Origin of the sequence: Leisingera sp. S132 (assembly GCF_025144465.1) — a bacterium.
In the GTDB taxonomy this organism is placed as follows: domain Bacteria; phylum Pseudomonadota; class Alphaproteobacteria; order Rhodobacterales; family Rhodobacteraceae; genus Leisingera.
Genome location: NZ_CP083553.1, coordinates 2887618 through 2999424, shown reverse-complemented (window position 1 = coordinate 2999424; position 111807 = coordinate 2887618). Strand labels below are relative to the sequence as shown.

Sequence of the window (111807 nt, the reverse complement as noted above, 5' to 3'; positions counted from 1 at the left end):
AAGAACGGTCGGAGTCCCCCCAGACAACCAGCGTCGGCATGGTCAGCTGCGGCAGCGCGTGCCGGCCGTCCCAGCCGGCCATCGCCTCCAGCGCGGCCAAAGCGGCCTGCGGGCTGGCTTCTGCGCCGATTTGCGTCAGCAACGGATAGCCCCGCGCGGTGTCTCCGGCCTTGAACCAGGTTGCCCCGATGCGGGCGATGGTTTTTGCGACGCCGTCGGCAAGCAGTCTTTCACGCGAAACCGTGATGGGTTCGAACCGGTCCGGCATCAGGCCCAGCGGGCCGGTTCCATAGAGGATCAGCTTCTGCACCGCCGCCGGCCGGGCTGCGGCCATCTCCTGGGCGATCATTCCGCCCATGGAATGGCCCATCAGGATGAACTCTGAAATCTGCAGGCTGTCGAGCAGGCCGAGCACGGCCTCTGCCATTGCCGCGATACTGCTGCAGCCGGGCAGGCCGGCGGCAGCTGCAAAGCCCGGAAGGTTGGGGGCGATCACATCGTATTCGCTGCTGAAGGCGTCGATCTCGTTTTGCCACTGGGTAGCGCCGCCCAGATAGCCGTGCACCAGAACCAGAACCGGGCCGGAGCCGGAACGCAGATAGGGGAGGGTCGGCATCAGCGCATTTGCTCCGGCAGCCACAGCGCCACATCAGGCGACAGGATGAGAATGGAGATGAGCAGGATCATGGCGGCGATGAAGGGCAGGCAGCCCATGATCACGTCGCCGATGCTCACCTGTTCGCGGCCGATGGCCTGGATCACATAGAGGTTCAGTCCCACCGGTGGAGTCAGCACCGCGATTTCCATGGTGATGGTGTAGACGACACCGAACCAGATCAGATCGAACCCGGCTGCATCCATCAGCGGGTAGATGGTCGGCAGCGTGATGAAGGTCATCGATACCGGTTCCAGGAACATGCCAAGCACGATGTAGAACACCAGCACGATGGCCAGGACCGTGTAGGGCGACAGCTCAAACGACAGGAACAGGTCGGTGAACTGCTGCGGCACCCGGTAGTAGGTCAGCACGAAGCCGAACAGCACCCCGGCCGACAGCAGCAGGCCCAGATAGCCCATGGTGCGCATGGTGGCGAAGATGGCGCCCTTGAAGCCCTGCCAGTTGAGGTCGCCGACCCAGAAGGCCAGCACCACGGTCAGAAGGGCGGCAACGGCGGCGGCCTCGGTCGGGGTGGCGATGCCTGCGTAGATCGCGACGGTGATCACCAGGCCGATCAGGATGACAGGGCCGATGGTGCTGAGGATCATCTTCAGCGGCATCTTGGCGGCGTCCTCGCTGCCGGGGATGTCCTCGGGCTTCATCATGCCCCAGATCAGCACCACCACCACAAAGCTGGAGACCAGGATCAGCCCGGGGATGACGCCCGCTATGAACAGGTCGCCGATGCTTTGGTCGGTGACAATGCCGTAGAACAGCAGGATCAGGCTGGGCGGGATCAGCACCGACAGGGTGCCGCCCGCGGCCAGCACGCCGCTGGACAGGCGCTTGCCGTAGCCCAGCCGCAGCATTTCCGGCAGCGCGACGCCGCCGATGGTGAGCGCCCCCACCATCGAGGAACCGCAGACCGCGCCGAAACCGGCGCTGGCCCCGATGGAGCCATAGGCGGCAGAGCCCTTGATCCGGACACCCTGATGCAGGAACTGGTAGAGGTTAGGTCCGATGCTGGAGCGTCCGATCAGTTCACCCAGGAAGACAAACAGCGGCACTGCCAGCAGGATGTAGTCGATCCAGACGCCCCAGAGCTTCAGCTCAGACGAGACGATGGAGGTTTCCCAGCCCTGGATCTGCCAGAGGAACGGCAGCGAGGCCGCCGCCAGGGCAAAGGGGATGGGCAGGCCGATGGTGATGAACATCATCAGCAGGCCCAGCAGGCCGAGGCCGACAGTATACCATTCCATTAGAGGTCTCCCGACGGGGCCGGAGTGCGGATCAGGCGGATCAGACGCAGCGCGGCATAAAGTGAAAACAGCACCAGCGCCGTGGCGCCGGGGGCCCAGAACGCATAGCGGGGCCAGTGCAGGATTTCGGAGGCAACGCCAGAGTTGAACGAGCGGATCGTGGCGCTGACCCCGGCATAGGCAAAGAAGCTGCCGACCCCCAGCATCAGGATGTGATTGATGATATCCAGCAGCCGCCGGGCGCCAGGGCGGAGCAGCTCCGTGATCATCGTGACCTTGGGAAAGGCGTCTTCGCGCAGCGCATAGGCGAGGCCGGCAAAGGCGACCGGGAACAGCAGCAGGGCTGTGGCTTCGGTCACCATCCGGTCGGGTTTTCCCAGGCCGTAGCGCACAAAGACACCGTAGGAGATCCACAGCATCTGAACCAGAACCACAGCGGCGCCCGCTCCGGCCAGCCAGACGACTGCACGTTCCACGGCCCGGATCAGGCGGTCTAGACCGTCATCCATGACAGGGCTCCTTGTTGGAGGTGTTCAGTTCCCGGCGGCGGGCATCGGCCGCACCGCCGGGCCGGGGGGGAGCCTTAGGGCGCGTGGCTGGCCAGCAGCGAACGGATGCTGTCGGCCATTTCCGCGCCGCAGGCTTCGTTCACCGTTTCATCCCACTTGGGTTTGACGCTGGCGATCAGGGCTTCGCGCTGGTCATCGGAAATGGACACTGCGGCACCGCCGCCCTGCATCACAGCATTGCCGACCTGCTGGTCGACCCAGGCCTCATAGCGCGGCTGCAGCCATTTTTCGGTCTCGGCCGCCGCGGCCGTCAGCGCCGCCTGCTCCTCTGCGGTCAGGGCGTCGAACTTGTTCTTGTTCATCATGTACTGGATGTTGCCGTAGAACAGGTTGGCGTTGACCATATAGGGCATCACGGTCCACAGCTTCCAGGAGCTGTAGGTGGCAACCCCCATGTTGATGCCGTCCACGACACCGCGTTCGGCCGACTGGAACACTTCCTTGGGCGCCACGAACACCGGCTCGCCGCCCCAGGTCTCGATCATCATGCTGACCAGCGGCCCGATGGAGCGCACCAGCTTGCCGTCCAGGTTGCCGATGTCGCTGATCGGCTCCTCGAACCACCATTCCTGATCGTAGGAATAGTTCGAGTTGAACAGCGGCACCAGACCGGCGTTTGCGGCCTCATCGCGGATCAGCTCAGCATAGGCGGCATCGAGGCCGGTCTGGTCTTCCAGGCTGACCTCGGCCGGATACAGCGACGTGACCGCGTAGCAGGGCAGGCGGTTGTCGGCGTTGATCCAGCTGATGTCGGAGACGCCGCCCTGAACGGAATCGACGCCCTCGGACCAGCCGTGCAGCGTGGCCGAAGGGAACACCTCAACCTTGACGGAGCCGCCGGTTTTTTCCGCGACGAGGTCCGCGAAATGGGTGAAGCCCTGATAGCGGATGTCGGATTCGTTCACATAGGTGCTGAGGCGCAGCGTGGTCTCGGCGGAGGCCGCGCCTGCGGCCAGGGCAGCCGCCAGGGCAACTGCGGATGTTGTCGTTCTGATCATTTGTTCCTCCCTTGAAACTCGGGCTTCATGGCGGCTCTCAAGGACGCCGGACCCGTGGCTCCCCCTTTTGGTGATTTTGGCCTGAGGCCCGGGATGCCTGTAGGGAAGGCTAGGTGCTGCCGTGCGGGGTTGGCCAACTCAAAAAATACATTAAACTATTCGAAAAACGTATAGATGTTTGTTTCCAGTATCTTGCTGCTGGGCTGGAGGGGCAATTGGATATCAACTGGCTGCGGGACTTTACCTGCCTGGCGCGGACGCTGAATTTCACCCGCGCCGCGGAAGAGCGGAATATCACCCAGTCGGCCTTCAGCCGGCGGATCAAATCGCTGGAGATCTGGATGGGGGTGCCGCTGATAAAACGCTCCAGCTACCCGGTGCAGCTGTCTGAGGCGGGCCAGCAGTTTCTGCCGGTGGCGCTGGAGCTGATAGCGAACCTCACCGACATCCGTCAGACCCTGCGGGCGCAGGAGCAGGGCAGCACCGCGTTTCAGCGCGTCGCGGTGCTGCATACGATCTCGGTCAACTACCTGTCGCTGCGCATTGCCGAACTGGAAGACAGCATTCCGAACCTGCGGGTGCGGATCTATTCCGACAACCTGCGCACCTGCTGCCAGCTGCTGTCGGAAGGCACCTGCGATTTCCTGCTGTATTACCGGCACAAGGACGTGCAGCCGGTGTTCGACGAGGCGCAATTCGCGCGCAAGGACATCGGCACCGAGCTGATGCTGCCGGTGGCAGAGGCCGCCGCGGCCAGGGCCGGAGGGTGGGATCTGGACCGGGGCGGGCGCGGGCCGTTTCCCTATCTCGGTTATGATCCAAGCAGTTTCCTGGGGTCGGTGGTTGACCAGACCATCGGCAGCCGCACGCCGCCCTTGTCGCTGCGCTATATGGATGCGCTGACCGAAGCCATCAAACGCCGGATGCTGTCCGGCAGCGGCATCGCCTGGCTGCCCGAAAGCGTGGTGGCGGCGGAACTGGCCGCAGGCCGTGTGGTTCAGGTTGGCGGCCCTGTCTGGCAGGCGCAGCTGACCCTGTCGCTGTTCTGCTCGCTTGAACGGCTGGACAAGACCGGGCTGCAGGTTTGGGACGCGTTATGACAGGCCGGGGCAGTCCGCCGAATCGCCCAGCAGGCGCCAGACCGCTTCCTGCTGACGGCTGCCGCGCCCGGCGAGGCGGATCATCACCACGTTCAGCTCTTCCGCGGGCAGGCCGGGCACCTGCTGCAGGCGGGCGGCGTCAAGATGGGGCCTGACCAGGCTCAGCGGCAGCCAGGCAACGCCGATCCCGTCCAGCGCATATTCGCAAGCGGCCAGCGTCAGCGCGGTTTCTGCCTTGGGGAGCAGCACGGTGCCGTCCGGCAGCCGGGGGTGAATTGCCTGGCTTGCCACCCGGCCAAGAAATACATCGGACGGGTAGGTGATCGCGGGGATTTCGGTTTGCTCCATCGCGGCCAAAAGGGCGGGCGCGGCAACCGGCACCAGATGGTCGGTGCCCAATGCCCGGGTGCCGAAGGCCTCAGGCAGCGCAAGGTTTCCTCCGCCGGTCCAGTCATAGGCGACGGCGAAGTCGGCATCGCCAGACAGCAGCTGCATCAGGCAGGCATCGCGGTTGCCGGAGCGCACCCGCACCGGCTGGTCCTGCGCGGCGGTCAGCAGTTTCACGATCCAGGGGGATATGGTTGCCGTGATCGCGTGCTGGCAGGCAAAGGCAACGCCGCGGCCGCCGCTCTCGGCTGAGACCTTCAGGTCGTGCTTCAGGCGGCGCAGGCGGGCGCTGAGCTCGCGCAGTTCCGGCTCCATCGCCATGACGCCAGGCAGGATTGTCACCGGCTTGCGGGAGCGGTCGAACAGTTGAGCGCCAAGGCGGGTTTCGATGCCGCGCACCCGCCGGGTGAAGGCGGGCTGGGTCAGCAGGCGCTGCTCTGCCGCGCGTGCCAAGGAGCCGGTGTCAATTACCGCAAGTATGTCGTCGATCCAGTCCAGCTGCATGGCGGCAGATTAGGTCGAAAGTGTCACAACATGCAAGATCGGCAATTTTAGCTGCGGATTTTGCATTAGTTTACTGTGCTGAGGCTAGGTAACTTGCAGAAAATCCACATTAGGAGAGTCCCATGCACCTTGCCCGCTTCCCCCGCCGTTTCATCGCGCATCTGCCCACGCCGCTGGAGCGGCTCGACCGCCTGAGCAAGGAGCTGGGCGGGCCCGAGATCTGGATCAAGCGGGACGATTGCACCGGGCTGTCCACCGGCGGCAATAAAACCCGCAAGCTGGAGTTCCTGATGGCAGAGGCGGAGCTGCAGGGAGCCGATATGGTGATGACCCAGGGTGCCACCCAATCGAACCATGCCCGCCAGACTGCGGCCTTTGCGGCCAAGCTGGGCCTCGATTGCCATATCCTGCTGGAGGACCGCACCGGCTCGAACAACGCGAATTACAACAACAACGGCAACGTGCTGCTGGACCACCTGCACGGCGCCACCACCGAAAAGCGCCCCGGCGGCCTGGACATGAATGCGGAAATGGAGGCCGTGGCCGAGAAATTCCGCGCCGATGGCAGAAATGTCTATACGATCCCCGGCGGCGGCTCCAACGCCACGGGCGCACTGGGCTATGTGAACTGCGCCTTTGAGATCCTGCAGCAGGCCAATGCCGGCGGGCTGAAGATCGACCATATCGTTCATGCCACCGGCTCTGCCGGAACCCAGGCGGGGCTGATCACCGGCCTGAAGGCGATGAACGCGCAGATCCCGCTCTTGGGTATCGGTGTCCGGGCGCCCAAGCCCAAGCAGGAAGAGAACGTCTATAACCTGGCCTGCGCCACGGCGGAGAAGCTGGGCTGCGGCGGCATCGTGCAGCGCGAAGATGTGGTGGCCAACACGGATTATGTCGGCGAGGGTTATGGCATCCCGACCGAAGGCGGTCTGGAGGCGATCCGGATGTTTGCCGAGCTGGAAAGCATCCTGCTGGATCCGGTCTATTCCGCCAAGGGGGCGGCCGGCTTTATCGATCTGATCCGCAAAGGCCATTTCAAGAAAGGTGAGCGGGTGGTATTCCTGCATACCGGCGGCGCGGCGGCGCTGTTCGGCTATGACAGCGCGTTCGACTTTGCGGGCCGCTGGAAATCCGCCTGATCTGACTTTTGATGGAGGTTCCGGCAAATAACATGAACACGCCCAGACCGATAGGCATTCTTGGCGGCATGGGGCCGGAGGCGACAGTGCTGATGATGCAGCGCATCATCAGCTTTACCCCTGCGGCTCGTGATCAGGACCATATCCAGCTGCTGGTGGACAGCAATCCGCAGGTGCCGTCGCGGATTGATCACCTGATCCGCCGTACCGGCCCGGATCCGGCCCCGGTGCTGGCCGGGATGGCGCAACAGCTGGAGGCGATGGGGGCCAGAGCGCTGGTGATGCCCTGCAATACCGCGCATTTCTATGCGCCGGCCATCACCGCCGCCTGCGGCATTCCCCTGATCAGCATGATCGAGGCGGTGCCCGATGCCATCAAGGCATCGGGTCTGCCGGTGCGGAGGGTCGGCATTCTGGCCTCACCGGCGGTGCGCATGACAGGGATTTACGACGCCCCGGCCAGGTCGCGCGGGCTGGCACCGCTTTACTGCGCTGACGAGGATGAGGTGCTGGACCTTATCCAGACGATCAAGGCAGAGGGCGTCACGGACGCCTCCCGCCATAGGCTGGTCTTGCTGGCGGCCGGTCTGCAGGCAGAGGGGGCGGAGTGCCTCGTGACAGCCTGCACCGAGTTTTCCCTGCTGTTCGACGGGCTGGAGGCGGATGTTCCGGCGTTTGACGCGCTGAACGAAACCTGCCGGGCCGTTGTTGGCTTTGCCATGCAGGACCTGCGCACCGGGTAGGCGGCGCCGGCACTGCTTCGGGGCTGCTGCCGTGGTTCCTGGCTCTGTGCTCCCGCCGGGCGGATATGGCGTGCCGCCAACCTGTATCGGTGGATGAACCGTCTTGATCCTCTAGCCGCTAGAGGTCCTATGAGCGGAGCAGGTAAACGGAGAATCGCTCATGGAGAATTCTGAATATCTGCTGGAAACCGGATTGCTGGACTTCAGCCACCCGGCCATGGCGGACTTGATCACCCGGCGCGGCTGGCAAGCCCTGCCGGAAGGGGACCGGATTGGGGCGGCCTATGATTTTGTCCGCAACGAAATTGGCTTTGGCTATAATGCGCGCGATACCCTGAAAGCGTCTGAGGTCCTGAAGGACGGTTATGGGCAGTGCAATACCAAGGGCGTGCTGCTGATGGCCTTGCTGCGGGGGATGGGGATTGCCTGCCGGTCGCATGGCTTTACAATTTTCAAGAGCCTGCAGCGCGGACTGGTGCCTGAAGCTGTCTATGGGATCACCCCGGACAGCATTCTGCACTCATGGGTCGAAGTCTGTTTTGATGGGAAATGGGTGAATCTTGAAGGGTTCATTCTGGACGAAGCAGTCCTATCCTCTCTGCAGGCGGCTTTCCCGGAGCGGAACGCATTGTGTGCTTACGGAGCGGGAACGGATTGTTTGCAAGCGCCGAAGGTGGCCTGGTCGGGCACCGATACTTATATCCAGCGCACCGGAATCAACGCGGATCTGGGTGTGTTTGCCTCTCCTGATGAGTTTTTTGCCGCGCATCAGCAAGACCTGACTGGGCTGCGCGGGCTGATGTTCAGGTGGGGGATCCGCCACTGGATGAACCGGAGAGTGCGTGCTATCCGCCGTGGCGCCGTGCCTGAGATACCAGGCGGCGAAACTGCTCTGAATGCCAGATCCTGGCCGGCTGCAGCGCCCGCTTGCGGCGACTAACGGATAACCGGCTCAAGGGCGGTTGGGGACCCCGGACTGCGTGCCATTTGCCCTTACCCCATCGACGTCATCGATTTGCGCTTGCTGGCGCGGGCGGCGTCGGAGCGGGCGCTCCACCAGGCGATGCCGCCCCAGAGCACCACGTAGAAGACGCCGGTGCCCAGCACCAGTTCGCCCGGGAAGGGGCCAATGTCGGCGCGGTCCAGGGCCTGCTGCCAGCTGGTCACGCCAGTGGGGTGCACCGCCAGCTTGCCCGCGTAGGCCAGTGACTGGATCAGCAGGATCCAGAAGTAATTGCGCCGGATCCGCCGCCCGATCGCGGTCATCACACCGACGTGGTACTCGGGCCGCAGGTAATCGGCCGCCAGCACGTCCTGCCAGTGTTCCTCCAGATGCAGATCGCCCTCGACCAGCATCGGAGTGTAGAAATGCGTCTCCAGCCAGCGGGCGCGGGCGCGGAACACGTTGAAATAGCGGTAGCGGCGGGCCTCCAGCATCAGGAAGAAGATGATCAGCACGCCCACCAGGATCAGCGGCAGCGGCGAGGCCTCGGGCGAGGAGTAGGAGATCGACAGGGCAACCCCCAGTGTCACCACCGACCAGTTGGTGGTGGTGTCGAGCCGGGTGCGCCAGACCGTGCTGCGGTAGATCTCGCCGCGGTAGAGATGCGCAAGCGCACCGACTTCATCCGGTGACAGCGGTGCGCGGGCGCCGGCTGCCGTCTGTTCGCGCTGTGACGTGTCCATGCGGCGAGCGTAAGTTTTTTGGCGTAATCGGGCAAATTATTTGCGCCAGTTTGATCCGTGTCAAACATCGCAGCTGCCAGCCGGGGTAAAACCGCAGGTGAAAGAGATTGCTGCTTGGCAAATACCCCTCCTGGGCAGCAAGAAATCCCGCAAGGCCGACGTGCAGGCCAAACGGGCCATGCGCCGGTTTTCCGATCTGTTCGCGCGTTTCCTGGAAAACCGGCGCTTTTTTCTTTTCAAATCTTCTGCGGATTGATGCAGCGGACTTGCAGCGGCCGGCCCCGCAGCCATGCGGTGAGCCTTGCCAGCAGCCCCGGGGCGCGCGGCGGCGCCTGATAGGCGCGCGGCAGCGGTTTGGCGCGCGGCAGATCGCGCAGCCGGACGCAGTCCTGGCGGGCGGCAGTCATCATCGAGCGGGCATAGATATCGTTCAGCATGTCACGGCCTCCTGTTCTGGCGTGTGACCCTGACTCTTGCCTGAATGGGTGATTCCTGCGAGTTAAGAAGAATGTCATTATGTAAGGAGTGATTACATATGGATTGGCTGCGCATGCCGCCGCTTGCGGGGCTCAGGGCTTTTACTGCGTTTGCTGAAACAGGAAACGTGGTGCAGGCAGGGCTGGCTCTGAATGTCAGCCACGCTGCCATAAGCCAGCAGTTGCGGGCGCTGGAGGCCCATCTGGGCGCGGCGCTTCTGGACCGCAGCGGCCGGGCGCTGGCGCTGACCGCGGACGGCGCCCATCTGGCACGGGCGCTGCAGCTGGGGTTCGGCGCGATCGAGGCGGCGGTGCAGGAAATCTCCGCTGCCAGCGCGGCCCGGCCGCTGCATGTTACCTGCACGCCGATGTTTGCCGCCCATTGGCTGATGCCGCGGCTGGCGGAGTTCCAGGCCAGCCATCCGGAGATCGATCTGGTGCTGGATCCGCGGGGCGAGATTGTGGAGCTGAAACCGGGCGGAATCGACCTGGCCATCCGCTATGGCGGCGGCAACTGGGCGGGGATGGATACCCGGATGCTGCTGCAGTCCCCCATGGTGGTGATTGCCGCCGGAAGTCTGCTGAAGGGCCGTCAAGTGGCGGCGCCGGAGGATCTGCTGGACCTGCCCTGGCTGGAAGAGCTGGGCACGACGGAGGCCTCGCGCTGGCTGGAATCGCGGGGCGTCACGGACAGCCTGCGCGGTTCCCGGACCCGGTTGCCAGGAAACCTTCTGATGCAGGCGGTGCGCGCCGGGCAGGGGGTCGCGGTCAGCGTTCAGGCCTTCGTCGAAGAGGATCTGCAATCCGGCCGCTTGTGCGCCTTGTTCACAGAGGGTGAGGACCGCGGGTATCATGTCGTTACCCGCTCTGGCGTGCGCCGCCCGGAAGCCCGCAAGTTCGCTGCCTGGCTCTGCCGCCAGGCTGACGCCTGAAGCTGTCGCGGCTATTGCTCCGGCTCTTTCGAACCCGTCAGCGTTTTATTCTGTTCTGAGAAAGGCCGATGGCTGGGGTGGTAGGATTCGAACCTACGGTACACGGTACCAAAAACCGCTGCCTTACCACTTGGCTACACCCCATCGGTGAGGCGCTGTCTAAAGTTTGTTGCTGGGGGGTGCAAGAGGGTTTTTGAAAAAAAGTGCAGTTCTTTTCTCCACCTTCTCTGAAATGCAGAAATGATGTCCCTGGGGTGCACTGCCAGGCATGGTTAGCCTGGGTCTATATTTAATATTTTCAGTTCCTTAGGCGATGTCTGCGTGCATGAGGGTACGGGGTGGCCTGATCGGGCCGCGCTCTGATTTGGCGGTTTCAGAGCGTGGCGTCCCGCCTGTGCTAAGGCCGGTCCTGAGGGGGACCGGCCTTGGTCTGGCAGAGCCCGGATCTCTTGCCGCGGCCAGGGTCAGGAGCCCCAGATTGCTTGCTGATGCGCCTCTTCGCCGCTTTCGAAGATATGCGGCTGGACGCCGCGGCTGGCGAGCTCGCCCTGCATCTTGAGGCGCATGAAGGCGCTGGTGGTATAGTGGGCGATCGAGGCCGAGTGGGTCTCCAGCGTCCGGCCGACCGAGGCTGCGTAGTCATCCTGCAGATCTTCGGCGATGCGGAAGCCGTTCTGGTTCATCACCATGCTGACATCCCGGCCGCTTTTGGCAAAGGCATCCTGCAGCACACGGTCCAGATCCTCGACATCCTGCTTCTTGCGGACGCTCCAGCCTTCGAGGTTGAGGAACATGGTGTGGCGGGCGGCATCATATGTGACACGTTCTGAAAGGTTGAAGTTCAACAGATCGTTCATCAGCCCCATCGGTTCATCGCGGAAGATACGCGCGTCCATCAGGGCGACGTTTTCAATGATCGGTTTGAACTCCATCTGGTCGAGGATGTCGCGCTGCAGGTCGATGCCGGGGGCGATTTCGATCAGTTCCAGCCCCTTTGGGGTCAGCTGCAGCACGCAGCGCTCGGTCACGTAGAGCACTGGTTGAGAGCGCTTGGAGGCATAGGGTCCGGAGAAGGTGATCTGTTCGATCAGGCGCACGAATTTCTTGTTGCGGCCTTCCTGAACGATGCGCAGCTCGCCGTTTTCCACTGCAACCTTCAGCCCGCCGGCGGTGAAAGTGCCCGCAAAGACCACGGCGCGGGAATTCTGGGAGATGTTGATGAAGCCGCCGCAGCCGTTCAGGCGGCCGCCGAAGCGGGAGGCGTTGACGCTGCCCTCGGCGTCGCATTCGGCCATGCCGAGGCAGGTGAGGTCCAGCCCGCCGCCGTCGTAGAAATCAAACATCTGGTTCTGGTCGATGATGGCGTCGGCATTGGCCGAGGAACCGAAGCTGGAGCCGCCTGCCAGCACGCCGCCGACGGCGCCGGCCTCAGTCGTCAGGGTGATATAGGGGGTGGCTTTTTCCTCGTTGGCCACGGCGGCGACGCCGTCGGGCGCACCGACGCCGAGGTTCACGGCGCCGTTGGGCGGCAGCTCAAACGCGGCGCGGCGGGCGATGATCTTGCGCTGATCCAGCGGCATCTTGGCAATGCCTTCGACCGGCACCCGGATTTCGCCCGAAAGCGCGGGATTGTGCTGCACGCCGTAGTTCATCCGGTGCATCTCGGGGTCGTCGGCGACGCAGACACAGTCCACCAGCAGGCCGGGGATCTTCACATCCTTTGGTTTGATCGAGCCGTCCTCGACGATGCGTTCCACCTGGGCGATCACGATGCCGCCGTTGTTGTGGGCCGCCATCGCCTGGGCCAGGCAGTCCAGCGTCAGTGCCTCGCGCTCCATGCTGATGTTGCCGGAGCGGTCGGCGCTGGTGCCGCGGATGAAGGCGACGTCGATCTTGGTCGCCTTGTAGAACAGCCATTCCTCGCCATCGACCTCGTGGTAGCGGACGATGTCCTCCTCGGTCACCTTGTTGACCTTGCCGCCGCCGTGGCGCGGGTCGACATAGGTGTGCAGGCCGACCTTGGAGAACAGGCCGGGCTGGCCGGCGGCACAGGCACGGTAGAGCTGCGAGATCACGCCCTGGGGCAGGTTGTAGCCGCAGATCTTGTTCTCCTGCGCTGCCTGGGCGACCTTGGGCATGCGGCCGAAGTTGCCGGCGATCACCCGGCGCAAGAGGCCGTCGTGATGCAGCCGCCCGGTGCCCAGACCCTTGCTGTCGCCGGCGCCCGCGCACATGATCAGGGTGAGGTCGCGGGGGGCGCCTTCGGCCAGGAAGCGCTTCTCCAGCGCCGCGTGCAGCATTTCCGGGATGCAGCTTTGGACAAAGCCGGTGGTGGTCACGACATCGCCGTCGCGGATCAGTGCCATTGCCTGGTCTGTGGTGGTTGTCTTGTCTTTCATGGCGGCGCGTCCTCCCCGATCCTTTCACCCTCCGCGGTGGCTTTGCAGCCGCACGGAAATCTGATCAGGCATGTTAGGCGGGCGCCGTGGCGCTGCTGTCCTTTGATTGCGTCAGCGGACAGGGGAGTTACGACATCGCGCCGGGCGCTGCGGCGCCGAAGTTTCCGATTGGCGGCAGTGTTTTCCGGGCGGGGGCTGCATGTATACTGCGGCCGGCTGAAAAGGGTGGAAAAAGGCTTGCACCGGCTGCTGGCCGCAGGGTCCCGAGAACCTGCAGCCGGGGGTAAGACAGCCGGTTGCCGGCCTTGCTTCAGTGCGGAGCGGCAGCGCCGGCGCGGGCTTTTGGAACACAGGCTGAGGCAGCTGAAACGTCAGGCTTGCTTGGCCGGAAGTTCGGCTGTGTTCACTGTCCAGCGGGCGATCTGCTCCAGCAGTTCCTTTTTGCGCACCGGCTTGGACAGGAAACCCGACATTCCGGCGGCGCGGCAGGCCGCCTCGTCCGTGCTCAGCACATTTGCCGTGAGCGCCAGGATGGGGCAGGGCGGGCGGTTGTTTTCCTGCTCCCAGGCGCGCAGGCGCCGGGTGGCTTCCAGCCCGTCCATCACCGGCATTGACATATCCATCAGCACCAGGTCGAAACCTTGCGCGGCAAAGGTGCTGAGCGCCTCCTGGCCATTGCTGCAGATGGTCAGGCTGATGCCGGTCGGAGCCAGCATTTTCTGAAGAACCAGCTGATTGGTACGGTTGTCCTCTGCCGCAAGAATCCGCAGATGGGCGAAACTGTCGCCGGATTTCTCAGCACTTGCGGGCTGATCAGCAACAGGAAGGAGCGGGCTGTTCAGGGCATCCAGCAACGTGCGCAGCAGAAGCTTGCCGCGGGCAGGTTTCAACAGCACATGCACGGTCTTGCAGCTTTTAAGTACCTGGTAGCCGGCCAGCTGCTGGCCGCCGGTGCAATAGACGATGGGCAGCTCCCTGCAGCCCGGCAGCGCATGCAGCTCCTGGCAGAAAGCTCTGGCCTGTTCCGGCGGCAGGCTGGTTTCCACCAGCACCAGATCCGGCCGGCGCTGCTCTGCCGTCATCGCGGTGACCTGAGCCAGCAGGTCTTGCAGGCTGGACGGGGCGAATGTTTCCGCGCCCCAATAATCAAGCTGGCGCATCCGGACATCGCGTGAGAAGGGCAGATCCGCGGCCACTGCCACGCGGGTTCCTGCCAGCGGTTGCGTTCGCGGCACGGCCGGGGCTGCGACGGGCAGTGTCAGGCAGACGGTGAAACAGGATCCTTTGCCAACTTCCGAGACGACATCAATCCGGCCGCCCATTGCCTGTGTCAGCCGCGAGGAAATTGCCAGCCCGAGCCCGGTGCCTTCGAACCGCCGGGCGTTGGTGCTTTCGACCTGTTCGAAGGCATGAAAGATCTGGCCGAGGCTGTCCTCAGGGATGCCGACCCCGGTATCGCGGACGTCAATACACAAGGGGATCCTGTGGCTGGCATCATAGTTGAGGGTGATGCTGATGAAACCGCGCATGGTGAACTTGATGGCGTTGCCGACCAGGTTCATCAGGATCTGCCGCACCCGGCCGCTGTCGCCGCAGAACACAGCCGGGGTGCCTTCGGGGATGTCTATGCAGATCTCAACGCCCTTGGCAGTGGCGCTCGGAGACATCAGCGCGGCCACATCATAGATCACGTCGCGCAGATTAAAGGGCTGCTCGAGCATCTGTGCCTTGCCGGCTTCCAGCTTGGAGAAGTCAAGGATGTCGTTAACAATGCGCAGCAGCGCCTCTGAGGAGGTCAGGATGGTGTTGGCGCAAGACTGCTGCTCAGAGGTCAGGCTGGTCTCGCTGAGCACTTCTGCCATGCCAAGCACGCCGTTGATCGGGGTGCGGATTTCATGGCTCATGGTGGCCAGAAAGCGGGATTTGGTTTCAGTGGCAGCTTCAGCCCGCGCTTTCTCCTGCATCAGCTTGTCGGCGATCCGTTTCTTCTCCTGAAGGCTGACTTCAAGGGTGTCGAGTGCGGTGAACATGGCGGCGATCTCGTTGTCGCCGGCCGCTGCTGCGGGATGTTCGCGGCTGGCAAGCCGCCGCAGCTTCTGGGCCGCCAGCTGGACCGCTGCCGAGAAGCTGCGTGCCTTGCGCATGGAAAACATCAAGGCTGCGGCCATCAGCAGGGCGGTTCCGGTCAGCCCCAGAGCCAGGATGCGGGTCAGCGTCTGGTTGGTTTCTGCAACGGCCTGTTCCGCATGCTGTGCCGCCATCGACGTCACGGTTGCAGCCTGCCGGGTCACGGCCTCGCTGCTCATGACCAGCGAGCTGAGCGTGGGGATGTCCTTTTCTGGTTTGATGCCCAGGAGCACAACAGTCTTGACGCACCATTCCGACAGGGCCGTGTCCAGCGCCCGCACTTCCGCCCGCAGCGGTGCGGACAGCGGCAGTTTTGTCAGCGCGGCGAGTTCCCTGTTGATTGCGACCAGGTAGCTTTGAAACTGCCGGGCCACCTCCTCCTGCGGGATCAGCCGGGTCATCGCCAGCACATCCTGAGCATAGTCTTCGGCGGCGGTGATGCCCGCCGTGACGCTGCTGATGCGCCGGGTGACTTCCAGCGATGCCTCCAGCGCGGCGTCTTTGCGGGCGGATGCAAAGACGGCCATGCCGCCGACCAGAAGCGCAGCGAACAGGGCCGCTCCTGCGATGACCAGTACCGGCAGCACGATGGACCGTTTGATGTTCATGCGTGATGTCCCTCAGCGGTGCGCATCAGTTGGCCGGCAGGATTGGAGTTGGCACATTGGTTCCGGTGTCCGTCAGCGTTGCCAGGAAAGCGATGAGATCCTCGGTGTCGCCTTCTTCCAGGCTAAACCCTTCAATGTCTGACGTTCTGGCAATGGCTGTGCTGCCGCCGGCGGCATAGTGGCGGATCACCTCTTCCAAGGAAACCAGAGTGCCATCATGCATGAACGGCGCTCGCAGCACGATATTGCGCAGGCCCGGGGTTTTGAAGCGGAAGTTCAGTTCAGGATCTGGCGGGAACAGGCCGCCGCCGCCAAGATCACTTGTCGGCAGGCCGATGTCATACATCTGGTTGTTGGTGAACATCCAGCCGGTATGGCAGGACGCACAGTCCGCCTTCCCGGTGAACAGCGCAAAGCCGCGTTTGGCGGCGTCGGATACGGCCGTTTCATCACCTTCCACCCAGCGGTCGAAGCTGGCGACACCGCCGACGATGGTTCTCTGGTACATGGCGAGTGCTGCCAGGATAGTTTCCTTGCGGATGCCCTGGCCGGGGAACAGGTGGTCGAACCAGATTCTGTAGTCCTCCACAGACGACAGCCGTTTGGTGATACCGTCGAAGGTTGCATTCATTTTTGCCGGGTCGGTGATCGGTCCAATGGCCTGCTCCTCCAGGCTGTCCAAGCGCCCGTCCCAAAGCAGCGGTGAGATCCAGGCAGCGTTGAGCAGTGTCGGGGCATGGCGCCGCACGGGCGTGTTGGCGGCGCCAATTGGCTTGGGCACCGGCACTTCCCAGCCGAAGGAGGGGTTGTGGCAGCTGGAGCAGCTGATGTTCTGCCCGCCGGACAGGCGCGGGTCAAAGAACAGCATCTTGCCCAGGGTGGCGATCTCGCGGTTATAGGGCGCGTCTTCGGGAAAGGGCACCGTTTGCGGGCGCTCGAACGCCTCAAGCCCGGCCGCCTGGGCCAGGCTTTGGAAAGTCCACAAAAGCAGCGGTGCCAGGACAGCAGCTTTCCACCGCATGCAGGACCTCCTTCTCGTTTCCCGTAACCTTGTTAACCGGAAAGCCATCATCTGAGAAGGCCGTTAAGATATCGTGAGCTTTGCCTTGTGTGCGGATGGTTATGACGCAGCTGGTGCGGGCTTGCCGGAGATCTTCTTGGGGCCAAGCCGCCGGGTAACAAGCCAGGGGCCTGCCTTCAGCACCATCAGCGCGAAACCGGCGGTCCAAAAAATGGCTGAAAGCGTGATCCCATCCAAGCCCGCAGTCAGTTCCGTGCTGCCGGCAACGCGCGCCGCGGCAGCGCCCAGCAGCAGCATGAAGGCACCGGTCAGCGCGGGGCCCGCCACCAGCGGGCGGCCGCTGTGACCCATGGTGGCACGCATCATCACCGCCAGGGTCATGCCGCCGATAGCACCAATGCCCAGAATATGTGCCGCAACAGCCGGTTCCAGCAGGCCAAAGGGAACGCCGCCTGCGGCGATCAGCCCGGCAGGCACCAGCGCATAGGCCAGGTGCAGCATCAGCAAGAGCGGGTCGGGCAGGGTCGCCAGGCTGCGCCAGCGCACAAGCCGCACTGCGTGCAGCAAACCGGCAGCCAGCAGCAAGGCACCGCTGACAGCGGCCCAGGGCGCCACGGTCCAGGCCAGCAGGGCCGCGGCGCCGAAGACCAGCGAAACTGCGTCGAACTTGCTGAAGGTCGCTGGCATCTTCGTTGCACCGTGCCTGGCCAGCCAGTTGCGGGTGAAGCTGGGGATGATCCGGCCGCCGATCAGCATGATCAGGAAAATAAGCACTGCAATGCCCAGACGGCGCGAGACATCCGCCGGACCTTCGGTCATGGCCTCGATGTGGAAGCACGCATTGGCCACGCCCAGCAGGGTGACCGGCACCAGCACCTTGAGGTTGCGCCAGTTCTCACCGGCGATGATTTCCCGCGCGATCATCGCAACCACTGCTGCCAGGAAGGCACAGTCCACGGCCATCACCCCAAGCGGCGGCAGCCCCAGCCAGCCCGCCGCCGCCAGCCTGCCCAGCAGCCACAGGCCGGACAGCAGCGCCAGCGGCAGTCCGCGTGCAGGCATCCGCCCGGTCCAATTCGGCACCGCGGTGAACAGGAAGCCCGCTACCACGGCAGCGCCGTAGCCAAAGATCATCTCGTGGATGTGCCAGTCGGTTGCAAGAAAGGGGCCGGAATACTCCAGATCACCGCGCCAGATCAGCAGCCAGGCTGGGATTGACAGCAGGGCACACAAGCAGGCCCCCAGAAAGAACGGCCGGAAGCCGAAGGAAAAGAGGACAGGTCCAGTGTAGTCGGTTCGCGCAGCCATCATGGCCTCCATGCATCCGGTCAAAGACAGGCGGGCGGCACTGGTCAGGTGCCGCCCGCCGGTCCGGCGCAAGGGACGCAATCTTTCGCCGAACCCCGTGGATCAGCTCCGGCGGGCAGGGAGGAGGGAGGCTCCCCCGTTTCCGGTTTCCGGATTTTCCCGCACGGTTGTTTCCTCTGGCGTCACTATGCGATAACGGCTGAGGGATCACTTTGTCCTTCAGCAAACTTGCGGTGTATTCTTGTCCAAGCTCGACGAAAGCCTTCTGACCGGTCTGCCGCCCTTCTGCCTCCTGGAGCGCAGCCAGATCCGTGAAATTCTCGATCAGGCGCTGCCCAAGCGGTATGACGAAGGGGCAGAAATCTTTCACGAGGGCCATGACGCCGAGCGCTTCCATTTGCTGCTGGATGGCTACATCCGGGTGGTGAAAACAACCGAGGGCGGCGAGCAGATCATCGCGCTGCATATTTCCCCCGGCCAGCTGTTCGGTATTGCGCCTGCGCTGAACCGCGACACCTATCCGGCCACCGCGGTGGCGGCCTCGGAATCGCTGGCGCTGTCCTGGCCGGTGCGGTTGTGGGGGGAATTCACTGCCAAGTACCAGGGCTTTGCCACCGAAAGCTACAATACCCTGGGCCAGCGGCTGGGTGAGATGCAAACGCGGATCACCGAGCTGGCAACCCAGGCGGTGGAGCAGCGGGTGGCGGCGGCGCTTCTGCGGATGGTGACCCAATCGGGCCGCAAGGTGGACGAGGGGATCGAGATCGCCTTCCCGGTGACCCGCCGCAATATCTCAGAGATGACCGGAACCACGCTGCACACGGTGAGCCGGTTGCTGTCGGCCTGGGAGAAGGACGGTATCGTGCATTCGACCCGCAAGCACATCGTGGTCACGGCCCCGCACAGACTGGTGCTTCTGAGCGGGGCGCAGGGTTAGCATCTTGTGCCGCGGCAGCGGCATATAGTGCGGTCAGAAGTTATCCCACCCCTGAGCCATCGGCAGATCGTCCTCTGCATAGGCCGCATCGGGCTGCGATGCAGAGGGCGCAGGCGTTCGTGCCATGGCCGCCGGTGCGGCGCCTTCGCTGCCATCCTTGAACCTGGAAACCTCCTGGGTGAGGTGGCCAGCATCATTGGACAGCATCTGGCTTGCGGCTGAGGTCTGTTCGACCATGGCTGCGTTCTGCTGGGTAACCTGATCAAGCTGCGACACACCCTGATTGATCTCTGTCAGCGCGGTCGACTGCTCGGACGCGCCGGTTGCGATATCCTGGATGTGCTCTGAGATTGTGGCGACGCTCTTGATAATCTGCTGCAGTTCCTCGCCAGACTTGCCAACCAGATCAACGCCGGCCGCAACCTGCCGGTTGCTTTCGCCGATCAGCTGCTTGATTTCACCGGCCGCGTCCGCAGAGCGCTGGGCCAGCGCGCGGACTTCGGAGGCAACAACCGCGAACCCGCGTCCGGCCTCACCGGCCCGGGCGGCCTCAACACCGGCGTTCAGGGCCAGAAGGTTGGTCTGGAACGCAATGTCGTCGATGACACCGATAATTTTCGAGATCTGCTCAGAAGAGCTTTCTATCTGCGCCATGGCGTCAATCGCGCTGCTCACGACCTCGCCGCTGCGCTCGGCCGAGGTTTTGGCCTCTGTCACGATGCCTTCGACTTTGCGGGCGCCTTCGGCGGAGGCTTTGACCGTTGCAGACAGCTGTTCAATGGCTGCGGCGGTTTCTTCCAGGGTGGCTGCCTGGCTCTCGGTCCGCTGGGACAAATCGCCTGCGGCTTGTGAAATTTCCTGCGCGGTGCGCCCGACCGCAGAGGACACTTGCTTGACCGTCCTCACAGAGGTGCTGAGCTGCTCAAGCGAGTGGTTGAACGTCTGCCCGAGTGCACCGACATCGGGAAGATCGGAAACGGCAACCCGGTGGGTCAGATTACCGCCGCTGAGTTCATGAAGGCCTTCGCCGATTTCATCCAGAGCGCGGCGGCGTGCGGTGATGTCGGAGGCAACTTTCACCACCCTCACCACCTCGCCCTCGTCATTTTCTACAGGGGCATAGGTCGCCTGGATCCAGATTGTTTCGCCGGCCTTTGTGACGCGGGGAAACTGGTCCGTGAACACTTTGCCGCTGGCCAGATCCGACCAGAACGTCTTGTAGTCATTGGATGCAACCAGCTCCGGGGCGACAAACATGGAATGGTGTTTTCCCTGGATCTCCTCCAGAGCATATCCCAATGCGCCCAGAAAGTTCTGGTTCGCAGTGATGATGGTGCCGTCCGGGTGGAACTGAATGGTTGCCTGAGTGCGGTCAACCATTCCGGCGATGATTGCAGTGGTGTCGTCCTGCTTCGCCGTATCCGGCTTTTTTCTCATAAAAAACACTAGCTTTACTCCAAGGGTTGCTGGGTCTCACTCCTCTGGATCGTGATTCATATCGCAAAAACAGAATAAAAACGTTAACGGGCTTCGGCGCTGTTTCAGCAAACAGAGCGGGGTTGGCGCGGGAAACTGCGACCGGCATTGCACCTCTGAACGCAGGTAAGACTATGGCACTGCCAAGCCTTGCGGCCAGCCTCCCGGTCAGGGCCGCGTCAAGCCATAGCGGTTCCCTTCAGGCTTTCCCTAAACGCCATCTCCTCCAGCCCGTATTCTTCGCAGGCATCGATCAGCGTGTGAAACGGCGCGATCGGGCAGCCAGGGCAGAGCATCTGGCGGTTCATGAATTCGCCTGCGCAGGCGGGCCAATGGTGGAACAGTTCCGAAAGCGGCAGGTCGGGATCGTCGAAATCGGGGCGGCGCATGGGCATCCTCCTTTTCCTGCATCTTGCGTGCAGCAATGCGCGCGGTCTTTGCGCTTGGACAATATCCATGGCGGTGCGCGGGGTTAGGCAGTTCCCATCCGCAACTGTACTCAGGACCGCGATATGTCAGAGATACTTACCAAGTCGCGGGCCAGGAACGTGTTCTACGGGGGCTCCTTGTTCTTCGTTGTCGTGTTCGTGGCCATGACCGCGCACAGCCACCGCTATATCACCCAAACATCCACCGCTGGCATGGAGCTGACCGACGAGGTGCGCCAGGGCAAGCATGTGTGGGAGCGCCACTCCTGCATCAATTGCCACACCCTGCACGGCGAAGGTGCTTATTTTGCCCCCGAAGTGGGCAATGTCATGACCCGCTGGGGCGTGCTGGACGACCCGGAGGCCGCCTATGAAATGCTGGACGGCTGGATGAAGTCGCAGCCCTCCGGCGTTGAGGGCCGCCGCCAGATGCCGTTTTTCGAGCTGACCGAGGAAGAAACCCGCGGGTTGGCCGAATTCCTGCGCTGGGCGGATCAGACCGACACCCAGAACTGGCCGCCAAACGACGCGGGCTGAGGGAGAGAAACAATGAAATATCAATCTCAAAAAGTGGCCTATGCCTATTTCATGGTTGCAATGGCCCTGTTTGCCATTCAGGTCCTCGGCGGCCTGCTGGCCGGCTGGATCTATGTCTGGCCCAATACGCTGAGCGAGCTTCTGCCGTTCAATATCGTGCGGATGCTACACACCAACGCTCTGGTGGTCTGGTTGCTCTTGGGCTTCTTCGGCGCTGCCTATTATCTGATCCCCGAGGAAAGCGAGCGGGAGATCTTCTCGGTCAAGCTGGCCTATATTCAGCTGGCCATCCTTGTGGTCGGCACGCTCGGCGCGGTGGTCTCCTACCTGGCCGGCATCCACGGCGGGCGGGAGTTCCTGGAACAGCCCCTGTGGGTCAAGTTCGGCATTCTGGTTGCGGCGGTGATCTTCCTCGTGAACGTCTCCCTGACCGTGCTGGCTGGCCGCAAGACCGCGATCACCAACATCCTGCTGATGGGCCTGTGGCTGCTGTCGCTTTTGTGGATCTTTGCCTTCATCAACCCGGACAACCTGTCGCTCGACAAGATGTACTGGTGGTTCGTTGTCCACCTGTGGGTGGAAGCCACCTGGGAGCTGGTGATGGCCGCGATCCTTGGTTACCTGATGCTGAAGCTGACCGGTGTTGACCGCGAAGTGGTTGAGAAATGGCTCTATGTCATCGTTGCTCTGGCGCTGTTCTCCGGCATCCTCGGCACCGGCCACCACTTCTTCTGGATCGGCACCCCCGGCTACTGGCAGTGGATCGGCTCGATCTTCTCGACCCTGGAAGTGATCCCGTTCTTCGCGATGATGAGCTTTGCCTTCATCATAGTCTGGAAGGGCCGCAAGAACCACCCGAACAAGGCGGCGCTCTTGTGGTCGCTCGGGTCCTCCACCGTGGCCTTCTTCGGGGCCGGCGTCTGGGGTTTCCTGCACACGCTGCACGGGGTGAACTTCTACACCCACGGCACCCAGATCACCGCTGCCCACGGCCACCTCGCGTTCTTCGGCGCCTATGTGGCCCTGAACCTGGCGATGTTCACCTATGCGATGCCGCAACTCAGGAACCGCGACCCCTATAACCAGGTGCTGAACATGGCGTCCTTCTGGCTGATGACCGGCGGCATGGCCTTCATGACCTTCGTGCTGACCTTTGCCGGCACCATCCAGACCCACATGCAGCGCATTGTCGGCGACTACTACATGGATGTGCAGGACCAGCTGGGAATCTTCTACCTGATGCGCCTCGGCTCCGGTGTGGCGGTTGTGATCGGCGCGCTGGTGTTCATCTACTCGATGGTGGTGATCCGCCGCGAGGTTATCAAACCCGGCCCCGCGGCCGTACCGGGAGAATGAGCCATGAACGCGATGAACATGCCTTCCGTGCCCTTCTACCGTCCCGCAGGCGATGAATGCACCGTCTTTGAGATGGCTCAAGCCAACGGTCTGCCCCTTCTTCTGAAGGGGCCCACCGGCTGCGGCAAGACGCGGTTCGTGGAACATATGGCAGCCCGGCTCGGTCTGCCCCTCCACACCGTTGCCTGCCATGACGACCTGTCAGCTGCCGACCTGATCGGGCGCTACCTGCTGAAGGGCGGCGAAACGGTCTGGGTCGATGGTCCGCTGACCCGCGCGGTGCGCGAGGGCGGCATCTGCTACCTCGACGAGGTGGTAGAGGCGAGGAAGGACGTGGCCGTGGTGCTGCACCCCTTGACCGACGACCGCCGCCGCCTGGTCATCGACCGCACCGGCGAGGAGCTGGCAGCCCCCAAGCCCTTCATGCTGGTCGCGAGCTACAACCCCGGCTACCAGAACATCCTGAAGAAGCTGAAACCCTCGACCCGGCAGCGCTTCCTGTCGATCGGCTTTGATTTCCCGGAAGCGTCCGCCGAAACCGCGGTTGTCGCGTCTGAGAGCGGGCTGGATGAGGACCGCTCTGCCGCGCTGGTGCGGCTGGCGGGCCATATCCGCAAGCTTTCGGGCATGGACCTGGAGGAAGGTGTCTCCACCCGCCTTCTGATCTATGCCGCCACCTTGATTGCCAAGGGCATGGGCGTGGAGCGCGCGGTTGAGGCCGCCATCATCGAACCCCTCAGCGACGAGAGTGATGTGCAGCAGGCGCTGCGCGACCTTGCCGCAAGCGTCTACGGGTGATGCCATGATCCACGCTCTCGACCTTCTGGAACCCGAAGAAACGGTTGGCAACCTGTGGCATGGCATGGCCACACGGATCGGCGCCGCAGAGGACGGGGCCGAACACACCGTCCGGTTCGAGGACATGCGCGCCAGCGTGGCGGCCTTGTTCCGGGCGCTGGGCGGGGCCGGGGGCGTGGAGATTCAGGCGGCGCCCGCGGTGCTGTCGGACCATCGCCCGGACCGGCTGCGCCGTATCGGCACCCCTCGGGAAATGGTGTATACCGCCAGTTTCGACGGCGAGCGCCTGCGCCTGCCGCCGGAAATGGCTGTCTTTCCCAGCCCCGGGCTGAACCGCAAGGCCTACCTGTGGCTGGCCGCGATGGCTGCCTCGGTCGAATTGCCGGGTCACAACGAGGACCGCTATCAGGCTGATCAGCTGGAAATCGCCGCCAATGCCCGCGCCGCGGACAGGGTGTTTGCCGCCTGTCCCGGGCTGCGGTCTGCCTATGGCGCCTTCTGTGCCCATACCGCGGTGACCCGCAAACGCAACGGCCTGCCGCGGTTCGAGGCACGGATCGAGCGGATGGTGCTGGATCAGATCGGCACTGACTGCCGGGTTGCCGAGTCGTGCACTTGCACCGCGCCGCGCGGCTACCGGACGTTTCAGCCGGTGCCATTCTGGCTGCGCTTGGCTGCACCGCAGGCGGGTAGGGGTGCAGCCCCCGCAGCGGATGAGGAAATGAAATCCCCTGGCCTGGCCGTCTCCACCCGCAAGACGGCCAACCGGCAGGACCAGGATCAGACCACCCGCAAGGACAGCTTCATCGTCCACCGGTTCGAATCCATCCTGTCCTGGGCCGAAAGCCTGAACATCAACCGGATGGTGGATGACGACGACAACGAGAACGCCCAGAAAGCGGCGGAGGATCAGGACAACCTCACCCTCTCGCAGCACATGAAGCGCGCGGCGTCAAAGCTGCGGATCTCGTTGGATCTGTCGCCGCAGGATGCCGAGCATGAACGGCTGGCGGGGCAGTTCACCTATCCCGAATGGAATCACCGGCTGGGCAGGCACATGCCTGCCCACACCTGCGTGCTGGAAGCCGAAGGCAAGCCCGCGGACAGCTTCCAGCCCGACCCGCGGCTGGTGTCCCGCGTGCGCCGCCAGTTCGCGCCGCTGCACCCGCGCCGGGTGATGCTGCCGCGGCAGCTGGACGGCGATGAGCTGGATCTGGAAGCGGTGGTGAAATCCCATGTCGATCTGGCCTGCGGCCAGCAGGGCAGCGACCGGGTCTGGCAGGCCAGCCGCCCGATGGCCCGCGACCTGAGCGTGGCGGTGCTGATGGACTGCTCCCGCTCGACTGAGGCCACGGTCGGCGACCGCCCGGTGATCGAGACCGCCCGCGAGTCCCTTGCGGCACTGGCAGGCGGCATTGCCACCGCGGGCGACCGGCTGGGCATCTGGGGGTTCTCCTCCCTGCGCCGCGACCGGGTGTTCCTGACCCGCGCCAAAGGCTTCGAGGATCCGATGTCCGAGGCGGTCACCGCCCGCATCGGCGGCTTCAAACCCGGCCACTACACCCGCCTTGGCGCGGCAATCCGCCATGCCTCTGCCCAGCTGGCCGAGGAGGGGTCCGAACGCCGCCTGCTCCTGGTGCTGACCGATGGCAAGCCCAACGATCTGGACCACTATGAAGGCGTCCACGGCATCGAGGACAGCCGCATGGCGGTGCGCGAGGCGCGTGCCCTGGGCCAGTCGGTGCATGGCGTGGTGATCGACGCCGACGGGCAGGACTGGTTTGCCCGCATCTTCGGGCGCGCCGGCTTCACCCTGCTGCCCGACCCGGACCGGCTGCCGCGCGCGCTGCCGGAAATCTATCAATCCCTGACTATGGAGCACTGAGATGAAACGCATCCTCTCTCATACTCTTCCCTTGTGCCTGCCCCTGCTGGCCCCCTCCAGCGCCTTTGCCGCCGCCTTCGAGCGGCCCATCCCGCAGCCGCAGACCGAAACCGCGGAGTTCTGGTTCCTGATCGGCTCCATCGCCCTGATCGTCAGCCTGGGGTTTGTCCAATACCTGGTGAGCCGGCGATGACACCGCGGCCTTCCTGGCGGCTGCTGGCGGCGCTTTACCCGTTCGGGGCGGGGGCCGCTGCGGTCAACATCTTCTTTGCCTCGCTGATTGCCAGCTGGATCGGCTGGCGGGTGCTGACCCCTTATGAATCGGTGGCCTGTGGGCTGTTGCTGGGCTTGCCCCTGACCTTCGTCTTTGCCCGCCATATCGAGCGGCTGAAGCGGCAGGCGGACGGCGGCTGACCGCTTGTCTTCATGCAGCAAGGCCCTGCAGCGCAGGGCCTTGAACCGTTCGGCATCAGGGGGAAACACAAGTGGCAAGGCGGCTGGTTTAAGGGGGGGAGCCGCCTTGCCGCGGCATCAGCCGGCTGTTGGCAGCAGACCGGCTTCCTCCGCTGCCTTCACCTCAGCCAGATCCGCCTCGCCGTCGGCATTGGCGTCGATGGTTGCAAAGGTTTCCTCTGTCAGGTCGGGAAACGCCGCCTGCAGCTCTTCCAGCGAATAGGTGCCATTGCCGTCGGAATCGGCCTCGGTGATGGCGTCCATTGCCGCCAGCGGTGACGCGGTCAAAGCCGCAAAAGCGGCAGCGGTCAGTGCGAAGGTTTTCATGTGAGACACTCCAGTTAAAGGTTCGGGTCTTCCTGCGGCCGCGGTGTTCCGCGTGCCGTGGCCTAGTGCTAGGCCGGGCCGGAGCCGGCTTCCATGCTGTCGATGAAGGCTGGGTGTTTCAGGCACCTGGCTGCCGGAACGGCCCCGTTTGCCCGGCGCATTGCCGCCTTGAAATTCCGCTGGTCCTTTCTCCGCTCATGCCGCTGGGCCCGCCCTGCAGGTTTTCGCCCGTTCCGGCGTCTCCATGCGGGAGCGCCCCGCCATGACAGGTTCCGCTGAAATCAGCGGAGGCCAAATGGTGTGAATACCTGGTGAGTCGAACGCAGGCCAATCAGCTGCAACTGGAGCCCCGGGGCTGGGGTGCCGCGGGCAAGCCGGGCCAACGCTGTGGCAGACTGTAAGTGAGCTGCTGGCTCAGAGCCTATTGCGAAGGGACTGCAAAGCCGCCGTTCAAGGCGCTGACAGCCAGCTCCGGTGCGCTGTTGCGGGTTGCCATACGCTCCAGGTTGACGATGGTCGACAGCATGATGCGGTCGTGGCTCCAGTCGCTGGGGCGCTGCAGCAGCATCGCGGTGGCCAGCACCACCCCGGCCATCGCCAGTGAAACGACGCCCCAGCCGAGCGAGTTCGGCCCCTGCGGCTGAACCGCGGTCACTGCGATGATGCGCCGTTGCAGCGACGCGCCGCGGCGGGTTTCGCGGCGGTCGACCAGCGCCACCGCAGGGCTGCGGCGCATGAACAGGGCCGGGCCGCGGGCTGCGTGGGCGCAGGCGCGGATCAGGCATTCGCAATAGGCGCGCACATCGAAAGAAGACCGCGCCATCAGCGCCTGATCGCAGGCAAATTCACGCAGCAGCCGCACTTCGCGCCGCCACAGGTAAAAGGCGGGGTTCCAGAACAGCAGCGGGCGCAGCATCTCCAGCAGAAACTCGCATTCGATGTCGCGCTGGCGGAAATGCTGCAGCTCGTGTGCGATGGTCAGGCGCAGGTCGCACGTGTCGTTCAGAAGCGATGAGGGCAGCACCACATAGCGGAGCAGCAGCCCGCGGGTGGAATAGGCCACGCGGATGTCGTCAGACACCATCAGCTGCACGCGGCCGATGCGTTTCCAGACAAAGGCGCCCGCCAGATTCTGGCGCAGCCGGAAGATGGAAACCGCCACATGCGCCAGGCAGATCAGCGCCCCGGCGGCAAAACCCGCGGCAATCATCTGCGCCCAGGCCGGCTGCAGGCTGGTGAGGCCGCGCACCGCATCCTCGCGCAGGCCCAGGGTCGCCTCAAAAGTGCCGGCGCTCATGCTGACATTGCCCTGCAGATACTGGGAAACCAGCATGTCGGAGAAATTCGGCGGGTGGGCGATGACAAAGCGCGTAAAGGCCAGGATCAGCAGCGGCGAGGCCGCCAGCAGCACCGTCATCCCGTTCAACAGCCGCAATTGCGGCCGGTAGGCGCGCCCCAGCGGGCTGCGCGCCAGCGCCCTGCGGGCGGCGAACCACAAGAGGGTGCCCGCCAGCAGCAGGATATTCAGATCAATATAGGCATTCAGCAGAACATCAGCGTTCATTATCCCCCAGCCTTTCCTCCAAGAGCGCCCGCATCTCCTCGAGCATCTCGTCGGTCACATCCTCATCATCGACCAGCCGCGCCACCAATGCGGCGGGCGCGCCGTTGAAAAGCTTGCTCGAAAGGTTTTTCAGAGATGTTTTCTGATACTCTGCCTTGGGAACGGCGGGGCGGTACACCAGGGAGCGGTCCTTGCGCTCGCTGGTCAGGAAGCCCTTCTGTTCCATAATCTTGAGAACTGTGGCCACCGAGGTGTAGGCGCGTTCCTGCATCTTGTTCAGCTCGGCCAGGATATCGCGCACGGTGCCGCCGCCCATGTCCCAGACCACGGTCATGAATTCCAGCTCAACCTCGGTCAGCAGGGAGGTGTCGTGTTTCTTGCGCATCGCCTCGGCAGTCCGGCTCATGTGATCGTTCCAGTCATGCTAGGGGAAGCAGGCTTCCGTGAAAACTATTTTTTTAGAAGATGCGCTGCAGCGGGGCTTTTGTTGTCAAAATATGCGCTGCCGCGCGAGTCTTCTCAGCAGGTTGCGGGGTGATGGCCAGTCTTCGCGATGGTGCCTGGCGCATCCGTTCGGGGTCTTGGCTGAGACGGCCTTGAAGGACGCGTTTGCCTTCAAGGCCTGTCCCGATTTGGTTTGAGGTCGCGGGTCAGACCTTCCAGAAGCAGAAGATGCCCCAGGCAATCGACAGCCCCAGCGGCCACCACAGCGGCATCCCCACCAGTCCCAGCCAGGCCAGGAAGATATAGGAGGTTCCCAGCAGGCTGATGAACAGCCGGTCGCCGCGGGTGGTGGTGAGGCCGAGCACGCCCTTGCGGGCCGCGCCGCCGGGGTGGCGGACTTCAGCGATGATCAGCACGCCGATGGCGCTGAAAATACCGATGAACAGCAGGGCAGTGGGCCAGGTCCAGGCCATCCATGAAAGCATTACACCCTCCCCATCGCGAAACCCTTCGCGATGTAGTTGCGGACGAACCAGATCACGATGGCGCCCGGAATGATTGTCAGTGTTCCCGCAGCTGCCAGCAGCCCCAGTTCATAGCCCGCGCTGGAGGCGGTCTTGGTCATGGTGGCGGCAATCGGCTTGGCGGCAACCGCGGTCAGGGTCTTGGCCAGCAGCAGTTCTACCCAGGAGAACATGAAGCAGAAGAAGGCCGCCACACCCACGCCCGCCTTGATCGACGGCACAAAGATCGTCGCAAAGAAGCGCGGGAAGGAATAACCGTCAACGAATGCGGTCTCGTCCAGCTCCTTGGGCACGCCGCCCATGAAGCCCTCGAGGATCCACACCGCCAGCGGAATGTTGAACAGGCAGTGCGCCAGGGCCACGGCCAGGTGGGTGTCGAACAGTTCCACCGCGGAATAAAGCTGGAAGAACGGCAGCGCGAACACCGCGGCAGGCGCCATCCGGTTGGTCAGCAGCCAGAAGAACAGCTGCTTGTCGCCCAGGAACCGGTAGCGGCTGAAGGCATAGGCCGCCGGCAGCGCCACCGCGATGGAGATCACCGTGTTGATCGACACGTAAAGGATCGAGTTGATGTAGCCCCAGTACCAGCTGGGATCGGTGAAGATGGTCTTGTAGTTGTCCAGCGTGAAGGTCTGCGGGAACAGCGAGAAGCCCGACAAGATTTCATTGGTCGTCTTGAAGCTCATCGCCACCAGCCAGTAGATCGGCAGCATCAGGAACAGGATATAGACGATGGGGACGATGGATCGTTTCTGCATCTGGATCCCTCCCTTAGTTCAGATCGTCCTTGGTCATCAGCGTGTAGAACAGCCAGGAGACCAGGAGCGTGATTGCGAAATAGATGAGCGACATGGCAGCAGCGGGGCCGAGGTCGAACTGGCCAAGCGCGATTTTCACCAGGTCGATCGACAGCAGCGTGGTGGAGTTGCCGGGACCGCCGCCGGTCAGCACGAACGGTTCGGTGTAGATGTTGAAACTGTCCATGAAGCGCAGCAGGATGGCGATGGTCAGCACCGTCTTCATCTTCGGCAGCTGGATGAACCGGAACACCGCCCAGTTGGAGGCGCCGTCGATCTTGGCCGCCTGGTAATAGGCGTCGGGGATCGACACCAGGCCGGCATAGGCAAGCAGCACCACCAGCGAGGTCCAGTGCCAGACGTCCATGGTGACGATGGTCACCCAGGCCGCAACCGGATCCTGCGTCATGTCATAGTTGATGCCCAGCACGTGGTTCAGGAAGTATCCCAAGAGGCCGATGTCGGGCAGGGTAAAGATGTTCCACATCGCGCCGACCACGTTCCACGGGATCAGCATCGGCAGCGCCATCAGCACCAGGCACACCGGCACCCAGAACCCCTTGCGCGGCATCGACAGCGCAATCGCGATGCCCAGCGGCACCTCGATGATCAGGATCAGGAAGGTGAACAGGAACTGGCGGCCAAGCGCCGCGTGGAACCGGTCGGAGCGCAGGATCTGCTGGAACCAGTCCAGGCCCTGCCAGAAGAACACGTTGTCGCCAAAGGTCTCCTGCACCGAATAGTTGACCACTGTCATCATCGGAATGAGCGCGTTGAAGGCGACCAGCGCCAGCACCGGCAGGACAAAGAACCAGGCTTTCTGGTTTTCGGTTTTCATCAGGCTGCTCCTTGTTCGCCGGTGGCATGGGCCGGGGCGGTGGCAAGCCAGCCGTCCACGTAAAGCCGGGTCATGTCCTGGCGGAAGGCCAGATGCACGGCGCTGCCTTTTCCCGGCGCGGCGCCTTCGGTCACGGCGTTGATGCGGCAGCCGCCGGCCTCGCATTCCACCACCGTGTGGCGGCCGATGTCAGAGACCTTGGTGACCGTGGCAGGCAGGCCGTGGTCCGCCAGCGAGACGAACTCCGGGCGGATGCCAATTTCGGTCTGGCCTTCCGCCGCGCCTTGAATGGGACCCTCCAGCATGATCTGCTGGCCTGCAAACACAGCAGTGCCGTGCCGCAGCGCGCAAGGCAGGATGTTCATGCCCGGCGAGCCGATGAAATGGCCGACAAAGGTATGCGCGGGGCGCTCGAACAGTTCCACCGGGGTGCCGATCTGCACCACTTCACCCAGTTGCATCACCACCACCTGGTCGGCGAATGTCAGCGCCTCGGTCTGGTCGTGGGTGACATAGATCATGGTCGCTTTCACCCGCTGGTGCAGCTCCTTCAGCTTGGAGCGCAGCTTCCACTTCAGGTGCGGGTCGATCACGGTCAGCGGCTCGTCGAACATCACCACGTTGACGTCCTCGCGCACCAGGCCGCGGCCCATGGAGATCTTCTGCTTGTTGTCGGGGCTGAGGCCCGCTGCCTTCTGCTCCAGCATCTCGGTGACTTCGAGCATCTCGGCAATCGCCATCACCCGCTTGTGCACGGTGGCCTCGTCCCGGCCGCGGTTGCGCAGGGGGAAGGCCAGGTTATCGTAAACCGTCATGGTGTCGTAGATCACCGGGAACTGGAACACCTGGGCGATGTTGCGCTGGTCCGGGGGCAGGGAGGTGACGTCCTGGCCGTCGAACAGGATCTTGCCCTCGGACGGCACCAGCAGGCCCGAGATGATGTTCAACAGGGTGGATTTACCGCAGCCTGAGGGGCCGAGCAGCGCATAGGCGCCGCCGTCGGTCCAGTCGAGGTCGATTTCCTTCAGCGCGTAATCCGAGTCGGACTTCGGCGTTGAAAGATAGCTGTGGCGCAGTTTGGAGAGAGTTATTTTAGCCATTGATGCCTCACGCCGCGCGGCTGCCGTCGGGGGCAAAGAAATATGCCTGCGCGGGGTCCATGTAGAAGTCGTGCTGCTCACCCACCTGGTAAGGGTGGACGCCGTGGGCCAGCGAGACCCAGCTGCCCGTAGCCGATCCTGTGCCCATGTCGAAATGGGCAGAGCTTTCTGAGCCGGAAAGTTCGGTCACCTGCACCTGGCCCGACAGCTGCACATCGGCGCCGTTGCGGGGCTGCGGCAGCACGTGGTGCGGCCGGATTGCGATGGTGTAGGTGCCATCGGCCAGCCCGGCGGCGGCGCCGGCCAGCTCCCAGGTGACGCCGGCGCCAAGGCGCGCCATGGTGCCCTGCTTGGTGATCTCGGCGGTGTTGATCGGCGGATCGGAGAACACCCGCGCCGCATCGACATTGCCTGGATTGCGGTAGATCTCGGCGGTGGGGCCGAACTGGGTCACCCGGCCGTCGCGCATCAGCGCGGTCTTGCCGCCCAGAAGCAGCGCCTCTTCGGGTTCCGAGGTGGCATAGACCACCACCGCGCCGCGGCCGGCAAACAGTTCGGGCAACTGGTCGCGCAATTCCTCGCGCAGCTTGTAGTCGAGGTTGGCCAGCGGCTCGTCCAGGAACACCGCGCGGCTTTCCTTGGCAATTGCCCGGGCCAGGGCGCAGCGCTGCTGCTGGCCGCCGGACAGCTCATGCGGGCGGCGGTGCAGCATCGGCTTCAGCTGCAGGATCGCCGCGGCTTCCTCGACACGGGCCTCGATTTCCGACTTCGCCATTCCGGCCACCTTCAGCGGCGAGGCGATGTTTTCGAACACCGTCATATGCGGGTAGTTGATGAAGAACTGATGCACCAGGCTGATGTTGCGCTTCTGGGTGCTGAGACGGCTGACATCCTCGCCATCCATCAGCACCTGGCCGCTGGCCATCGGGTCAAGGCCCGCCATCAGTTTAATGAGTGAGGTCTTTCCGGAGCCGGTGGCGCCGAGAAGGACGTTGAAGTGACCGGGTCCCAGCAGCAGGGAGGTTTCCTTGATGTGCTGAATGGCGCCGACGCGCTTGGTCACACCCTTGAGTTCGAGTGCCATCTTGCTTTGACTTTCCGGCAGGCGGCCTGTTTGCGCGCAGTTGCCGGGTCAGGCTTGCGCGCGCGGTATCTTAGGGGAAACGGCCCCGGATGACGGGAAAGGGTCTTCCGGGGCCTGATGCAGCCCGGCCAGATGATGGGGATCGCTGGCCGGACCGGGAGGAGGCCTTAGTTGGTTGCCCAGCGGGCCACCAGCTCGTCATAGTTGACGGTCTGGCCCTGCGGCTTCTCGTTCTCCAGCGGGGCTTTGGCGCCGCCATTGGCGTACCACCACTCCGCGTCTTTCTCTTCGTTCAGGCGCGGGCCGCAGCCGCCATAGACATTCGCCTGCTCGTCTGCACGCTGCATACGGCCCATGGTGATGTCCATTTCCTCGGCCAGACGGTCCATCGCTTCCTGCGGCGTGAAGGCGCCGGAGTTCACGTCACCAATCTGCTGCCACCAGATCTGGGCCAGCTTCGGGTAATCCGGAACGTTGATGCCGGTCGGCGACCATGCCACGCGGTCAGGCGAGCGGTAGAACTCGACCAGACCGCCCAGCTTGGGTGCGCGCTCGGTGAAGCTCTCGTGGCTGACGGAAGAGTCGCGGATGAAGGTCAGGCCAACGTGCGATTTCTTCACGTCCACGGTCTTGGACACCACGAACTGGGCGTAAAGCCAGGCAGCCTGGGCGCGGTCCAGCGGGGTGGACTTGAGGAAGGTCCAGGAGCCCACGTCCTGATAACCGACCTTCTGGCCTTCTTCCCAGTAGGGGCCGTGCGGGCTGGGCGCCATCCGCCACAGCGGGTTGCCTTCGGCGTCAACCGTGTTGTTGCCTTCGGACTGCGGCTTCACCATGTCGGCGGTGAAGGCGGTGTACCAGAAGATCTGCTGCGCCACGTTGCCCTGGGCCAGTGCCGGCAGCGACTGGTAGAAGTCATAGGACGCGGCACCCGGAGGCGCGTATTTGCGCAGCCATTCGTCCCACTTGCGGATCGCATAGACCGCCGCCGGGCCGTTTGCCGCGCCGCCGCGGGTCACGCTGGCACCAGCCGGGTTGCAGGAGCCTTCTTCCATGCGGATGCCCCATTCGTCGATCGGCACGCCGTTCGGCTCACCTTTCGAGCCGGCACCGGCCATCGACAGCCAGGCATCGGTCATCCGCCAGCCAAGGTCCGGCGCGCGCTTGCCGTAATCCATGTGGCCATAGATCGCGGTGCCGTCGATTTCCTTGACCTGCTCGCTGAAGAATTCGGCGATGTCCTCATATGCGGACCAGTTGACCGGGACGCCCAGGTCATAGCCGTACTTTTCCTTGAACGCGGCCTGCAGGTCTTCGCGGTCGAACCAGTCCTTGCGGAACCAGTAGAGGTTCGCGAACTGCTGGTCGGGCAGCTGGTACAGGTCGCCGTCCGGGCCGGTGGTGAACTGGGTGCCCATGAAGTCATCCAGGTCGAGGCCGGGGTTGGTCACGTCCTTGAACTCGCCTGCCATCATGTCGGTCAGGTTGTACGCCAGCTGCAGGCGCGAGTGGGTGCCGATCAGGTCGGAGTCATTGACGTAGCCGTCATAGAGGTTCCGCTTGGTCTGCATCTGGGTCTGCACGGCCTGAACGACCTCGCCTTCACCCAGGATCTGGTGGTTCACCTTGATGCCGGTGATTTCCTCAAACGCTTTGGTCAGCACTTCGGATTCATAGCTATGCGTCGGAATGCCTTCCGACAGCACGTTGATCTCCATGCCTTTGTAAGGTTCCGCGGCCTTGATGAACCACTGCATCTCTGACAGCTGTTCATCCTTGGTCAAAGCCGACGGCTGGAATTCTTCATCAATCCATTTTTTGGCCGCCATTTCGTCGGCATAGCCAATTGATCCCGCAACCACCGCACAAACGGCTGCTGCGGAGAGAAGATACTTACGCATCTCTTCCTCCCTGAAAGTCTCTTGAGGCCAGCTGCGCGTTGGCTGCACCTGACTGGCATAGAGCTTTCATAGGTTGGATTATGTTGTCAAACTAATTTTTTAGTAATAAGTAAGAACTTGAATTTAAAGTGTAATTTCTGATGCCGCAGTGCGGGTGGGCGATGCCGCATTGCGGCATCTGCGGTTGTAACGCACCGGCAGTTTCTCCAAAGGCGGGATCAGAAAAAACAGTCGCCGCGGCTGGGCTTTGCGTCTAAGGAGGGCAGCATGACGCAAGACACCACATTCGAGATCTTCCTGACCGCAGCGCCAGGGCTGGAACAGGCGCTGCTGGCCGAGGCCAGGGAGCTGGGCTTTGCCGCGCCCAAGGCGGTACCGGGCGGGGTCACGGTGCAGGGCAACTGGGCGGAGGTCTGGCGCGCCAACCTGTCGGTGCGCGGCGCGGCGCGGGTGCTGGCGCGGATCGGCGAATTCCGTGCCTTCCACCTGGCTCAGCTCGACAAACGGTCGCGCAAGTTCCCGTGGGGCGATGTGCTGCGCCCGGATGTGCCGCTGAAGGTAGAGGTCTCCACCAACAAGAAATCCAAGATCTACCATGCTGGTGCTGCCGCCCAGCGGGTGGAAAAGGCGATTACTGAGACCCTCGGCGCCCCTGTGACCAAAGACGCGGAGCTGACCGTCAAGCTCAGGATCGAGGACAACCTCTGCGTCTTCAGCGTCGACACCTCGGGTGAGGGGCTGCACAAGCGCGGCCACAAATCCGCTGTCGGCAAGGCGCCGATGCGGGAAAACCTCGCCGCTCTGTTCCTGCGCGAATGCGGCTATGACGGGGCTGAGCCTGTGGTCGATCCGATGTGCGGCTCCGGCACCTTCGTGATCGAGGCGGCAGAGATCGCCAAGGGCCTGCTGCCTGGCCGCAGCCGCAGCTTTGCCTTTGAGCAGCTGGCAACCTTTGATGCGGACGCCTGGGCTGCGCTGAAGCAGCAGGGCGAGGCGCGGGAAACGGACCTGCTGTTTCATGGCTCTGACCGCAACGCGGGCGCCGTGGAGATGGCCGCTGCCAACGCGGACCGGGCGGGCGTGGCCGATTGCACCCGTTTTACCCAGGCTGCGGTCAGCGACCTGCAGCGCCCGGACGGCCCGCCGGGCCTGGTCATCGTCAACCCGCCCTATGGCGCCCGGATCGGCAACAAGAAACTGCTTTATGCCCTTTACGGCGCGTTGGGACAGGTGCTGACGGAGCGGTTCTCCGGCTGGCGCGTGGGTATCGTTACCTCGGAAACCAGCTTGGCCAAGGCAACCAATCTGCCATTCCTGCCGTTTGGTGCGCCAGTCGCACACGGCGGTCTGAAGATCCGCCTGTTCAGGACCGGTCCGCTGCCCTGAACCCGTCCCGGCGCCCCAATTCGTGACGCTTCGTCCCTGTTTCAGTCAAGCGGCCGGCCCGGCTATCCTGCGGGGCGGAGCATAAGGGGAGAGCCATGCAGCAGGCCGAAGATTTCCGCGCAGAGAGCCGCGCCCTGGCAGCCATTCTTGAAGATCTGCCAGAGGCCGAGTTCCACCGCGAAACCCAGTTCAAGGGCTGGACCATCGATCATGTGCTGGGGCACCTGCATCTGTTCAACGCAGCGGCGGAGGCGTCTTTGCAGGGCGAGGCCGCCTTTACCGCCTTCATCGCGCCGGTTCTGCGGGACATGCAGGCGGGCCGCTCCATCCTCGAATGCCAGTTTCCCTGGCTGGATGGTCTCAGCGGCCGGGCCCTGTTTGCGGCCTGGCAGGACGGGGCAGAGCGCTGTGCCGGTGCTTTCGCCGCCGCTGATCCCAAGGCGCGGCTGAAATGGATCGGTCCGGACATGAGCGCGCTCAGTTCCGTGACTGCCCGGCAGATGGAGACCTGGGCGCACGGGCAGGAGGTGTTCGACCTCCTGGGGCATGAGCGGCAGGAGCAGGACCGCATCCGCAACATCGCGCATCTGGGGGTGGCGACCTACGGCTGGAGCTTCCGCAACCGCGGGCTGGACGTGCCGGAGCCTGCGCCCTTTGTCCAGCTGACCGGGCCGTCGGGGGCGGTTTGGGACTGGAATGCTCCGCAGGATGAGAATTTTGTCAAAGGCTCTGCGGTGGAGTTTGCCCAGGTTGTCACCCAGGTGCGCAGCTTTGAGGACACTGGTTTGCTGGTCTCCGGCACTGCTGCCGAATGCTGGCTGCAAATCGCCCAGTGTTTTGCAGGCCCGCCAGAGACTCCGCCGCTGAAGGGAACACGGTACAGGGCCGGCCCGGCAAAACCTTAGGCCGGAAGGGGCAGCGGCACCTCTGGCAGGGGGCTCCCGCCCGGCTTTCCCTTCCTGACGGAAGGCTTCAGCCCGTTGGGCGCGGCGCCCAAGGCTGCCAAGGCCGCCCGGCGCAGCCGGTGGGCCCGCAGGCGCGGGAGTGCGCCGCTGGACCTCCCGGTAACGCTGTGCTGCAGCAGCGGGAGGTACGGGCCTGGCTTACGCCGCGGCCCAGGCCCTGGTCAGCCCTTCCAGCGTCATGCGCTGCGGGTCCGCCACGGTTACGGGCAGTCCCTGGGCGTCCAGCGCGGCGGAATAGACCGCCTGAAGCGGCGCATCGGCAAGCAGAGCCACATTCTGGCCCAGCCAATAGGGCCGGGACGCTGCCAGCTCGGCCCCAAGCAGCAGTCCCCAGAGCCTGCCGCATGCGTCCTCTGCCGGCAGATGCCCCAGCCTGGCCTCTGCCTGGAGGGCAGCCAGCCGTGCCGCCAGCAGTTCGGGCCTGGCGATTCCATCCGCCGCCGCTGCAGCAAGCTCTGCGCTGCCGCAACCGGCTTCGGCGTCCAGTGCCAATGGCTGCATCACCGCTGCCGCGAGCTGGCCGGTCAGCGCGCTTTGGAAGCTGACGGCCTCCCTGGCACTGACCTGAACCCAGTGGGTGACAGTGCCGCCGGGCAGGCAGACCACCCCGTCCCAATCCGGGTTCAGCTGCAAAAATCCGCGCAGCCGGGCTGCAGCGCCTTGTATCAGACCGCACGGCGCGGGCTGGCTCAGTCCCGGCAGGGCATGGACGGTCAGCTCTTCCAGTTCTACCGCTGCCAAGTGCAGTGCGGCAGGTTCCGCCGGCACCTTTTGCGGCGGCACCAGGGAGCTGCCGCCGAGAACCAGGGGGTGCGCCCCGCTGGACCGGACCCGCCGGAGTCCGGCGGCCAGCGAGGCAGGGCTGCGGTCCTGCAGCCTCTGAACCTGGGCCGGACCTGCGGTTCCACCGGTTACAGGCCAAGCGGTCAGTGTTGTTCCGTCCAGATTGGCGGCCAGCCAGCTGGCGCTGCTGCCGGAGGGCTGCGTCATACCCATACGTCCTCTTCTCATTCCGTGCCGCGGGTTATGGCCGTGAATCCGGGATCCGGCAAGTCTGCCGCCAGGCAGAAACGGGCTGCAGAGATGCAAAAGCCCGCGGGAGGCGCGTAACATCCAAGGCGCCCGGCTCCGCGAAGACTTTAAGTACGGCTGTGAACGGCTTTTGCAGGTCCCCATTTCCGGCGAGTTGCCGGCCGCAGGGGCAATTGCATATAAAATAGAAAACCCATTCGCGGAGCATTCAGCTGCATAGCTTTGCCAATTGCCCGGGGGTGCGGCGCAGTTTCGCGGTGCAAGCTTGCAAGACCGGCGCCTTAATCCCGGGATGCAGCGCCCGTTCGGGAAACAATGTGCGAATTTTTCCCCTATCGTTTCCGCATTTTCCGGGTGAAACCCGTCTTTCTGGTGCATTTTGCGGTGAAATGTAAATTTTACGCGCAATTGTCTAAATATGTCCTAATTAGGGCAGAGTGCAGGATTGCACCGCCGCCGTTTATTTTGGGCGGCCGCATGAAAATGACGCGGGCGCGTGGGGGCGCGCCCCGTTTCGAACCAGAAAATCAGTAACGGCATTCTGCGGCCTCAGGTTTGCGGACTGTCTGGGTGAGTTGTGAACGCCCGCCGTTTCAGGCGGCGGCCCGGCCGTGGGGACTGGCTGGAGTGAGGGGATATGGAATGAGAGATGCGGCTTCCGGAGGGGCGGGGCTGTCCTTTGCGCGGGTTGAGGTTGAGGGAAGGCTGGCGTCCAAGGCCGTTGCTTTCCTCCGTCCGCTGCAGATGCAACCGGCCAATGTGAACTCTGCTTTGAACAGTTTTGCGGCGGCGGGACAGGCCGGCTGGAACGCAGAGGCGGGCACGGGCGGCCGCCTTAGAAGCGGCTATCCGGCAAGCGGCAAGCGGATCCTCGATCTGCTGCTGGTGCTGCTGAGCCTGCCGGTCGTCCTTCCCTTGATTGCGGTTTGTGCAGCAGCGCTCTGGCTTGAGGGCGGGCAGCCCTTTTACACCCAGGCCCGGCTGGGCCGCGGCGGTAAGCGGTTCCGCATCCTGAAGCTGCGCACCATGGTGCGCGATGCGGACCGGCTGCTGCAGCATTACCTGGCCACCGATCCGGCCTTGCGCCGGGAATGGGACAAGACCCAGAAACTCAAGAATGATCCCCGGATCACCCGCGTCGGCCGGTTCCTGCGTGCCACCTCATTGGATGAACTGCCGCAATTGTGGAACGTTGCGAAGGGGGAGATGAGCCTGGTCGGTCCGCGCCCGATGATGCCGCAGCAGCTGCCGCTCTACGGCGATGCGCGGGCCTATTTTGCCCTGCGGCCGGGACTAACCGGCGTCTGGCAGGTCTCCGTCCGCAACGAGGGCAGTTTTGCAAGCCGCGCCCGGGCGGATGCGGATTACCGGCGCGGGCTGTCGCTGGCCGGGGACCTGGCGCTGATCTGGCGCACAGCCGGCGTGGTGCTGAAGGGGACAGGATATTAACGCGTTTCCAGTATGCTCTGCCTGCGTCCTGCGCGCCGGCATCAGACTGTTCGGCCATTGCAAGGAGCACGGTTGTGAAGCATTTTGCTGTATCAGGGGCCGCCACTGCCAGCCCGGTGCGCGGCACCCGGATGTTGGAGAAGGATGACGAGGTCGGCATGAGCGAGCAAGGGTTCAAGCGGTTCCGCCGCCGCCGTGCTCCGGCGGAGGCTGCACCCGCGGCATCCGGCGCGCCGCGGCAGCGTCCCCTGGACGCGCCCTCTTCGGCTGGTTCCATTCAACTGCCCGCCGCTTTGCCGGAACCCTGGGAGCGGATCCGGCAGGTTCCCTTCCCGGGAACAGCGGAGCATAAGACGCGGCTGCCGCTGGTCAGCCGGTTCCGCGCTGCGCCCGCCGCCAAATCCTTCGATCTGCTCCGCACCCGGCTGTCGCACACTCTCAGGGCGCGCGGCTGGAAACGGGTTGCCGTGACTGCCCCGGCCGCATGCTGCGGCAGCACCTTCTCAGCGGTCAACCTCGCGCTGAGCCTGGCCCGGGTGCCCGGCAGCCGCACCGTGCTGATGGACATGAACTTCCGCCGCCCGGGAATTGCACGGGCGATGGGGATTGAGGAAACTGCTGATATGGCGGCTTTCCTGTCCGGCGCAGTTCAAATGGAAGACCAGCTGCTGCGCCCGCTGCCATCGCTGGCGGTCGGGCTGAACAGCGCGCTGGACCAGGACGCCGCCGAGATCCTTCATAGCCGGAGCTGCAGCGCAGCCGTGGACGACTTGATGCTGCGCAGCGGCGCGGACACCGTGCTGTTCGATCTGCCTCCGGTGCTGGAACATGACGACACCGCCGCCTTCCTGCCGCAGGTGGACGGCGTGCTGCTGATATCTGACGGCACCAGCACCACCGCGGCGCAACTGGCCGCCTGCGAGAAGATGCTTGCAGGCCAAACGGAGCTGCTGGGGGTGGTTCTGAACCGCGCGCGCAGGTCGGACAGCCCGCTGAACTGAGCGCTGATGCGCCATAGTTTCGCCCGGTTGCTATGGTGTAAAACCGGGAACGGCGGCCTTGTGTGCGGCTTGAACGGATTGGAACGGCCGGGGACCCCGGCGGCATGAGAGCAGACAGATGGGGCCGATCTACTCACTGGGCGATTTTCTCGACATGGTGCGGCGCAGGCTGTTCACCATCGCTTGCGTGTTTGTCTTCGGCTGTCTTGTGTCCCTGTGGTTCGCCGCCAGCCAGCAGCATGAATATGAAACGGCAGAGGTGCTTCAGATCACCCAGCCGCAGATTGCAGGCGAACTTGCCAAATCCACGGTCGAAGGCTCCTCGGCGCGGCGCATGCAGCTGATAGAGCAGCGGCTGATGGCCCGTGGGACATTGCTCGAAATTATCGGGAAATTCGGCCTCTATGCGGACCAGGACTCCCTGACCGAATTGCAGAAAGTGGTGCAGCTGCGGACATCGGTGCAGATCACTGGCGTTGCGGCCGCCCGCGAGGGGTTTGCCGATGACGGCACAATTTCGGTGCTGACCATCACCGCCCGGATGCCCACAGCAGAGCAGGCGCAGCAGGTCGCCAGCGAGTTCGGACGCCGCACGATTGAACTCAGCATGGCGACCCGTATTGACCAGGCCCGGGAAACCCTCAGCTTCTTTGTTCAGAAGGAAGCGGCCCTGGCGGATCAGGTTGCAGCGCTGGAGGATGAGATCGCCGCCTACCGCAACGCAAACGACGTGACCCTGCCCGGAACCATCGAATTCCGCAGGGCTGAAATCGCCGCGATGAACGAGGGCCTTCTGGAAATTGCCCGCGAGCGGATCGAAATCCGCCGCGCTGCCGACCGCGCCCAGTCGACAGAACGCGCCGCCACCGCCCGCCGCCTGCAGGAGGAGGCCGAACAGCAGCTGGCGACGCTGGACGCGCAGGAGGCGCTGCTGACCCAGCGCAAGACCGGGCTGGAGGCCTCCTTGCAGACCACTCCGGAAGTTGAGCGCCAGCTCGGCGCATATGACCGCCGGCTGGAGCAGTTGCAGGGCGAGCTGGCACAGATGACCGCCCGCCGCAACGAGGCCGAGGTTGGCTTCCGGCTGGAGACCAGCCATCAGGCAGAGCGGCTGACGGTGATCGAACCCGCGCCGCTGCCCGACTACCCGGTGACCGGCGCCCGCAAAACCAAGGCGCTGATGGGGGCCGCGGCCAGCGTCATCCTGGCCTTGCTGGCCGCCTTCCTGCAGGAACTGCGCCACCCGGTGCTGCGCACCGCCGCACAGATGGAGCGGGAAACCGGCCTGGTGCCGGTGGTTTCCATCCCGGTGCTGGACACCCGCCCGCCGCGCCGCGGGCTGTTCCGGCGCAAGTCCTAGACGGTATTGGGTTTCTGCCCTTGCGGCGGGCAAGCAATGAGCGCCGCTTCCACCCGCGGCTGTCTTTCGTCTTCCGGTTGCAGTTTAACCTGGTTTGCAGGCTGTGTTTAAGGCGTTCCCAGAGCTGATGCCATCTCCGTGATTTCCGCCCAATGCCAGCTGAGGGCAGCGCCGCCTGCCGCGCCGCTCAGCAGCACATAACCGGCATCATGCAGCGGGTCCCAGACGTGATGCCTGCGCGCCAGCCGCACCAGCACCGGATAGGCCGCCAGCATCGCCAGCCCCAGTGCAGCAATTCCGCCTGCCAGCCCGAACCAGGCCACACCGCCCAGAAACAGACCTGTCTGGAGGCAGGCGCGGGCGGCTGAAAACACAAAGAACCCGCGGCTGTCGCCCGCCGCCAGCGCCGCCTGGTCATAGGTCATGGTGATCACCGCAGGCGCCAGCGCCAGGGCGATCAGCACGATCATCGGCCCGGCCTGCACATAGCGGTCATCATAAAGGAACTGGACCAGCCACGGCCCGGCCCAGGCCATCAGCAGCAGCAATCCCAGGATGGCGCCCGTCAGCCCGCAGCGCAGCTGCCGCTGCCGCCGCAGGTTCTCAGGCGCCTCCCGCGCAGGCTTGTCGCGGTAAACCGGGATCATCAGCCGCTGGTTCACCGCATGGCCCAGAAGCATCGGAAAGCTCGCCAGGAAATAGCCGATGTTGTAGATCCCCAGCACTTCCAGCGGCACGAACTTGCCCAGGATCGCCCGGTCCCCCTGCGAGGTCAGGAACCAGAAGGCGGTGGACAGGAAGATCCACTTGCCGAAATGGATGAGCTCCCGCGCTGCCGCTTGCTCCCAGCGGAACCGGTTGGCCGCCCCCGGCAGGCCGAAGTGGCACAGCACCAGCTTGGCCGCGGCCTGAATGACCCCGCCCAGCACAAGTGCGATCACCGATTGCGTGGCCAGTGCCAGCAGCACCATCGCCGCCAGCCCAATGGCCTGGCCCGCCAGATCCAGCGCCGTGACCCGCCCCGCCAGCAGATGCCGGTGCGCGGTTTCGATCCGGGTCGGGTTGAAGCCGGCAATGGCCAGGCCAGCCCCCGCGATGGGGAGGTAGATCAGCAGCTCCGGCGTGCCATAGAATGCGGCCGCAGGCCAGGCCAGGAGCGCCGTCAGCGCCCACAGGGCAAATCCGCGGATCACCTGAATGGTCCAGGCGGTGTCCAGAAACGCCGGATCGTCGCCGCGCGTGTTCTGGGCAATCGACGGCCCGATGCCCACGTCCGAAAACAGCGACAGACCCACCGTCACCACCGTGACCAGTGCCATCAGGCCAAAGGCCTCGGGAAACAGGATGCGCGTCAGGATCAGGTTGGAGGCCAGCCGCAAGGCCTGGCTGCCGCCATACCCGATCATCAGCCAGGAGGCCGAGCGCAGCACCCGCGCCATCATCCCCTGACCGGCAAAAAGCGAAGCAACCCGCTGCATTCCGGCGCAAATCCCCTAAACCTGTATGCTGCAGGCTAGGCGGGCGGGGCAGGGGCGTCAATCTTGCGGCGGCAATGGCGGCTGAGCGATGCGCAAGCGGCTGAAATTCAGCGACAATCCCGGCGCCTGTGCTGCATTCTCCACGCCCGCTGGACAAGCGGCACAGGGTGCTGGGCAAGCCGCCAAACCACCGCTAACCTGCCGCGGATACATGCATTTGCCGGGAAGCCGCCGCGTTGAAAATCGCCTATGTCCTGAACACCTATCCGCAGCCCTCGCACAGCTTTATCCGCCGCGAGCTGCAGGCGCTGGAGCAGCAGGGCGCGGAGGTCCTGCGCCTGGCGATGCGGCCCTCTGACAGCGCGCTGGCCGACCCCGGCGATCAGGCAGAGGCCGCGCGCACGGAATATGTGCTGCAGGCTGGCCCGGTCCGCCTTCTGGCGGCGCTGGTGCGGCAGGCATTGGCGGCGCCGCGCCGTTTTCCGAAGGCGCTGGCGCTGGCGCTTCAACTGGCACGCGCCTCGGACAAGGGGGGGCTGCGCCACCTCATCTATCTGGCTGAAGCGGCCCATGTGAAACAGCGCTGCGCGGCGGAAGGCGTGCAGCACATGCATGCGCATTTCGGCACCAATTCTGCGGCGGTGGCGATGCTGGCGCATGTGCTGGGCGGCCCCGCCTACAGTTTCACCGTGCATGGGCCGGAGGAATTCGATGCCCCCCATGCGCTGTCGCTGGGCGAGAAGATCAGCCGCGCGGCCTTCACAGCGGGTGTCAGCAGTTTCGGCAAGAGCCAGCTCAGCCGCTGGGCGCCGTTTGCCAAATGGGACAGCCTGAAAGTGGTGCATTGCGGCATCGAACCAGAGCGCTTTGCCGGCCCGGTGCCGCTGCCCGGCGGACCGCTGCGGCTTGCCGCCATCGGACGGTTTGTCGAGCAGAAGGGGCAAATGGTGCTGGTCCGGGCCATGGCTCAGCTGGTGGCGCAGGTCCCGGATGCGCAGCTGGCTTTGATCGGCGACGGGGAAATGCGCCCGGACCTGGAGGCGGCCATTGCCGAACTCGGGCTGCAGCGGAATATCACGCTGACCGGCTGGCTGGCAGAAGACGGCGTGCGGCAGGAGCTGGGCCGCGCCCATGCGCTGGTGATGCCTTCCTTTGCCGAGGGGCTGCCGATGGTGGTAATGGAGGCAATGGCCGCCGCCCGGCCGGTCATTGCCACCTATGTTGCAGGCACACCGGAGCTGGTGCAGCCGGGCAAAACGGGCTGGCTGATCCCTGCGGGCGATGAAACGGCGCTGGCAGAGGCTCTTCTGGAGCTGTCGGAAACACCGAAGGAGCGGCGTGCCGAATTGGGCCAGGCCGGCCGCACCAGGGTGCTTGAGCGGCATGACAGCGCCAGGGAAGCCGCCCGCCTGGCCGGGCATTTCCGCCAAACCATAGGGACATAGCCGCGCTGCCCTCCCGCCCGTCGCCGGCGCATCTGCAGATGCACCGCTCCCGTTGGGCGTGGCCCGGCGCCTTGCGCCGGGCCACGCCCAAGGCCGCCAAGGGTGTTCTGGCGCAGCCAGGGCATCCTGCGGGCGCGGGAGGACCTCCCGTCAGCAGCGGGGGCTGTCGGCGGAAGGGCTGTCAGCGGCCGCGGGTCCAGCGGCTGCGGGAGGCGAACAGCGGCGTTTTCACCGCCAGCGCAACCGCGGCATAGGCCAGGAACCCGGCCGGATCGCGCAGCAGCAGGCGCAGAGCCCTGCCGGGACCAACCCGCGGCGTGTCCTCGTTCTGCATCAATTGCGGCCAGCTCTCTGCGACTTCCGCCACACCGGCATTCTGCCGCCGCCGCACTTTCACCAGATTGCGGAACCCTTCCACCATCGGCCAGCTGTAGGAAGCCGTTACCTGCACCCGCTCCTGCGGGGTGAAGTGCAGCCGCGCAAAGATGTCGTCGGCAATGATGTCCGGCCAGACGCCCCAGCGCTGCCGCCCGGTACGGTTCATGGCAAAGACGCCAAACCCCGGCACACCGCCCGAAAAGAACGGCAGCCGCATCCAGAACCGTGCATAGGCGCGGGTCACCAGGCTGCGGGCCGGGGGCACTTGCGGGCAGCCGCTGGCATAGCACGGTGCGCGGCCGTCCAAGGCTGCCGCAATCTGCGCGATCAGCTCCGGGGAGACCTGCACATCGGCATCCAGATAGATCAGGAGATCTCCGCGCGCGGCGGCGTCACCGGCATTCAGCGCGCCCAGCTTGCCGCCTTCCGGCAGCTCCAGAACCTGCAGCTCCCAGCCTTCGGGCGGAACAGCAGCACGGGCCAGTTCTGCAGTGGCGTCGGTGCAGCCATTGGCCAGCACCAGCACCTCTGCCGTCATGCCCGCGGGCAGCGGATCTGACGCAAAGACTGCCTGCAGGCAGCTTCCGATATAGTCCGCCTCATTATGGGCCGGAATCAGAACGGAGACGTGCGGGGTCATTTCACCGCCTCCAGTGCATTCCAGCGCGGGTTGCGGTCGCTTAGGGTGCGCAATGCCCCCCAGCTGCCCCATTTTCCGGGTGCGCCGACGTCCGCATAGGCGGTGAACAGGCTGCCGCCAAGCGCCTGCCAGCCTGCCAGCAGGTCGCGGTACAGCCCGCCCATCTCATCCGTGTAATTGAAATGGGTGAAAAAGCCGGTCAGCTCCGCGTCTTCTGTCATCGGGCCAATACCCACCACATGGCTGCCGCCCTCATACATGATCAGATCCAGCCCGTGCTTTTGCGCGGCATCCGCGTGGTAGGGCAGCACGCGGCCGAGCAGATCCGCCAGCGTGTCGGCTGGATCGCCGGAGATCAGACCGTCGCGCAGCTCAGCCGCGGCCTGGGCACTGGCGGCGGCGTATTGGTGCCGTTTTGCAAACTCCGCGGCTGCCGCGCCTGTCAGCCCGCGCTCTGCCGCGCGCGCGTGGGCCTGCGCACGGCTGTCTTCGATCCAGGCACGCAGCTGCCCGGAACGCTCCTCCAGGCCCAGCACTCCGCCGAAATACCCGGTAACCGCATAGGCATCAAAATAGGCGGCGGGTGCCCGCCGTCCGGAATTCTCCGCCTGCCACAAAGGGGCTGTCAGCACCTGTTCTTCCAGCCCCAGCCAGCCGGTTTGAGACGAAATCACCCGCACCAGCCGTGCGCTGCCGTCGCCGAACACAGCGGTCCAGATCTGTGCCACTTCCGCCGCGCGGCCGCCATAGAACTGCATCCACAATCCCTCGCCGCCCCAGCGCGCCCGGGCCTGGGCATCGGCCCAGGCGGCCTGCTGAAACTGCCAGTTCCAGACCTCGTTGGAGTATTCCACATAGGCACGCAGGGCAGTGTTCAATCTTTGCTCTGCCAGCTGTGCGAAGCGCCGCACATAGGTGTCATCTGCCATATGGGGCATGTTGAACCAGGGATCGGCATCCAGCTCGTTGGCCAGTGCCAGCATCACTTCCGCCGGGACCCCCTTCAGCGCCCATGTATAGTCCGACACCAGCGGCCGCTCTTCCCACCCGGTCTGCCCGGATCCATTGGTGGCCATCCAATCCATGAACCGCAGCGCGGCAAAACCATCCAGCCGCTCCAGCCACAGCGGATTGAACAGCGCGCCGCCATCATAGGCGTCCAGATGCTCTTCCTTTACCACCGTGATATTGCGCACATACCCGCCGCTGCGGCCCATCCGCTGGATGCGGATTTCCACGGGGCCCGGGCCGGGGGTGAAATCGAAACGCACCTCTCCTTTGCCATAGCGGACGTTCTCTGCCCTGCCGAGAACTTCGACAATCCCCTCTCCCTCGAAGCGCAGCACATAGCGGCCCGCCAGCGATACCGCTTGCCCGGGCAGGTCGGTCAGGATCACCGTGCCGATCGAGCTGAGCTCCGGCGGGATTGCGGTGGGCCAGCCCGCCGGATCCAGGTAGCCGGCCGCCATCAGGCTGGCATGATCCACACCGCCCCATTGCCCGGGCAGATGGCCGATCCAGGGGCGGGCGGTCTTGAAATGATCCAGGAACGGTGCCTGGGTGCTCCAGTCGGCAATGCCCGCAAGGTTGATGGCGATGGGCTGGCGGGTTGCGGACTGGGGCGGCGCGGCAGAGGAAACAGCCTCCAGTACAGACGCGTTCAGCACAGGCACAGGCGGATCCTGCGGCAGCGGCGGCGGGTCGGCAGGCAAGGCCGGAACGCGCGCGCCGCGTGCCTGCGCGGCCTCCCAGGCGACGGCTTGCAGACGGGCTGCCAATTCGCGGGGCGGCGCAGGATAGGGTTCCCCCCAGCGGTCCGTCAGCCGGTGCGGCAGCCCGGCGGGGTCCTTGCCCGTCAGCACCGCATATTGCAGCAGCGCCAGAAAGTAGAAGCCGGTTGCATTGGGGTGGATATCATCGGCAAAGACATCGCGGATACTGGACAGCCCCGGCATGGTCCCCGCCTGAATCGCATCATCCAGCCGCGCCATCGCCTGGCCTGCGGGCAACAGCTTCACCGTGCCGCCGGTGGCCGTGTTCACCTCTGCCACCACCGCCTGCCAGCGCGGCAGATCCTGCTCCAGCCGAATCCGCCAGGGCACTCCGGCGCCCTTGTCAAAGGGCACATCGGTGCCGGAGCCGCTGTTCAGGCTGTGCCAGGTCTCCTGCAGATAGAAGCGCACATCCGGATTGGCGGCGCGCGCGAGTTCATAAAACTGCGCCACCGCCTGTTCCGTGCCGCTCCATTCCAGGTGATTGGCCAGCGGGATCGCCTCTGTCACGATCACCGCATCGGCAGGCATCTGCAGCCTTTCACGTGAATCAACGCCTTCGGCACTGCTGCTGTGCTGCCAGTTGTAGCTGAGAGGCGCGCCATTGATGATCTGCGCCTCGACCCGGGCCTCTGCCTGGGTGTCCAGCAGCTGCTCCAGCATCTGCGGATTGTCCGGCCCGAACAGCGAGTGGCCGATCATCACAACCGAGGTGATCAGCGCCTCCAGATTCATGCCGGTGCTCCGGCGGCGGCAATGCCGGTGCGGGGCAGGGTGCGCACGGTCTCCCAGACGATCTGCTGCACCCTGGCCGCGGCGTCAGCGCTGAAGGCCTGCGCCGGGCTGCCATCCGCGCGGCTCAGCTGATGCGGCAGGCCCCAGGGGGTGTGCTGATACAGCACCGCATAGTGTGTCAGAGCCACGACATAGGCACCCAAATCATTGATGTGGATCGTGTCCAGGTCTCCCTCGGGTGTCCGGGCAAACAGCGATTCACGTGACACCAGCCCCGGGATCTCCCCAGCCTCCGCAGCACGCGCAACCGCCGCCAGCACCTGACCGCCGGGGATCAGATAGACCGGCTGCTCCGGGTTTCGGCGGCTGTCCGTGCCCAGCAGCTGACGTGTCCAAAGTGTTTCCAGATCCCCGTCAATCCGCCGCAGCCAGCCATCCGGATCATCCAGGCGGTGCCAGGTCTCGTAGAGATACAGCCGCGCCTGCGGCGAGGCCTGCCGCGCCAGGTCTGCCCATTTTCCCAGATACTTGGCGGCATCGAAATATTTCAGCGCATCGCGCAGTTCGACCATTTCGGTCAGCACCACCGCGCCGTATTCACCCGATCCGATGGCCTCACCCGCATCCCGGTAAGCGGGCGCCTGATTGGCGGTCTCAAAATCGAGGATCGCCTCGTCCGGCTCCCAATGCCCCCGCAGCGAAGTGCCCGACCCCAGCTGGCTATTGTAGGCGTGCCCGTCAGGCGCAAGCTGCGTCAGCATATGCGGCATGTCCGGCCCGACCAGTGAATGTCCGAGGTGAAACACCTTCAGCGGCCCTTGCGGCGGGGCCAGGGGCGGCGGCACCGGCACGGAACGGCTGCGGGTTGCAAACGCCATCAGTCCCAGTGTGGCGATGGCGGCGCCCGCGGCCAGAAGCCCGCGCCGCCCCATCATCCGCGCCCCCGGATTTCCGCAGTGGTCATGATCAGCCCCGCACCAATGGCAAAGCGCCCGCCCACCGCCTCGCCGCGCTTGAAAGGCGCGCGGCCGGCGGTGAAAAACGCCTGATAGGCGCTTGCGGCCAGATCAAACTCCAGCTCCATCCCGTCAAAGCCGTAAAACGCCCGGCTTATTGTGTACTGCGCCTTGTAAGCCGCTTCCTTGGCGGAAAAGATCACCTTGGCCATCTGGCCGGGATTGTCCTGCCGCCTCAGCCAGGCCTGCTCCCGGTCAGAGCAGATGGCGGGCAGCAGCTCATTCTTCAGCGGGGTGTCTTCCTCTACGTCGATGCCCAGCCCCTGCACCGCGCCGGACCGTGCCAGCACCGCCATGGCGCAGCTCTTGGTATGGGTGATGGAGCCCACCACCCCCGCAGGCCAGACCGGCGCCCGGTCGCTGCCGATTTGAACCGGGGCGGGGGGCACGCCCAGCTGCCGCATCGCCTGATGCACGGCGTCGCGGCCTGCGGCGAACTCCTTGCGTCTTTTTTCAACCGCGTTGGGGGACAGCCCGGCGGCCTCCTCTGCCAGCGGCGCCGGAGGCATACCCAGCGGGTCCGTCCCGGCCAGCGCCACATCCGCGGCAAAAAGCGGCCGGACCAGGGCCAGCCGCTCTGCGAGTTTGCTGTTGCTGTCCGTCATCCGGTCCTTGTCCTGCGGTTTGCCCGCATTGCCCGCCGTTTCGACATCATGTCGCTGCGGTCCGGGGCTGCGGCTGCCTCAGGCTGTTGTTCCGTATTTGCCGGGGTGCCTGCAAGCCCTTCGATATGCGCCGCCAGCCCGGCCAGGGTCGGGAAGCGGAAAATATCGGTGATCGACAGCTTCGCGGTGCCCAGTTCTTCGCGCAGTTCCCGGTGCGCCTGCACCGCCAGCAGGGAGTGGCCGCCAAGAGCAAAGAAATTGTCCTGCGCGCCGATGCCGCTGACCCCCAGAATGCGGCTCCAGACCGTGGCAATCCGGGCCTGCGCGCCTGCGTCCAGTGCCACTGCCGGGGCGGCCTTGGCCTGCGCGGGCTGCGGATCCGGCAACGCTTTGCGGTCGATTTTCTTGTTCGGGGTCAGCGGGAAAGCGTCCAGGGTGACGAAATGCGCAGGCACCATGACCTCCGCCAGTCGCGCCGCCAGCGCCTGTTTCAGGGCCTCTCCGGATACCGGTGCGGAGGCAGTGACATAGGCCACCAGCTGCTCTGTGCCAGTTTCGCCGCGCGGCACCACAACGGCGCCCGTCACACCCGCCTGCGCCGCCAGCACGGCCTCGATCTCGCCCAGTTCGATCCGCTGGCCGCGGATTTTCACCTGGTGGTCGGTACGGCCCAGGAAAGCGAGGCTGCCCCCCGCTGTCCAGCGCACCAGATCGCCGGTGCGGTAAAGGGGTGTTGCAGCGAACGGTGCCTTTACGAAGCGTTCAGAGGTCAGCTCCTCCCGCTGCCAATAGCCCGCCGTGACACCCGCGCCGCCGATATACAATTCACCGGGAGTCCCCGCGGGGACAGGCATTTGTTTTTCATCCAGCACATAGACCTGCGTATTGGCAATTGGCGTGCCAATGCCGGCTGTCCCCGCAGGGACGGCGCTGATTTTCTCCACCGTCGACCAGATCGTTGTCTCGGTCGGCCCGTACATGTTGTGCAGCTCCGCGTTTGTGGCGTCCTGCAAGGCCTGTACCAGATCCCCCGGCAGCGCCTCGCCGCCCACCAGCAGATGCTGCAGCTGGCCCAGGCAGGCGCTGGCATCCCCGTCCGCGGCAATCATCCGCGCCATCGAGGGCGTGCATTGCAGGTGGCTGACGCCATGGCGCACGATCTGTGCCGCCAGCGAAAAGTCATCCGCCGCCAGTTCCTGCGGCGCGTTTGACAGGCGCAGAACCTCAGCCAGCGGTTTCAGCCCCTCCAGCACCACATCCGGCGCGATGCCGTAGTCGATCAGGCAGGCGATCTCATCAACGCCAATGCGCTTCAGCTGCTCCACCCTTTGGCAGGCATCCTGGATGGTGCCGAACAGCCCGGAGTCCTCGAAATAGCGCTCAAAGGCGAAGTCGAGGATGGCTTCCAGCTCTTCCTCCGACAGCGAGCCCAGGTCCATTTCAAACGGGTTCTTCACGCCTTCGGGTTTCTTGAAGGCGGGGAAGGCCCAGGCGTATTGCTTGATCAGCCCGGCGGCAGAGCGGAGGTAGTCCTTCATCGGCTCCCGCGCCACCCGGCGGGCTTCCTCGCGGGTCTGTGCCAAATAGCTGTGCAGCATCAGCGTGACCTTGAAATCCGCAGGGTCATGGCCGGCCGCGCGCAGGGCGTCGTGGTAGATGCGGATCTTGCCCGCGACCTCCTCGATGCTCTGGCCCAGGAGGTGGGTCAGCACATTGGCCCCGATTGACCCGGCCTCGCGCCAGGTTTCCGGGTTGCCCGCGGTCGTCACCCAGACCGGCAGTTCCTTGGACACCGGGCGGGGCTGGGTCAGGACGCTGTGCTGTCCGCCGTCCCCGCGGGGAAAGGCCACTTCCTCGCCGCGCCACAGCTTGCGCACGGTTTCGATGGTTTCAAACAGCGCGGGCTTGTTGGCGGGCGGGGTGTTTTCGGGGCGCAGGATGAAATCATCCGGCTGCCAGCCGGAAGCAAAGCCGATGCCGGCCCGTCCCGCGGTCAGATTGTCGATCACCGCCCATTCCTCGGCAATCCGCGCCGGGTGGTGCAGCGGCGCCACGCAGGAGCCGGAGCGCACCCCGATGTTCTGCGTTACAGCCGCAACCGCGGCGCCGGTGACGGACGGGTTCGGGTAAGGCCCGCCAAACGCATGAAAGTGCCGCTCCGGCGTCCAGACTGCGTTGAACCCGTGCCGGTCGGCGAATTTGGCGCCTTCCAGCAGCAAATGGTATTTCTGCGGCCCCGGCCCGTCGTCATTGCCCCAGTAGAACAGGTTGAAGTCCATCTTGCGCCTGCTGAGGGCCACCGGCCCCTTGGACAGCTCCAGCCGGCTTTCGTCGCTGGACAGCACCAGCTTCAGCCCGCGCGAGAGGGTCCAGAACAGCTCAAGCACCGAGATGTCAAAGCTGAGGCTGGTCACCGCCAGCCACGCATCGCCGGGCTGGTGCGGGACGCGCTGGTCCATACCGGCAAAGAAGTTCGCAACATTGTCGTGGGTGACCATCACCCCCTTGGGCAGGCCGGTGGAGCCTGAGGTGTAGATCAGATAGGCCAGATCGCTGCCGGTGGCGCCGCCATCGGTGTTTTCCCCCTCTGTCCCCGCAGGGACGTCCTCTGTTTTCAGCACCTGCGCATCCGATGGCGGCAGGCTGGCGGCCAGCGCGCCCTGGGTCACGATCACCTGCGCCTGGCTGTCGGTGATGTAATGCGCGATGCGGTCGGCCGGGTAGGCCGGGTCCAGCGGCACATAGGCGCCGCCGGCCTTCATCACCCCAAGCGCGGCAAACACCAGCTCTGGCGCGCGGCGGATGTGGAGGCCCACATGCACGCCCGGTTTCACGTTCATTTCACGCAAGCGGCCGGCCACCGCATTGGCGCGGATGTTGACCTCAGCGTAGGTGAAGCTCTGGTCCTCGAACACCAGCGCGGTGGCATCCGGGGTCTTTGCAGCCTGTGCCTCGAACGCTGCGTGGATGGTCAGGCCGGCCGGGACGTCCGCTGCGGTCTGGTTCCAGTCCTCCAGCAGCATCTTGCGCTCGGCCCCGGGCAGGATTGGCAGCTCTGCCACGGTTCTGCTGCTGTCCTCTGCAAGGGCGCTCAGAACCAGTTCCAGCCGTGCGGCGAGCAGGTCTGCAGCGGCTGGCGTCAGGGCGGCCGCGTCGCAGTGCAGTGCAAGGGCGCCAGCGTTCAGGGAGACCGTGACGGCACAGCCCGCAACCGCCGCATCATCGCCCAGCATCAGGCCGATGGCAGGCTGGGCCTGTGCGGATACCTCCGGTGCGCGGGCCACCAGATCCTCTGCAAAACCGCCATATTTCCTGGCTGTCTCAATGCTTTGTGCGGTGCGCTCCAACAGGGCGGCAACACTATCCTGCCGCTGCGCCTGCAGTGGCACCCAAGCAGAGATCAGGCCGGGCAGGCCCTCCGCGCCTTCAGCGGAAAGCGCAATATCGCCGGTGTCCGCGCCGCAGCTGAGCAGGGCAAAGGCGAGGACGGCTGCGGCGGCTTGCTCTTGGCTGAGGCCGCCGGGCAGGGCGATGTCCCGGCGGCTGTATTCACCGCTGCAGCTGCCTGAGGCCAGCGGCACCTGCATCGGCTGCATCGCGGCGAGCCGCTGGCGCCAGTGGCTTTCGCCCCCTTGGACCGCAGCAAGACGGGCGGTGAGTGCCCCGGTCTCTGCTGCGGTCAGGGAGGGAACCTGGTCTCCGGTTGCGGTCAGTTTTGAAACGTCCAGCGCCTGGCCTGCGGGTGTGGTCAGGCGGGACAGTGTGAGGGCGCCGCTGCCGGTTGCGATTTTTATGGTGGACTTGCTGACTTCCAGCACGATGCCCGGCGCGCCGCTGCCCTCAGCTGCATCCGCAGCACCGGCCACCACAACGGTCCGGCCAAGACGCAGCTTGGCGGCGCACAGCGGGTTCCAGTAGCCGCCGGTGTCCAGCGCCCGCACCAGCCGGGCCAGTTCCGCCGCCGGCCGGGTGAAATCCAGCATCCCGCCTGCGGCAGGCCGGTCTGACTTCTTGAACAGGCGGCGCTGGCTCAGGTCCTGCGGCCGCCGGTTCAGCTCCCCGGTTTCCAGCTGGGAGACGACCTCGCCAAAACTGTCCATTGCGGCGGCATAGCATTTGGAGTTGAGGCTGAAAGCGGTCTCATCCCCGGCCACATCAAACAGCCGCTGGGCAAGGATATCGCCCTCATCCACGCCGCCCTCGATCAGGTGCCAGGTGATACCGTGCTGCGGCTCGCCGTTGATCAGCGCCCAGTTCGGGGTGTTGAGGCCCGCATAGCGGGGCAGCGGCCCGTCGTGAAAATTGACGGCGCCCCTGGCGGCCTGCGCCAGCACCGCATCAGGGATCACCGTCAGGTTGGCAATCGACAGCAGCCAGTCGAAGCCGCCGCTGAGGTCCGCGGGTTTGTCCAGCAGCGCCAGCCCCTTGTCCGCGGCCCAGGCGCGGATGTCCGCATGCTGCGATACCACCGCCCGGATCTGGTGGCCGCGGGCCAGCAGCGCGTCGGCGCAGCCGATGAGAAGGGATTCATTGCCAATCAGGGCACAGGTGAATGCGGTCATTTCTGCTCCTTTGCAAGCGGAGAAGGGAGGCGCGTTTCCGAAGACGGGCGGTGGCGCGGCGCAAAGAGCGCACGCAGGCTGTGCAGGCAGAGATCGCGCAGGAAATGCGGCGGATCGGCCTGCGGCTTGTTCTGGATCAGGCGGCGCAGGCCATAGATCAGGCTGCCGCTGATGCGGGCCAGCGTGGCCGCGGCGGCATAGATGCGGCCGTGGTTCTTGACGAAGTAATGGAGGCGCGAGTCGAACCAGTAGCTCGGCGTGCGCTGCCAGCCCTTCATTCCGGTCGAGGCGGAGCCGATATGCGCCACTTCGCTGGCGGGCACATAGTGGGTGCGCCAGCCCGCCCGGGCGGCCCGGCGGCAGAGGTCCGTCTCCTCAAAATAAAGGAAGAATGTCTCGTCGAAACCGCCAGCGGCCTCAATCGCCTCGCGGCGGATCATCAGGCTGGCGCCGGCGGTCCAGTCGACCTGCACCTCTGCCTGCGGCATCTCCATGGCGACCACCCAGGGTTTCAGCAGCCGGGTGAAGATTCCGGTGCGCGCGCTGGCCTCAAATTCGCCCGCGATGGAGGGAAAGCGGAAGGCGGTGCGGTGCGGCGCCCCGTCGGTGCCGCGCACATAAGATCCTGCAAGGCCGGCACCCGGACGCTCCAGCAGGAAATCGCGCAGGGTGCGGATGGTGTCCCCCTGCACAAAGGCGTCGGAGTTCAGGAGATAGCAGAACTCCGGCGCGCTGCCGTCCGCGAGGCCTGTGCTGAGGCCGATGTTCATGCCCGCGCCAAAGCCGCCGTTCACCGGCGAGGCGATCACCCGCACCCGGTTGCTGTCCAGCCAGCCGCGCGCCCGGGCAGCCGCCTGGAGCTGGTCAAAGGAGCTGTCGCCGGAGCCGTTGTCGATGATCAGCAGCTCGCCCGGCAGGTCCTCCAGCTCCTGCAGGGCCGCTTCGGCGGCCTGCACTGTCATTTCCGGGGTGCGGAAGTTCAGAAGGATGATGAGGATGCGCTGCTGGGCCATGCCGGTCACTCCGCCGCCCGGATGGCGCGGGGCGGGCCTGAGGCCGCTGCGTCAAGCCGCGTTTTGACGCCGGCGGCCAGCACGCTGACGTTGGGCACCAGCACCATGCTGTCATGGTCGCCCGGCACCTCGGCCACCTCGACGGCAGGCGCCCAGCGGGTCCAGTCGTTGTCCGGGAACACATACTCGCGTTCGTTGCTGACCCAATTGCCGCCCGAGACCTGCCACTTGCGGTCCAAGGGCGGGCGGAACAGCGTCAACGGGCCGTGCCAGGGTTTGAGATCATACGTCTCCACCGCGGCGCGGAAGGCCAGTTCGATCTTGCGGTTGTTGAATTCGGGCAAGGCGCCGGTCTCCGCCGGTCTGGCGCGGCGTTTTTCAAACTCCCAGGCAATGCGGTTCCTGGCCCATTCGCCAAGGTAGCCCAGGCCCTTGCCGCGCAGTTCCGCCAGCTTGATCCGCGCCTTGTCCTGCCGGGACAGGGCCGGGCGCACCGGCAGCGGCGTATCCAGCAGGATCAGCGCCGCGGTTTCTTGGTCCTGCTCCTTCAGCTGCTGTGCCATCTCATAGGCGGTGATGCCGCCGCCGGAGAAGCCGCCCAGCAGATAGGGGCCTTCGGGCTGAATCCGGCGGATCTCGTCCAGGCAACTGCGGGCGGCGTCTTCGATCCGGTCGTGCGGTGCGTCCGAACCCACCAGCCCCTTGGCCTGAAGTCCGTAGACCGGGCGGTCCTTGCCCACCAGCAGCGCCAGGTGCCGCAGGTTCAGCACGTTGCCGAACATGCCCGCAACCAGGAAGAAGGGCCGCCGCCCGGTGCCGTCACCGGGATGCAGCTGCACCAGGTGGGTGAATTGCGGTTTCTCTTCCGCAGCTTGCGCTTCGCCGCCAGGCTCCACGGCAATGCCGCCGCCGGTGCGTTCGATGATCCGCTCCGCCAGGGCGGCGGTGCTGGGCGCCTCGAACAGCACCGACAGCGGGAATTCCACATCAAAGGCGCGTTTCACCTGCGCAAACAGCCGCACCGCAATCAGGGAATGGCCGCCAAGGTCAAAGAAACTGTCCTCGACCCCGACCTGGCTGACCCCCAGAAGTGAGGCAAACAGTTTGGCCAGCTGCTCCTCCACCGGGTTGCGCGGCGCGACGTAGTCGGTGTCGAGCTGCGGGCGGTCGAAGGTCTGCGCCTCCGCCCGGGCCGGTGTGCTTTGCTCCGCCTGGGCGATCAGGGCTGGCAGGTCGAGCGAGGACACCACCACCTGTGGCAGGCCGGAGGCCAGGGCGCGGGCCAGGGCCTCGCCGCCGTCCTCTGCCTTGATGCCGTTTGAGATGTTGAGCTGCAGGCGGCGTTCTTCGGGGGACAGCGGCTGCGGGCTGCTTGCGGGTTCCAGACCCAGCTGGGCAGCGGTCGCATCCGCATCGCCCTGTTCTGCGGCCGCGTCAAAGCCGCTTGCCAGACGCTGCATCCGGAAGCCCTCGATTTCCACCAGAACGGTGCCATCAGGGCCGGTCAGGGTCACGTCAAATGCTGCCGATCCGCTTGCATCGCTGCCCAAGAGGCGCATGTGGCTGAAGACCTGCGGAGTCAGCGGCGCAAAGACCCGGATGGCGCTGTAGGAGACCGGCACCCACAGCGCGGTGCCTTCGTAACCGGGAACCAGCGGCATCGCCCAGCCGGTGGCCAGATCCAGCAGGCCGGGGTGCAGCAGGCAGCCGTCCGCAGCCGCCGCGGCTGGCAGCGACAGGGCGGCAATCCCTTCGCCGTCGCCCAGGGCTGCGCGGTCCAGCACATGCCAGCGCGGGCCGAAATTCAGATGCGCCTCCTGCGGGGAACGCAGGCGCCCGCGCACAGGCGCCTGCTCCTCCGGGCATCGGGTGAAAATCGTCTGGAGGGGGAGGGGGGCGGGGCGTTCTGCCGCCGCCGTTAAGGCCAGCATTGCCTGACAATTCAAACGGTAACCATTTGTAAATTCCGAGTAAACAAACAGTTCATAACCATTTTCATTAGCTTCTAACTTTACCAGCGCCTCGCGCGGGCTGCCTGCTTCCGCAATCAGCGGGCGCAGGAAGTAGAGGTCGCGGATCTCGAAGGGATCTTGCACGCCAATGGCCGCCAGCGCCTCGGCGGCCATTTCGATATAGCCGGTGCCGGGCACCAGCGCGGTGCCGTCCTTGGTGCGGTGCTCATCCAGCAGCCAGTTTTCCGTGCTGAACCGGGGGGTGAAGATGCGGTTGCCCGCGGCATCAAACGCCTGCTGCTGCAGCAGCGGCTGCGGGCAGGGCAAGGGCGTGCTGGCGCCGGCGTCTCCATTGCGCCCTGCCATGGCGTCGGCGGCCATGCCAGTGTCGGCCCAGACGCCCCAGTCCACGGCAATCACGCGGGTCCGGCCGCCCGCGCGGTGCTTGGCCCAGGCGTTGAGGTATTCGTTGGCAGCGATGTAATCCACCTGGCCCGCGGGACGGGTCACGGTGGAGGAGGAGGAGAACAGCACCATCAGCTCCAGGCTGCCGTCCGGGAACACGGTATCGAGCGCCCGCAGCCCGCTGACCTTGGGGGCCAGAACCTCGGCGATCTTGTCCTCATCCTTGGCTAGCAGCGGGCCGTCATTGATGACGCCGGCCCCGTGAATCACGCCGGTGACCGGGCCAAAGGCCTCCTCAGCCTGCTTCCGTGCTGCGCGCAGGTCGCCGCTGTTGCACACGTCAGCGGCCAGCGGCAGTACTGCGCCTTTGCCATCTGCCTCCAGCGCCATCACCGCGCGGATGCGCTGGGCGGTGCGGTTGGCCGGGCTGTGGCTGGCCAGATACCGCTCCCATGTTTCGCGCGGCGGCAGCCCGTCGCGGGAGATCAGCGAGACCTTGGCGCCATAGCCGCGCATCAGGTGGCCCGCGATGGTCAGGCCGATGCCGCCATAGCCGCCGGTGATCAGGTAATGGCCGCCCTGTTTGAAAGGCGGTGTTTCCGGCTCGGGCAGCGGCTGCGGGCGCCAGTTCAGCTCATAGCGTTTTTCGCCGCGCCAGGCGGCGGTGCTGCTGGCCGGCTCCGCCATCAGCTCTTCCAGCAGGCGGGGGGTGATATCAGACTGCGCCGGATTGCGGCGCGCGAATGTGCCTCGCGGCGCCTGCGGCAGTTCAATGTCCACCGCGGCGCAGGTCAGCCCCGGCAGCTCGCGCGGGATCACCCCCAGCGGGCCTGCGATCATAGCCTTTTCCGGGTAGGGCAGCGCCTCATCCCGGACCTGCGCGGCACCAGTGGTAAAGACCGTCAGATGCGCCGGGCCGGGCAGATCGGCATTGCCGAGTTCCTGCGCCAGCGCGGTCAGGGAATGGAAGCCCATCTCAAGGTTGCGGTCAAAGAAGGAGGAGCCGGGGCGGAAGCTCTCCTGTTCCGTCACCAGCCAGAAATGGGCGATACGGTCCGGCAGCAGACCGGCCTCTGCCAGATCCGCCAGCAGCGCGCCATAGGCGGCGCGGCCCTGTTCGGGCGGCAGAATGTAGGATTTCGGCGTAAGCTGCGCGTAGGTGTCGCCTGCGCGGACACGCACAACGCTGTGGCCCGCTGCCTTCAGCCTTTCGGCAGTGCGGGCCGCGTGGCCTGCCTCGTCCTCGAAAATCAGCCAGTTGTGCGGCTCCTGCGCCAGCTCTTGCGTTACATCCAGCGCGCAATCTGCCAGCCGCGGGCGCCAGGCCGGGCGGTAGCCCCATTTGCTCAGATCGTCATGGCGGGCCGGGGTCTGGGCCTCTTCTTCGATTGCCGGTTTGCCGGGCTCGATGAAATAGCGGCTGCGCTGGAAGGCATAGCCCGGCAAAGGCAGGCGGTTGCGGCGCGCGTCGCCCCAGATCTGCGGCCAGTCGGCCTCCACCCCGCAGGCCCAGAGCCGGCCGATGACGCCGAAGAAATAGCTGTCGTCCATGACCTGCTGATCGGGATGGCGCAGCGTGCTGAGCACCTGGCCCTGTTTCACCGCAGGCGACATCTGCGCCAAGGCGCTGAGGGCCTTGCCGGGGCCGACCTCCAGGAACACCCGGCCGGTGGTCTTGGCAAGGGTTTCGATGCAGTCGGCATAGCGCACGGTGTTGCGCAGCTGTCCGGTCCAGTAATCGGCGCTGGTGGCCTGCTCCGCGGTCAGGGCAGCGCCGGTGCGGTTCGAAATCACCGGCAGGCCGGGCGCAGACAGGGTCAGCTTGCGGATGAAATCGCCGTATTCCTGCAGGATGCCGTCCAGCATCCGCGAGTGGGCGGCAATGTCGATGGGGATGCGCTGATGCTCCACTTCGCGGGCGGTCAGTTCTGCCGACAGCCTGTCCAGCGCCTCCTGCGGGCCGGAGACGGCGGTGAGGGAGGGGGCGTTGACGCTGGCGATATCCAGATCCCCGCCGATGATGGCCTCAACCTCGGCCAGCGGCAGGGCAACCGACAGCATGCCGCCTGCAGGCACGGTGTCAAACAGCCGCCCGCGCAGCAGCACCAGATCAATGCAGTCCTCAAAGGACATGACGCCGGCCAAGCAGGCGGCGGTGTTTTCGCCCATCGAGTGGCCGACCAGCGCGGCAGGCTTCACGCCCCAGCTGATCCACAGCTGCGCCAGCGCGTATTCGACGATCATGATCAGCGGCAGCTGCACCGAGGGCTGCTGCAGCTTGGTGTTGGCCACGTCCTCCTCGCCCTCTTCCGGCAGCCAGAGGGCGCGGATATCGTAGTCGAGGCTCCGCTGAAGGTGATCCAGCCCGCGGTCCATCCACTCGGCAAAGACCGGTTCGGTTTCATAAAGGTCCCGTGCCATGCCCGCATATTGCGCACCGCCGCCGGGGAACATGAAAACCACCTCAGGCGCGTCGCCCAGCCGGTCATGGGCAAAGACCCTGCGGGGGTCGTTTTCCTCAATCAGGTCAATGGCTTCGTCGGCGGTTTCCGCCACCAGAACCCGCCGTTTGGCAAAGCCGCGGCGGCCTTCCTTGAGGGTAAAAGCCACATCGGCCAGATCGGTGGCGGGGTTGGCTTTCAGGTAGTCTGCAAGGGCCTGGGTATTGGCGTCCAGTGCCGCCTTGCACTGGCCCGACACACAAAGGATCTGGAACGGGAAGTCGCTTTCCTCCGAGGGCGCGCGCGCCGGGGCTTCCTCCAGGATCACATGGGCATTGGTGCCGCCTACCCCCAGCGAGTTGATGCCGGCGCGCCGCGGCCCCTTGTGCGGGGTCCAGGGGGTGAGGGCGGCGTTCACGCGGAACGGTGAAGTTTCAAAATCAATTGCCGGGTTCGGCGCCTCGTACCCCAGCGAGGGCGGGATTTCCTTGTGATGCAGTGCCAGCGCCGTCTTGGTGAGGCTGGCGACGCCGGCGGCAGTATCCAGGTGGCCGATGTTGGTCTTGACCGAGCCGATGCGGCAATAGCCGCTGTCCTGCGTGGTGGTCCGGTAGGCGTCGGTCAGGGCCGAGACCTCAATCGGGTCGCCCAGATAGGTGCCGGTGCCGTGGCATTCCACATAGTCGATGGTTTCTGCCGGGGTGTCTGCTGCCTTCAGCGCCTGCTGGATCGCTGCCGACTGGCCGCCGACCGAAGGCGCCAGATAGCCCGCCTTGTCCGCGCCGTCGTTGTTGATGGCGGACCCCTTGATGACCGCCCAGATGTGATCGCCATCGGCAATGGCGTCTTCCAGCCGCCTCAGCGCCACAGCGCCGGCGCCGGAGCCGAAGACAGTGCCTTGCGCCCGGTGGTCGAAGGCGTGGCAGTGGCCGTCGGGCGACAGGATCTCGTTTTCCTTGTAGAGGTAGCCGCGTCCCTGCGGCAGCTCGATGGTGACACCGCCCGCCAGCGCCATATCGCACTCGCCTTCGCGCAGGGCCTTGCAGGCGTAATGCACCGCCACCAGCGATGTGGAGCAAGCAGTCTGCACGTTGACCGAAGGGCCATGGAGGTCAAAGACATGGCTGACGCGGGTCGACAGGAAGTCCTTGTCGTTGCCGGTGTGACGCAGCAGGAACATGCCCACGTCATCGACGAGGCCCGGGTTGGAGCAGATGTTGAAGTAGAAATAGCTGCCCATGCCGCAGCCCGCGTAAACACCGATGGGGCCGTTGATGCTTTCGGGCGGGTGGCCTGCGTTTTCCATCGCGCCCCAGGCCACCTCCAGGAACTTGCGGTGCTGCGGATCGAGGATCGCCGCTTCCTTGGGGCTGAAGCCGAAGAATTCTGCATCAAATTCGTCAAACCCCTGCAGCCGGGCCGCGGCAGGCACATAGTTCGGGTCGGCCATGGCTGAAGCACGCTCGCCGTTTTCCAGCAGCGTTTCGCGGTCCAGAACCTCAATCGATTCGATGCCTGCGCGCAGGTTTTGCCAGAACGCTTCGGCAGACGCCGCGCCCGGCACCGTTACCGACAGCCCGACAATGGCAATGTCACCGGGCCTTGTCTGTTTTGCAGCGCCCCCCGCTGCGGATGTCCCATCCTGCATCGTCAATACCTGACCCCACTAGCCCTTCGCAAACAACCCGGCACGCCGCAGCCAATCCGCTTTGCGAAGATGGCAGGGCCCGCCGGACGGGTTTATTTTCGGGTGCCGGAGTTCTCCCCGGCTGCTGGCCCGGCCTGGCGGCTTGGATCCCCATCTGTTCCGCGGGGCCGGGTGAACTCAAATTTACTTTCGTCAATCCATGCGGCTGTCCTGTGGACGCATTGTGTCAATTCCGGCCGGAAAAGCGGAAACATTGCGGCATCACAGGATGCTGCGCCGTTCCGGCCCGGCGGTGTCAGGCATCATCGCCTGCGCTCCGCCAAATAGCGCGGGTTTCTTCTGGAACAAGCCGGGGTAGAGCAGCCTCTCAGCATAGCCCAGCACGGCTCCTGCGCACATCCAAGTGATTGGAATGAGCGTCGCATTCAGCAGCATGTCCACCATGGTGGCTGCCAGGATCAGCGCGATCGGAGCCGCATAGGGCGACACGCTGCCCCGCGGCGCGCGGGCCGCCGCCGCGGCCAGCAGCACCAGCGGTGCCGCCAGCAGCCCCATCTCGGCGATGTAGCCAAGCCAGCCGAAGGTGCCGAAGACGATGATCCAGCGCCCATCCGGGATCGACAGGATCTGGCCGGTTTCTTCGTGCCGGACCAGGTTGCGGCCCCATCCGCCCCAGCCGAACCAGGGTTTTTCGGCGGCGCGGGCCAGCATCTGCGCCTCGTTCTCGAACCGGTAGTTCAGCGAATGCGCCCGTTCGGCGCTGATGGTGCCGGCCTGGGCCACCAGTTCCTCGGTTGGCACCAGCCCGGCGTTGCGCAGCATCGGGTAGACCACGGCAATCAAAGCCAGCAGCAGGGCCGTACGCAGCTGCCAGCGCAGCGGCGCCAGGGCAACAACAGGCACAAAGGCCAGCGCATAGGCCAGCGAGGCGAGGCTTTTGCACAGCACCAGCACCGCAAACAGGTAACCTGCGGCCAGTGCCAGCCGGATGCGGTCTCCGCCTGCTGCGGTGCGGGCCAGCGCGGTGGCTGCCAGCAGCGCCGACAGCATGAAGAACGCCAGCCACAGCGCATGCGGCAGGAACACGATGGGACGGAAGCCGCCCTGACGCATCATCTGGCTGAAGTCGTGCTGGAAGAAGCCGTAGATCCAGACGTTGATCTGCGGGCTGAAGCGGATTTCGATCAGCGACGGGAGTGTATAGGCGAGGCCGCCGGCCATCAGCGCCAGCAGCAGTTCCCGCTGGGCTTCCGGCGTGGACAGATACCGGCGGGCCAGCAGGAAGGGGATCAGCACAATCACCTGGTTGATGATCACCGAGCCCAGATCGCGCCAGCGCAGCCCCGGCAGCTGATCGGTCAGAAAGATGATCGGGTCGGAGTTGGCAATCTTGCGGAACAGGATCGGCTCGCCGTTGGTCAGAACGGTGGGGATGACCCCGAACACGAACAGCAGCACCAGCATCCGCACGACAGGGTGCCGCGGCAGCAGCGGCACCGGATTGCGCAGCAGAAAAACGCACAGCAAAAAGGCCATCACTGAGGGGATGGCGAACTTGTCCATGTCCGGCACCAGCGGCAGGTCGAACTCTGCCAGCGGCGGCAGCAGCAGGTAGCCTGCGATGATGCACCACAGGATGGCCCGCTCCAGCGGCAGGCGCCGGAACAGGATCAGGCTGGCCAGCGGCCAGGCCAGCAGCATCAGATAGGCCAAAGCGTTGGGCAAAGCCCCGTGCTCCCTCAGTTCCCCGGTATTTGCATCAAAGTTTAGCTGTTGCGCGCGGCGCTGTCGCGCGGATTTGCAACAACGGGTTAACGGTGTGCAGCTTTGCCACGCTGGCTGCGGTGCTGTGCCCCGGGCACTGGCCGGGCGGCAGCGGCGGCTGTATCACGGGGCAAAGCAGACCCGGGGACGCCCATGTTTTTTGAATGCCAAGGCCGCAGGGTAGCGGTGAACACAGCCACGCGGACCGGGCTGGAAGCCGAAATCCGGGCCCGTTTCAAGGCGGGGCAGGGCTTTGCGCTGGCGACGCTGAACCTGGATCACCTGGTCAAGATGGCTGCGTCGGCGGAGTTCCTGTCTGCCTATCAGGCGCAGGACCTGGTGGTGGCGGACGGGCGCCCGATTGTCTGGCTGTCACATCTTGCCCGCCGCCCGGTGGAGCTGATGCCGGGGTCGGACATGGTGCTGCCGCTGTGCCGCCTGGCGGCGGAGGCCAAGGTGCCGGTGGTGCTGGCGGGCAGCACGGAGGAGGCGCTGCAGGATGCCGGGGACGCGCTGACCGATGCGGTGCCAGGGCTGGAGATTGCCTGGACCCATGCGCCCTCCGGCCGCTTTGATCCGGAAGGGCAGGAGGCGGATCAGATCCTTCACCGGCTGGACGCCACAGGCCCCTGCCTGTGTTTCCTGGCGCTGGGCGCGCCGAAACAGGAGCAGTTTGCCCAGCGCGGCCGCAAGCTGGCGCCTGCAGCCGGTTTTGCCTCGGTCGGGGCCGGCCTGGATTTCCTCGGCGGTCACCAGAAACGCGCCCCCGCCTGGGTCCGCGCGATTGCGATGGAATGGCTGTGGCGGGCGCTGTCCAGCCCTGTCCGGCTGCTGCCGCGCTATGTCAAATGCCTGGCGATCCTGCCCGGGCTTACCCTCGCAGCCTGGCGCATCCGGGCGCGCTGACGGCGGGCTACTTGTACTCCAGTATGCCGCGCGCGCTGCCGCGCCAGCGGCGCCAGTAGAATTCCAGCGCGCCTGCGGCCTCGGCGAACTTCCCAAGCACCGTGAACAGCGCCTGTTCAAACCCCATGCGGCGGGACAGGCGCAGCACCTGGGCGGGGTAGATCAATGCCGCCAGCGCCAAAGAGGGGCTGAGCAGCCCGGCCATCAGGATGCCGGCAGGCAGCGCGGCGCCCCACAGGAGCGCGCGGCGGGTCTCGGCCACCCAGTGGCGCTCCGGCCCGGTGCCGTGCAAGGCGGCGCCTTCGGCAAAGGCGTGGCCTGCGCGGCGGCTGCGGTTCCACCATTGGGTGAAGCGCAGCATCTGCGCGTCATGCAGGGTCATTTCAGCCTCCAGCCGCCAGACCTGCCAGCCCGCCCGGCGCAGGCGCAGGCACAATTCCGGCTCCTCACCCGCGATCAGCCCCTCACGGTAGCCGCCCGCGGTATAGACCGCCGCCACCCGCATCAGCGCGTCGCCGCCGCAGGCCTTGGCCTCGCCAGCGGGCGTGTCCCATTCCGCATCACACAGCCGGTTGTAGACGGACACCTCGGGGAACCGCTCCCGCCGCCGCCCGCAAGCCACTGCTGCCCTGGGATGTGCCTGCATGAAATCCGCGGCAGTGGCGATCCAGTCCGGATCCGCCTCGCAGTCGCCATCCACGAACTGCACAAATTCAGTCCCGGATGCCAGCGCCGCCAGTCCGGCGTTGCGGGCGCGGGCGGCAGTGAACGGCCGGCTGAGGTCCAGCGCGACCACTTCGGCGCCCAGTTTCCGGGCTGCCTCCGCCGAACCATCCGTGGAACCGCTGTCGACATAGATCAGCTGCTGCACCTGGCCCTGCAGGGCGCGCAGGCAGCGGATCAGCCGCGCGCCCTCGTTGCGGCCGATGACCACCGCGGCGATGGCAGCCGCGCTCATGCGGCCTCTCCGGCAAGAAATTCGCTGTATGCGGACGAGCCGCGCAGGAAGCCCAGGCGCTGCAGATCCGCAATTTCCGGGTCCTCGATTGCGTCTGAGGACCACAGGCCAAGATCCGGCTGCGCCTGCATCACGCCGCTGCGCTGGCGGTCCTCGCCGTGGGCAGACACGGCCTCAGCCTGGATCTTCAGATCCCGCGCCAGGCTGTCACCGGCGAATTTGTAGTGGCGGATCAGCCCTTCAGTATCAGCGACCCGCACGCCTGCAGAGGCGTGCGGATGCACCGCTGCCTGGACGCCCGGCCCGTTGAACACCAGCGGGTGCTTGCTGAGGCAGCAGGTCTCGCCGAACACCTTGCCGCGCACCCCGCCGAACAGCATCCTTGCGCCGCCCGGCGGCAGGGCGTTCTGGCGCAGGTAATAGGCAAAGCCGGTGTCCTCGGCAGCGTAATCCACTTGCCTCACAGCGCTGATGTCAGAAAACCGGAATCTCTGCACCGCTTCGCCGTAAGACAGCCCGCGGGCCGCGGACAGCGGGCCTTGGGGGAACATTTCCAGCATTTCGGCTTGCAGGGCAGTGTATCCTCGCTGCGTCAGGTAGCGTGTCAGCCCGGTCAGCCCGGCGGTTTCGCCGCCCTCAAAGTCGAACAGCTCATCCATGTCGGCAAACAGGCACCATCGGTCCCGGCCGTAGCGGTCCGCCGCATAGGCGCGAAAGGTGTTTTCGTATTGCAGCCAGGGCAGGGAGGACTGCAGCACCGCAGTGTCCGGCTCCTGCCGGATACGCTCGATGGTGCCGTCAGCGGAGCCATTGTCAAAGAACACAAAGGCAGAGACACCCAGCTGCCGGTAATGGCCGAAGAACACATCCAGATAATAGGACCCGTCGCGCACCAGGGCGATCAGCACCACCTGACCGGGCGCTGCAAAGCGGCGCGCCGGCCCGTGCAGATGGCGCAGCGAGGCGCGGAACCTGGCGCGGTGCGCGATACGGCTGGCGCGGCCTGCCAGCTTCTGGGTGAGTGTTCTGCCCACAGCGTCCCCAATCTGCGGTTGCCCGGAATACCGCTGGCAGCTTGCCGGCTTATTCCGTCCTCTGCAAGCCCCGCTCAGGCAGCATGGTCAATAGTCCCGCTTGAAGAACAGGCCGACGCCGGTTTCCCCCTCGCTGTCGACAGTGCCCTGAACGGTCAGGCTTTTGGTAACGTCCAGATTGATGCTCAGTTCGCTGTCGCCTTGGGTGTTGATGTTGAAATCGGTATAGACGTTCTCTGCCACATACCCTCCCAGCCCCAGCTGCCCGGTTCCCAGGTTGTCGGTGCCGATATCAACATCCGACGCGCCCGTGGCGTCGCGCACCTTGCTCTGGGCGCCGCCGCCGCGGCCGCTGAGGGTCAGGGCAGAGCCCGCCAGCCGCGCCAGCGCCAGCGGTGAAATATCCCCGATATTGTCGCCGAACAGCAGCAAGGCCAGCGCCTCTTCGCTGGGCCGCGGCGGGTCCGAGGTCACCTTGATCTCCGGCGCATCGACCCGGCCGGAGATTTCCAGCGTCGCGGTGCCTTGTTCCGTGGCCGCGGTGGATTTGAACTCCAGGTAGGGTTTCAGGTCGCCCAAGAGGGTGATCCGGCCCTCATCCAGCTCCAGCCGCCGGCCGAGGATATCAAAGGTGCCGCGGATCAGGCTGATCTGGCCGGAAGGCGAGGGCCGCGCGGTGGTGCCGCGCAGGTGGATCTGGCCGCCCAGTTCTGAGCGCAACCCGCGGCCGCGGGCAAAGATCCGCGACGGTGCGCTGATCATGATGTCCAGGTCGGTCCTGCCGGAGCCGCCTGCGCTGCCGCTGCTGCTGCCGGTCAGCCCGGCACGGGCCAGTGTCCGGCGCACCTCGCGCGGTGCGCCCACATGGCGGATCGGCGGAATCGGCGCAGAGGAGACCGAACCGCCTGCTGTGTTCAGGTTGATATTGGTTTCACCCACATTGATCTGGCCGGCAATCCGGTTGTTGCCCGCCATGGCGCCGGACATTGCCAGGCTGCCATTCAGCAGGGTTTCATAGGACAGATGATCTGTCACCACCACGTCGCCGATGGCAATCTGCAGGCTGCCGTTGAACGGCGGCAGCAGCCCGACCGGACCGCTGATCCGCACCGTGCCGCCGTCGCGGGGGCGGGCAGAGACTTGCACCTGTGCATTTGACCGGGCGATGGAGACCGTCGCATTGATATCATCCACCCGCTGCGCTGCGGCCGGGACGGCCAGCGAGGCGCCGGGGATGGAGATAGTGCCGCTGACCCCATCGAGCGCCGGAACACCGCGCAGGGCCATGTCGAAATTCGCGGGCCCCTGGATCAGGTTGGGCGAGAGAAACGGATTAAGCCCCTCCAGCCGCAGAGTGCCCTTGGCGGTCACATCAGCGGTGCCTTTGGCTTCGTTCCAGCTGCCTGCGATGCGGCTGTCGATGCCTGCCGGGCCGCTGGCGGTGCTGTCCACCGTCCAGGTGCCGTCGCGCCGGGTGGCGGTGCCGGCGGCTGCCAGCCGGCCGGGCAGGTCCGGCACCAGCCGCTGCAGCTCTGCCATCACCGCGTCGAACTTCAGATCGGTGCTGCCGTTGCTCTCCGTGAAACGGGCCTCGGTCTCCACCGCAATCCCCGCAGGCCCTTTGGCTTGAACAGTCACCTGCCATTCGCCATTGCGCCGTTCCGCCACACCCTCAGCGCTCAGCTTGCCTGCCAGTTGCGGCACAAAGCGTTCCAGCTCGTTCCAGGCTGCGGCAAAGGTGAAATCCGCGTCGCCCTGAAGCGTCACAGAGCCGTCCAGTTTAGCGCTGGAGGTATGCGGCCCCTTCAGTTCCGCCACACCGCTGAAGGTATCGCCGGAACGGCTGAGGGTGGTGGCCAGCTCCAGCGTGCCGGGCGCCTGCGGCACCAGCACTTCCAGCCGGTTCAGCCTGGCCGTGATGTCCAGCTGGCCGGCCTGGTTGTTCAGCGTGCCCTTGGCGGTGGCCGCGAGCGCGCTGCCGGCCAGGTTAAACTGGTCGATGCTGACGCCGTTTTCATCCCGTGCGGCCTTCAGGTCCAGCGTGGTGGCGCCTGCCAGCAGTTCGTCCGCCTGGGCAATGCCCGCGGACAGGTCCTGCGCCTGCAGTGAAAGATCGGTGTCGAACCCGCCGGTCAGCGGGATGAAGGATCCCGTGACCTCCGCCTGCACGGCGCCGCCCAGCGGGCGGCCTGCCAGATCGGAAAAACGGCCAAGATCCGCAGCGCCCGCCGTCAGGTCCGCGGTCACTTTCAGCCCTTCTTCCAGACCGTCAAAGGCGACATCGCCCGCGGCCTGATAGTCGCTGCCGCGCAGCTCCATATCCGTGATATGCAGCGCGCCGGGGCCGTCGGTGCTGAGCGTGCCTTCAAACCGGATCTCATTTCCGGTGGCCTTGGCCAGTGCCGGGTCGCGCGGCTGGAACCCGCTGAGGCCGGCGCTCAGCCGGCCCTCCAGCGCAAAGCCGCTGGTCTGGTCCAGGGTGCCGCGGCCGGCGATTTCAGCCGTATCCACCAGTGCGCCGGGGTGGCTCAGCTGGTTCAGAACCCCGTCCAGCACCCAGCGGCCTTCGAGAGTTTTCTGCAACTGCAGGTCGGCCTTGGCCAGTGTGGTCTGGCCGTCGCTGGTCGGCAGCGTGACCGCTGCTTGGCCTGCGGGCGGGGAGATCGCGGTCTTCAGGTTGGCGGTGGCCAGCTTGCCGCCCGCATCCAGCGCTGCGGCGCCGGTGATCCGCAGGGCGTTGGTGCGCAGGACCAGCGTATCCAGCGTCACAGCGCCGCTGCCTTCGCGCAGGCCTTTGACGTTCAGGCGCAGGCCGGGGCCAAAGAACGGCCGGTGCACCGGCGGCAGCAGCACGTCGATGTTGCCGCCCAGATCGGCGGAAAACCCGATGTCGCGCGGCGTTTCCGGCGCGGAATCTGCAGGCAGGGGACGGGCTGCCAGCACCACCTGGCCGCCCAGCCGCTCGGTGCCATTGGTGCTGAAGGCGATATCGGCGGTGAAATCCGTGACCGGGCCGCTGCCCTTGGCGGTCAATTGCAAGTCGGGGTTTCCGGGCAGGTCCAGCCCGCGCGAAATCAGTCCGCCTGCAGCCTCATCCACCGACAGATCCAGGGTGATCTGCTGGGTTTCATTGGCATAGGCGGCCTGCAGCCGGATGTGGTCGCCGGGCTTGTCCAGCCGCGCGGCCTCCAGCTTGGTGTCCAGCGTGCCATCCGCCAGTTTCAGCGACCCCTCGACCCGCAGGCTTGCCGCGGTGCCGGCCAGTTCCGCGCCCAGTTCGATCCGCGCTGCCTTGATCTGCCCCAGTTCGATGGCCACCGGCAGCTCCGGCAGGGCAAAGGGTGTGGTTTCGGCCTCCGGCAGCTCCGGGTCCGGCGGCAGCGGCTCCGGCGCGCGCGCCACCTCGATGCGCTCGGCTGACAGTTCATTGACCGAGAACCGTCCGCGCAGCAAATCCAGCCGGTTCCAGTCCAGCACCGCGCCCTCGACGGTCAGCCAGATGCCGTCCTCGTCAGCCACGGTGATCTTCTTGATCTTGGCCTCAGAGGAAAACGCGCCCTCCAGGCCGCTCACGCTGATATAGCGGCTGTCGCCGGACAGGGTGTCCTCAAGGAAATCAACCAGCAGCCCGCCGGCATCCTCTTCGGTGGTTTCCTGCGCCGCAACCGGTGCTACGGTCAGGCCCAGTGCGAGCGTATAGCCAAGAAGCTGTCTCAAAACGCCTGTCCTATCCCGATATAGAATTGCAGCCCGTCCTCGGAGCCGCCGTCCACCGGATAGGCAAGGTCGAGCCGGATCGGGCCGATGCCAGCAACGTCATAGCGCACGCCGATGCCCGCGCCCGCATGGCGCGCGGAAGAGCCGGAGACGAAACTGTCCGCGTCGACAAAGCCGAGGTCGTAAAAGCCGACCAGAGAGATCTTGTCGGTGACCTTGCCGCGCACTTCGGCGGACAGGGCGGCAAAGCTGCGCCCGCCCGCAGTGCCGCCGTTGGCCGGCACCCCCAGCGACTGGTATTCATGCCCGCGCACGGTGCCCGCACCGCCGGAGAAGAACAGAAGAGTTGGGGAGATTTCGCTGAGCGACGGCCCCACGACTGAGCCCAGCTGCATGCGGCCCGCCAGCACGATCCGGTCCTCCGCGCCCAGCCCGTAATAGGCGCGCCCGTCGGCTTTCACCTGCAGGCCCGACTTGCTGCCGTCAATTCCGATGAAGGGCGTGGCGGCGCCTTGCAGGAAGTAGCCGCTGGCCGGGTTCACCCGGCTGTCGCGGGCGTCATATTCGGCGCGGAACCTGCCTGCCACGTATTTGAACCGGCGCTTGCCGAACACGTCCTCCGCCAGTGTGGAGGAGACGCCAAGGGCGGCCTCGGCATAGAAGGTTTCCGAAAAGGTCCGCCGCGCCCCGATGGCGCCATAGACACGGGTGGCGGTGTAATGCTCTTCATCCAGCCGCTCGGCCTCTGCCAGGTAGAAGATGCTGTCATCGGGGCCCAGTTTTGCGGGCCGGTCCAGCCGCACCGCGATGCGGCCATCGATGTCGTTGCTGCTGCCGATGCCGCTGACCCGCGCCTCAATCCGCAGCTTCTCGGCATTGCCGAACAGGTTGCGGTGCATCCAGCTGCCCGACAGCTCCAGCCCGTCGGAGGAGCTGACCTCAGCGCCAAAGGTCAGGCGGCGGGGCGGCAGGTCCTCAACCTGGGCCACGAAATCGAGGGTGCCGTCCGGGTTCGGCTGTTCCGCCTCGCGCAGGACAACGCTGGAGAACGTGCCGGTGCGCCGCAGCCTTGTGGCAGACTTCGAAATCAGGTCGGGGTGGAAGTCTTCTCCCGCCGGGAACCCGGCGATGCGGCGGATGGCGTCTTCGGTCACGGCCGTATCGCCAGTGATCCGCATCTGCCCGAAGCGCAGTTTCGGCCCCGGTGCCAGGTGCAGCCGGGCATCCAGCCGCGCCTGCAGGTGATTGGCGGTGATGTTCTGCTCCGAAACCTCCGCCTTGGCATGGCCGCTGCGGCGCCAGGCGCGGACACCGGCAATGGCAGCATCGCGGATCACCCCGGTTCCGGCAGGCTTGCCGGGGGCGAATCCCTCGGGGATCTCCACATCGCTGTCTTGCGGGAACGGTGCCAGTTCGGCCCGGCCAAAGGCGAACCGCGGGCCGGGTTTTACGGTGATTTCAACTTTATTTACGGTCTTCGGCGGGTTCAGCGGTTGAATCTGCGCGGCCTCGCGCCCGTCCAGGCGGATGTTCACCACCGGCGAGAAATGCCCGGCATCATAAAGCACCTGGACCAGCGTCCGGTAATCCGACAGCGCGGCTGCCAGCAGTTCCTGCACGCTGGTCTCGCCGCTGGCCGCAACCGAAGCCGACGCGCCGCGCAGCTTTTCCGCAAGGGCCGCGTCCGCACCGGGGGCTTGCAAGGTTGCTTCGGCCGCGTTGCCCGGCAGCGCCGGCAGGGTCAGGAGACTGAAGGCGAGAGCGCACGCCAAGGGGCGCGGGCGAAAGGGAAAATTCATGTCTGCTCCGGCAGCGGGCGTAAAATTGCCGCCTGACCCCGGCTGAGGCCCAGGCGTTCCAAAGCAAGCCTAGCACGGGAAAATTGAGGGATGGAACCGGCAAAGCGGCGGCAATCCGCCGGCGTCCGGCAACGGCGGATTGCCGCGCATGGGCGGCGGGGCTGCGGCGGCAGCCAATCAGCATTGGAAAGCGGAACGGGGTATGTGATAAGTTAAACCAGCTCCAGCGGGTATCCCGCCGGAGCTGTCACTGTTTAACAAAGAACAAGAGCAACGTCAGGCGCAGCCACCACTCACAACGCAGCCAGCCTGACTGGAATGATACCACGCATGATTTTACTGTCCATATAATTGTCAGTTTGATAAAGTTGTGTGGTATCATTTCACCCTGGCCCTGCCGGGGCGCGGTTTATGAGGATCCGGGAGAGCGGTTTTGGACCGGTTGAGACCAATTTTCGAACTTCGCGACATGCTTCACCAGATGGAGCGTGATCTTGGCCTGGACCGCCTGAGCCGGTCAGAGCGGGATGTGCTGCTGGCGGCCAATGCGCTGACAAAGACGCCGGGCGAGGCGGTGCAATCCGAACAGATCCGCAATCACCGGCTGGTCAAGGGGCTCGCCCAGGCCACCTTCCACCGCACGCTCAAGTCGCTGCTGGAGCTGGGGCTGATCAAGCGGGCCGGCGGCAGCAAGGCCAAGCATTACGTGGTGAGTTTCAATCCTGCGGCAAAGTGACGGCGCCGCACCGGTCCTGCATTCCGCGGATTGCAGGTTTTCCCGCTCCCGTCTAAAGGGAGCGGCATGAGACGAGTTTTGCAGCTGTTTGCTGGCCTTCAAAGTTTTGCGGTGATCACCGCCGCTTATATCATCTGCCACGGCCTCACTGCCTGGGTTGTGACCCCCGTGCAGGGGGTGTTCCTGCCGGAAATCACGGTCTTTGCCAGCCTGGTCTACCTGCCCCACGGGGTGCGGGTGCTGGCGGTCTGGCTGCTGGGATGGCGTGCGGTGCTGCCGCTGGCCGCCGGCGCGTTCCTGTCGGAACTGATTTTCACCGACGACGGCGTGCGGCAGGTGATGGAGCCGGTGCTTCTGCAATCCATTGCCGTGAGCGCGGTTTCAGCCTTTGCGGCCTTTGAAATCGCGGGGATGTTCGGCTGGACCCTTTATGCCGGCCAGTCGCGGCGGATTTCCTGGACCAGCCTGCTTGCTATTGGCGCGCTTGCCTCGCTGATCAACTCGGCGGGGCAGTCGGTGGTGTTTTCGGGCCTCATCTTTCCCGGCGATCAGATGCCGGTCATGGCGGTCTATGCCGCGGGCGATCTGATCGGCCTTGCTGTCTGCATGCTGGCGCTGACGCTGATCTTCCGCTGGCTGCGCCTGGCCGGCAAGCGGCGCTGCCCGCAGGAATAGCAAAGCCCGCCAAAGGCGGGCTTGCAGCCGGGGCGGTGGACAAGGGATTACCCGGCCATCAGCCGCGCCACATCCAGCATCCTGGCGGAGAACCCCCATTCGTTGTCATACCAGCCGAAGACCCGCACTTGGCTTTCTCCGGCCATGCGGGTTTCCGGCCCGGCAATCACCAGCGATTCAGGCCGCGCCCGCAGGTCGGAGGAGACCAGCGGCATGTCGGTCCAGCCCAGCACCTTGGACGCGGCAACACCCTCGCGCAGGGCGGCGTCGAACTCCGCTGCCTTCATCGGGGTTTTCAGCTGCGCCACAAGGTCCACCGCTGAAACACTGGCCGTCGGCACCCGCACCGCGGCGCCGCTGACCCGGCCTTTCAGATGCGGCAGCACCTCGTCGATCAGATGCATGGCGGAGGTGGTGGTCGGCACCATCGACTGCGCGCCACCGCGCGAGCGCGCGAAATCGCCGCGCGGCGCGTCCACCATCGGCTGCGAGTTGGTGTAGCAGTGGATGGTGGTCATATGCGCGGTGTCGATACCTGCGATGCTGTCCAGCAGTTTGACCAGCGGCGTCAGCCCGTTGGTGGTGCAAGAGGCATTGGAGACGATCCGCGCATCGCCCAGGGTCTCCTCGTTGGCGCCCAGCACCACGGTCAGCTCAGCCGCCGGGGAGGGGCCGGAGATCAGCACCTTGGCAGCGCCCGCCTTCAGACCGCGCTCCGCCACATCGGACGTCCGCGCAATGCCAGTGCATTCCAGCACCAGATCGACGCCGCTCAGGTCCACCTTGGTCAGATCCGGTTCATGGCTGACAGGGATGGACCGGCCCATCACCTGCAGCGCATCGCCGCCATGCTCCACCGGATGGGCAAAAGGGCCAAAGGTGCTGTCGTACTGAAACAGATAGGCACACATGTCCAAGGGTGCGATATCATTGATCCGCACCACTTCGATGCCGTCTCCGCGCGCGGTGGTCAGAATCTGGCGCAGGATGGCGCGGCCGATGCGGCCGAATCCGTTGATAGCAAGTTTCATGGGCAATCTATGGCAGGCGCATTGGCGCCGCTCAATCCGCTGTCCTCCGGAAAATGATCACATTTCCCAAGAGGATGTTTCAGAAAAACCCTGCCAAACCGCGCAAGCGACAGGCATGTTCCTATTTGCGGCAGATCACCCGGGCATAGTAGGTGCCGGTGATGTTGCGCACCATCGTGTCCAGGTTGACGCTGCAGCCGGTAGCGGTGCGAATGGCCCTGACCGCCTGGCGCGCGGTCAGCACCGCGGGCGGGCGGAAGGCCAAATGCTCCAGGTTCATCCGGGTGGCGCTGTAGCGGCCCGGGTCGTCCTCCACCGGGGCCACCACCCAATCGCGGCCCAGCACGGTAACCTGCTTGCCTTCTACGCCCTTGGCCCCGGCAGCCGGGGCCAGCGCAGCGCAAAGTGCCGCTGCCAATGCAGTCTGTTTCATCATCGAAATGCTCCTGCGGAAATCACTGGCCTCAGCCTAGCGCAGGGCAGGGGCTTTGCAAGGTGCTGCTTAGGGTCCTGACCCTAAAGGTGATCCACCGCTTCCGCCTGGCGCAGCTCTGCCGCGCACAGCTGCAGCCCGCGCAGCAGCCGCTCGGCATCCGCCTCCGGCTGCTGGCCCCGCGGCGCAGAACAGCCGGCCACGATTGGCGTCTGGCCGGGCCGCGACACCGGCACCGCATAGCCGGTGATCCCGGACTCGAATTCGCTGTCCGTCAGGCAATACCCCTGCGCGCGGGCGCCTGCCACGCGCTCGAGAATGGCGGCGGGATCGGTCAGCGAGGCCTCTGTGTGGCGCGGAAGGTCCGTTTCTGCCAGCAGCTGGGCAGCCTCGTCCTCCGGCAGCCCGGCCAGCAGCATCCGCCCCAGGCTGGTGTGCGCCAGCGGAATATGCGAACCGGCGGTGAAGCCATAGGTGATGTGACCGTGCTCGACAGTGGATTGCGCCAGCAGCAGCACCCGGCCCTGATCCAGCATCGCCAGCGTCACCTCGATTTCCATCTGCCGGGCGTGGCGGTTCAGAACCGGCTGCACCCGGCGGCCGAACTGGTTGGCCTGCAGGAACCCGCCCGCCAGTGCCAGCACCCGCGGCGTCAGCGACAGCATCCGCCCGTCCTGGCGCAGATAGCCCGCCTGCACCAGCGTCAGCGCGCCCCTGCGGGCGGTGGCGCGGTCCTGGCCGCTGCGCCGGGCAATCTCTGCCAGCGTCATGCTGGGGGTCTCGGCGTCAAACACCGCCAGTACCGCCAGCCCCTTGGCAAAGCTTGACGAAATATTCCTGTCCTGATCTGCCGCTGTCATTACCTGGCCGTCCCGTTCTGTTCCCGTCATGCCGCTGCCCGGCCGGGCATTGTGCGGATGCTGGCAACAATGTTCGCTTTGCGAACGCTGTCAAGGCGCAAAGGCCCCGCAATATCCAGATTGCGCAACGGGTTGCGGCAAAAATGGCTGCTGGCTGGACGGCAGGGCATTTCCGGTGCAATTTCAAGTGGCTCCACACCCGAGAGGCCGCCCATGGCAGAAGATTTCACATCCGGCAAACTGGCCCGTCTGGGGCTGCTGACCCCCGAGGACTGCCGCAAGGCGGCGGAGATCGCGTCGCGCGCCCAGTTCGACGGGATCGAGACGGTGCGGGTGCTGTTCCCCGACCAGCACGGCCTGCTGCGCGGCAAGACGGTGATGGCGGACGCCTTCGCCGGCGTTTTCGATCGCGGCCTCAACGTGCCCGCAACCCTGCTGCTCAAGGATACCTCGCACCGCACCGCCTTCCCGGTGTGGGAGGAGGGCGCGGACCTGGCCGGGCCGATGCAGGGGGCGGGCGATGTGCTGCTGGTGCCGCGCCCGGACACCTGGCGGGCGCTGCCCTGGTCCGGCCATTCCGCCTGGATTTTCTGCACCCCGGTCTACCCGGATGGCCAGCCCATCCCGTTTGCGCCCTGTGCGGTGCTGCAGCGGCAGGTGGAGATGCTGGCCGCGCAGGGCATGGCTGCCACCTTCGGGCTGGAGGTGGAATTTCACCTGTTCGAACTTGCCGATAAATCCGCTGCCCATACGCAAGCCTCCCGCCCCGGCGCCCCGGTGCAGACCCGCAACCTGACGCAGGGCTACCAGTATCTGACCGAAACCCGCTATGGCGAGGTTGAGGGGATCCTGGACCTGCTGCGCCGCAACGCTCAGAAACTGGGCCTGCCCGTGCGCTCGGTGGAAATCGAAATGGGCCCCAGCCAGGTCGAGTTCACATTTGCCCCCGACAGTGCCATGGCGCAGGCGGATGCGATGGTGATGTTCCGCACCATGGTCAAGGAGGTCTGCGCCCGCAATGGCCTGCACGCCAGCTTCATGGCCAAGCCGCGGCTGGACAACGCCATGGCCAACGGCTGGCACGTCCACCAGTCGCTGCAGGAACTGGCCACCGGACGCAACCTGTTCATGCCGGAAACCGCCGGAATGCTCAGCCCGCCTGCTAGCGCCTGGATGGCTGGTCTGCTGAAATACGCGTCCGAGACCTCCTTGCTGATCGCGCCCACGGTGAACAGCTACAAACGTTACCTGCCGTTCCAGCTGGCCCCCAGCCGCATCGGCTGGGGCGAGGACAACCGCGGCGCCATGCTGCGCGCGCTGATGCAGCCCCATGACCCCGCCAGCCGGATTGAGAACCGCGCCCCGGACAGTTCCGCCAACCCCTATTACGCGCTGGCCGCCCAGATCATCGCGGGCGCGGCGGGCATCCGCGAAGGTCTGGAGGCCCCGAAACCCACCCTGTCGCCTTACAGCGAAGACGCCGACCGCCTGCCGCGCTCGCTGGGCCAGGCGCTGGAAGGGTTCGCAGGCTCAACCCTGTGCCGCGAGGCGCTGGGCGCGGAGACCGCAGACTACCTGCTGCAGCTCAAGACCTTTGAGTGGGAACGCTACCTCGATACCGTCAGCGAATGGGAGCAGGCGGAGTATTTCAACCTGTTCTGAAGCCCCGGAGGGCTGCAAAATCTCAGCCTCCGGGTGATTTGCCGTCTTGATCGGCAGCCCCGCCCGTTGATACCGTATACCCGCGTATGCGAGGGGGCTCCCTTGCCATGTGCGGCGCCATTTCCGGCGGCCAGAGACATTGAAACCCACGCCTCTTCGAAGGAAAACACCCCAATGAAATACACCGAGGAACACGAGTGGCTGCTGCCCGAGGGCGACCTGATCACCGTCGGCATCACCGCCCACGCCGCCGAGCAGCTGGGCGAGGTTGTCTATGTCGAGCTGCCCGAGCCGGGCACCGAGGTGTCCAAGGATGACGAGATCGTGGTGATTGAGTCGGTCAAGGCCGCCTCCGACATCCTCGCCCCGCTGGACGGCGAGATCGTCGAGGTGAACGAGGCGCTGGCCGACGATCCCGGCAAGGTGAACGACGACCCCGAGGGCGGTGCCTGGTTCTTCAAGATGAAGCCTGCGGACCTGTCGCCGATGGACGATTACATGGATGAGGCCGGCTACAAGGATTTCATCGGCTGATCCGGCTGCCCTGTCGAAATCCGCCTTGTTTCCTGCGGGAAACAAGGCGGTGCCTCCGCCGGGGTAATTCAGGTCAGAAAGAAGCAGAGGCGCGCTGCCGCGCCTGCTCAGTACCCCCGCTCACGGTCCACTTCGTGCAGCAGGTCTTCGCCCGCTTCCAGCCGCCGCAGGTTTTCCACCACGTCCTTCAGCGCATCACCCAGGTGCCAGCCCGACACATGCGGGGTAATGGTGACCTGCGGATGCGCCCACAGCGGGCTGTCCGCGGGCAGGGGTTCCTTGCTCACCACATCCAGTACCGCATGGCCGGGCGTGCCCGTGTCCAGCGCCGCGAGCAAGGCCGGTTCATCCACCAGATCGCCGCGGCCTGCATTGATCAGCACCGCGCCGGGCTTCATCGCTGCAAGCCTCTCCGCGTTCATCAGCTGCCGGGTGGCGGGGGTGGAGGGCAGGATCGCACAGACATAATCGCATTCGCCCAGCATCTGCGGCAGCGCCGCTGCGCCATGGCGGCAGTCCACGCCCTCGATCTCCTTGGGCGAGCGGCTCCAGCCCAGAACCCGGAACCGGAGGCTGCGCATCAGCCGCGCCGTCATGCCGCCGATATGGCCCAGTCCCAGAACACCCACGGTGCTCTCCTGCGGGCGTTTTGGCGCCAGCGGTTCCCAGGCGCTGCGGGACTGCGAGGCGGCATGGGCCAGCATATTGCGCTGATCGCGCAGCACATAGGCCAGGCAGAACTCCGCGATCTCATGCGCAGGTTCCAGCGGGCGCAGCCGGGCCACGCGCACATGCGGTGCCAGGCTGGGGTGCGCCACGATGGTGTCTACCCCGGCACCCAGTTTCTGCACCAGCTTCAGGTTCGGCAAATGCGCCGGCAGATCGCCCTTCAGGGCAGAGACCGCCAGCACCGTGATGTCGTCCAGATTGCCGGGGGCAGAGACCGGCCGGATATCGGCACCGGGCGCCATCGCCCGCAGTTCCTCCGCCAGCTGTTCCTCGGTGTACCAGCCGTCGTGGCCGATGCTGATCAGCATTGCCATATGCGTTCCTCCCCGCCGCCGCGTCCCATTGCGGGACTAAGCCACGGTTTGCCCGCAAACGGAAGGTGGTAATCGCGGCCTCAGTCCAGCCGCCGCACCAGGATCTGATTGCCTTCGCCGCGCTTGGTCTCAAACAGTTTCAGCGTGGCAATCAGGTCGCTCAGCTTGCGCTGGCCATAGCTGCGGGTGTCGAAGTCTGGAAACGCAGCGGTGACATACTGGCCGATCTGGCCCAGGGTGAACCATTCGTCCTCCTGACCGATCGCGTCCATTGCCCGCAGCACCAGCTTGGTAGGGTCCGCGAGCTCCGATGGCGCGTTGCCGTTGCCCTCTTCTTTCTTTGGCTTGGCCTTCGCCTTGGCCGGCTCCTCCAGCAGGTTCTCCACATAGATGAAGCGCTTGCAGGCCTGCACAAAGGCGGCAGGCGTCTTGCGCATGCCCATGCCGAACACATCCACCCCCTGTTCGCGGATGCGGCTGGCCAGCCGGGTGAAATCGCTGTCCGAAGAGATCAGCACGAACCCGTCAAAGCGGCCGGAATGCAGGATGTCCATTGCGTCGATCACCAGCGCAATGTCAGAGGCGTTCTTGCCGGTGGTATTGGCAAACTGCTGATGCGGCACGATCGCCAGCGCCGCCAGCTTCTCTTTGTTCCAGCCCTGAGGGCCCCCGCCGGCAAAGTCGCCGTAGATGCGCCGGATGCTGGCCTCGCCAAAGGAGGCGATCTCCTCGAACATCGCCTCGGCGTATTTTGCGGAAATATTGTCGGCGTCGATCAGCACGGCCAAGAGCGGCGGTTTGGTTGCAGCTGGCATTCAGGGGTCTTGCCTCATGTTATTGGGCAGGCTTGCAGCGCGGGGAGAGGTGCGCTTCCAGGCAGCTGCCGGTCCGGTGTTTGCCGGGAAAGTATGAAATACCCTTGTGGCGATTCAATGGCGGCCCGGTCAGGAAACCGCCCGATGCACAAGGTGGTGCACAGGAGGTGCACAGGGGGTGTACGGATGCCACCCCGCTTCGGAGGTCAGGCAAAGGGATCGTCCGGGTAGCCCACCCGGGCAAGATACAGGCCATGGCCCGGGCACACCGGTCCGCAGGCTGCGCGGTCGCAGGCCTCCAGCGCGGCCTTCACATCCGCCGGTTCCCAGGCCCCGGCGCCCACCCGTTCCAGCGTGCCCACAAAGCTGCGGACCTGGTTGTGCAGGAAGCTGCGGGCGCGGACATGGAAATGGATTTCCGGCCCGGAGAAGCCCTGCACCCGCTCCACCCGCAGTTCATCCAGCGTCTTGACCGGGCTGGCCGCCTGGCAGATCGAGGAACGGAAGGTGGTGAAATCATGCTTTCCAATCAGGTGCTTGGCGGCTTCCTGCATGGCGTTCGCATCCAGATCATGGCTGATCTGCCAGACCTGGCCCGCGTCATGGGTGGCCGGTGCGCGGCGGATCAGGATGCGGAACAGATACTGCCGCTCCACGGCTGAGAACCGTGCGTGCCAGTCCCCCTCCACCCGGGCACAGTCCACGATGGCGACCGGATCGGGCTTCAGATGGTAATTCAGCGCTTCCGACAGGCGGAACGGGTCCCACTCCTTGGCCATGTCGCAATGGGCAACCTGTCCCAGCCCGTGCACGCCGGTATCTGTGCGCCCGGCCGCAGCGATGGTGTGCTCCCCAGGCTCCAGCCGCGCCAGCGCTGCCTCGATCGCACCCTGCACCGACGGCAGGTCCTTCTGCCTTTGCCAGCCGGCAAAAGGCTTCCCGTGATATTCGACTTTCAAAGCAAAACGCGGCATGGACGGGCACCTAGCAACAGGGCCGGGCCGGGGCAAGCCCCGTGTGCGCTCTGGTATCCGGGCGGGATGCTGCCTATCTTGTCAGCAGCAAGAACAGAGCAGGATCAGGGCCTTGGTGATAACCTCCCTTGCAGACGGGGTGATGAGCGGGGTGGAGAGCGCCGCCAGCGGCCTTTCCGCGGCGCTGTTCGACCGGCCGGTCCGGCTGGGGGTCACCGGGCTGGCGCGTTCCGGCAAGACGGTATTCATCACCTCGCTGGTCGCCAACCTGATGGACCGGGGCCGGATGCTGCAGCTCGGCGCAGCGCGCGAGGGCCGGATCGAGGCCGCCTTCCTGCAGCCCCAGCCCGACGACACCGTGCCGCGGTTCGACTATGAAAACCACCTCGCGGCGCTGACCGGGCCGTCACCCCATTGGCCGGACAGCACAAGGGCGGTTTCCGAGCTGCGTCTCAGCCTGAAGGTGCGGCCCGCAGGCCTCCTGGCGGGCCTGCAGGGGCCGCGCACACTGCATTTGGATATTGTCGACTATCCCGGCGAATGGCTGCTGGATCTGGCTTTGCTGGACAAGACCTACGCCGAGTGGTCTGCAGATGTGCTGTCCCGCATTGCCAGCCGTCCGCAGGCGGACCGCTTCCTGGCAGAGCAATCCAAGGCTGTCCCCGCAGGGACGCATGACGAGCTGCAGGCGCAGGCGCTTGCCGCGGCCTTCACGGATTACTTGACCGCCGCCCGCGCGGCAGGGTTCTACGACTGCACACCGGGCCGTTTCCTGCTGCCCGGAGATCTGGAAGGCTCGCCGGTGCTGACCTTCGCCCCGCTGCCACCGGAGGCCGGCGCCCCGCTGCCACCGGAGGCCGGCGCCCCGCGCGGCAGTCTCTGGCGCGAGATGGAGCGGCGTTACGAAGCCTATAAATCCAAGGTCGTGAAGCCGTTCTTCCGCGACCATTTCGCCCGTATCGACCGGCAGGTGGTTCTGGTGGATGCGCTCTCGGCGATCCATTCCGGCCCGCAGGCGGTAGAGGATCTGCGCCATGCGATGACGGATATTCTCAGCGCCTTCAAACCGGGCCGCAACCATTTCCTGACCCGGCTGCTGGGCGGCAAGCGGGTGGAGAAGATCCTGTTTGCCGCCACCAAGGCTGACCATCTGCACCATGCCCAGCACCCGCAGATGACCGCCATCATTGAGGCGCTGACGCGCGAGGCGCAGGACCGGGCCCGCTTTGCCGGTGCTGAGACCGCTGCACTGGCGATCGCTTCACTGCGCACCACAACGGAAGAAATACGACTGCACAATGGCGCCGAGCTGCCCTGTGTGCGCGGCACCTTGCTGGAGAGCGGCAAGCAGGCGGCCTTCTACCCCGGCGACCTGCCGCGGGACCCGGCGCAGCTGCTCACTCCCGCACGGCAAGGCGCTGAACGATGGCTGGAAGGCGATTATCAGGCGATGGCCTTCGCGCCCGCGCCGCTCACGCTGAAACACGGCAGCGGCCCGCCGCATATCCGCCTGGACCGCGCCGCAGACTTCCTGATCGGAGATGCCCTGTGACCCTTGCCTTGCGTCCAGCCACGCCTCTCGATGCGGGGGCAACCGGTGATATTCTTTACCGCTTCCAGCAGGATACCGCCTGGATGCCCAAGCTCTATTCATCGGCCCAGACGATCATGTTCTGCGGCATGATGATCGACCGGGGCTGGGTCACCGTCGCTGTGCGAGAGGGGACGGTACTGGGTTTCCTGGCCCGCAAGGAGCAGGAGGTCTGCTCTCTCTATCTCGCATCCGGGGCTTGTGGGCAGGGCGCGGGAAAGAGGCTGCTGGATGCGGCCAAGGCGGCCGCGCCACGGCTGGTGCTGAACACTTTTGCCGCCAACACAAGGGCGCAGCGGTTTTATCTGAGGGAGGGGTTTGCCGAGGTTGCCCGCGGCGATGGCTCCGGCAATGAAGAGGGCCTGCCCGACATCGCCTATGAATGGCGGGCCCTGCGGGAGGCCGCGGCATGAGCAGCAAACCGGTCCTGTTTGATCTGGAGGAGGAGGGCGCCGCGCCGCCCGTGGCCGAGGCGCCGCCGGTGCCCGATCCCGCACCGCTGGCAGCCCCGCCAACGGCCATGGAGCAGGCCGCCCGCATTGCTGCGCGCCGCCCCTCGCGGCTGGCCCGCTGGTTCTGGGCATTGCTGGTTGCCGTCATTGGCGCCATGGCCTCCGTCGCGGCCTGGGATTTTGCCGCCGGGCTGATTGCGCGGGTGCCGCTGCTGGGCTGGGCCGTCACCGCAGGTCTGGCGCTGCTCCTGCTGCTGGCGCTGGCCATGGCCTTGCGCGAACTGGCCGCACTTTCCCGGCTGCGCCGCGTCGATGCGCTGCGCCATCAGGCAGCTGAGGCCGCCGGTCTGGCCGCTGCGCGTGCCTTCACCACCCGGCTGGGGGCTTTCTACAGCGGGCGCGAGGATCTCGCCTGGCATCAGGCCCGGCTGGCAGAGCGGCAGGCCGAAGTGATGGACGGCGACGCGCTCCTCCTGCTGGCGGAGGAGGAACTGCTGGTGCCGCTCGATGCCTTGGCCCTGCGCGAGGTGGAGGCTGCGGCCCGCCAGGTCGCCACGGTGACGGCGCTGGTGCCAATGGCGCTGGCGGATATCCTGACGGCACTGGTGTCCTCGCTCAGGATGATCCGCCGGGTCGCAGGCATCTATGGCGGCCGCCCCGGGTTCTTCAGCTCCTGGCGGCTGACCCGCGCGGTGCTGGCGCATCTGGCCGCTACCGGCGCGGTGGCCGCTGGCGATGACCTGCTGGAGCCGGTGCTGGGCGGGTCTGTGCTGTCCAAACTCTCCCGCCGCTTCGGCGAGGGGCTGGTCAACGGCGCCCTGTCCGCCCGCGTCGGCATCGCCGCGATGGAGGTCTGCCGCCCGATGCCGTTCTCGCCGCAGCACAAGCCCAGCACCCGCAAGGTGGTGCAGCGGGCGCTGACGGGATTGTTTTTCAAGGAGAAGTGACGCGCGCCTCAAGCTCATGCGCAGCATGAGCCATGCCCAAGGCCGCCAGGGCGTGCAAACGCCTGCGGGCGTGGGAGCCCCGGTCCGGGGGATCAGAACAGCTGCGGCGGCTGGTTCTTGGGCTGGCGCATGGCCACCACGCCGGTGCGGAAACCCTCGCCGATGCGGTCAGCCAGGGCTCCCCATTGCAGCGCGGTGCGCTCGGGCAGCTCCGCCCGCAGCACCTGGTGGAACAGCCCCAGCCACAGCGGGAAATGCTCTGCCTTCACATCGGGGCGTGAGACGTGCACCCGCATCGGATTGCCGCTGTAGCTGCGCTCGCGCAGGATGGCATTGCGCCAGAAGTCTGCGATCTTTTCCTCATGCTCCGGCCAGTCGGTGACATGGGCGGCAAACACCGGACCCAGCACATCGTCCGCACGCACCTGCATGTAAAACACGGCAACAACGCGGGAAATCTCCTCTGCGGTGATCTCGAACCGCGCCAGCGGGTTTTGTGTTCCGGTGTCTGTCATTGTCTGCTCCGGCCTGCCATCTGCCGCTAGATATGCTGAAGCAGAGACCAACGGAAGGGGGCGTCTCTGACGCAGCGCTTGTTCAAGCCTCTGCTGGCGCCTGCTGCGGCTGCCGTTATGGTGAGCGGGAGATTTGGCAAAAAGGTATTCATTGATGGCGGAGAGCGCAAAGCGCGTGCTGGTTCTGGGCGCCTGCGGGTTTATCGGGGCTGAGGTGGTATGCGCCCTGCGGGCCGCTGGAATGCATGTGACCGGCCTGGGCCGCAGCGCCGTGCAGGCTGCCCGGGTGCTGCCGGGTGTGCCGTTTGTGCAGGGCGACTTGCTGCAGCTTTTGCAGCCCGAAGAGTGGGTGCCGCTGCTGCAGGGCGCGGACGCCGTGGTCAACTGCGTCGGCATTCTGCAGGATATGGCGCCGGGCGAGCTGGAGGCCGTGCATCACACGGCCATTGCTGCCCTGGGGGTGGCTTGTGCAGAGCGGAACATCGCCGTGGTGCAGATTTCAGCGGCCGGGGCAGGTCCGGATGCCGGGACAGAGTTCATGCGCAGCAAGGCGCGCGGGGATGCCGCCTTGCGGGCCGCTGGTGTGCCGCTGCGGATCCTGAAGCCGGGGCTGGTGATCGGGCAAAATGCCTATGGCGGCACGGGTCTGCTGCGGATGCTGGCGGCGGTGCCCTTGGTGCAGCCCGTGGCGCTGGCAGGCGCGCCGGTGCAATGCATCGGCATGGCCGATCTGGCCGCGGCGGTGGTTGCCGCGCTGCGGGGGGAGCTGCTGCAAGGCACATTTGATCTGGTGGAGGATCAGCCGCAAACCCTGGCGGAGGTGCTGGCAGAGACCCGGGCGTGGCTGGGGTTTGCCCCGGCGGGCTGGCTGCTGCGTTTGCCGGACTGGCTGCTGCCGCCGGTGGCGGGATGTGCTGACGCATTGGGGCGGCTGGGCTGGCGTTCCCCGCTGCGATCCACCGCAATGGCCGAAATCCGGAGCGGTGTGCGCGGCGATCCCGCACCGTACCGGGCCGTCATGGGGCAGGGGATTGCCTCGCTCAAGGCCATCTATCAGCCGCTGCCTTCGGGACGCGCCCAGCGGCTGGACGCGCGGATGGCGCTGCTGATGCCGGCCGCTGTCGCGGTACTGAGCCTGTTCTGGCTGGCCTCGGGCCTGATCGGCCTTTGGCAGCTGGAGGCTGCCGCCAAGGTGCTGACGGATGCAGGCTGGGGCAGCCTGCCGGCGAAAGCCAGCGTCGCCTTCTGGTCGCTGGCCGACATCGCCCTGGGGCTGGCAATCCTGTGGCGGCCCTGGGCGGCGCGGGCCTGCCTGGGGATGGCAGCGGTTTCGCTGATCTACCTGGCTGCAGCCACGGCGGTCACTCCGCAGATGTGGGCGGATCCGCTGGGGCCGCTGGTCAAGGTGCTGCCGGGGCTGCTGCTGGCGCTGATCACCCATCAGCTGCTGCAGGAGCGCTGAGATGGACCTGGACCTTGCCTTGCGCTGGCTGCATGTGATCGGCGCCTGCGTGCTGCTGGGAACCGGTGCGGGCATCGCCTTTTTCATGCTGATGGCACACCGGACACGGGATGCCGCACTGATTGCCCACACCGCCAGCGTGGTGGTGGCGGCCGACCTCCTGTTCACCGCCACAGCGGTGATAGCGCAGCCAATCACCGGCGGGCTTCTGGCCTGGCGGTTGGGCTGGCCGCTGAGCGCCGGCTGGCAGGCGCTGTCGCTGGGGCTTTATGTTCTGACCGGAGCGTTCTGGCTGCCGGTGGTCTGGATCCAGCTGCGGCTGCGCAATCTGGCGCGCGCGGCAGCACAGGCAGGTGAAGAATTGCCAGCGCGCTATCACCGCCTGTTCGCGGTCTGGTTTGCCTGCGGCATTCCCGCCTTTGCTGCGGTGCTGATGATCCTCTGGCTGATGCTGGCGCGTCCGGATCTGGGTATCTGGCTGGTACGTTAGTTCTTAGTTATTGCCTGGCCGCAGGCCGGGCAGCGCCCGCCCCGTGCGGAACGGGCACTGCCCTCATCACAATGCGGCGCATCTGCCGCTTTACCCTGCCGCAGCCCCGTCCTATAAGGCGCTTCATGTCCCTATTCGCGGCCATCATTATTCGAATTATATCCCCGGCGCTCTGAAACCATTGAGCCGCCGGGCAAAGGCGCTTGAGCCATCGCGCCGAACCGAATATCCCCATTTCCGACCTTGATCATCCAAAGGACGCCCCCGATGTGCGCCGACACGCCCCAGACGCCTGACTACAAAGACACCCTGAACCTGCCGAAAACCGATTTCCCGATGCGCGCAGGCCTGCCCAAGCGCGAGCCTGCCTGGTTGGAGCGCTGGGCCGAGATCGGCGTCTACGACAAACTCCGCGACAAGGCCGCCGCGGCCAAGGGCGGCGACGCGGAACGCAAGCCCTTCACTCTGCATGACGGCCCGCCCTACGCCAACGGCCACCTGCACATCGGCCACGCGCTGAACAAGACCATCAAGGATATGATCGTCCGCTCCCATCAGATGATGGGGTTTGATGCGCGTTATGTGCCGGGCTGGGACTGCCACGGCCTGCCCATTGAGTGGAAGATCGAGGAGCAGTACCGCAAGAAGGGCAAGAACAAGGACGCGGTGCCGGTTGTGGAATTCCGCCAGGAGTGCCGCGCATTCGCCGACAGCTGGGTCGATATCCAGCGCGAAGAGTTCAAGCGCCTGGGCATCACCGGCAACTGGGATGATCCTTATCTGACCATGAACTACCACGCCGAGGCGGTCATTGCCGACGAGTTCATGAAATTCCTGATGAACGGCACGCTCTATCAAGGCTCCAAGCCCGTGATGTGGTCGCCGGTCGAGAAGACTGCGCTCGCCGAGGCCGAGGTGGAGTACCACGACAAGGAAAGCTTCACCATTTGGGTGAAGTTCAAGGTGGCGGACCCCGTAGGCGGCGAAGGGGCAGAGCTCCAGAACCGCGATTTGGTTGGTGCCCAGGTGGTGATCTGGACCACCACCCCCTGGACCATCCCGTCGAACAAGGCTGTGGTTTATGGTGCTGACATCGCTTATGGCCTCTATGAAGTCACCGGCACCCCGGATGAATGCTGGGCCGCCGTGGGTGACAAGTACATCCTGGCCGACAATCTGGCGGCTGAGGTGTTCAAGCGCGCGCGCCTGAGCGAAGACCAATATACGCGGGTTCGTGATGTTGACCCTTCGACAATTTCTGGCCTCACCCACCCGCTGGCAGGCACCGAAGGCTCAAATGGCGAATGGGACGAACCGCGCGACTTCCGCGCCGCGCCTTTCGTGACCGACACCGAAGGCACCGGCTTTGTCCACTGCGCACCCAGCCACGGGATGGAGGAATTCGAGCTCTACCGTGACCTTGGCATGCTGGAGCAAATGATCACCTATAACGTGATGGACGACGGCGGTTTCCGCGCCGATCTGCCCTTCTTTGGCGGCACCTACATCCTGAACCGCAAGGGCGGCGAGGGCGATGCCAACAAGAAGATCATCGACAAGCTGGTTGAGGTTGGCGGCCTCTTGGCGCGCGGCAAGATCAAGCACAGCTACCCGCATTCCTGGCGCTCCAAGGCGCCGATCATCTACCGCAACACGCCGCAGTGGTTTGCCTCTGTCGACCGTAAGATGGACGACGGCATGGATGAGATGGGCGATACCATCCGCGAACGTGCCCTGCGCTCGATCGACGAACTGGTCAAGTGGTGGCCGCAAACCGGCCGCAACCGCCTGCATTCGATGATCGAAAGCCGCCCCGACTGGGTGCTGAGCCGCCAGCGCGCCTGGGGCGTGCCGCTCACCTGCTTCACCAAAAAAGGCGCGCTGCCGACCGATGCTGACTTCCTCTTGCGCAATGAAGAGGTGAACAAGCGCATCGTTGCGGAGTTCGACGCGCACGGCGCCGACGTCTGGTACGAGGATGGTTTCAAAGCGCGGGTGCTGGGTAACTCCGTGGACCCGGATGACTACGATCAGGTGTTCGACGTGCTGGACGTGTGGTTCGACAGCGGCTCGACCCATGCCTTTGTGCTGCGCGACCGCGAAGACGGCACCGAGGACGGCATCGCCGACGTCTACATGGAAGGCACCGACCAGCACCGCGGCTGGTTCCACTCCTCGCTGTTGCAGGCCTGCGGCACCAAGGGCCGGGCGCCCTACCGCAATGTGGTGACCCACGGCTTCACGCTGGACGAAAAGGGCATGAAGATGTCCAAGTCGCTGGGCAACACCATCGTGCCGGAAGAGGTCGTCAAACAGTACGGCGCCGACATCCTGCGCCTGTGGGTGGCCCAGACCGATTACACCGCCGACCAGCGGATTGGGACGGAGATCCTGAAAGGCACCGCCGACAGCTACCGCCGCCTGCGCAACACCATGCGCTTCATGCTGGGCTCCCTGGGCGACTTCAGCGAGGATCAACGGGTTGACCCGGCGGATATGCCGGAGCTGGAACAGTGGGTGCTGCACCGCCTGGCCGAGCTCGACCACAAGGTCCGCACCGGCTATCAGACCTTTGATTTCCAGGGCGTGTTCTCGGCAGTGTTCAACTTTGCCACCGTGGACCTGTCTGCCTTCTACTTCGACATCCGCAAGGACGCGCTCTACTGCGATGGCGACACCCTGAACGCCCGCGCGGCCCGCACCGTGCTGGACATCCTGTTCCACCGCCTGACCACCTGGCTGGCGCCGATCCTGGTCTTCACCATGGAAGAGGTCTGGCTGGAGAAGTACCCGGGTGAGGGCAGCTCCGTGCATTTGCAGGACATCCCGGTGACGCCTGCCGACTGGCTGAATGAGCCGCTGGCAGCCAAGTGGTCCAAGATCCGCCAGGCCCGCCGGGTGGTGACCGCAGCACTGGAAGTGCAGCGGACCGACAAGGTGATCGGTGCCTCGCTGGAGGCCGCGCCGGTTGTGCATGTGCGCGACGGCGAGGCACTGGCGGCGCTGCAATCGGTGAACTTTGCCGATGTCTGCATCACCTCGGATATCCAGCTGACAAACGACCCGGCCCCCGCCGAAGCCTTCCGCATGCCGGAAGTGGACGGCGTGTCGGTGGTGTTTGAAAAGGCAGACGGCGGCAAATGCCAGCGCTGCTGGAAGATCCTGCCGGATGTCGGCAGCCACGGGCACGAGGGCGTCTGCGGCCGCTGCGACAGCGCACTGGGATAAACCCCGTCTCACCCTTTAATTGCATGCAACGCCCAGCCTGACCGCTGGGCGTTGTCATTTTTGCGCTATTGTTGCGTCATTTTCCACACGCTATCCGAGAAATGCCTTGTGTTTGCCTGCGGTGGATTCCTCTAGATGTTGACCGGTTTTCCACAATTGGTTAAGAATTCGTTAATTCCATGTAGATTTTTACGTCATTTCAGAAAATGGCATGGGGCAGGGGGCAAATTTCAATGCTGAAGCTGAAAGCGGATGCGCAGCCGGCGGCCGAGCCTGGCAAAGCGCGCGGCGCGGCAATCCGGATTGACGGGGTGTCGGCACCAAAGAATATCAAAATCGGTTTGGTCGCCGCCAGCGCGGGGCCGGTCAAGGCAAAGCCCGCGGCTGCTGCGGCTGCCGGCACCGCCAAGGAGGCCAGCCCGGTCTGCGCTGTGAAACCCGCCCCCGCAAAGCCCGAACCGGTCATGGATCCGCAGCCGTTTGCGCCTTTGGGGGCAGACGGCGCCTCTGCACTGCCGAAGCTGGGTCTCGCCGCCGCGGGGCTGGCGGTTGCCTCTGCCATGCTGCTCTACTTCCAGTTCGGCGGCAGTGCGCCAGCAGCGGATCAGCCGGCGGCATCGCTGCAGCCGGCGCAGGCCGCGGCTGAGCTGCCCGCAGGGGCCGCGGCGGCAGCGGGGCTCGACGGCTCTGCGTCCAGCGGCGAGGTTGCACTGGTCGCCCGCATCACCGAAGGCACGCTGGCTGCCCTGCGCAGCAAGCAGGCCCAGCCAGCCGCGGCGGTCCCGGAGACGCCCGTTGCGGCCGCCGAGGGGTCGGCGCTTTACAAGATGGTGGCGACCGCCGCCGCGCAGGGCCAGTCCGCGGCCTATATCGACCAGCTGGTGAACGGCGCCTATGAGCGGCAGGAGATCACCGTTCCGGCAAGCCTGATCGGTGCCGGCGGACGGGTGGATACCGCAACGCTGCTGGCGCTGTTCGTCGGCAACTAAGATCCATCACCTGCGGCGCCGGACAGGCGCCGCCACGCGGGCCGCAGCATTGCCCGCGGACCTCAATCAGCAACAAAACAGCAAGCGCTGCCCGCCAAATCAGCGGATCAAGCGCTGCACACTTCCGGGGGGAACCATGAAAACCTTATTTGCCGCCGCCGCTATCGGGCTGTCCGGCCTGTTCGCCACCGCCGCCGCTGCTGAAACCTGCGGCGGCATCTATACCGTGCAGTCCGGCGACAGCCTGTCGGTGATTGCCGACAAGCTCTACAAGGACGCAGGCAAGTGGAGCGCCATCCATAGCCGTAACATCGACCAGATCGGCCCCAAGCCAGGCGCGATCCGGGTCGGCATGAAGCTCTCGCTGGCCTGCCTCGAAGGCCTGCCGCTGGGCCTGCCAGGCGGCAAGGACATCTCCGCCGCCGCCCCCGCATCTGCGGTGCCGGTCAAGGTCGCGCCGGGCAACGCGGCGGTGCGCCAGAAAATCAACTTGCTGACCGGCGACGACTATGCGCCATTCACCTCCAAGGCGTCGCACAACGGCGGCCTGATCACCGAGGTGGTGAATGCTGCCATGACCCAGGCCGCCCCGGCTGAGGGCTATGCGATCCACTGGGTCAACGACTGGTCCTCGCATTTCGACCCGCTGCTGTCCAACGCGCTGCTGGATCTGGGTTTCCCTTGGTACAAGCCCGACTGCGGCACCATGCCGGACAGTTACCGCTGCCAGAACTTCCACTTCTCCGAACCGATGTTCGAAACCCTGATGCTGCTGTTTGCGCATAAGGACCGGCCGTTTGTGTTCACCAGCGACAGCGACATCGAGGGCAAGACCCTGTGCCGCCCGGCCGGCTACCTGACCTTTGACCTGGATGAGCGCGGCCGCAACTGGATTGCGGAGAAGAAGATCACCCTGAAACAGCCGCACAAGGTGAAGGACTGCTTTGACATGGTGGCCGCCGGCGAGGCGGATGCGGTGGCGATCAATGAATTCACCGGCCGCAGCGTGATGAAGGAAGCGGGCATCGCTGATCAGTTCACCGTGCTGCCGCAGCCGCTGTCGGTGCTGGGAATCTATGTGGTGGTGCACAAGACCCATCCGCGCGCGGATGAAATGCTGGCGATGATCAACAAGGGCCTGCGCTCGATCCAGGAGAACGGCAGCTACCAGACCATCGTCGAAGACCACATGGCCCGGATCTGGGCCGGGTTCTGAGGGAGGATGCCTGTATGAGACGTCTTTTCTCACGCCTCTGCCAGCTGGCCGCCCTGTTCACCCTGGCGCCGGCCGCGGCCTGGGCGATTTGCGACGTGGACTACGTGGCGCAGCCCGGCGACTCGCTGTTCACAATCGCGGAGACCCACTATGGCGACCGCAACCGCTGGACCATGGTTTACTACGCAAACCAGAAACTGCTCGCCGGTGCCACTGTGCTGCCGGGACGCAAGCTGTTCATTCCCTGCATCACCGGCGCCACCGCGCCGGATGCCACGCCGCTGCGGCAGGAAAAGGCAGAGCTGACGCTGCTCACCGGCAGCGGCTACGGCCCCTTCACCGACCGCGGCTTGCCCGGGCAGGGGATGGTAACGGAGCTGATCAACGCCGCGCTGGAACTGGCGCCCGCGCCGGTCAGTTATTCCGTCAGCTGGGAGGACGACTGGTCCAAACATCTGTTCCCGATGCTGGACAAGAAGGAGTTCGACATGGGCTTCCCCTGGCTCAAGCCCGATTGCGCGGCGGAACCGGGCAACGAGCGCTGCGTCAAATTCCATTTCTCCGAGCCGGTCATGACGATGCCGATCATGCTGTTCGTGCGGGCCGGCGGCGGGTTTGAATACACCGCAGACACGGACGTCGAAGGCAAGACCCTGTGCCGGCCAGCGGGGTATTTCACCCATGACCTGAACCGCCCGGACCGGCGCTGGCTGGCCGAGGAAAAGATCGGGCTGGTTCAGCCCGCGACCCCGGCGGATTGTTTTCGCATGGTGGCAGACGGCCAGGTGGATGCGGCGGCGGTGAACTTGTTCCTGGGTGCCAACACGATCGTCGCGGAAAACCTGCGCGACACTGTGGTGCCGCTGGAGAAGCCGCTGTCTGAGGAAGGCCTGCATGTGGTGATTTCCAAGCGCCACTGGCGCGGCACCACCCATCTTTACCGGATCAACGCGGGCCTGCAGAAGCTGCGCGACAGCGGCCGGTTTGAGGAAATCATGTCGCGCCACCTGGAACTCTTCTGGGCGCAGCTGCAGTAAGGCAAGCAGCGGAGCGAGGTCAGGCCGTCAGCGACCTGGCCTCCTGATAGCCGTGATAGGCGGCCTTTACCTCACCCGGGGTGATCCGGTTCGCAGGCCAGGCGCGCTGCAGCAGCAGGTGCTCTGCCAGCACGGCATTTTCATGAAACAGCTCTTCGGCTGAACCGGGCGTTTCCTGTCCGGGAGTGTCCCAGATGGGGGCGCCGCCCTCCGGATGCAGGTTGTCCTGGGTGTGCTCTTCCTGCCCGCGCGGCCTGTTGTCGGCGGATTCACTCTTGTCCGGGTCGTCAGAGCGCACGACGGGCCGGGCGGTCAGGAAACCGCGGTTCGGCTTGATAGGATCTACACGTCCAGAAACTGGTATAAACATCACAGAAGGTCCTTCGCAGAGGCATTGAACCGATCTTAAAACGGTTTTAACACAACAGGCTTAACAGCGGGTTAACAGCCGCTGCGGGCAGAGGCCGGTGCGGTGCAGACAGCGGGGCACTTGCCCCCACCGCCGCCGCTCAGGCGATGATTTTCTGAACCTTGGCATAGTTCGCTTCCGCGGCCATATGACTGATCGGCTTGGGGCCGGCCTGGCAGCCGTTCATCAGATCCTGATAGTACGCATCCATGTCGAAGCCCTGGTCCGGGCGCGGCTCCAGCGCTTCTTTCCGCGAAGCTTCGAGGGCCGGGCCGATATAGCCGGACGTCAGGGCGTCAGCAGGGCTGCCGGCCTTCTGGGCGTCCCGCCCCGCCTTCTGGGTCGCGGCATAATGGAGAGAGGCATCCGCATTGGCACCGTCCGCAGTTGCAGCCGCCGGCACCTTCTGGCGGAACGCCTGAAGCTGCTTCATGCCGTTGTAGAGGCCGGCGGTGCTGGAGGTTGCTGTAAACATCGGACTTGCCTTTTACTCTGTTCTTGAAACTCACTTTAGTAGAATTTGAGACAACCTGGTGAGAAACCTTTAGCACTGGTTAACGAAGCGTTAACGCGCCGCTGGCCCGGGCTTGCCGTTCTGGCGGCGGCACAGGAGAATGCAGCCGCCCGCAGGCCGGAGGAAAGACATGATTTCAGCAAGCCTTGAGACGCCGGTTGGACCGCTCAGCGTGGCAGAGCGGGACGGCGCCATCGTGCGGCTGGACTGGACAGCTGAGGCCGGCGGGCAGTCCGCGCTGCTGACCCGGGCTTTGGAACAGCTGCGCGCCTATTTTGCGGGGGAGCTGACAGTTTTTGACCTGCCGTTGCAGGTCGAAGGCTCTGACTTCCAGCGCGCGGTCTGCGATGCGATGCTGGCAATCCCCTTTGGCGAAACCCGCACCTACGGCGGGATTGCCCGGGAACTGGGCGCCCCGCCGCAGCCGGTCGGCAATGCCTGCGGCGGCAACCCGATCCCGGTGATCATCCCCTGCCACCGGGTGCTCGGCGCCTCCGGGCTGGGCGGGTTTTCCGGCAAGGGCGGCGTGGAGACAAAGGTGGCGCTGCTGAAACACGAAGGGGCTGCCAGCCTTCTGATCTGAGGCGGGTGGCGGCGGCCGGGGCCGGCATATTCAGGCCGCGGCTGTCAGGCAGCGGAGGAGCTGCGGCGTCTTTCCGGGACGATCTGCTGGGCGATGCCGACAAACAGAAGGTAGACCGAGGTCACCACCAGCCCCCAATGGGCCCAGCTGGCCGGGTGAAAGTCCACCCAGGCGGCCCAGCCGGCAAAGAAGGTCCAGGCCAGCGCCATCGGCAGCGACACTTTGCGCCAGCGCACCGTGCGCACCGGATGGATGAATTTCAGCGGCAGGAACATGGCAATGGACAGCAGCGTCACCAGCACCAGGCTAGTCCAATGGCTGGGTTCCAGCGCAAAGATCACCAGCACCGGCATGTTCCACACGCCGGGATAGCCGGAGAAGGAATTGTCCTTGGTCTTCATCCTGGTGTCGGCATAGTACATCGCGCTGCCGAAGGTGATCACGATGATCGCAAACCAGCCGGTCCAGCCCGCCATCAGCCCGGACTGGAACAGGGCAAAGGCAGGGATGAAGACGTAGGTCAGGTAATCGATGATCAGGTCCAGCAGCACCCCGTCGAACTCCGGCGAGTAGCGCTTGACGTGATAGTGCCGCGCCAGCGGCCCGTCGATGCCATCGACGGCAAAGGCCACCACCAGCCACAGGAACATCAGGCTCCATTTGCCTTCGGCTGCGGCCAGCATGGCCAGCATGGCAAAGACAGCACCGGTGGCGGTCAGCAGATGAACGGAAAGGGCGCGGATCTGAGGTGTCATCCGACCGTGATGGCGAATTTGCCCCGGAGCCGCAACCGTTCAGTGCAAATTTGGGCGGAAATCCGTACCTGCGGGCAGCAGAATGCGGGCCATGCGGCGGCCATGCGGAGCCGGGTCGGTGATCGCGGGCGAGGAGAATGGGGAGTGAGCGGGCCGGTCACGCACCCAAGGCTGGACGCCGGGCGGCGGAGCAGGGGCCGCAGGGGCGCCATCGGAAAACGAAACGGCAAAGCCGGCACTGGTCATGGCAGAATCCTTTCTGGATCGGTTTCTGCCATCTGGCCTGCGCCGGCTTAACAGAGGCTTGCCGCCTGTTGCGCAAAATATCGCGCATTTTATTAAACCGGGCCGCTTGCGCGTCACCCGCAGCAGCTGTCTCCAGCCTGCACCGGCGGGCAGGGTATGGTCCCGTAGGAGCAGAAAACACAGCAATCGCCGGGCTTTGGCCGCAACAGGGCTTTGCAGGCGGGGCACTCGTGGAACCACTGGCAGGCGTCCTGCGGCATCTCCTCAGCAGCTGCGTGCCCGCAGGCCGGGCAAGTCAGGATGCTGGTCAGTTCCACCTGCGCGGAATGTTCATCGGGCATGGGCAGGCCCTCCTGCTGACAGCAAAGGCCGGCACGGCGGGTGTGGTCAAGTCACGCTTTCGGGTGGGCCTTGTTATAAACTTCCAGCAGATGGGTGGTGTCCACCGCCGTATAGGCCTGGGTGGTCGACAGCGACGCATGGCCCAAGAGCTCCTGAATGGCGCGCAGGTCGCCGCCCGCCTCCAGCAGATGGGTGGCAAAGCTGTGGCGCAGCGCGTGCGGGGTGGCGGTGGCAGGCAGGCCCAGCTGGGCACGGGTCCTGGCCATCACCCCCTGGATCTGGCGCGGGTTCAGCGCGCCGCCGCGGACGCCGCGGAACAGCGGCGCGCCATTCTCTTGCGGATGCGGACACAGCGACAGATAACGCTCCACTGCGTCACGCGCCGCAGGCAGCACCGGCACCACGCGCTCCTTCCGGCCCTTGCCCAGGATGCGCAGGACCGGCGGCAGCGGCGCGTCTGCGCCGGTCAGCCCCAGCGCCTCGGAAATCCGCAGCCCGCAGCCGTACAGCAGCGTCACCACCGCCACGTCGCGGGCAGCGACCCAATCCTTTTGCGACTGCAGTTCCACGGTTTCGAGAACGGCCTTGGCCGCCTCCGGTGCCAGCGGGCGCGGCAGTTTCTTCTGGAACTTGGGGGAGCGCGCCAGCAGCACCGCGGCCGGCTCAAATCCCTCGCGCTCCGCCAGCCAGCGGTAGAAATTCTTGACCGCCGACAGCTTGCGCGCCAGCGACCGCGCCCCGGTGCCGGAATTGCGTTCCGAGGCCATCCAGGCCCGCATGTCCGCGGTGGTGATCCGCGCCAGCGCACCCAGCCCCTGCGGCCCGCCGCTGTGCCGGGTCATGAAGGCCAGAAAAGCAGTCACGTCTCCGCGGTAGGCGGTCAGCGTGTTGGCAGAGGCATCCTCCAGCCCGCCCAGGCGCTCCAGCCACAGCTGCAGCGCATCCCGGCAGGCGGGAGAGATCAGCGTCATGACAGCCAGCAGCGCATCGTGCGTTCAAAGACGCCGCCGAAGAAGGTGAGGAGATCGGTGCCTTGCATCGGCGAGAACTGATGCGGGTCTTCCGATCCCATCACCAGCATGCCGGGCAGGCGGCCTTCGCCCAAGTCCAGCATCAGGCAGGCCTCGGAACGGATCCACTCCGCCTTCATGCCGTAAACCCGCGGGCTGCCGCCCTGGGTCTGGCGCAGGGTGACGGGGCGTTCGTGGCCTGCCTGCCCTGCATAGCTTTCGGTGAAGCCGGGACCGGCCAGCTTCAGCGCGCCGGACTTGCGCTCCACCTCGGCGCCGCCGGGCTGGGCGGTCTCCAGCACCAGCGCTAGCGCATTGACGCGCAGGATCTCCGGCATGTCGTGCTCCAGGCAGGCCAGAAAGGCAGTGAAGTCGCGCGGCTCCAGCAGCCGCAGCACGGCGCGGTGGATCAGGTTGGTGCCGGCCAGATTGTCATAGGCGGCTGCAATCACCGAGCGGTGGGTGTCTTCCAGCCGGTCCAGCCGCGCCGCCATCCGCTCCATTGCGATGCCGCGCAGGTCAACGACATTGGAGCCCATCGCCCGCTCATTGGCGGCGACCAGGGCATTCATCAGGTGCTGATCCTCCAGCACCGCATCGGGTTTGGCGAGAATCGCCTCGCGCAACTGGTCTTCCAGGCTGACTGTATTGCTTGAACTGCTCATGTGAACTCTTGCGGCTCCGGACCTCTGGCGGGTTTGCTGACGTGTATAACACGGGAAACCGGCAATGCTGCCGAAAAATGCGGGACGGGCGCAAATTGCTGCAAAAGGACAGGCTCCCGCCCGCCGCCGGAGCACAAACATGCTCCGCGCCCGTTGGGCATGGCGCCGGGCGTCTGCCCGGCGCTGGCGGCGGGAAGCGCCGCCGCAGCGCGCCGCCAGGCGCGCTGCCGGGCCCAAGCTGCGATGCGGCCCGGCGGCCGCCGGGCTGCTGAGAGGCGCGGGAGGCCCCCGCCCGAAAGAAGCCTGCCGCAAAGAAAAAGGCGCCCGGTTCCGGGCGCCCTTTGGGTGTCTGTTCAGTTCCGCCGGATCAGAGGATCTTGATATCCGCCGCCTTGATGTCGGCCAGGAAGGCATCAAGGCCCTTGTCGGTCAGCGGGTGGTTCACCATCGCCTTGATCACGGCCGGCGGTGCGGTGATCACGTCAGCGCCGATGCGGGCCGAATCCAGCACATGGTTCACCGACCGGATCGAGGCCGCCAGGATCTGGGTCTCGAAACCGAAGTTGTCATAGATGGTGCGGATGTCCTCGATCAGCTCCATGCCATCCAGGTTGATGTCGTCCAGACGCCCGATGAACGGGGAGATGAAGGTCGCGCCCGCCTTGGCTGCCAGCAGTGCCTGGTTGGCGGAGAAGCACAGGGTCACATTCACCATGTGGCCGTCGTCGGTCAGGGTCTTGCACGCCTTCAGGCCGTCCCAGGTCAGCGGCACCTTCACGGCGATGTTCTCGGCAATCTCCACCAGCTTGCGGCCTTCGGCGATCATGGTTTCCGCATCCGTTGCGGTGACTTCTGCCGACACCGGCCCGTCGACCAGATCACAGATCTCCTTGGTGACCTCGATGATGTCGCGGCCGGATTTCTTGATCAGCGACGGGTTGGTGGTGACACCGTCCACCATGCCCAGATCGTTCAGCTCGGCAATGGCGCCGATCTCGGCAGTATCTACGAAGAATTTCATGGGGCAGTCCTTTGGATGGGTTGGCCTCGGTCGCTTCTGCCTTTACCTCATGGGATTACGGGCGGCAACATGGGCAGCAGCATGAGCAGGCAGGAGTTCTTTCAGGCAGGCGAGCGGGTGGGGGTTCTGACCACCCAGCCCCTTGACCGGCTGCTCGACTACCGCGCGCCGGAGGGCGGCTGTTACCTCGGCGCCTACGTCGAGGTGCCGCTGGGCCCGCGCAAGGTGCTGGGCGTGGTCTGGGGGCCGGGTGCGGGGGATTTCGATTCGGCCAAGCTGCGATCAGTGATCCGGGTGCTGGACGTGGCGCCGATGCGGACCGAGATGCGCCAGTTCCTCGGCAAGGCGGCCGATTACACCCTGACGCCTATGCCCGCGATGCTGCGGCTGGCCACCCGCGCACCGGGTCTTTCCGATCCGCCGTCGATGCGCAAGATCCTGCGCCGGGGCGACGGTGTGCCGGACCGGATGACGGAGGCCCGCACAAGGGTTCTGGAGGTGCTGGAGGAGTATGGCGGCCTCGCCTTCACCCCGCGCGAATTGGCCGATATGGCGGACGTTACGCCGTCGGTGGTGAAAGGGCTGGTCAAGCAAGGCGCCCTGCGCGAGGAGGAAGCACCGCGCGACACACCCTATCCGCATCTGGATCCGGAACTGCCCTCCAAGCAGCTGACCGAGGATCAGGCCAAGGCCGCCGCCGCCCTGGCCGAGGGCGTCCACAGCGGGCGTTACGGCACCACGCTGCTGAAGGGCGTCACCGGCTCCGGCAAGACCGAGGTCTACCTGGAGGCCGTCGCCGCCGCCCTGCGCGCCGGGCGGCAGGCGTTGGTGCTGCTGCCTGAAATCGCGCTGACCGCTGAGTTCCTGACCCGCGTCGAGGCCCGGTTCGGGGCCAAACCGGCTGAGTGGCATTCCGGCGCCACCATGACCGAGCGCCGGCGTGTCTGGAAGATGGTCGGGCAGGGCGCGGCTCAGCTGGTGATCGGCGCCCGCTCCGCGCTGTTCCTGCCGTTCCGCGATCTGGGGCTGATCATCGTCGATGAGGAACACGACACCTCCTACAAGCAGGAGGACGGGGTGCTCTACAACGCCCGCGACATGGCGGTGCTGCGGGCGGCAATGTGTTCGGCGCAGGTGGTGCTGGCCTCTGCCACGCCGTCGCTTGAGACCTGGGCCAATGCCGAGGCAGGCAAGTACAACCGGCTGAACCTCACCTCCCGCTTCGGCGCCTCGGTCCTGCCGGACATGCGCGCGGTGGATATGCGGTCCGAGGATCTGCTGCCCTCCACCTGGATTTCCCCCACCCTGAAGAAGGCGATGACCCTGAGGATGGAGCGCGGCGAGCAATCGCTCCTGTTCCTGAACCGCCGCGGCTTTGCCCCGGTCACCATCTGCCGCGCCTGCGGCGCGCAGGTGGCGTGCGACCACTGCGACGCACGGATGGTGGAGCACCGTTTCATGAAACGGCTGATGTGCCACCAGTGCGGCGAGACCAAGCCAGTGCCAGAGACCTGCCCCTCCTGCGAGGTGGAGGGCAAGATGGCCCCGGTCGGTCCCGGCATCGAGCGGCTGGCGGAGGAAGCCACCGCCCTGTTCCCGGAGGCGCGCATTGCGGTGCTCAGCTCCGACCTGTTCGGCTCCGCCCGCGCGCTGAAGCAACGGATCGAGGAGATCGCGGCAGGCGAGGCCGACATCATTCTCGGTACCCAGCTGGTCGCCAAGGGCCATAACTTTCCGCTCTTGACGCTGGTGGGGGTGATCGACGCCGACCTCGGCCTGCAAGGGTCCGACCTGCGCGCGGCGGAGCGGACCTTTCAGCTGATGCGCCAGGTGGCGGGCCGGGCCGGCCGCGCCGAACGCCCGGGCGAGGCGCTGATGCAGACCTTCCAGCCGGAGCACCCGGTGATCCGCGCCATTCTGTCAGGCGATGAGGAAAGCTTCTGGAAGGCCGAAGCTGCCGAACGCCAGGCCGCAGGCGTGCCGCCCTATGGCCGGATGGCCGGGATCATCCTGTCGGGACCGGATCTGGCAGCGGTCTTTGACCTCGGCAACGCCATGGCCCGCAATGACGGCCCGCTGCGCCAGATCGGCGCGCAGTTGTTCGGGCCGGCACCCGCCCCCATTGCCCGGGTCCGCGGCCGCCACCGGGTGCGGCTGCTGGTCAAGGCACCGAAAGGCGTGCCTTTGCAGGAGGCGTTGGCCCGCTGGACCGCGCCGCTGCGCCTGAAGGGCGATCTGCGCCTCAGCATCGACATCGATCCGCAGAGCTTTTTCTGATGTGGGGCAGGGGGCTTTGCCCCCTTGCACCCTTGCCCCCTCGCGTTCCTGGCGCTCACTCCCGGGATTTTTGCGGCCAGATGAAGAGGGGATCCTTCATTCATCTTGCCGCAAATATCCCGGAGCGCGAGGCAGAGCCTCGCATTGGCCGTCTCTGCGCGCTGATGCGGAGCTTAATGTGCAGGCGGGTTTTCTCCCTCGCCAGACCGGCTGAACAGGCGTAAACCCTTGCGCATGTTCAAACCGATGCCCCTTTCCGAGGCCCAGAGCCTCCCGTTCTGGCGCCGCCCTGTGACGCTTCTGTTCCTGATGGCGCTGGCGATGCCCATTGCCTTCAACACCTGGAGCGCGCTGCTCAACAACTTCGTGATCGAAGCCGCCAATTTCGACGGCGCCGACATTGGCCTGCTGCATACCGTGCGCGAGATCCCCGGCTTTCTGGCCGTTGGTGTGATTGCGGTGATCCTGTTTGTCCGTGAGCAGATGCTGGGGCTGATCTCGCTGGTGCTGCTGGGGGTGGCCACCGCCGTCACCGCCTGGTTCCCCTCGCTCGGCGGTCTCCTGATGGTGACGCTGCTCAGCTCGATCGGTTTCCACTACTACGAGACGGTGAACCAGTCGCTGCAGCTGCAATGGCTGCCCAAGGACCGGGCGCCGCAGACGCTGGGCTGGCTGGTCGCGGCCGGATCGGCAGCCACGCTGGTGGTTTACGGGCTGATCGTGCTGACCTGGGAAAGCCTGGGCCTCAGCTATAACACCGTGTTCCTGGCCGCCGGCGGGCTGACCGCCGCCATCGCGCTGTTTGCGCTCTTTGCCTATCCGCAGTTCGACGCGCCGCACCCGCAGACCAAGAAGCTGATCCTGCGCAAGCGGTACTGGCTCTACTACGCGCTGCAGTTCATGGCGGGCGCCCGGCGGCAGATCTTTGTGGTCTTCGCAGGCTTCATGATGGTTGAGAAATTCGGCTTCGAGGTGCATGAACTCACCGGCCTCTACCTGATCAACCTGGTAATCAACATGACCGTGGCGCCGCTGCTGGGCCGCGCCGTGGCTGCCTTTGGCGAGCGCCGCACGCTGATTTTCGAATACGCAGGGCTCGCCATCGTCTTTGCGGCCTACGGCGGCATCTACTGGTTTGGCTGGGGCGTGGTGATTGCGGCTGTGCTCTATGTGGTCGACCATGTGCTGTTTGCCCTGGCGCTGGCGCTCAAGACCTATTTTCAGAAGATCGCCGACCCGGGCGACATCGCCCCCACCGCCGCCGTGGCCTTCACCATCAACCACATCGCCGCGGTGTTCCTGCCGGTGCTGCTGGGCCTCCTCTGGGTTTATGAACCGGGCCTGGTTTTTGCCCTGGCCGCCGCAATGGCGCTGGTGTCGCTGTCTCTGTCGCTGCTGATCCCGCGCCACCCGGAACCGGGCAACGAGACCATCTTCAGCAAATACGCACGGCCTGCGCCGGCCGAATGACCCTTCCGCCCCGCCAAGGGGCGGAGCGCCCGCGCACAGGGTGAGCGCGGGCGCTGCCTGGCTTGCCGCCAGGCGGATGCTTGACGCGGGGCGCGCGGCGGCCTAGGCGCTTGGCAACAGTTTCAGGAGCAACGCCATGCCCACATACACCGCCCTCACCACGCTCTCCGCAAAAGCCCAGGCCGAAGCGCTCGGCGAAGCCATGGAACGGCTCATCCCGGAACCCACCGGCATCGGCGTCTTTGAAATGGAGGACGGCTCCGGCCTGTGGGAGGTTGGCGGTTATTTCACCGAAGCGCCCGACGAGGCAGGCCTTGCGCTGCTGGCCGCGATGCATGACGCCAAACCCTTTGTTGTCTCCGAGGTGCCGGAAACCGACTGGGTCGCCCATGTGCGCCGCGAGCTGGCGCCGGTCGAGGCGGGCCGTTTCTTTGTCTACGGCTCCCATGACGCGGACAAGCTGCCGGCGGACAAGATCCCGCTGCTGATCGAGGCGGCGATGGCTTTTGGCACCGGCCACCACGGCACCACGCTGGGCTGCCTCAAGGCGCTGGACCATCTGCTGGATGAGGGCTTCAGCGGCGAAAAGGTTGCTGACATCGGCTGCGGCACCGCGGTGCTGGCGATGGCCGCTGCGCGGGTCTGGGACGGCGCCATCCTGGCCAGCGACATTGATGAGGTGGCGGTCGAGGTGGCTGAGGCCAACCTCAAGGCCAATGGCATGGAAGGTCAGGTCACCTGTCTGGAGGCTGCGGGTTTCGACAACCCGGAATTGCAGGCGCAGGCGCCCTATGATCTGATCTTCGCCAACATCCTGAAAGGCCCGCTGGTGGCCCTGGCGCCGGACCTGACAGCGAATCTGCGCCCCGGCGGCTATGCGATTCTCTCCGGAATCCTGAACGAGCAGGCCGATGACGTGGTCAGCGTTTATGCACAGAACGGCGCCAATCTGGCGCGCCGGGACGAAATTGGTGAATGGACAACGTTACTTCTCCGTAAAACGGATTGATTGAACTAAGTTTGCGGCAAATTTGAGAGGCTTGCCCCATTGTTGCCGCATTTTTAGCCAATCATGGGCCATCCGCTGGTGGGGGCCAGTTCGGAGACTAGTGATGGTCGAACATCGTGATCAGTTTCAGTCGCGGTTGAAGCATATCAACCGCAAGCATGCGGCCTTGTCCGAGGGGTTTTCCGCCAGGATGCGGCCGGACGGGCTTTTGGTGATTCAGCCGCGCCGGGTGCAGTCCCGGATTTCCGCCCGCACGGTGGTGTTCTTCGCCGCCGCCTTTTTGCTGTTCAAAGGGTTCCTGATCGCTGCGCTTGGTTCGGCCAGCTATGATGACCGGGTCGTGAAACTGGCAGGCGGCAGCGCCGTTGAACGTGTCGGCGCCTTCCTCATGCAGGCGGAGCCCGCCTCAATGTACATCGCTCAGAAGATCGGACCGGTGCTGCGCTAAGCGCCGGCCTGCCCGGCAAACGCCCGTCTGCAAATCACCCGGCTGCAAACCGATTGTGAAAGGCCGCTGGCAGAGCCGCGGCCTTTTTTGCGGCCGCCAGAGCTGCAAGGCAGCAAATAAGGCAACAAAAAACGCCGCGGCCTGTTCAGGTCCGCGGCGTTTCCCTGTGCGCCCCAAGGGAGGAGGGGGGGCGAAATCAGGGGTGTCTTAGAAAAGGGTCTTGCCGGTGGCCACGCCATCGATGTCGCCGCGGCACATGCCGATGTCGGCCAGCTCGCGGTCGGACAGGCCGTTCAGCGCGTTGCGGGTCACGCGGGCGTCGTTCCAGGCGGCGAATGCGCCGGTTGCGGCGGCAATCAAAGTGCCGAAACGGCCAAACAGGCCGGTGGAACCATAGGTGGTGCGGGTGGTATCAAATGCGGCCATATCCGTGTCCTCTGATTAGCTGTTTGCATCCGTCGCGTCATTGCGATGGCCGGCATCTAGTGGCGAAATATTTGCGCAGCAAGACCTGAAAATGCATGTGTCATATGCGCTGCGCGCATAGCTGTTCGCCTTGTAAATAAGGGGTTTACGGTGCGCTGCCAAACAGCTGCGGAAATGTCGTTTCCGCCGGGGTGAACGGTCGTTTCCAGGCCGCGCTTGTGCGCCTGGCGAAAACAATCCGGCGCGAAAGCAATTGGACATGTTCGCCTTTTGTGCTAATCGTGAGTCAAAATAATTTCCGGCAAACGGGCCGGCATGCGGGCAGGGGCAGGCACATCATGCGGATTTTGGGAATTGATCCGGGGTTGCGGAACCTTGGATGGGGTGTGATCGAATCGCGCGGCACCCGTCTCAGCCATGTCGCCAACGGGGTGTGCACCTCTGACGGCGATGATCTGGGCGAACGCCTCTTGTCGCTGCACAATCAGGTCACCGAGATCATCGAAGCCTTTGCTCCGGATCAGGCGGCAATTGAACAGACCTTTGTGAACAAGGATGGCGCCGGCACGCTGAAGCTGGGCCAGGCCCGCGGCGTGGCGCTTTTGACGCTGGCCAAGGCGGGCCTGCCGGTGGGAGAATATGCGCCCAACCGGGTCAAGAAAACCGTGGTGGGGGTGGGCCACGCCGAGAAGGAACAAGTGATGCATATGGTCAAGCTGCAGCTGCCGGGTTGTTTGCCCAAGAACGCAGACGCGGCGGATGCGCTGGCGATTGCCATCTGCCACGCTTACTACCGCGGCACGCAGCAGCGCCAGCTGAGGGAGAAACGCGCATGACCGGCAAACAGTCATGATTGGGAAACTGACAGGCCGCCTCGACTACCGGGCGCAGGACCATGTGCTGATCGACGTGCGCGGCGTCGGCTATATCGTCTATTGCTCCGACCGCACCATGGCAGCATTGCCGGGCGTGGGGGAGGCCATTGCGCTTTATACGGACATGGTGGTGCGCGAGGACCTGATGCAGCTTTACGGCTTCACCTCGCTGGTTGAGAAGGAATGGCACCGCCTGCTGACCTCGGTGCAGGGGGTTGGTGCCAAGGTCTCGCTGGCCATCCTCGGTGCACTTGGGCCGGACGGCGTAAGCCGGGCGATTGCGCTTGGCGACTGGGCCACGGTCAAGGCCGCCAAGGGGGTCGGCCCCAAGACCGCGCAGCGCATCGTGCTGGACCTCAAGGACAAGGCGCCCGGTGTGATGGCGATGGGCGGCACGGTTGTTGATGCCATGGACGGCCCGGGGCTGGAGCTGGTCGAGGACGCAGATCCCGCGCCTGCAGCCAAACCGGCCCGCAAGGCGCCGCCGAAGAAGCCCTCAGGGGCAGCCGCGGCCTCTGCCGGGGCGCTGTCGGCTTTGGGCAATCTGGGCTATGGCCCCTCGGATGCTGCTGCCGCGGTGGCCGAAGCCGCCGCGACCTATCCGGATTCGGGTGAAGCAGAGCTGATCCGCGCCGCGCTGCGCCTGCTGGCGCCGAAGGGATGATGTAAGGTGCTGTTGAAAAACCAAGGGCGGTGCCCGTCCGCGGGCGGAAAGCGAAGCGTCCGCCCGTTTTGCCGGAGGCAAACCTTCGGTTTGACGGCGCGGACGGGTGCTGCCCAGCCTACCGTCCAAGCGGTTCATCTGAATGAAATTCTGGAGCGGAGTATTGCCAATGATTGACGCCGACCCCGCCCTGCGCCCCGAACCGCTGCCGGAAGACAGTGCTGCGGACAACGACCGTGCCCTGCGGCCGCAGGGTCTTGGCGAATTCATCGGCCAGGCCGAGGCCCGCGCCAACCTGCGCGTCTTCATTGAAAGCGCCCGCCGCCGGGGCGAGGCGATGGACCACACGCTGTTTCATGGGCCGCCCGGTCTTGGCAAGACCACTTTGGCGCAGATCGTCGCGCGCGAGCTGGGGGTAAACTTCCGCATGACTTCAGGCCCGGTGCTGGCCAAGGCGGGCGACTTGGCGGCGATCCTCACCAACCTCGAATCCCGCGACGTGCTGTTCATCGACGAGATCCACCGGCTGAACCCGGCGGTGGAGGAAGTGCTTTACCCGGCGATGGAGGATTTTGAGCTGGACCTGGTGATCGGCGAAGGCCCGGCGGCCCGCACCGTGCGGATTGAGCTGCAGCCCTTTACCCTGGTCGGAGCGACCACCCGCATGGGCCTCTTGACCACGCCGCTGCGCGACCGTTTCGGCATCCCGACCCGGCTGCAGTTCTACACCATCGACGAGCTGTTCGAGATTGTCAGCCGCAACGCCCGCAAGCTGGGTGCACCGGCCGATGACGCCGGCGCCCGCGAAATCGCGCGGCGCGCCCGCGGCACGCCCAGGATCGCCGGCCGGCTCCTGCGCCGCGTGGTGGACTTCGCGGTTGTCGAGGGCGATGGCACCATCACCCGGGAGCTGGCCGACGGCGCCCTGACGCGGCTGGGGGTGGATCAGCTAGGGCTCGACGGCGCCGACCGCCGTTACCTGCGGCTCATTGCCGAAAACTACGGCGGCGGCCCGGTGGGGATCGAGACGATCTCGGCCGCCCTCAGCGAAAGCCGTGATGCGCTGGAGGAGGTGATCGAGCCTTACCTTCTGCAGCAGGGGCTGATCCAGCGCACTCCGCGCGGGCGGATGCTGGCGCAAAAGGCCTGGACCCACCTTGGCATAGCACCGCCGCGCAGCCAGAACGACCTGTTCGGGTAACACCGTTATGCTGCCGGCTGTTCGGCAGCACCAGTCTTTCCTGTTGCAAGAAGGGCTCCCGCCCGCTGCAGAGGCATCAAGGATGCCGCCGCAGCCGGTTGGGCCGGGCGCCGCGCCAGCGGCGCCGGGCCCAAGGCTGGTTCCGGCTGCCTGGCGCAGCCAGGAGGCCGGGCAGGCGCGGGAGCCCCCCTTGCCGCCGTGCGGCGCAGGCGGCATAGACGGGGCAGGACCAAGGAGACGCCCATGACCGCCCAACTGCCAAACCTGACGCCGGAACAGATCGAAGGCCTGTTCACCCGCCATGACGGCTCCTATGCCTTTGCGCGCTGGGGCCGGCCTGTCGCGCCGATTGTGTTTGGAGTGCAGGACGAGACCCTGAAAACCGCCAAGGGCGCGCTGGAGGCGGTGATGACGCTGGCGGGCCACCAGATGGCCGAGACCGATCCGGAGCTGGGCTCAAACCTGATGTTCTTCTTCTTCCGGGACTGGGACGAGCTGCTGGAGGTGCCGGATCTGGACCGCCTGATCCCGGGCTTGCAGCCGCTGGTTGCGAAACTGAAGGAGGGCGGTGCCAGCCAGTACCGCGCCTTCCGTTTTGATGATCAGGGCGGCATTAAGGCGTGTTTCGTGTTCCTGCGGATGAAAGGACCAATGGCGCAGATGCCCGCGGAGACGCTGGCGCTCACCCAGGCAGTGCAGGCGGCACTGATGTGGGGCGATGCGGCCTTTGCCGAGGCCTCGCCCCTGGCGGTGCTGCCGGAGACCGGCGCCACCATCCTGCGGCCTGAGATCGCGGGCGTGATTGCCGCGGCTTACGACCGGATGATGCCTGTCGCGGCTGAGGACAAATCCCACGCCCTGCGCCTGTTTGCCCGCCTGCAGGCACCGGCGGGACCGCCGCAGGGCTGATGCGCGCCTTTGTCGGCCTGCCGCTGCCGGATGCAGCCCTGGACGCACTGGAACGGGTGCAGGAAGGGTTAACCGTGGGGCGGCATGTCCCGGCCGGGAACATGCACCTGACGCTGGCTTTTCTTGATGACCAGCCGGAGGCGGCGCTGAAGGCGCTGCATCAGATGCTGGCGGACATCAGTGCACCGCCTTTGCTGCTTACCTTCAGCGGGCTTGGCACCTTTGGCGACAAGCTGCCGCGGGTGCTGGCAGCTGAGGTGCAGAAAACGCCGGAACTGACCCGCCTGCGCGACAACGTCCGTAGTGCCTGCCGCACCAACGGGATCGAGCTGCCGCGCGAACGCTTCCGCCCGCATGTGACTCTGGCGCGCTTTCCCCGGCACTTGGAGGCCGGGCAGGTCGAAAAGATTGCCCGTTTTCTGGCCGCAGCAGCGGATTTCAAGCTGGAGTGCGAAGCAGACAGCTACGCGCTGTTCCAGTCGACGCTGGCGCCCGAGGGCGCGCGCTATGACGTCTTGGCGGAATATCCGCTGGAGGGGTGAGCCGCTTGCAGCGGATTGGCGCGGCTCATAGGGTGCGGGCAAATGCAAGGAGCAGGCAATGAACCACCACTTCCCCGTCCGGGTCTACTACGAGGACACCGACATGGGCGGGATTGTCTATCACGCCAATTATCTGCGGTTCATCGAACGGGCGCGCAGCGACTGGGTGCGCGGCATCGGCGTTGATCAAAACGCCATGCGCGAGGGCGGGCTGATCTATGTGGTGCGCCGGATCGAGGCGGATTACCTGGCGCCTGCAAGGTTCGACGAGGAGCTTCTGGTCACCACTTCCCTGCACAATGTGACCCCCGCCCGGATGGTCCTGAATCAGGAGGTCACGCGCGCGGGCCTGCCGCTGTTCCGCGCCCAGGTCACCATTGTCTGCATCACCACGGGCGGCAAACCGGCCCGGCTTCCGGCAGAGATTCGCGCATTACGGTAACATTTGGCGCCCGCGTGCCTGTTTTAATGGCCTTTGCCATTGAACTGCGCTAGCGTCTTGCCAAATAAGGCCGGATAAACGGCTGGGAAAAACCGTAGAGCAGGCGAATGGAAGCAGAAACTCTGGCGCTGGCGCAGGAGATTGATTTCTCCATGTGGGGCCTTTTTGCGCGGGCCACCGTGACCGTGAAACTGGTGATGCTGATGCTGGTCGGGGCCTCGATCTGGTCCTGGGGCATCATCATCCAGAAAACCATCAACTACCGTCTTGCCCGCCGGGAAGCGGATGCCTTTGACCGGGCATTCTGGTCCGGCAACCCGCTGGATGAGCTGTTTGAGCGGCTGGGGTCCGAACCCTCGGGCCAGGCGGCGCGGATCTTCTCCGCCGGGATGAGCGAATGGCGCCGCAGCCACCGCAGCGATGGCGGGCTGATCCCCGGCGCGCAGGCGCGCATCGACCGCTCAATGGACGTGGCCATCGCCAAGGAGACCGAAGGTTTGCAAGGCGGGCTGTCGGTGCTGGCGACTGTTGGTTCGACTGCGCCTTTCGTGGGCCTCTTCGGCACCGTCTGGGGCATCATGACCGCCTTCATCGAGATCGCCGAGCAGCAGAACACCAACCTCGCCGTGGTGGCGCCGGGCATCGCCGAGGCGCTGATGGCAACCGGGCTGGGCCTCTTGGCCGCGATCCCGGCGGTGGTGTTCTACAACAAGCTGAGCGCGGACAGCGACCGCATCATCGGAGGCTACGAGGCCTTTGCCGACGAGTTCGCCACCATCCTCAGCCGCCAGCTGGATTCCTGAGGCGATGGGCGCCGCAGTCCAGCAGCCTTCGGGAGGCGGCGACCGCCGCCGGGGCCGCCGCCGCCGCCGGGGCGCGCCGATGTCCGAGATCAACGTGACGCCGTTTGTGGATGTCATGCTGGTGCTGCTGATCATCTTCATGGTGGCAGCACCCCTGATGACCGTGGGCGTGCCGGTTGAGCTGCCCAAGACCGCTGCAGGCGCCTTGCCCGGCGACGAGGAAGAACCGTTGACCGTCACCATGACCGCCGGGGGCGGGGTCGAGATTCAGACCACGCCGGTCGCGCGCGAGGAACTGGTGGCCAAATTGCGGGCGATTGCGGCAGAACGCTCCTCCGACCGGGTGTTCCTGCGCGCCGACGGGCGGATCGCCTATGCGGACGTCATGCAGGTGATGGGCGCGCTGAACGCGGGCGGTTTTTCCAACGTGGGGCTGGTCACCGACACCGGCGGCCCGGCCTTGGACGGGCGGCAAGCCGAAGGCACGGGGCAGTAGGCGGGGACGCACAGGGTGCAGACCGGAACCAAAATCTCGCTGGCAGGCCATGGGCTGTTGATGACCTGGGTTGTCTTCGGCGCCTGGTTCCCGTCCGAACCCCTGCCGTCCAACGTGCAGCAGGTGGCGCTGATTTCCGCCGAGCAGTTCGAAAAGCTGAGCCAGCAGCGCCAGGCGCCGCAGGTGGCGCCGGAGCCTGCACCGCTTAATGAACCGGCCGCGGTGCAGCCCGCACCGGAGCCCGCGCCGCAGCCGGACCCGGAGCCGGAGATCACCCAGCCAGAGCCCCTGGCCCCGGCAGAGCCCGACACGCAGGTGACGGACCTGCCCGAACAGCCGCCGGAACCCGAGGTGCCGGTTGAGGTGCCCTCTGCCGCGGAAGAACCCGAGGTATCCTCGCTTGTGCCGCAACTGCGGCCCGAAACCGCACCGCGCCCGGTGGACAGGGTGGCGCCGGAACCGGTTGCGCCGCCGGAGCCGGACACCAGGATCGACGACATCGTCCAGCCTGAAGTCGCGCCTGAAGAGGGCGCCGAGACCGAGCAGGACGTGCAGGATGCCACTGCGCGCGAGGCCGCCAGCGACCGGATCGTGACCGAGGAGAATGAGGGCGAAGATGTGGCAGCCTCTGCCGCGCCGGCGGTGTCCAAACGGCCCAAGACCCGGCCCGCCCGGTCCCAGCCGGAGCCGGAACCGCAGGTGACGGAAGCGGCGCAGCCGGCAGAGACACAGCAGGCGGATACTGCCGATGCAGTGGCGGATGCGCTGGCAGAGGCACTGGCAGGCGGCGCCGATGTTGAGGCGCCGGAACCCTCCGGCCCGCCGCTGACCCTGGGTGAGAAGGACGCGCTGCGGGTTGAGGTGTCGCGCTGCTGGAACGTCGGCTCTCTGTCGACTGATGCGCTGAAGACAACCGTGGTTGTGGGCGTCTCGCTGGCGCAGGACGGCAAGCCGGACACCGGCTCGATTCGGATGCTCTCGAGCACTGGCGGCTCCGCAGCGGCGGCAAAGCAGGCCTATGAGGCGGCCCGGCGGGCAATTATCCGCTGCGGGTCCGCAGGCTTTCAGCTTCCCCCTGAAAAATATTCGCAATGGCGCGATATTGAGATGACATTCAATCCTGAAAGGATGCGGATCAAATGAGGAAAATACTGGCAGCTCTTCTGATCGGTGCCGCGGCGGCGGCAGGCGCGGGCGCGGCCATGGCTCAGGATGGCCCGCTCCGCATCGAGATCGACCAGGGCGTGATCGAACCCTTGCCCTATGCGGTCCCGGATTTCGTGCCGGAGACCCCGGCAGCGTCCGAATATGCCGCTCAGATCGCCCGGGTGATCGCCGCCGACCTGAGCGGCACCGGCCTGTTCCGGGAAGTGCCGGCCAGCGCCCATATCTCCAAGGTGACGGGCTTTGACAGCCCGGTGAAATACGCTGACTGGAAGGCGGTGAACGCGCAGGCGCTGATCACCGGCGCGGTCAGCGTCAACGGCAACCAGCTGACGGTGCGTTTCCGCGGCCATGATGTTTTTGCCGAAAAGGAACTGGGCACCGGGCTGCAGTTCAACGGCACCACCGACGGCTGGCGCCGGATGGCGCATAAGGTGGCGGATGCGGTCTACAGCCGGATCACCGGCGAAAGCGGCTATTTCGACAGCCGCGTGGTCTATGTCTCCGAAAGCGGCCCCAAGAACGACCGCCGCAAGCGGCTGGCGGTGATGGATTACGACGGCGCCAATGTGCAGTACCTGACCAACAGCGCCTCGATCGTGCTGGCGCCGCGGTTCTCGCCCTCTGGCGACCGGGTGCTTTATACCAGCTATGAGAGCGGCTTCCCGCAGATCCACGTGCTGGACGTGGGCCAGGTGCAGCGCAAGGTGCTGTCCAGCGGCGACGGCACCATGAGCTTTGCGCCGCGGTTCGCGCCGGACGGGCGCACCATCGTCTATTCGCAGACCCAGGGCGGCAATACCGACCTGTTTTCGATGGACATCCAAACCGGCGCCAAGTCCCGGCTGACTTCGGCCCCTTCGATTGAGACCGCGCCGTCGTTCTCGCCGGACGGAAGCCAGATCGTGTTCGAAAGCGACCGCTCCGGCAGCCAGCAGCTCTATGTGATGCCGGCAGGCGGCGGCGAGGCCCGGCGGATCAGCTTTGGCGAGGGCCGCTACGGCACGCCCGTATGGTCG

At 65.3% G+C, this 111807-nt stretch carries 99 protein-coding genes and 1 tRNA gene (2 of these 100 cut by a window edge); 48 read left to right on the top strand and 52 right to left on the bottom strand.

Annotated elements, in window-relative coordinates:
• The 4 genes from K3725_RS14855 to dctP form a co-directional block, all read right to left on the bottom strand.
• Nucleotides 1-616: the 5' portion of an alpha/beta fold hydrolase gene (locus K3725_RS14855; protein ID WP_260016075.1), read on the bottom strand. 155 nt of this gene lie to the left of the window's left edge; only the first 616 of its 771 coding nucleotides appear in the window; it begins with the start codon at nucleotides 614-616; its stop codon lies beyond the left edge, outside the window.
• A complete protein-coding gene (locus tag K3725_RS14850; RefSeq protein ID WP_260016074.1) occupies nucleotides 616-1917 on the bottom strand; it encodes a TRAP transporter large permease in 1302 nt (433 codons plus the stop codon). Before K3725_RS14850 ends, K3725_RS14855 begins: the two co-directional genes overlap by 1 nt.
• On the bottom strand, nucleotides 1917-2426 hold the full coding sequence (locus K3725_RS14845; RefSeq protein WP_260016073.1) for a TRAP transporter small permease: 510 nt from the start codon (nucleotides 2424-2426) through the stop codon (nucleotides 1917-1919). Before K3725_RS14845 ends, K3725_RS14850 begins: the two co-directional genes overlap by 1 nt.
• A gap of 74 nt (nucleotides 2427-2500) precedes the next feature.
• A complete protein-coding gene (dctP, locus tag K3725_RS14840) occupies nucleotides 2501-3484 on the bottom strand; it encodes a TRAP transporter substrate-binding protein DctP (RefSeq protein ID WP_260016072.1) in 984 nt (327 codons plus the stop codon).
• A 215-nt stretch (nucleotides 3485-3699) separates the two neighbouring features.
• On the opposite strand from dctP, the gene K3725_RS14835 reads away from it, so the two are divergent.
• Entirely contained in the window at nucleotides 3700-4584 is an 885-nt protein-coding gene (locus K3725_RS14835; RefSeq protein ID WP_102855928.1) for a LysR family transcriptional regulator, read from the top strand.
• Here K3725_RS14835 and K3725_RS14830 read toward each other — a convergent pair.
• The gene (locus tag K3725_RS14830) at nucleotides 4579-5475 is read right to left on the bottom strand and encodes a LysR family transcriptional regulator (RefSeq protein ID WP_260016071.1); all 897 of its coding nucleotides are present in this window, start codon (nucleotides 5473-5475) and stop codon (nucleotides 4579-4581) included. The two genes, K3725_RS14835 and K3725_RS14830, sit on opposite strands and share 6 nt — an antisense overlap.
• A gap of 122 nt (nucleotides 5476-5597) precedes the next feature.
• On the opposite strand from K3725_RS14830, the gene K3725_RS14825 reads away from it, so the two are divergent.
• The 3 genes from K3725_RS14825 (at nucleotide 5598) to K3725_RS14815 (ending at nucleotide 8300) form a co-directional block, all read left to right on the top strand.
• Nucleotides 5598-6617 (top strand): D-cysteine desulfhydrase, encoded by a 1020-nt coding sequence (locus K3725_RS14825; RefSeq protein ID WP_260016070.1) that lies wholly within the window; start codon nucleotides 5598-5600, stop codon nucleotides 6615-6617.
• 32 nt (nucleotides 6618-6649) lie between these two features.
• On the top strand, nucleotides 6650-7360 hold the full coding sequence (locus K3725_RS14820) for an aspartate/glutamate racemase family protein (protein WP_260016069.1): 711 nt from the start codon (nucleotides 6650-6652) through the stop codon (nucleotides 7358-7360).
• Nucleotides 7361-7520: 160 nt separating this feature from the next.
• Entirely contained in the window at nucleotides 7521-8300 is a 780-nt protein-coding gene (locus tag K3725_RS14815; protein WP_260016068.1) for a transglutaminase family protein, read from the top strand.
• Between the two features lie 53 nt (nucleotides 8301-8353).
• On the opposite strand, the gene K3725_RS14810 is transcribed toward K3725_RS14815, so the two are convergent.
• On the bottom strand, nucleotides 8354-9046 hold the full coding sequence (locus K3725_RS14810; protein WP_260016067.1) for a DUF2270 domain-containing protein: 693 nt from the start codon (nucleotides 9044-9046) through the stop codon (nucleotides 8354-8356).
• 40 nt (nucleotides 9047-9086) lie between these two features.
• Between K3725_RS14810 and K3725_RS14805 the strand changes: the two genes are divergently transcribed.
• Entirely contained in the window at nucleotides 9087-9302 is a 216-nt protein-coding gene (locus K3725_RS14805) for a hypothetical protein (protein WP_260016066.1), read from the top strand.
• Here K3725_RS14805 and K3725_RS14800 read toward each other — a convergent pair.
• A complete protein-coding gene (locus tag K3725_RS14800; protein ID WP_260016065.1) occupies nucleotides 9283-9483 on the bottom strand; it encodes a hypothetical protein in 201 nt (66 codons plus the stop codon). The genes K3725_RS14805 and K3725_RS14800 overlap by 20 nt on opposite strands.
• Nucleotides 9484-9581: 98 nt before the next feature.
• On the opposite strand from K3725_RS14800, the gene K3725_RS14795 reads away from it, so the two are divergent.
• Complete coding sequence (locus K3725_RS14795) at nucleotides 9582-10454, top strand: LysR family transcriptional regulator (protein WP_260016064.1); 873 nt, start codon at nucleotides 9582-9584, stop codon at nucleotides 10452-10454.
• 69 nt (nucleotides 10455-10523) lie between these two features.
• On the opposite strand, the gene K3725_RS14790 is transcribed toward K3725_RS14795, so the two are convergent.
• The 5 genes from K3725_RS14790 to K3725_RS14770 form a co-directional block, all read right to left on the bottom strand.
• Nucleotides 10524-10598, bottom strand: a tRNA-Gln gene (locus K3725_RS14790).
• A 320-nt stretch (nucleotides 10599-10918) separates the two neighbouring features.
• Nucleotides 10919-12853: an acyl CoA:acetate/3-ketoacid CoA transferase gene (locus K3725_RS14785; RefSeq protein ID WP_260016063.1), complete on the bottom strand. Its 1935-nt coding sequence runs from the start codon at nucleotides 12851-12853 to the stop codon at nucleotides 10919-10921.
• Nucleotides 12854-13224: 371 nt separating this feature from the next.
• Entirely contained in the window at nucleotides 13225-15588 is a 2364-nt protein-coding gene (locus tag K3725_RS14780; protein ID WP_260016062.1) for a response regulator, read from the bottom strand.
• A gap of 25 nt (nucleotides 15589-15613) precedes the next feature.
• Entirely contained in the window at nucleotides 15614-16609 is a 996-nt protein-coding gene (locus K3725_RS14775; RefSeq protein ID WP_260016061.1) for a cytochrome-c peroxidase, read from the bottom strand.
• A gap of 99 nt (nucleotides 16610-16708) precedes the next feature.
• Nucleotides 16709-17917: an NnrS family protein gene (locus K3725_RS14770; protein ID WP_260016060.1), complete on the bottom strand. Its 1209-nt coding sequence runs from the start codon at nucleotides 17915-17917 to the stop codon at nucleotides 16709-16711.
• Between the two features lie 241 nt (nucleotides 17918-18158).
• Between K3725_RS14770 and K3725_RS14765 the strand changes: the two genes are divergently transcribed.
• Nucleotides 18159-18854, top strand: coding sequence for a Crp/Fnr family transcriptional regulator (locus K3725_RS14765; RefSeq protein ID WP_260016059.1), 696 nt, complete (start codon nucleotides 18159-18161; stop codon nucleotides 18852-18854).
• A 33-nt stretch (nucleotides 18855-18887) separates the two neighbouring features.
• Here the strand turns inward: K3725_RS14765 and K3725_RS14760 are convergent, their stop codons facing one another.
• Together K3725_RS14760 and K3725_RS14755 are read right to left on the bottom strand one after the other, a co-directional pair.
• Nucleotides 18888-20291: a methyl-accepting chemotaxis protein gene (locus K3725_RS14760; protein WP_260016058.1), complete on the bottom strand. Its 1404-nt coding sequence runs from the start codon at nucleotides 20289-20291 to the stop codon at nucleotides 18888-18890.
• 218 nt (nucleotides 20292-20509) lie between these two features.
• Entirely contained in the window at nucleotides 20510-20719 is a 210-nt protein-coding gene (locus tag K3725_RS14755) for a hypothetical protein (protein WP_260016057.1), read from the bottom strand.
• A 123-nt stretch (nucleotides 20720-20842) separates the two neighbouring features.
• Here K3725_RS14755 and K3725_RS14750 point away from each other — a divergent pair, with 123 nt between their 5' ends.
• Genes K3725_RS14750 through K3725_RS14725 form a run of 6 tightly spaced genes read left to right on the top strand, consistent with a single transcriptional unit; the run spans nucleotide 20843 to nucleotide 25748 of the window.
• A complete protein-coding gene (locus K3725_RS14750; RefSeq protein WP_260016056.1) occupies nucleotides 20843-21295 on the top strand; it encodes a cytochrome c in 453 nt (150 codons plus the stop codon).
• Between the two features lie 12 nt (nucleotides 21296-21307).
• Nucleotides 21308-22651 carry a cbb3-type cytochrome c oxidase subunit I gene (locus tag K3725_RS14745; protein WP_260016055.1) on the top strand — a complete coding sequence of 448 codons (1344 nt, stop codon included), beginning with the start codon at nucleotides 21308-21310 and terminating at the stop codon, nucleotides 22649-22651.
• Between the two features lie 3 nt (nucleotides 22652-22654).
• Nucleotides 22655-23449, top strand: coding sequence for a CbbQ/NirQ/NorQ/GpvN family protein (locus K3725_RS14740; protein WP_008557247.1), 795 nt, complete (start codon nucleotides 22655-22657; stop codon nucleotides 23447-23449).
• Nucleotides 23450-23453: 4 nt separating this feature from the next.
• Nucleotides 23454-25334, top strand: a complete 1881-nt coding sequence (locus K3725_RS14735) for a nitric oxide reductase activation protein NorD (protein WP_260016054.1) — start codon at nucleotides 23454-23456, stop codon at nucleotides 25332-25334.
• A 1-nt stretch (nucleotide 25335) separates the two neighbouring features.
• Nucleotides 25336-25527 (top strand): hypothetical protein, encoded by a 192-nt coding sequence (locus tag K3725_RS14730; RefSeq protein WP_260016053.1) that lies wholly within the window; start codon nucleotides 25336-25338, stop codon nucleotides 25525-25527.
• The gene (locus tag K3725_RS14725; protein ID WP_260016052.1) at nucleotides 25524-25748 is read left to right on the top strand and encodes an NnrT protein; all 225 of its coding nucleotides are present in this window, start codon (nucleotides 25524-25526) and stop codon (nucleotides 25746-25748) included. The genes K3725_RS14730 and K3725_RS14725 overlap by 4 nt, the downstream gene beginning before the upstream one ends.
• A 117-nt stretch (nucleotides 25749-25865) precedes the next feature.
• Here the strand turns inward: K3725_RS14725 and K3725_RS14720 are convergent, their stop codons facing one another.
• From K3725_RS14720 to K3725_RS14680, 9 genes are all read right to left on the bottom strand, one after another.
• Nucleotides 25866-26114 (bottom strand): EF-hand domain-containing protein, encoded by a 249-nt coding sequence (locus tag K3725_RS14720; RefSeq protein WP_260016051.1) that lies wholly within the window; start codon nucleotides 26112-26114, stop codon nucleotides 25866-25868.
• A 421-nt stretch (nucleotides 26115-26535) separates the two neighbouring features.
• The gene (locus tag K3725_RS14715) at nucleotides 26536-27678 is read right to left on the bottom strand and encodes a M56 family metallopeptidase (RefSeq protein ID WP_260016050.1); all 1143 of its coding nucleotides are present in this window, start codon (nucleotides 27676-27678) and stop codon (nucleotides 26536-26538) included.
• Nucleotides 27668-28084: a BlaI/MecI/CopY family transcriptional regulator gene (locus K3725_RS14710; protein WP_019298165.1), complete on the bottom strand. Its 417-nt coding sequence runs from the start codon at nucleotides 28082-28084 to the stop codon at nucleotides 27668-27670. The genes K3725_RS14715 and K3725_RS14710 overlap by 11 nt, the downstream gene beginning before the upstream one ends.
• 244 nt (nucleotides 28085-28328) lie before the next feature.
• Nucleotides 28329-28607, bottom strand: a complete 279-nt coding sequence (locus K3725_RS14705) for a DUF2160 domain-containing protein (RefSeq protein WP_260016049.1) — start codon at nucleotides 28605-28607, stop codon at nucleotides 28329-28331.
• A complete protein-coding gene (locus K3725_RS14700) occupies nucleotides 28607-29404 on the bottom strand; it encodes a carbohydrate ABC transporter permease (RefSeq protein ID WP_260016048.1) in 798 nt (265 codons plus the stop codon). The genes K3725_RS14705 and K3725_RS14700 overlap by 1 nt, the downstream gene beginning before the upstream one ends.
• A 13-nt stretch (nucleotides 29405-29417) precedes the next feature.
• Complete coding sequence (locus K3725_RS14695) at nucleotides 29418-30281, bottom strand: carbohydrate ABC transporter permease (protein ID WP_260016047.1); 864 nt, start codon at nucleotides 30279-30281, stop codon at nucleotides 29418-29420.
• Complete coding sequence (locus K3725_RS14690) at nucleotides 30281-31381, bottom strand: ABC transporter ATP-binding protein (RefSeq protein ID WP_260016046.1); 1101 nt, start codon at nucleotides 31379-31381, stop codon at nucleotides 30281-30283. The genes K3725_RS14695 and K3725_RS14690 overlap by 1 nt, the downstream gene beginning before the upstream one ends.
• Nucleotides 31382-31388: 7 nt before the next feature.
• The gene (locus K3725_RS14685; RefSeq protein ID WP_260016045.1) at nucleotides 31389-32465 is read right to left on the bottom strand and encodes an ABC transporter ATP-binding protein; all 1077 of its coding nucleotides are present in this window, start codon (nucleotides 32463-32465) and stop codon (nucleotides 31389-31391) included.
• 167 nt (nucleotides 32466-32632) lie between these two features.
• Nucleotides 32633-34366, bottom strand: a complete 1734-nt coding sequence (locus K3725_RS14680) for an ABC transporter substrate-binding protein (protein WP_260016044.1) — start codon at nucleotides 34364-34366, stop codon at nucleotides 32633-32635.
• A gap of 267 nt (nucleotides 34367-34633) precedes the next feature.
• Between K3725_RS14680 and K3725_RS14675 the strand changes: the two genes are divergently transcribed.
• The gene (locus tag K3725_RS14675; RefSeq protein ID WP_260016043.1) at nucleotides 34634-35752 is read left to right on the top strand and encodes a class I SAM-dependent RNA methyltransferase; all 1119 of its coding nucleotides are present in this window, start codon (nucleotides 34634-34636) and stop codon (nucleotides 35750-35752) included.
• A gap of 95 nt (nucleotides 35753-35847) precedes the next feature.
• A complete protein-coding gene (locus K3725_RS14670; RefSeq protein ID WP_260016042.1) occupies nucleotides 35848-36657 on the top strand; it encodes a TIGR03084 family metal-binding protein in 810 nt (269 codons plus the stop codon).
• A gap of 198 nt (nucleotides 36658-36855) precedes the next feature.
• On the opposite strand, the gene K3725_RS14665 is transcribed toward K3725_RS14670, so the two are convergent.
• On the bottom strand, nucleotides 36856-37707 hold the full coding sequence (locus K3725_RS14665; protein WP_260016041.1) for a 2-dehydro-3-deoxygalactonokinase: 852 nt from the start codon (nucleotides 37705-37707) through the stop codon (nucleotides 36856-36858).
• Between the two features lie 684 nt (nucleotides 37708-38391).
• Here K3725_RS14665 and K3725_RS14660 point away from each other — a divergent pair.
• The 3 genes from K3725_RS14660 to K3725_RS14650 all read left to right on the top strand — a co-directional run bounded on the left by K3725_RS14660 (nucleotide 38392) and on the right by K3725_RS14650 (nucleotide 41559).
• Entirely contained in the window at nucleotides 38392-39198 is an 807-nt protein-coding gene (locus K3725_RS14660) for a sugar transferase (RefSeq protein ID WP_260016040.1), read from the top strand.
• 74 nt (nucleotides 39199-39272) lie between these two features.
• On the top strand, nucleotides 39273-40199 hold the full coding sequence (locus tag K3725_RS14655; RefSeq protein WP_260016039.1) for a CpsD/CapB family tyrosine-protein kinase: 927 nt from the start codon (nucleotides 39273-39275) through the stop codon (nucleotides 40197-40199).
• A 118-nt stretch (nucleotides 40200-40317) separates the two neighbouring features.
• The gene (locus K3725_RS14650; protein WP_260016038.1) at nucleotides 40318-41559 is read left to right on the top strand and encodes a DUF874 domain-containing protein; all 1242 of its coding nucleotides are present in this window, start codon (nucleotides 40318-40320) and stop codon (nucleotides 41557-41559) included.
• Between the two features lie 107 nt (nucleotides 41560-41666).
• Here the strand turns inward: K3725_RS14650 and K3725_RS14645 are convergent, their stop codons facing one another.
• On the bottom strand, nucleotides 41667-43037 hold the full coding sequence (locus K3725_RS14645; RefSeq protein WP_260016037.1) for an oligosaccharide flippase family protein: 1371 nt from the start codon (nucleotides 43035-43037) through the stop codon (nucleotides 41667-41669).
• Nucleotides 43038-43273: 236 nt separating this feature from the next.
• Here K3725_RS14645 and K3725_RS14640 point away from each other — a divergent pair, with 236 nt between their 5' ends.
• Nucleotides 43274-44482 (top strand): glycosyltransferase, encoded by a 1209-nt coding sequence (locus K3725_RS14640; RefSeq protein WP_260016036.1) that lies wholly within the window; start codon nucleotides 43274-43276, stop codon nucleotides 44480-44482.
• Nucleotides 44483-44663: 181 nt separating this feature from the next.
• On the opposite strand, the gene K3725_RS14635 is transcribed toward K3725_RS14640, so the two are convergent.
• The 8 genes from K3725_RS14635 to K3725_RS14600 all read right to left on the bottom strand — a co-directional run bounded on the left by K3725_RS14635 (nucleotide 44664) and on the right by K3725_RS14600 (nucleotide 63374).
• On the bottom strand, nucleotides 44664-45500 hold the full coding sequence (locus K3725_RS14635; protein WP_260016035.1) for a glycosyltransferase family 2 protein: 837 nt from the start codon (nucleotides 45498-45500) through the stop codon (nucleotides 44664-44666).
• Nucleotides 45497-48007, bottom strand: a complete 2511-nt coding sequence (locus tag K3725_RS14630; protein ID WP_260016034.1) for a hypothetical protein — start codon at nucleotides 48005-48007, stop codon at nucleotides 45497-45499. Before K3725_RS14630 ends, K3725_RS14635 begins: the two co-directional genes overlap by 4 nt.
• Complete coding sequence (locus K3725_RS14625) at nucleotides 48004-48942, bottom strand: hypothetical protein (protein WP_409201574.1); 939 nt, start codon at nucleotides 48940-48942, stop codon at nucleotides 48004-48006. Before K3725_RS14625 ends, K3725_RS14630 begins: the two co-directional genes overlap by 4 nt.
• Complete coding sequence (locus K3725_RS14620) at nucleotides 48939-49628, bottom strand: 4'-phosphopantetheinyl transferase (RefSeq protein ID WP_260016033.1); 690 nt, start codon at nucleotides 49626-49628, stop codon at nucleotides 48939-48941. The genes K3725_RS14625 and K3725_RS14620 overlap by 4 nt, the downstream gene beginning before the upstream one ends.
• The gene (locus tag K3725_RS14615) at nucleotides 49625-54190 is read right to left on the bottom strand and encodes a MupA/Atu3671 family FMN-dependent luciferase-like monooxygenase (protein WP_260016032.1); all 4566 of its coding nucleotides are present in this window, start codon (nucleotides 54188-54190) and stop codon (nucleotides 49625-49627) included. Before K3725_RS14615 ends, K3725_RS14620 begins: the two co-directional genes overlap by 4 nt.
• Nucleotides 54187-55203, bottom strand: a complete 1017-nt coding sequence (locus K3725_RS14610) for a glycosyltransferase family 2 protein (RefSeq protein WP_260016031.1) — start codon at nucleotides 55201-55203, stop codon at nucleotides 54187-54189. The genes K3725_RS14615 and K3725_RS14610 overlap by 4 nt, the downstream gene beginning before the upstream one ends.
• A gap of 5 nt (nucleotides 55204-55208) precedes the next feature.
• The gene (locus K3725_RS14605; RefSeq protein WP_260016030.1) at nucleotides 55209-61649 is read right to left on the bottom strand and encodes a type I polyketide synthase; all 6441 of its coding nucleotides are present in this window, start codon (nucleotides 61647-61649) and stop codon (nucleotides 55209-55211) included.
• Nucleotides 61650-61910: 261 nt separating this feature from the next.
• A complete protein-coding gene (locus tag K3725_RS14600; RefSeq protein ID WP_260016029.1) occupies nucleotides 61911-63374 on the bottom strand; it encodes a hypothetical protein in 1464 nt (487 codons plus the stop codon).
• 192 nt (nucleotides 63375-63566) lie between these two features.
• On the opposite strand from K3725_RS14600, the gene K3725_RS14595 reads away from it, so the two are divergent.
• Nucleotides 63567-64319: a WecB/TagA/CpsF family glycosyltransferase gene (locus K3725_RS14595; protein WP_260016028.1), complete on the top strand. Its 753-nt coding sequence runs from the start codon at nucleotides 63567-63569 to the stop codon at nucleotides 64317-64319.
• 7 nt (nucleotides 64320-64326) lie between these two features.
• On the opposite strand, the gene K3725_RS14590 is transcribed toward K3725_RS14595, so the two are convergent.
• The 4 genes from K3725_RS14590 to K3725_RS14575 all read right to left on the bottom strand — a co-directional run bounded on the left by K3725_RS14590 (nucleotide 64327) and on the right by K3725_RS14575 (nucleotide 71827).
• Nucleotides 64327-65277 (bottom strand): glycosyltransferase family 2 protein, encoded by a 951-nt coding sequence (locus tag K3725_RS14590; RefSeq protein ID WP_260016027.1) that lies wholly within the window; start codon nucleotides 65275-65277, stop codon nucleotides 64327-64329.
• Nucleotides 65274-66311, bottom strand: a complete 1038-nt coding sequence (locus K3725_RS14585) for a glycosyltransferase family 2 protein (protein WP_260016026.1) — start codon at nucleotides 66309-66311, stop codon at nucleotides 65274-65276. Before K3725_RS14585 ends, K3725_RS14590 begins: the two co-directional genes overlap by 4 nt.
• A gap of 87 nt (nucleotides 66312-66398) precedes the next feature.
• Nucleotides 66399-70028, bottom strand: coding sequence for a translocation/assembly module TamB domain-containing protein (locus tag K3725_RS14580; protein ID WP_260016025.1), 3630 nt, complete (start codon nucleotides 70026-70028; stop codon nucleotides 66399-66401).
• The gene (locus K3725_RS14575; protein ID WP_260016024.1) at nucleotides 70025-71827 is read right to left on the bottom strand and encodes an autotransporter assembly complex family protein; all 1803 of its coding nucleotides are present in this window, start codon (nucleotides 71825-71827) and stop codon (nucleotides 70025-70027) included. Before K3725_RS14575 ends, K3725_RS14580 begins: the two co-directional genes overlap by 4 nt.
• Before the next feature lie 469 nt (nucleotides 71828-72296).
• On the opposite strand from K3725_RS14575, the gene K3725_RS14570 reads away from it, so the two are divergent.
• Entirely contained in the window at nucleotides 72297-72563 is a 267-nt protein-coding gene (locus tag K3725_RS14570; protein WP_260016023.1) for a hypothetical protein, read from the top strand.
• Between the two features lie 66 nt (nucleotides 72564-72629).
• Nucleotides 72630-73238 (top strand): hypothetical protein, encoded by a 609-nt coding sequence (locus tag K3725_RS14565; protein ID WP_260016022.1) that lies wholly within the window; start codon nucleotides 72630-72632, stop codon nucleotides 73236-73238.
• 47 nt (nucleotides 73239-73285) lie between these two features.
• Here K3725_RS14565 and K3725_RS14560 read toward each other — a convergent pair whose 3' ends face one another.
• The 3 genes from K3725_RS14560 to K3725_RS14550 all read right to left on the bottom strand — a co-directional run bounded on the left by K3725_RS14560 (nucleotide 73286) and on the right by K3725_RS14550 (nucleotide 75592).
• Nucleotides 73286-74269, bottom strand: a complete 984-nt coding sequence (locus K3725_RS14560) for a type I glyceraldehyde-3-phosphate dehydrogenase (RefSeq protein ID WP_260016021.1) — start codon at nucleotides 74267-74269, stop codon at nucleotides 73286-73288.
• Nucleotides 74270-74390: 121 nt separating this feature from the next.
• Nucleotides 74391-74705: a hypothetical protein gene (locus K3725_RS14555; RefSeq protein WP_260016020.1), complete on the bottom strand. Its 315-nt coding sequence runs from the start codon at nucleotides 74703-74705 to the stop codon at nucleotides 74391-74393.
• A gap of 80 nt (nucleotides 74706-74785) precedes the next feature.
• Nucleotides 74786-75592, bottom strand: coding sequence for an IclR family transcriptional regulator C-terminal domain-containing protein (locus tag K3725_RS14550; RefSeq protein WP_260016019.1), 807 nt, complete (start codon nucleotides 75590-75592; stop codon nucleotides 74786-74788).
• 183 nt (nucleotides 75593-75775) lie between these two features.
• On the opposite strand from K3725_RS14550, the gene K3725_RS14545 reads away from it, so the two are divergent.
• Both K3725_RS14545 and gcvH read left to right on the top strand, forming a co-directional pair.
• Nucleotides 75776-77224, top strand: a complete 1449-nt coding sequence (locus K3725_RS14545) for a glutamine synthetase family protein (protein WP_260016018.1) — start codon at nucleotides 75776-75778, stop codon at nucleotides 77222-77224.
• Between the two features lie 174 nt (nucleotides 77225-77398).
• On the top strand, nucleotides 77399-77758 hold the full coding sequence (gcvH, locus tag K3725_RS14540) for a glycine cleavage system protein GcvH (RefSeq protein WP_260016017.1): 360 nt from the start codon (nucleotides 77399-77401) through the stop codon (nucleotides 77756-77758).
• 107 nt (nucleotides 77759-77865) lie between these two features.
• Here the strand turns inward: gcvH and K3725_RS14535 are convergent, their stop codons facing one another.
• The 3 genes from K3725_RS14535 to truA form a co-directional block, all read right to left on the bottom strand.
• On the bottom strand, nucleotides 77866-78801 hold the full coding sequence (locus tag K3725_RS14535) for a glyoxylate/hydroxypyruvate reductase A (protein WP_260016016.1): 936 nt from the start codon (nucleotides 78799-78801) through the stop codon (nucleotides 77866-77868).
• 80 nt (nucleotides 78802-78881) lie between these two features.
• Nucleotides 78882-79616, bottom strand: a complete 735-nt coding sequence (locus tag K3725_RS14530) for an NYN domain-containing protein (RefSeq protein WP_260016015.1) — start codon at nucleotides 79614-79616, stop codon at nucleotides 78882-78884.
• Between the two features lie 206 nt (nucleotides 79617-79822).
• Entirely contained in the window at nucleotides 79823-80590 is a 768-nt protein-coding gene (gene truA / locus K3725_RS14525; protein ID WP_260016014.1) for a tRNA pseudouridine(38-40) synthase TruA, read from the bottom strand.
• A gap of 112 nt (nucleotides 80591-80702) precedes the next feature.
• Between truA and K3725_RS14520 the strand changes: the two genes are divergently transcribed.
• From K3725_RS14520 to K3725_RS14510, 3 genes are read left to right on the top strand one after another with little or no spacing between them, the layout of a single operon-like run.
• Entirely contained in the window at nucleotides 80703-82142 is a 1440-nt protein-coding gene (locus tag K3725_RS14520; RefSeq protein ID WP_260016013.1) for a YcjX family protein, read from the top strand.
• Nucleotides 82139-82594 carry a GNAT family N-acetyltransferase gene (locus K3725_RS14515; protein ID WP_260016012.1) on the top strand — a complete coding sequence of 152 codons (456 nt, stop codon included), beginning with the start codon at nucleotides 82139-82141 and terminating at the stop codon, nucleotides 82592-82594. Before K3725_RS14520 ends, K3725_RS14515 begins: the two co-directional genes overlap by 4 nt.
• Entirely contained in the window at nucleotides 82591-83580 is a 990-nt protein-coding gene (locus tag K3725_RS14510) for a YcjF family protein (protein WP_260016011.1), read from the top strand. Before K3725_RS14515 ends, K3725_RS14510 begins: the two co-directional genes overlap by 4 nt.
• Nucleotides 83581-83672: 92 nt before the next feature.
• Here the strand turns inward: K3725_RS14510 and K3725_RS14505 are convergent, their stop codons facing one another.
• Nucleotides 83673-84095 carry a group III truncated hemoglobin gene (locus tag K3725_RS14505; RefSeq protein ID WP_260016010.1) on the bottom strand — a complete coding sequence of 141 codons (423 nt, stop codon included), beginning with the start codon at nucleotides 84093-84095 and terminating at the stop codon, nucleotides 83673-83675.
• A 154-nt stretch (nucleotides 84096-84249) separates the two neighbouring features.
• On the opposite strand from K3725_RS14505, the gene K3725_RS22600 reads away from it, so the two are divergent.
• From K3725_RS22600 to K3725_RS14470, 6 genes are all read left to right on the top strand, one after another.
• Nucleotides 84250-85557 carry an SDR family oxidoreductase gene (locus K3725_RS22600; RefSeq protein WP_311202204.1) on the top strand — a complete coding sequence of 436 codons (1308 nt, stop codon included), beginning with the start codon at nucleotides 84250-84252 and terminating at the stop codon, nucleotides 85555-85557.
• A gap of 1 nt (nucleotide 85558) precedes the next feature.
• Entirely contained in the window at nucleotides 85559-86047 is a 489-nt protein-coding gene (locus K3725_RS14490) for a DUF2269 domain-containing protein (protein WP_260016009.1), read from the top strand.
• Between the two features lie 267 nt (nucleotides 86048-86314).
• Complete coding sequence (gene ileS / locus K3725_RS14485) at nucleotides 86315-89275, top strand: isoleucine--tRNA ligase (protein ID WP_260016008.1); 2961 nt, start codon at nucleotides 86315-86317, stop codon at nucleotides 89273-89275.
• A 233-nt stretch (nucleotides 89276-89508) separates the two neighbouring features.
• Nucleotides 89509-90264, top strand: coding sequence for a hypothetical protein (locus tag K3725_RS14480; protein WP_260016007.1), 756 nt, complete (start codon nucleotides 89509-89511; stop codon nucleotides 90262-90264).
• A 136-nt stretch (nucleotides 90265-90400) separates the two neighbouring features.
• On the top strand, nucleotides 90401-91480 hold the full coding sequence (locus tag K3725_RS14475; protein WP_260016006.1) for a transporter substrate-binding domain-containing protein: 1080 nt from the start codon (nucleotides 90401-90403) through the stop codon (nucleotides 91478-91480).
• Between the two features lie 14 nt (nucleotides 91481-91494).
• Complete coding sequence (locus K3725_RS14470) at nucleotides 91495-92517, top strand: transporter substrate-binding domain-containing protein (protein ID WP_260016005.1); 1023 nt, start codon at nucleotides 91495-91497, stop codon at nucleotides 92515-92517.
• A gap of 19 nt (nucleotides 92518-92536) precedes the next feature.
• Here K3725_RS14470 and K3725_RS14465 read toward each other — a convergent pair whose 3' ends face one another.
• Both K3725_RS14465 and K3725_RS14460 read right to left on the bottom strand, forming a co-directional pair.
• Nucleotides 92537-92887, bottom strand: coding sequence for a hypothetical protein (locus K3725_RS14465; protein ID WP_260016004.1), 351 nt, complete (start codon nucleotides 92885-92887; stop codon nucleotides 92537-92539).
• A gap of 139 nt (nucleotides 92888-93026) precedes the next feature.
• Nucleotides 93027-93401, bottom strand: a complete 375-nt coding sequence (locus K3725_RS14460; protein WP_260016003.1) for a hypothetical protein — start codon at nucleotides 93399-93401, stop codon at nucleotides 93027-93029.
• Between the two features lie 169 nt (nucleotides 93402-93570).
• On the opposite strand from K3725_RS14460, the gene K3725_RS14455 reads away from it, so the two are divergent.
• On the top strand, nucleotides 93571-94023 hold the full coding sequence (locus K3725_RS14455; RefSeq protein ID WP_260016002.1) for a methylated-DNA--[protein]-cysteine S-methyltransferase: 453 nt from the start codon (nucleotides 93571-93573) through the stop codon (nucleotides 94021-94023).
• A gap of 44 nt (nucleotides 94024-94067) precedes the next feature.
• Here K3725_RS14455 and K3725_RS14450 read toward each other — a convergent pair whose 3' ends face one another.
• From K3725_RS14450 to fsa, 5 genes are all read right to left on the bottom strand, one after another.
• Nucleotides 94068-94778, bottom strand: a complete 711-nt coding sequence (locus tag K3725_RS14450) for a phosphatidylcholine/phosphatidylserine synthase (protein ID WP_260016001.1) — start codon at nucleotides 94776-94778, stop codon at nucleotides 94068-94070.
• Between the two features lie 359 nt (nucleotides 94779-95137).
• Nucleotides 95138-95365 (bottom strand): GDCCVxC domain-containing (seleno)protein, encoded by a 228-nt coding sequence (locus K3725_RS14445; RefSeq protein ID WP_260016000.1) that lies wholly within the window; start codon nucleotides 95363-95365, stop codon nucleotides 95138-95140.
• A gap of 51 nt (nucleotides 95366-95416) precedes the next feature.
• Nucleotides 95417-96337: a tyrosine recombinase XerC gene (locus tag K3725_RS14440; RefSeq protein WP_260015999.1), complete on the bottom strand. Its 921-nt coding sequence runs from the start codon at nucleotides 96335-96337 to the stop codon at nucleotides 95417-95419.
• Complete coding sequence (locus K3725_RS14435; RefSeq protein WP_260015998.1) at nucleotides 96334-97041, bottom strand: DUF484 family protein; 708 nt, start codon at nucleotides 97039-97041, stop codon at nucleotides 96334-96336. Before K3725_RS14435 ends, K3725_RS14440 begins: the two co-directional genes overlap by 4 nt.
• Before the next feature lie 367 nt (nucleotides 97042-97408).
• Complete coding sequence (fsa, locus tag K3725_RS14430) at nucleotides 97409-98062, bottom strand: fructose-6-phosphate aldolase (RefSeq protein WP_260015997.1); 654 nt, start codon at nucleotides 98060-98062, stop codon at nucleotides 97409-97411.
• An 81-nt stretch (nucleotides 98063-98143) separates the two neighbouring features.
• On the opposite strand from fsa, the gene K3725_RS14425 reads away from it, so the two are divergent.
• The 4 genes from K3725_RS14425 to K3725_RS14410 all read left to right on the top strand — a co-directional run bounded on the left by K3725_RS14425 (nucleotide 98144) and on the right by K3725_RS14410 (nucleotide 103266).
• A complete protein-coding gene (locus K3725_RS14425) occupies nucleotides 98144-100339 on the top strand; it encodes a primosomal protein N' (RefSeq protein ID WP_260015996.1) in 2196 nt (731 codons plus the stop codon).
• 234 nt (nucleotides 100340-100573) lie between these two features.
• The gene (locus K3725_RS14420) at nucleotides 100574-101809 is read left to right on the top strand and encodes an MFS transporter (RefSeq protein ID WP_260015995.1); all 1236 of its coding nucleotides are present in this window, start codon (nucleotides 100574-100576) and stop codon (nucleotides 101807-101809) included.
• Between the two features lie 136 nt (nucleotides 101810-101945).
• Complete coding sequence (locus tag K3725_RS14415) at nucleotides 101946-102818, top strand: 50S ribosomal protein L11 methyltransferase (RefSeq protein WP_260015994.1); 873 nt, start codon at nucleotides 101946-101948, stop codon at nucleotides 102816-102818.
• A gap of 103 nt (nucleotides 102819-102921) precedes the next feature.
• Nucleotides 102922-103266, top strand: coding sequence for a hypothetical protein (locus K3725_RS14410; RefSeq protein ID WP_260015993.1), 345 nt, complete (start codon nucleotides 102922-102924; stop codon nucleotides 103264-103266).
• 207 nt (nucleotides 103267-103473) lie between these two features.
• Here K3725_RS14410 and K3725_RS14405 read toward each other — a convergent pair whose 3' ends face one another.
• Nucleotides 103474-103692 (bottom strand): DUF1127 domain-containing protein, encoded by a 219-nt coding sequence (locus K3725_RS14405; protein WP_260015992.1) that lies wholly within the window; start codon nucleotides 103690-103692, stop codon nucleotides 103474-103476.
• 338 nt (nucleotides 103693-104030) lie between these two features.
• Between K3725_RS14405 and ruvC the strand changes: the two genes are divergently transcribed.
• From ruvC to tolB, 10 genes are all read left to right on the top strand, one after another.
• Nucleotides 104031-104528, top strand: a complete 498-nt coding sequence (gene ruvC / locus K3725_RS14400; protein ID WP_260015991.1) for a crossover junction endodeoxyribonuclease RuvC — start codon at nucleotides 104031-104033, stop codon at nucleotides 104526-104528.
• Nucleotides 104529-104541: 13 nt separating this feature from the next.
• Nucleotides 104542-105231 (top strand): Holliday junction branch migration protein RuvA, encoded by a 690-nt coding sequence (gene ruvA / locus K3725_RS14395; RefSeq protein ID WP_260015990.1) that lies wholly within the window; start codon nucleotides 104542-104544, stop codon nucleotides 105229-105231.
• A 169-nt stretch (nucleotides 105232-105400) separates the two neighbouring features.
• Complete coding sequence (gene ruvB, locus K3725_RS14390) at nucleotides 105401-106432, top strand: Holliday junction branch migration DNA helicase RuvB (protein ID WP_260015989.1); 1032 nt, start codon at nucleotides 105401-105403, stop codon at nucleotides 106430-106432.
• 243 nt (nucleotides 106433-106675) lie between these two features.
• Nucleotides 106676-107341: a hypothetical protein gene (locus tag K3725_RS14385; RefSeq protein WP_260015988.1), complete on the top strand. Its 666-nt coding sequence runs from the start codon at nucleotides 106676-106678 to the stop codon at nucleotides 107339-107341.
• Nucleotides 107341-107883, top strand: a complete 543-nt coding sequence (thpR, locus tag K3725_RS14380; protein WP_260015987.1) for an RNA 2',3'-cyclic phosphodiesterase — start codon at nucleotides 107341-107343, stop codon at nucleotides 107881-107883. Before K3725_RS14385 ends, thpR begins: the two co-directional genes overlap by 1 nt.
• Nucleotides 107884-107941: 58 nt before the next feature.
• Nucleotides 107942-108325, top strand: coding sequence for a tol-pal system-associated acyl-CoA thioesterase (ybgC, locus tag K3725_RS14375; RefSeq protein ID WP_260015986.1), 384 nt, complete (start codon nucleotides 107942-107944; stop codon nucleotides 108323-108325).
• Between the two features lie 107 nt (nucleotides 108326-108432).
• Nucleotides 108433-109128 (top strand): protein TolQ, encoded by a 696-nt coding sequence (tolQ, locus tag K3725_RS14370; RefSeq protein WP_039183467.1) that lies wholly within the window; start codon nucleotides 108433-108435, stop codon nucleotides 109126-109128.
• Nucleotides 109129-109132: 4 nt separating this feature from the next.
• Nucleotides 109133-109624 carry a protein TolR gene (gene tolR / locus K3725_RS14365; protein WP_260015985.1) on the top strand — a complete coding sequence of 164 codons (492 nt, stop codon included), beginning with the start codon at nucleotides 109133-109135 and terminating at the stop codon, nucleotides 109622-109624.
• Between the two features lie 15 nt (nucleotides 109625-109639).
• Nucleotides 109640-110767, top strand: coding sequence for an energy transducer TonB (locus K3725_RS14360; protein ID WP_260015984.1), 1128 nt, complete (start codon nucleotides 109640-109642; stop codon nucleotides 110765-110767).
• On the top strand, nucleotides 110764-111807 hold the 5' portion of the coding sequence (gene tolB / locus K3725_RS14355) for a Tol-Pal system beta propeller repeat protein TolB (protein ID WP_260015983.1). 282 nt of this gene lie beyond the right edge of the window; the window shows 1044 of its 1326 coding nt (coding positions 1-1044); the start codon lies at nucleotides 110764-110766; its stop codon lies beyond the right edge, outside the window. The genes K3725_RS14360 and tolB overlap by 4 nt, the downstream gene beginning before the upstream one ends.

What these genes read in the sequence shown, in the direction of transcription:
- K3725_RS14555 (WP_260016020.1), bottom strand. Translation starts at nt 74,705, where the DNA reads ATGATGAAACAGACTGCATTGGCAGCGGCACTTTGCGCTGCGCTGGCC.
- K3725_RS14720 (WP_260016051.1), bottom strand. Translation starts at nt 26,114, where the DNA reads ATGAAAACCTTCGCACTGACCGCTGCCGCTTTTGCGGCTTTGACCGCG.
- K3725_RS14815 (WP_260016068.1), top strand. Translation starts at nt 7,521, where the DNA reads ATGGAGAATTCTGAATATCTGCTGGAAACCGGATTGCTGGACTTCAGC.
- K3725_RS14715 (WP_260016050.1), bottom strand. Translation starts at nt 27,678, where the DNA reads ATGAACGCTGATGTTCTGCTGAATGCCTATATTGATCTGAATATCCTG.
- K3725_RS14480 (WP_260016007.1), top strand. Translation starts at nt 89,509, where the DNA reads ATGCTGAAGCTGAAAGCGGATGCGCAGCCGGCGGCCGAGCCTGGCAAA.
- K3725_RS14385 (WP_260015988.1), top strand. Translation starts at nt 106,676, where the DNA reads ATGACCGCCCAACTGCCAAACCTGACGCCGGAACAGATCGAAGGCCTG.
- K3725_RS14475 (WP_260016006.1), top strand. Translation starts at nt 90,401, where the DNA reads ATGAAAACCTTATTTGCCGCCGCCGCTATCGGGCTGTCCGGCCTGTTC.
- K3725_RS14660 (WP_260016040.1), top strand. Translation starts at nt 38,392, where the DNA reads ATGAGAGATGCGGCTTCCGGAGGGGCGGGGCTGTCCTTTGCGCGGGTT.
- K3725_RS14830 (WP_260016071.1), bottom strand. Translation starts at nt 5,475, where the DNA reads ATGCAGCTGGACTGGATCGACGACATACTTGCGGTAATTGACACCGGC.
- ruvC (WP_260015991.1), top strand. Translation starts at nt 104,031, where the DNA reads ATGCGGATTTTGGGAATTGATCCGGGGTTGCGGAACCTTGGATGGGGT.
- K3725_RS14785 (WP_260016063.1), bottom strand. Translation starts at nt 12,853, where the DNA reads ATGAAAGACAAGACAACCACCACAGACCAGGCAATGGCACTGATCCGC.
- K3725_RS14625 (WP_409201574.1), bottom strand. Translation starts at nt 48,942, where the DNA reads ATGATGGGGCGGCGCGGGCTTCTGGCCGCGGGCGCCGCCATCGCCACA.
- K3725_RS14755 (WP_260016057.1), bottom strand. Translation starts at nt 20,719, where the DNA reads ATGCGCCGCCCCGATTTCGACGATCCCGACCTGCCGCTTTCGGAACTG.
- K3725_RS14630 (WP_260016034.1), bottom strand. Translation starts at nt 48,007, where the DNA reads ATGAATCTGGAGGCGCTGATCACCTCGGTTGTGATGATCGGCCACTCG.
- K3725_RS14750 (WP_260016056.1), top strand. Translation starts at nt 20,843, where the DNA reads ATGTCAGAGATACTTACCAAGTCGCGGGCCAGGAACGTGTTCTACGGG.
- K3725_RS14450 (WP_260016001.1), bottom strand. Translation starts at nt 94,778, where the DNA reads ATGACACCTCAGATCCGCGCCCTTTCCGTTCATCTGCTGACCGCCACC.
- K3725_RS14545 (WP_260016018.1), top strand. Translation starts at nt 75,776, where the DNA reads ATGGCAGAAGATTTCACATCCGGCAAACTGGCCCGTCTGGGGCTGCTG.
- K3725_RS14730 (WP_260016053.1), top strand. Translation starts at nt 25,336, where the DNA reads ATGAAACGCATCCTCTCTCATACTCTTCCCTTGTGCCTGCCCCTGCTG.
- K3725_RS14410 (WP_260015993.1), top strand. Translation starts at nt 102,922, where the DNA reads ATGGTCGAACATCGTGATCAGTTTCAGTCGCGGTTGAAGCATATCAAC.
- K3725_RS14850 (WP_260016074.1), bottom strand. Translation starts at nt 1,917, where the DNA reads ATGGAATGGTATACTGTCGGCCTCGGCCTGCTGGGCCTGCTGATGATG.
- K3725_RS14610 (WP_260016031.1), bottom strand. Translation starts at nt 55,203, where the DNA reads ATGGCCCAGCAGCGCATCCTCATCATCCTTCTGAACTTCCGCACCCCG.
- K3725_RS14530 (WP_260016015.1), bottom strand. Translation starts at nt 79,616, where the DNA reads ATGCCAGCTGCAACCAAACCGCCGCTCTTGGCCGTGCTGATCGACGCC.
- gcvH (WP_260016017.1), top strand. Translation starts at nt 77,399, where the DNA reads ATGAAATACACCGAGGAACACGAGTGGCTGCTGCCCGAGGGCGACCTG.
- tolR (WP_260015985.1), top strand. Translation starts at nt 109,133, where the DNA reads ATGGGCGCCGCAGTCCAGCAGCCTTCGGGAGGCGGCGACCGCCGCCGG.
- K3725_RS14575 (WP_260016024.1), bottom strand. Translation starts at nt 71,827, where the DNA reads ATGAATTTTCCCTTTCGCCCGCGCCCCTTGGCGTGCGCTCTCGCCTTC.
- K3725_RS14505 (WP_260016010.1), bottom strand. Translation starts at nt 84,095, where the DNA reads ATGACAGACACCGGAACACAAAACCCGCTGGCGCGGTTCGAGATCACC.
- K3725_RS14565 (WP_260016022.1), top strand. Translation starts at nt 72,630, where the DNA reads ATGAGACGAGTTTTGCAGCTGTTTGCTGGCCTTCAAAGTTTTGCGGTG.
- K3725_RS14535 (WP_260016016.1), bottom strand. Translation starts at nt 78,801, where the DNA reads ATGGCAATGCTGATCAGCATCGGCCACGACGGCTGGTACACCGAGGAA.
- K3725_RS14675 (WP_260016043.1), top strand. Translation starts at nt 34,634, where the DNA reads ATGACGCAAGACACCACATTCGAGATCTTCCTGACCGCAGCGCCAGGG.
- ruvB (WP_260015989.1), top strand. Translation starts at nt 105,401, where the DNA reads ATGATTGACGCCGACCCCGCCCTGCGCCCCGAACCGCTGCCGGAAGAC.
- fsa (WP_260015997.1), bottom strand. Translation starts at nt 98,062, where the DNA reads ATGAAATTCTTCGTAGATACTGCCGAGATCGGCGCCATTGCCGAGCTG.
- K3725_RS14665 (WP_260016041.1), bottom strand. Translation starts at nt 37,707, where the DNA reads ATGACGCAGCCCTCCGGCAGCAGCGCCAGCTGGCTGGCCGCCAATCTG.
- thpR (WP_260015987.1), top strand. Translation starts at nt 107,341, where the DNA reads ATGCGCGCCTTTGTCGGCCTGCCGCTGCCGGATGCAGCCCTGGACGCA.
- K3725_RS14705 (WP_260016049.1), bottom strand. Translation starts at nt 28,607, where the DNA reads ATGCTTTCATGGATGGCCTGGACCTGGCCCACTGCCCTGCTGTTCATC.
- K3725_RS14570 (WP_260016023.1), top strand. Translation starts at nt 72,297, where the DNA reads ATGCTTCACCAGATGGAGCGTGATCTTGGCCTGGACCGCCTGAGCCGG.
- K3725_RS14405 (WP_260015992.1), bottom strand. Translation starts at nt 103,692, where the DNA reads ATGGCCGCATTTGATACCACCCGCACCACCTATGGTTCCACCGGCCTG.
- K3725_RS14825 (WP_260016070.1), top strand. Translation starts at nt 5,598, where the DNA reads ATGCACCTTGCCCGCTTCCCCCGCCGTTTCATCGCGCATCTGCCCACG.
- K3725_RS14425 (WP_260015996.1), top strand. Translation starts at nt 98,144, where the DNA reads ATGAGCAGGCAGGAGTTCTTTCAGGCAGGCGAGCGGGTGGGGGTTCTG.
- K3725_RS14560 (WP_260016021.1), bottom strand. Translation starts at nt 74,269, where the DNA reads ATGAAACTTGCTATCAACGGATTCGGCCGCATCGGCCGCGCCATCCTG.
- K3725_RS14845 (WP_260016073.1), bottom strand. Translation starts at nt 2,426, where the DNA reads ATGGATGACGGTCTAGACCGCCTGATCCGGGCCGTGGAACGTGCAGTC.
- K3725_RS14650 (WP_260016038.1), top strand. Translation starts at nt 40,318, where the DNA reads ATGGGGCCGATCTACTCACTGGGCGATTTTCTCGACATGGTGCGGCGC.
- K3725_RS14595 (WP_260016028.1), top strand. Translation starts at nt 63,567, where the DNA reads ATGTTTTTTGAATGCCAAGGCCGCAGGGTAGCGGTGAACACAGCCACG.
- ruvA (WP_260015990.1), top strand. Translation starts at nt 104,542, where the DNA reads ATGATTGGGAAACTGACAGGCCGCCTCGACTACCGGGCGCAGGACCAT.
- K3725_RS14680 (WP_260016044.1), bottom strand. Translation starts at nt 34,366, where the DNA reads ATGCGTAAGTATCTTCTCTCCGCAGCAGCCGTTTGTGCGGTGGTTGCG.
- K3725_RS14440 (WP_260015999.1), bottom strand. Translation starts at nt 96,337, where the DNA reads ATGACGCTGATCTCTCCCGCCTGCCGGGATGCGCTGCAGCTGTGGCTG.
- K3725_RS14470 (WP_260016005.1), top strand. Translation starts at nt 91,495, where the DNA reads ATGAGACGTCTTTTCTCACGCCTCTGCCAGCTGGCCGCCCTGTTCACC.
- ybgC (WP_260015986.1), top strand. Translation starts at nt 107,942, where the DNA reads ATGAACCACCACTTCCCCGTCCGGGTCTACTACGAGGACACCGACATG.
- K3725_RS14635 (WP_260016035.1), bottom strand. Translation starts at nt 45,500, where the DNA reads ATGACCCCGCACGTCTCCGTTCTGATTCCGGCCCATAATGAGGCGGAC.
- K3725_RS14795 (WP_260016064.1), top strand. Translation starts at nt 9,582, where the DNA reads ATGGATTGGCTGCGCATGCCGCCGCTTGCGGGGCTCAGGGCTTTTACT.
- K3725_RS14685 (WP_260016045.1), bottom strand. Translation starts at nt 32,465, where the DNA reads ATGGCACTCGAACTCAAGGGTGTGACCAAGCGCGTCGGCGCCATTCAG.
- K3725_RS14445 (WP_260016000.1), bottom strand. Translation starts at nt 95,365, where the DNA reads ATGCCCGATGAACATTCCGCGCAGGTGGAACTGACCAGCATCCTGACT.
- K3725_RS14800 (WP_260016065.1), bottom strand. Translation starts at nt 9,483, where the DNA reads ATGCTGAACGATATCTATGCCCGCTCGATGATGACTGCCGCCCGCCAG.
- K3725_RS14820 (WP_260016069.1), top strand. Translation starts at nt 6,650, where the DNA reads ATGAACACGCCCAGACCGATAGGCATTCTTGGCGGCATGGGGCCGGAG.
- K3725_RS14760 (WP_260016058.1), bottom strand. Translation starts at nt 20,291, where the DNA reads ATGAGAAAAAAGCCGGATACGGCGAAGCAGGACGACACCACTGCAATC.
- K3725_RS14745 (WP_260016055.1), top strand. Translation starts at nt 21,308, where the DNA reads ATGAAATATCAATCTCAAAAAGTGGCCTATGCCTATTTCATGGTTGCA.
- K3725_RS14645 (WP_260016037.1), bottom strand. Translation starts at nt 43,037, where the DNA reads ATGCAGCGGGTTGCTTCGCTTTTTGCCGGTCAGGGGATGATGGCGCGG.
- K3725_RS14780 (WP_260016062.1), bottom strand. Translation starts at nt 15,588, where the DNA reads ATGAACATCAAACGGTCCATCGTGCTGCCGGTACTGGTCATCGCAGGA.
- K3725_RS14615 (WP_260016032.1), bottom strand. Translation starts at nt 54,190, where the DNA reads ATGACCGCATTCACCTGTGCCCTGATTGGCAATGAATCCCTTCTCATC.
- truA (WP_260016014.1), bottom strand. Translation starts at nt 80,590, where the DNA reads ATGCCGCGTTTTGCTTTGAAAGTCGAATATCACGGGAAGCCTTTTGCC.
- K3725_RS14435 (WP_260015998.1), bottom strand. Translation starts at nt 97,041, where the DNA reads ATGAGCAGTTCAAGCAATACAGTCAGCCTGGAAGACCAGTTGCGCGAG.
- K3725_RS14690 (WP_260016046.1), bottom strand. Translation starts at nt 31,381, where the DNA reads ATGGCTAAAATAACTCTCTCCAAACTGCGCCACAGCTATCTTTCAACG.
- K3725_RS14700 (WP_260016048.1), bottom strand. Translation starts at nt 29,404, where the DNA reads ATGCAGAAACGATCCATCGTCCCCATCGTCTATATCCTGTTCCTGATG.
- K3725_RS14695 (WP_260016047.1), bottom strand. Translation starts at nt 30,281, where the DNA reads ATGAAAACCGAAAACCAGAAAGCCTGGTTCTTTGTCCTGCCGGTGCTG.
- K3725_RS14490 (WP_260016009.1), top strand. Translation starts at nt 85,559, where the DNA reads ATGGACCTGGACCTTGCCTTGCGCTGGCTGCATGTGATCGGCGCCTGC.
- K3725_RS14590 (WP_260016027.1), bottom strand. Translation starts at nt 65,277, where the DNA reads ATGAGCGCGGCTGCCATCGCCGCGGTGGTCATCGGCCGCAACGAGGGC.
- K3725_RS14775 (WP_260016061.1), bottom strand. Translation starts at nt 16,609, where the DNA reads ATGCGGTGGAAAGCTGCTGTCCTGGCACCGCTGCTTTTGTGGACTTTC.
- K3725_RS14465 (WP_260016004.1), bottom strand. Translation starts at nt 92,887, where the DNA reads ATGTTTATACCAGTTTCTGGACGTGTAGATCCTATCAAGCCGAACCGC.
- K3725_RS14620 (WP_260016033.1), bottom strand. Translation starts at nt 49,628, where the DNA reads ATGACGGACAGCAACAGCAAACTCGCAGAGCGGCTGGCCCTGGTCCGG.
- K3725_RS14605 (WP_260016030.1), bottom strand. Translation starts at nt 61,649, where the DNA reads ATGCAGGATGGGACATCCGCAGCGGGGGGCGCTGCAAAACAGACAAGG.
- K3725_RS22600 (WP_311202204.1), top strand. Translation starts at nt 84,250, where the DNA reads ATGGCGGAGAGCGCAAAGCGCGTGCTGGTTCTGGGCGCCTGCGGGTTT.
- K3725_RS14415 (WP_260015994.1), top strand. Translation starts at nt 101,946, where the DNA reads ATGCCCACATACACCGCCCTCACCACGCTCTCCGCAAAAGCCCAGGCC.
- K3725_RS14710 (WP_019298165.1), bottom strand. Translation starts at nt 28,084, where the DNA reads ATGAGCCGGACTGCCGAGGCGATGCGCAAGAAACACGACACCTCCCTG.
- K3725_RS14725 (WP_260016052.1), top strand. Translation starts at nt 25,524, where the DNA reads ATGACACCGCGGCCTTCCTGGCGGCTGCTGGCGGCGCTTTACCCGTTC.
- K3725_RS14770 (WP_260016060.1), bottom strand. Translation starts at nt 17,917, where the DNA reads ATGGCTGCGCGAACCGACTACACTGGACCTGTCCTCTTTTCCTTCGGC.
- K3725_RS14550 (WP_260016019.1), bottom strand. Translation starts at nt 75,592, where the DNA reads ATGACGGGAACAGAACGGGACGGCCAGGTAATGACAGCGGCAGATCAG.
- dctP (WP_260016072.1), bottom strand. Translation starts at nt 3,484, where the DNA reads ATGATCAGAACGACAACATCCGCAGTTGCCCTGGCGGCTGCCCTGGCC.
- ileS (WP_260016008.1), top strand. Translation starts at nt 86,315, where the DNA reads ATGTGCGCCGACACGCCCCAGACGCCTGACTACAAAGACACCCTGAAC.
- K3725_RS14670 (WP_260016042.1), top strand. Translation starts at nt 35,848, where the DNA reads ATGCAGCAGGCCGAAGATTTCCGCGCAGAGAGCCGCGCCCTGGCAGCC.
- K3725_RS14460 (WP_260016003.1), bottom strand. Translation starts at nt 93,401, where the DNA reads ATGTTTACAGCAACCTCCAGCACCGCCGGCCTCTACAACGGCATGAAG.
- K3725_RS14735 (WP_260016054.1), top strand. Translation starts at nt 23,454, where the DNA reads ATGATCCACGCTCTCGACCTTCTGGAACCCGAAGAAACGGTTGGCAAC.
- K3725_RS14810 (WP_260016067.1), bottom strand. Translation starts at nt 9,046, where the DNA reads ATGGACACGTCACAGCGCGAACAGACGGCAGCCGGCGCCCGCGCACCG.
- K3725_RS14455 (WP_260016002.1), top strand. Translation starts at nt 93,571, where the DNA reads ATGATTTCAGCAAGCCTTGAGACGCCGGTTGGACCGCTCAGCGTGGCA.
- K3725_RS14420 (WP_260015995.1), top strand. Translation starts at nt 100,574, where the DNA reads ATGTTCAAACCGATGCCCCTTTCCGAGGCCCAGAGCCTCCCGTTCTGG.
- K3725_RS14510 (WP_260016011.1), top strand. Translation starts at nt 82,591, where the DNA reads ATGAGCAGCAAACCGGTCCTGTTTGATCTGGAGGAGGAGGGCGCCGCG.
- K3725_RS14740 (WP_008557247.1), top strand. Translation starts at nt 22,655, where the DNA reads ATGAACGCGATGAACATGCCTTCCGTGCCCTTCTACCGTCCCGCAGGC.
- tolQ (WP_039183467.1), top strand. Translation starts at nt 108,433, where the DNA reads ATGGAAGCAGAAACTCTGGCGCTGGCGCAGGAGATTGATTTCTCCATG.